We start from the raw sequence: 115,343 nt of genomic DNA on the forward strand, positions 1-115,343 counted from the left end.
AAAACTTCCGGACGTATTACATTTACAAATATTCACGGAGTACTTCCTATTTCTGACTTTCCAATGGACGTAAATACGACTTTAAACGTTTCGTTGCCAGCAGCAGAGTATTATACTGACGACCAAACCCTTGCTGATCACGTTGCTGGATTGAAACTCAGTCTAACGGATTCAGACGGAAAAGTAGTCGACAGAGTCCCCATTGAAAAAGATTGGATTGAAACCAAAAAGGATTCCAATTTACCGGGGACTTACCAATACACTTTAAACAACCTCGGTATCCAAGCGTTACGGAAAAAGTTAAGCGATATGGGCGGAGATTACTGGGTTTACCACCAGCACTATACGTTGGGCGACGTCGGAACCGGAAAAGTTACCGTACTACCTAAAAATCCGACGGAAGTAACTGCCACAGTTAGTTACGTAGACGCCACTACTGGTAAAACGGTCTCGACCGATAAAATCAGGGGCTTTATTAACGATGTGGGAATTTATCAAGTTCGCTTGCCTAAGGGATATCAATTAGCTACAGGACAGCTTCAAAAAATCAAATATAGGCTTGCTGCCAGCCGTTCGGACAACCTGACCGTTAAGGTAATCCAAGCCTCGGATGATTCATCAGATTCAGGCGATAATTCATCTAGCGGCGATGACCATTCTTCGTCGGATAATGGTTCATCCGGCGACGACCACTCTTCGTCAGATAACGGTTCATCTGGTGACGACCACTCTTCGTCAGATAACGGTTCATCTGGTGATGACCATTCTTCGTCAGATAATGGTTCATCCGGCGACGACCACTCTTCGTCAGATAACGGTTCGTCCGGCGACGACCACTCTTCGTCAGATAACGGTTCATCCGGTGACGACCATTCTTCAAAAGATAATGGTTCATCTGGGGACGACCACTCTTCGTCAGATAATAGTTCATCCGGTGACGACCATTCTTCGTCAGATAACGGTTCATCTGGGGACGACCACTCTTCGTCAGATAATGGTTCATCCGGCGACGACCATTCTTCAAAAGATAATAGTTCATCCGGTGACGACCATTCTTCAAAAGATAATGGTTCTGGTAAGGATGACCACCAAAGTGACCATTCTGATGAACCTGGTTCAGCTAGCTCTAGTAACGGTAAGGCTTCGTCGAACAATTCCGCGGATTCTTCGAGTTCCGCGGCTAGCCATCATCATTCAAGTAACCATTCTGACCATCAAGGAAGTTCACGGAAACCTTCGCACGGAACGTCATCTAGTTCCCATAAAACGGCTTCTGCTTCTCCAAAACGAGGCACGGTAACCATTGCGTTCGTTGATGGAAATGGTCACGTGGTTGACCAACAAATTTACAGTGGTTGGCAAAATACGCGGGTTCCTTTTGAACTTTCTGACCACATCTTAGGTTTCTTGCGGCATGGCTACGATTTAGTTTCGCCAGGAACGCCACTCAGCCAACTAAAATTTGGCGCCGGCAACGCTACTTATCAGGTTGGATTACAAAAACGGGATACACCTATATTTACGAACGCGTTAGCCGCTAGCAAATCTGCGGATCAATCGACCGCTAATCAGCAACCTGCTAAAAAAGCTAACCAACGTTCTCATTCTAAAAATAGCGATCACCCCGTTTTAGTAGAAGAGTTAACCCAACAATCTCGGCTACAGGAAAATCTAGCTAAGCAACACTTTTCCGCAAAACATAATCTGGTTGATCCACGTTTACAATCACCTTTAGCGCCGCCTGACGGTGCTGCGAATAACTTCTTTAGCGGCTCCCACGGTGGTGGCGGTGGCGGAAACGGTGACGAAATTGATCCTGACCTAGGGGCCTTCTTCACTGCATTAGCTGGCAAAGTTAATTTTACGCAACAAACCTAGTTTTGCTGGGCATTTTTCAGCAACCTAAAGTAAAAACTCTAAGCATTAAATTTGTAAAACATCCCCCCTATCCTTTATATTGGCATCACACCAAAGAATAGGGGGGAATTTTATGTTTCGACACCAAAAAGAATTACAATTTGAAGCTAAGCCTACTCAACCTGATCCAACGGTTGCCAAGTATTTACAAGAATTAATTGGCGGTCAATATGGAGAAATGAGCGTGGCCATGCAGTACCTCTTCCAGGGCTGGAGTTGCCGCGGAGAAGCTAAGTATAAGGACATGATCCTCGACATTGCTACCGAAGAAATTGGACACGTAGAAATGTTAGCTACTATGGTAGCGCGTCTACTAGAAGATGCACCTGTCGAAGACCAACAGGCGGCAATGGAACAAGATCCCGTAGTTGGGGCAGTGATTGCCGGTATGAATCCACAACATGCGATTGTAGCAGGGTTAGGACCGCGTCCAGCTGATAGTGTAGGGAATCCATGGAGCGGAGCATACATCATTTCTAGTGGCAATTTACTTGCTGACTTCCGCGCCAACCTTAATGCAGAATCACAAGGCCGTTTGCAAGCGGCACGGATTTACGAAATGGTCGACGATCCAGGGGTGAAAGATCTCTTAGCCGTACTTCTTGCCCGGGATAGCTACCACCAAAATCAATGGGCGGCAGCAATCAAAGAACTAGAGGAACAAGTTGGAACGATTCTGGTGCCAAGCGATTTCCCACGTGAAAAAGAGCGTAAGGACATTGCCTACGACTTCTACAACTTCTCTAAGGGAGATGAAAGTAGCCAAGGTGCTTGGGCACATGGTGAAGCTCTTGATGGCGAAGGCGAATACAAGTGGCAGGCAGAGCCTAAGGCGGAAGGTCAAGCTCCTGACTTAAAACCTGTTAACCCTAAAATGTATGGTTCTTAAACAAAAATAAGAATCCACCACCTTTTTTCATTTAAAAATCCCAAAAGTCCTAGTTACCCAGGTTACGTAAAACTGGATAACTAGGACTTTTATTTATCCTTAAAACTAATTATCAGTATTTTCTGCGATAATCTTTAACGCCTTTTGACCAACTTTTCGCCGCCGTTTGGAAATGCTCTGGGGGCTCACCCCCTCTCGTTGGGCGATTTCTCGGCCCGATAATTGCTTCACGTACCGGTAATATAAAAAACGTTTTTCCGGAGGCGTACAAATTGCGTAAACCCGTTGGAATAAGTCGTCGGCTAACACCTGTTGCTCACGGGAGGAACAGCGGTATTGCCGCGGAAGGTTAGTCACGTCCGTGGACAGTTCGGCAGTTTGCCAGTTTTTAACCATCGTCTGGCGTTTCAATAAATTAAGTGTCCGCCAATAGATTGCTTGGTAGGCAAACACCCGAAACTCCTTTAAGTCACTTTCGGGATTTTGGGGAAAGCGGACGTACGCGCGGGCGTAGGTTAGCCGTGCTTCCTGTAAAAAATCTTCAAAATCCGGTTGATACGGGCGAATGTTTAGTTTCTTTAGTGCACCAAACACTATTTTTTGGTTTCCGTTAGTTAATAAGTGGTCTAATCCTGCTTTTAAAGTACGATTTTTTGGTAACATAGCTTGAATCTCCTAAAGTAAAAGATCCAAGGGCCCTTGGTCACTGTTTATAATACGTAACCGACTTTGCAAATATAATGGGACACTTTTAGCTCTAAAACTGCAGTTTTCGCTCAAAAAAGTGTAATTTGCCGTTAAAATGAGATTACCATTAAAAAATCGCAAATTAATGAGACCAAAAAAACGGAAACTCGAATTTCATTTCTCGAAATCAAGTTTCCGTTTGGTATAAATTATAAAGTTTTTAAAAATTAGTCGATCTACAGCATCTTTTTAAACCTTATGCGGGCCGTCGACAATTTTGGCTTCATAAAAGTCAGCCGCATAGCCAAAACGGTCTTGGTATTTTTGCCCCACCGTTTTTACTAACTCGTCGACTTGATCCTTTTCGATTAGGGCAATTGCGCACCCGCCAAAACCGCCGCCGATCATGCGAGCTCCAAGCACTCCTGGTGATTGCCAAGCTTCGTCTACAAGCATGTCTAACTCCGGAGCACTGACTTCGTAGTCGAATTGTAAAGAGACGTGTGAAGCACTCACCAACCGCCCGAAGAGCTTTAGGTCGCCTTGTTTGAGGGCTTCCCGGGCTTCGATAGTTCGCTGATTTTCAAAAACCGCGTGACGGGCCCGCTTAATCAACGTTTCGTCGTTAATCAGGTAGGCGTACTGGTCGAACGCATCCTTAGTTAATTCACCTAGTGCGTTAATGTTTAGTTTGGTTTGCAACCGCCGCAACGCTTCTTCACATTCCGCACGGCGGGTATTGTACTCGGAATTAACTAATTCATGCGGTTTATTGGTATTCATGATCAAAATTACGTTATTATTCAAATCTAACGGTGCGTAGTCATATTCCATGGTGTTGGTATCTAGGAAAGTGGCTTCGTTTCGCCGTCCCATTTCAACCGCAAATTGATCCATAATTCCTGAATTAACCTTAATATAGTTATTTTCGACTCGTTGCCCCGCCTTGACGAGTTCAATCGGCGTAATCCGCAAGTTAAACTGGTCGTTTAAAATGGTGCCCATCAGCATTTCAATCGAGGCTGATGATGACAACCCCGCCCCATCCGGTAGATCACCTTCCAAATACAACTCAAAACCATGATCATAATCGTGAGAGAGTTCGCGAATTTCTAGCATCATTCCACGTAAATAGTTGCTCCACTTATATTTCGCATCGTACTCAAGATCGTTAACGTCAAATTCGATAATGCCAGTATCCGGGAGGTTACCTGAATACATCTTCACCTGCGTATCATCACGACCACGGTACGCGCCGTAAGTTCCCAGGCTAATCGCACAAGGAAAGACGTGACCACCGTTATAATCGGTATGCTCACCGATTAAATTAATTCGTCCTGGTGAAAAATAGACTTCTTCAGCTTCAGTTTTGAAAATTTGATGGAACTTTTCTGCAATTGCTTCTTTAAGCATAATTATCCTCCAAATTGGTTTCATTCTGTTACGGGAAACGGTTTCACGTAGTATTCTACACCAATTTTCAGTAGGATTAAACGAAACGCTACCAGACGCGGTTTAACGCGCATCCCAATCAATCGGACTTTGCGCAGCTAAGATTTGATCAATTTGCGTGAGTTCATCATCAGTAAAGTCGCGGTTTTTGAGTGCATTGACGTTGTTAATTACCTGCTGTACCCGACTTGCACCAATTAATACACTTGCTACCACTGGCTTCCGCAAGTTCCACGCTAACGCCATTTGTGCCAAACTTTGTCCCCGCTTTTTCGCAACTTCGTTTAATTTTTTGACGGTTTCAAGGGTCTCTTCCACTTGTACAGGACTCAAGAACGGAATGGTTTGCTTCTTTGCGCGTGAATTTTCGTCAATTCCTTGTAAATATTTATCCGTTAGCAATCCTTGCGACAATGAACTGTAACTAGTTGCCGCCTTCCCTTCGCGTTCCAAAACGGGGAAGAGGTCCGTTTCTACGTCCCGGTTAAACATGTTGTAACGGGGTTGGTTAATAATAAATGGTGTTCGTAACTCTTTGAAAATCTTAGTGATTGCCGCCGTTTGTTCTCCGTTATAGTTGGAAATTCCCACATAAAGAGCTTTCCCAGAACGAACCAGCTGGTCTAATGCTAACGCTGTTTCTTCAACAGGAGTCTTCGGATCCGCACGGTGGCTGTAGAATATATCAAAATAATCTAAACCAGTCCGTTTTAAGCTTTGGTCCGCACTCGCGATAATGCTCTTCCGGGATCCCCAATTTCCATAAGGTCCGGGCCACATTACAAACCCCGCCTTACTGGCAATTATCATTTCGTCGCGATAGTGGTGTAAATCACTTTTCATAATCCGTCCAAAATTTTCTTCGGCACTCCCTGGAATGGGTCCGTAATTATTAGCTAAATCAAAGTAGGTGATTCCTAGGTCAAAAGCTTTAAATAGAATTTCCTTTTGATTTTCTAACGGATCCACGCTACCAAAGTTATTCCAAAGGCCTAACCCAATCGCGGATAACTTCAATCCACTGTTACCCACCCGATTATAAATCATATTGTCATAACGCTGTTCACTAGCTTTATACATTATTACTCCTCCTTTTTGATCACTCGTCACAGCAACAATACAGCTTATAAAAATAAAATACAAGTAACCGTTTCACTTCTTATAGAAAAAACACTTACTCTTAGCCCTGGAGTTTCCTAATTTACTTTATTAGAACACAAAAAAGAGCCTTCCTTTCGGAAGACCCTTGAGTTTGCATGGCAACGTCCTACCCTCGCAGGGGGCGATCCCCCAACTACTCTTGGCGTTAAGAAGCTTGACTTCTGTGTTCGACATGGGAACAGGTATATCCTTCTCACTATCGTCACCACACTCTGTGCTAACTTACGTTATCACTTGAGAAAACTTTTGTCCTCTCAAAACTGAATAATATCTACATTCTCTTTCGAGTTACTTGCCACGTTCTACTTGGTTAAGTCCTCGACCGATTAGTACTAGTCCGCTCCATGTATCGCTACACTTCCACTTCTAGCCTATCTACCTGATCATCTCTCAGGGGTCTTACTTGCCCGAAGGCAATGGGAAATCTCATCTTGAGGCGAGTTTCACACTTAGATGCTTTCAGCGTTTATCTCATCCACACATAGCTACCCAGCGATGCTCCTGGCGGAACAACTGGTACACCAGCGGTGTGTCCATCCCGGTCCTCTCGTACTAAGGACAGCTCCTCTCAAATTTCCTACGCCCGCGACGGATAGGGACCGAACTGTCTCACGACGTTCTGAACCCAGCTCGCGTACCGCTTTAATGGGCGAACAGCCCAACCCTTGGGACCGACTACAGCCCCAGGATGCGATGAGCCGACATCGAGGTGCCAAACCTCCCCGTCGATGTGAACTCTTGGGGAGATAAGCCTGTTATCCCCAGGGTAGCTTTTATCCGTTGAGCGATGGCCCTTCCATACGGAACCACCGGATCACTAAGCCCGACTTTCGTCCCTGCTCGACCTGTCTGTCTCGCAGTCAAGCTCCCTTCTGCCTTTACACTCTGCGAATGATTTCCAACCATTCTGAGGGAACCTTTGGGCGCCTCCGTTACCTTTTAGGAGGCGACCGCCCCAGTCAAACTGCCCACCAGACACTGTCTCCCGCCACGATTAGTGGCGCGGGTTAGAGGGTTCATACAACGAGGGTAGTATCCCACTTGCGCCTCCTCCGAAACTAGCGTTCCGGATTCTACGGCTCCTACCTATTCTGTACAAGCTGTACAAACACTCAATATCAAGTTACAGTAAAGCTCCATGGGGTCTTTCCGTCCTGTCGCGGGTAACCCGCATCTTCACGGGTATTATAATTTCACCGAGTCTCTCGTTGAGACAGTGCCCAGATCGTTACGCCTTTCGTGCGGGTCGGAACTTACCCGACAAGGAATTTCGCTACCTTAGGACCGTTATAGTTACGGCCGCCGTTTACTGGGGCTTCAGTTCAAAGCTTCGCTTACGCTAACTCATCCCCTTAACCTTCCAGCACCGGGCAGGCGTCAGCCCCTATACGTCATCTTACGATTTTGCAGAAACCTGTGTTTTTGATAAACAGTCGCCTGGGCCTTTTCACTGCGGCTGATCTTGCGATCAGCACCCCTTCTCCCGAAGTTACGGGGTCATTTTGCCGAGTTCCTTAACGAGAGTTCTCTCGCTCACCTTAGGATACTCTCCTCGACTACCTGTGTCGGTTTGCGGTACGGGTAGTTAAACTCTAACTAGAAGCTTTTCTCGGCAGCGTGACGTCAGGAACTTCGTTACTTAAATTTCACTCCCCATCACCGCTTGTCCTTAAGAAATCAAGCATTTGACTCGACTTCAGACTTACGGCTTGGACACCCACTTCCAATCGGGTGCATTCCTTAGCCTCCTGCGTCCCTCCATTGTTCAAACAAGTTTAACTAGTACAGGAATCTCAACCTGTTATCCATCGCCTACGCCTCTCGGCCTCGGCTTAGGTCCCGACTAACCCTGGGAGGACGAGCCTTCCCCAGGAAACCTTAGTCATACGGTGGATAGGATTCTCACCTATCTTTCGCTACTCATACCGGCATTCTCACTTCTAAGCGCTCCAACAGTCCTCACGGTCTGCCTTCGTCGCCCTTAGAACGCTCTCCTATCACGCCACCTAATGGTGGCATCCACAGTCTCGGTAATATGTTTAAGCCCCGGTACATTTTCGGCGCAGGATCACTCGACTAGTGAGCTATTACGCACTCTTTAAATGGTGGCTGCTTCTGAGCCAACATCCTAGTTGTCTATGCAACTCCACATCCTTTTCCACTTAACATATATTTAGGGACCTTAACTGGTGGTCTGGGCTGTTCCCCTTTCGACGATGGATCTTATCACTCACCGTCTGACTCCCGGACATAAATCGATGGCATTCGGAGTTTATCTGAATTCGGTAACCCATGACGGGCCCCTAGTCCAAACAGTGGCTCTACCTCCACGATCCTAATTCCGAGGCTAGCCCTAAAGCTATTTCGGAGAGAACCAGCTATCTCCAAGTTCGTTTGGAATTTCACCGCTACCCACACCTCATCTCAGCACTTTTCAACGTACACGAGTTCGGTCCTCCAGTGCGTTTTACCGCACCTTCAACCTGGACATGGGTAGGTCACTTGGTTTCGGGTCTACATCCGCATACTAATTCGCCCTCTTCAGACTCGCTTTCGCTTCGGCTCCGTCTCTTCAACTTAACCTGGCATACGAACGTAACTCGCCGGTTCATTCTACAAAAGGCACGCCATCACCCATTAACGGGCTCTGACTTCTTGTAGGCACATGGTTTCAAGAACTATTTCACTCCCCTTCCGGGGTGCTTTTCACCTTTCCCTCACGGTACTGGTTCACTATCGGTCACTAGGTAGTATTTAGCCTTGGGAGATGGTCCTCCCGGATTCCAACGGAATTTCACGTGCTCCGCCGTACTCAGGATCCTGAACTGAGGGAGCTTGATTTAACTTACGGGGCTGTCACCCTCTCTGGCTGGCCTTCCCAGGCCCTTCAGCTATCAAGCTCTTTGGTAACTCAAATGTTCAGTCCTACAACCCCAAGAAGCAAGCTTCTTGGTTTGGGCTGTTCCCGTTTCGCTCGCCGCTACTCAGGGAATCGAATTTTCTTTCTGTTCCTGTGGGTACTGAGATGTTTCAGTTCCCCACGTTTACCTTCACACATCCTATGAATTCAGATGCGGATAATAGTCGATTAAAACTATTGGGTTGCCCCATTCGGAAATCCCCGGATCAAAGCTTACTTACAGCTCCCCGAGGCATATCGGTGTTAGTCCCGTCCTTCATCGGCTCCTAGTACCAAGGCATCCACCATGCGCCTTTCCTAACTTAACCTAACTTTACCTACGGTAAAGCGATTAATTGAGTATTGCGATTATTTTGAACTAATCTTGTTTAACTCTTTAAAATTACGCGGTTTTCTCTCGGTTTAATTATGATTAATTAAAATTAGAAAATTATAGATATTATTCAGTTTTCAAAGAACAAAAGTGAGAGTAGACCTCTCAAAACTAAACAAAACTTTGACTCGTGTGCGGTTCCGTATTATTCCTTAGAAAGGAGGTGATCCAGCCGCAGGTTCTCCTACGGCTACCTTGTTACGACTTCACCCTAATCATCTGTCCCACCTTAGACGGCTAGCTCCTAAAAGGTTACCCCACCGGCTTTGGGTGTTACAAACTCTCATGGTGTGACGGGCGGTGTGTACAAGGCCCGGGAACGTATTCACCGCGGCATGCTGATCCGCGATTACTAGCGATTCCGACTTCGTGTAGGCGAGTTGCAGCCTACAGTCCGAACTGAGAATGGTTTTAAGAGATTAGCTAAACCTCGCGGTTTCGCGACTCGTTGTACCATCCATTGTAGCACGTGTGTAGCCCAGGTCATAAGGGGCATGATGATTTGACGTCGTCCCCACCTTCCTCCGGTTTGTCACCGGCAGTCTCACTAGAGTGCCCAACTGAATGCTGGCAACTAGTAATAAGGGTTGCGCTCGTTGCGGGACTTAACCCAACATCTCACGACACGAGCTGACGACAACCATGCACCACCTGTCATTCTGTCCCCGAAGGGAACGCCTAATCTCTTAGGTTGGCAGAAGATGTCAAGACCTGGTAAGGTTCTTCGCGTAGCTTCGAATTAAACCACATGCTCCACCGCTTGTGCGGGCCCCCGTCAATTCTTTTGAGTTTCAACCTTGCGGTCGTACTCCCCAGGCGGATTACTTAATGCGTTAGCTGCAGCACTGAAGGGCGGAAACCCTCCAACACTTAGTAATCATCGTTTACGGCATGGACTACCAGGGTATCTAATCCTGTTCGCTACCCATGCTTTCGAGCCTCAGCGTCAGTTACAGACCAGACAGCCGCCTTCGCCACTGGTGTTCTTCCATATATCTACGCATTTCACCGCTACACATGGAGTTCCACTGTCCTCTTCTGCACTCAAGTCTCCCAGTTTCCAATGCACTTCTTCGGTTGAGCCGAAGGCTTTCACATTAGACTTAAAAGACCGCCTGCGCTCGCTTTACGCCCAATAAATCCGGATAACGCTTGCCACCTACGTATTACCGCGGCTGCTGGCACGTAGTTAGCCGTGGCTTTCTGGTTAAATACCGTCACTGGGTGAACAGTTACTCTCACCCACGTTCTTCTTTAACAACAGAGCTTTACGAGCCGAAACCCTTCTTCACTCACGCGGCGTTGCTCCATCAGACTTGCGTCCATTGTGGAAGATTCCCTACTGCTGCCTCCCGTAGGAGTCTGGGCCGTGTCTCAGTCCCAATGTGGCCGATTACCCTCTCAGGTCGGCTACGCATCATCGCCTTGGTGAGCCGTTACCTCACCAACTAGCTAATGCGCCGCGGGTCCATCCAGAAGTGATAGCAGAGCCATCTTTTAAAAGAAAACCAGGCGGTTTTCTCTGTTATACGGTATTAGCATCTGTTTCCAGGTGTTATCCCCTGCTTCTGGGCAGGTTACCCACGTGTTACTCACCCGTCCGCCACTCACTTCGTGTTAAAATCTCATTCAGTGCAAGCACGTCATAATCAATTAACGGAAGTTCGTTCGACTTGCATGTATTAGGCACGCCGCCAGCGTTCATCCTGAGCCAAGATCAAACTCTCATATTAAAATGATGAGTCTTTTTCAAGCTCATTAATTGTTTGTTTTTGCGAATTGACTTCGCATGTTTGTTCTCACTAAATCAATTTGATTTGCGAGTCCTCACACGATCGTTTGTCAAAATTTTGTTCAGTTTTCAAAGGTCTACCATCGTTGTGTTAACAACGTTTATGTCGTTTAACACAACTTTTTAAGTATATCGTGAGGAGCAATTTATGTCAAGGATTAATTTCAATCAATTTGAAGAATCAATGACGTTGTCCCTCGCGACAACAGAAATATACTATACACTCATCTCCGGCACCCGTCAACACTTTTGTGACATTTATTTTAATTTTTGTGCAAAAAGATTACGAAGCGGTTTCATTTTATTACCATTGCTTTACTATCATCGTTTCCTACGCAAACAAAAAGTGCGCCATCCCAACCTATTTGGAACAACACACTTTCCTTTATTCAAGTTTTTACAAATCTTCTGGAACATTATCAATCGGTATTACGGTCATGGCACCTTGCCGAAAGACGTTAACGTGATGAATGTCGTGAGCTTTCAACATTGCTAATGCATCTTGAAAATGGTTTTCGTAGTTAGTAACGTCATGTGCGTCTGAGCCAATTGTGTAACGCTTGCCGCCGAGTTGTTTGTAAATCTCAATAGCGTAATCATACAAACCAATATTGCGATACTTATACATACTCTTGGTGTTCAACTCAAACGCCATGTTATTTTCAATTGCTACTTTAAAAATCTTCGTAAGCAGGACGCCTGCCGTCGTAGCAAACTGTCCCGAAGTTAAGTTCAAACGCCGAACTCCGTAATCAAAATGCGCCAAAACATCCGCGTCGTGATATTCGTTAATTCCTTGCCACATCATTTGGTAGTATTCCTGCGTGACCTTCAACGGATCGAGATGGGCAACCTGTTCATCTTGGAAATCCATCTCGCCATTTTGATGGAAGCCTAACAAGCGCAAGTCGAACGCGTGATGAGCCATGTAATCCTTAATGCGATCAATTTGACCGGCTGAAACGCCAATCTCGACGCCCTTATAGATTCGTTTACCAGTAGCCTTCTTCAATCGTTCAATTTCAGTAACGTATCCGGTATAGTCCGGAATGCTATCTTTTTTATCCGCGTCAGGATTATTAAATTCCAAATGTTCCGTTGAAACGAAATCATCTCCGGAAACTTTTAGGTAATTTTCCATCTTTTCGTCCGAATCAAACGAAAAATCGGTGTGTACGTGTTGGTCATAATACAACATAAATATCGCCCTCCGTTCTTGGTGCAAGCCCTTCCTAATGCTATTTTAGCACAATCAGAGAGTGACTGAACGGATTTAGCTCACAGGATTGATAATTAACCACCTAATTAAGCCAAGTCTTCTCCATTAGATTGGATAACCTTTTGATACCACGCAAACGAATCCTTTTTAGACCGGTTTAGCGTTCCGTTTCCTTCATCGTCTTTATCAACGTATATAAATCCGTAGCGCTTCGACATTTGTCCTGTGGAAGCTGAAACAAGGTCGATGAACCCCCACGGCGTATATCCCATTAAGTCCACACCGTCGAGTTCAACCGCCTTCTCCATTTCTTCAATATGTGCCCGTAAGTAGGCCACGCGGTACGGATCGTGGATCTGGCCGTCTTCCGTTACCTTGTCATAAGCGCCCAACCCATTTTCTACAATGAATAGTGGTAAATGATAGCGATCCGTCAACCAGTTCAATGAATAACGTAATCCAACCGGATCAATCGACCAGCCCCAGTCACTAGTTTTAACGTGCGGATTATCCACCACGATCTTTTCCAATGGCAACTCGTCGGCATCTAAATCCATCCCTGCCGGAAGAGCAACCGTATAAGAACTGTAATAACTAAATCCAACGTAATCCACAGTTCCTTCCTTTAAGAGCTGCCGATCTTCTTCGGTAATGTCTGCACGATAGCCCTTCCGTTGGAGGTACGCCTCAATATTCGCCGGATAAACGCCATTTACGTGTACGTCGGAGAACCAGTAGCGACGTTGCATTAGTCGTTCCGCAAGCATGACGTTATTTGGCGCAGAATTCAATGGGTATAGCGGTGTGAAATTGATCATGCAACCAATTTGGAAATCGGGATTGATTTCATGACCTAATTTCACGGCACGGGCGCTCGCTACTAACTCGTAGTGGGCTGCCTGGTACATTGCCGCTTCCCGATTTTCCCCGTCCTTAAAAATTAGTCCCGAATTGGTTGCCATCAAAAAGTCGTTGTTGTACATCGTTTGGTTGTTAATTTCGTTAAAGGTCATCCAATACTTAACCTTGCTACGATAGCGTTTGAAACAAACTTCCGCGAACCGAACGAACAGGTCAATCACCCGACGATCCGCAAAACCGTTGTACTTTTCCACTAAATGATACGGCATTTCAAAATGTGCCAGCGTAACCACCGGCTCAATGCCATACTTCAGACATTCATCAAACAAGTTGTCATAAAATTGCAGACCGGCTTCGTTAGGCTTTGGGTCGTCGCCATTCGGGAAAATTCTCGTCCAGGCAATTGAGGTCCGAAACGCCTTAATCCCCAATTCTGCAAATAACTTCACGTCGTCTTTATAGCGGTGGTAAAAATCAATCCCCTCATGATTGGGATAGTTCTTGCCCGGAACCACTCCGTCAGTGATTTCCCGCGGGTGATCTTTAGTACCGGCAGTCATTACGTCTGCAACGCTAACGCCTTTTCCATCCGCTTGCCAAGCTCCTTCTAGTTGATGAGCAGCTACTGCGCCACCCCACAAGAAATTTTTAGGTAATTTTGTCATGTGCTCGTCTCCCTTGTTAAATTGATGAAATCCCTTACATTTTATTTTGCACCGTCCCATTGATTTTGTACAATTTTTTGGCAAACAAAAAACATGTTTCGCGAATAAAACGCAAAACATGCCCCACCTTATTTTTTATTCTGTAAAGATTTGCGTTCGGGACTTACCCAAGTCCCAGATCCCAATCCAAAGATGGTTTTTAAGGCTGGGATAAACGTGGTTACCACCGTAATGGGGTTAATCATCCAAAAGAAAAGCATGTACAACGGAGCAAAGATGATGTACTTAAGCTTGGCCGCGTGATGATCTAGTAACAAGGCCGCCAATAGCTGAAAAAAGCCGGCAATGATTTCAAAGGCAATAAAGATAAAGGCCATCATAAAACCACGGAAAACGGTGTCGTAATGCCCAGTTAGATACGCGCCGCCCATGGTGATTGCGAAAATAATTGCCGTAATCACGAAGAAAAACGACCAGATAATCGAAAGGGTTGAATCGATAAACATTGACATTTGGTAACGGTGTTTAATGGGGTGCCGGACGAATTTCTTGATGTTCGTTAACCAGACTTCCGTCCCGCCCTGTGCCCAGCGCTTACGTTGCCGATAAAGATCACGGATCGATTCTGGCACGTTCATGTGAAACACAATGTTGGGCGCAAACCGGGGCACCGCGCCAATCATCTGGTGGTCCCAGGCGATGCTAATGTCCTCCGTCGCCCGATTTTGGCGAAAACCACCCACGTCAATTAAAAAGTCCTTCTTATACATGGTGTTGGCGCCACTGTAGGCGTACATTGAATCGTTAACCGCGGTTTGGCTGCGTTTGATTACTCCCACGATGCTTGAAAATTCTACGGTTTGGGCTTTACCAATGATTTTAGTTCGATTTTGGACGTCCATGTTTGCGGTTACCGCAGACGTGTTGATGTCGCGATCACTCAAAAAAAAGTTCATGTACTTCATCAACGCGTCGGGTTCAGGAATGGTGTCGGCGTCGTTACTCAAAATGTATTCGCCCTTAGCAAAGTACATCCCGATGTTGAAAGCGTGAGCCTTCCACTTATTTTTCTTAATTTTAATGGTGCGCAAACTTGGATAACGCTCCCGGAGCCGGGCCAAAATCGCAGTGGTCTGGTCCGTGGAACCGTCGTCCATCACTAATACTTCAAAATTATCATAGTTAATTTCTTCAAATAGGTAGGTAATCGTTTCTTCAATCATTACCTCTTCGTTATGGGCGGGGATCATGATTGTTACCATCGGTTGCTCTTCTGCAGGCAAATTTCGCCAATTATCGTCGCGTTTGTTAGCTTTCAAAAATCGGTAAGATAACGAGCCGGTAAACCAAAAGAACGCCCCCACTACGGGGTACAAGCATAAAATTAATAGTACAAAATTAGCCGCAGTAGCTAAAAAGCTACCTTTAAACAGATTGTTAAATACAATCGGCGCCATGTCCCTACTCCTTATTTAAATCATCCAAGTTGGCTTCCTGATATAAATGATGAATTTCGTCCGTATCCAGATTTTGTTCGGGCTCTACTTCATAGTATTTTACGTTTTCGCGAAACTCTTCATCTCCAAAACGGTCGGTCATGAATTTCTCTAAACGTGATTCCCGTTTTCGCTGGTTAATTGGGTTAAACGTCGGCCACTGTTCGGCCAAGCGATCCCGCCGCCGGTTTTGGATAATGGTCATGCTAACCGCAAATAGCCCCGCCATCGCAAAGGCAAATAGCAAAACTGCCGCTAAGAACTTAATCTCAAAAATCCCTTCTGGATAGGCCCATAGATGGGGAATCCGTGGATCAGATTGTGCCCATAAGGCAGTTGCCGTGATGGTTACTGGAACGATTACCCCAATCCATCCCAAAAGGGCGACTAAAGTTTGCCGAATCTTCAGCCCCCAGTGTCCTTTTTCAAAATACGGGTCGGTATATAATTGTTGCCTTTTATCTTTCATTTTTCTGCACCTCGATGAACGTCCTCGGGCTTGCCAAAAAGGTAGCCTTGCCGGGCATCAATTTGTAATTGTTCTGCTAACGCTTGATCCGTAGCATTTTCAATCCCTACTAAAACCAATTTAATATGGTTCTTGCGTGCCAAACGATTCCAAAACTGAAGGTTTAAATCAAGCCATTCATGCGGGTCCTCTTTACGAAAACTCCGCATCGAAGCCTTCAAAATATCAATTTCAGGTAAGAGCCATTCAATACTTTTTAAATCATTTAGTTCCGAACCCACGTTATTAACGGAAAATTGCATCCCGTAATTTCGCCCCATTTGGATTTGTTGCCTTAATAAACGCCGGTTCACCCGTTTTTCCATGGCTTTGATCGAGATTTCTACCGCCAAATTCATCGGTTCAATTTTCGTGATGGCCCACCGAATGAAGTATTCAAAGTCCCGACTAATAATTTGTTGGTAAGTTAGTTTGATGGACAGGGTGACCGGCTCCGTTGGCAGGGAAACAAAGGTGTCTTCTAATAAATCGATCACACGTCGTAACGGTAAAGAATTAAAATCTTGCGGCAACGTCCATTGCCCTGCGGCGTCCTGGGTACGCAATAAGCATTCGTAACCCGTAATTTGGCCATGCCGATCAACTTGCTTCTGGATAAAATAGCGTAACGGAATGTGCGGATCACGCAAATAATTGCCGCCCCGATACCTCGTTTTCCAAAAGTAAACTCCAATAATAACCACCGTTAAAACCGCCATTAAAATTGCTAGCCAAAACAAAAAATCTTCCAGTTGATTTAGAGTCATTGCGCTACCTCACTATAGCTGACATTTTTGATATATTCAGTTTTTAGTACACTAGAGAAGCATTTTACCCCAAAAGGGGCTTTAAGGCGAGGAAACTATTGGTCCAAAATAAAACGGGCCTAAAAGATTGCTCTTTTAGGCCCGCATATTCATCTTTAAAAGTACTAAGCAATGCTTTGAATGAACTCTTCAACTTCTGCTGGGGTGTGGCGTTCGCCTTTTCCAAAGCGTGCCAATTCCTTGCCATCTTCTAACGCGATAAAACTAGGAATTCCCATAATGCCAAAGTGTTGAGCTACTTCCAAGTTGTCGTCACGGTCAACCGTGATCCAATCGTATTGGTCGTATTTCTTCATGATTTCAGGCATTGCTGGTTTGATGAACGCGCAATCTGGGCACCATCCGGCGGTAAAGAAGAGCATCTTCTTACCAGTTTTAATTGCATCAAAAATTTCTTCGTTAGTTAAGTTTGCTTGATTACTCATTATGAACGTCTCCTTTTATAAGGTCGCTAGCTAACCGAAAGTTGGACTTACTTTTTGTAAGCTAACTTTACATTAATATTCTAACAGCTTCCTTTGACTTTGACAACTGAATCATCTCAGCTTAACCAAAACACAAAAAACACACCCAGACCGGCTCCAGGTGTGCTAGCAAAAAAATAAAGAAAGATATCAATAATCTCAATGTGAGGCAGTTGTTTAATAGAAAATGGGGTATGAAGTTTCTAAATTTAAAACCTAGAAGTTTCATTTTTTCTACCATGCCAAATGCGTAGCTCTTAACTACGATTATTATGTTAATACTTTAAACATTGTATAGTGTCTCAATTTTTTAATTAAAATGACTAAAATCAGAAATTTAAAGAAAATCTATCGGATAAAGCACAAAATCAGACCCCATTACGGCTTTCAAATTGCTAAAAATTCAAAATTTACCCATCTAAGCTTTAAGTTTAGTACTTTTTCGATTCATTTTAGCAGGTTCAACTGTCTAAAATGTCCATCTTATCCAACAGCTTTTCACGTGGAACAATTTATTTAGTTTGCAACGTGAACCAAAAGGACTGTTTGACCGTCCAAATTTTTAAATCAAAAGGTTGGTAAGGTAAATCTTCACCATTAACCTGACCATGTTCCGGAGCAAAGGAATGCACCAGAACTTCCCGTCCCGTCGCAAAGAACACGTCGGGCATTGCTAAATGGGAACCATCCTTCAACAGCTTAGCAAAAAGGCGGATAAATCGCAGTAACGTTAATTTTTCCGTGATTACCACGTCTAATTTGCCATCATCTAACCGAGCCTGCGGAGCAATTCCCACCCCGCCACCAAAATATTTGATGTTCGTAATTGAAACCAAAAAGGCATTTTTAAATTGTCGGGTTTTCCCGTCGATCGTCACACTCATTGGAAAGCCCTTTTGTTTAACCAGCGTTTTTAACAACGCGGTAATGTACGCGGTCGATTCTAAGTGCCATTTGCTTAACTTGATTTTTTGTCCTTGGTTGGCTTGGTAAACGACACTGGCGTCAAACCCAATTCCCACGTTGTTACTAAAGTAGTGGACCACCGGCTCCTTGCGGTCTTGGTATGCTCCAACATCTAAAACGGTCGGCTGGGTCGTTTGGATCAACTGTTGTAACGCCAAATAAGGGTCGCGGGATAAACCCACGGCCCGGGCAAAATCATTTCCTGATCCCGCTGGAATGTATCCCAACGGAATCGTTGCATCAACACGTTGGATGCCTTCAAGAACTTCCATGAGGGTGCCATCCCCGCCAAACGCGACAATTATCCACCCCCTTCCGATGACTGGTGGCAAATTGTTGTGCTAATTCAGTGGCATGCCGGGGATATTCGGTAACCACACTATCAAACTCAACCTGGTTTTGGACCAGTAAATGGTGCATTTTTTGCCAAGTTTCAGCGGAATGGCGGGCTCCCGCCCATTTATTGATAATAAAGTAGTATTTCATCTGCTTGCTCACCATTACTTCACAAACTTCTCCAAGAAGTGCGCCACCTCTTCGCGATAACGCTTTGGATCAGCCTTCAAGGCTTGCACGTGGTCAGCTTGGTTGACCAGATATACCCAACTTGGTACTTGGGCAGCCTCCACTAGGTCGTCCAACATTTCAATTGGCACAAACCGGTCCGCTTCGCCATGGATAAACATAATCGGTACCCGAACCTTTTTGATTTGGGCTTCGATGTCGGCTTCCTTAAATGAATATCCGGCCTCTTTTTCCGTTAACAGACTAGCAATTAGTGCTAGCTCCCGAGGCGGTAAGTGGTAGTAGCGCTTGAGGCGGTGCCGGAACTGCTGATCAAGCCGGTTGAAACTACTGTCCTCAATCACCGCCACCACGTTAGATGCAATGTCGGGTTCTCCAGCAGCCGCAATTACCGTGGCCGCTCCCATGCTGATTCCCATCAAGACAATCTTTTCATCAGCATTAGTTAACATTACCGCACGTTGCACCCAACGCACGTAATCGCGCCGGTCTAACCAACCAAAGCCGATTAGATTTCCTTCACTTTCACCATGACTGCGGGCGTCCGGCATCAACACGTTATAACCCAGTTCATAAAAAATCTTCGCGTAAGGAATCATTTGCCGACGGGCGTGATGGTATCCGTGCGCCATGATCACCGTGTGTTTGGTGGGTTGCGGTTGGCGAATGAAGGAAGCTTTTAATTGCAGTCCATCTTCGCTAAGCATTTGTACCGTTTCCGGATGCTGCTGGTTGAACCACGCCAAATTTAAGGCATCATTATCTTCACTTTCCGAACGTTCAATCGCCCGGTTTTTCGCTTTTTCGGTATTTTTAATGCCTACTAAGAAACTTGCATAACCACCGATTCCCATTCCAGCGGTCACGCCGACTAGTGCCGCACCGAGTCCGGCCAACACGTATTTAGTGCTTCTCTTCATCTTTTGAGGCTCCTTATCTTTCCTTAAAAAATCATTCTTCTGCGATAAAAATTTACTTTCTTTCATAAATACTATATCAATTTTCCGCAGAAAAGTGCTATAGTATTTATGTAAGGGGTCCGTAGCTCAGTTGGGAGAGCATCTGCTTCGCATGCAGGGGGTCGACGGTTCAAGTCCGTTCGGATCCATTAACGGTTACATAAATTAACGATAAGTACCAAACTTTTCTGGGAGAAATGTCTCGCAGGTAAAGACTTGGTTAACGAATGGAGAGCTGAATTTTGGATTCGGCTCTTTTTTGTTTAGCAATTTATTTTAGCTTCCCGCCACTGAAAAAACTCATAATTATTGAAGAGTTGCTTTCAACAATTATGAGTTTTTCACTTATTTTCGTCCGTTTCTAGTTATTTCAAATCCTCATCAATATGACGCTTCAATTGACTAAACCGAATCCGATTTCCGATATTCTGAATCCCGTGCAGCTTAAGGTCCTCTCGAATTCCGTTATTCATTTTATCAAGGATTGCTGCTAGTTGAGCTCGTTCGTCGTCATTTAAATAATCCAAATATTCAGGAATATAAAACAAACTCTTCTTTGCTTCTTTTTTGCCTTTTTCGGTTAATTTGATGAGTTGTACACGGCCATCAGTGGGCGACTTTTGTTTGGTAACGTAGCCTTTTTTTAGTAATTTGGCAATGAATTCTGCAATTGACTGCACACTAATTCCCAATCGCTGCGATAGTTCTTTTTGTGAGATATTATCGCCCTCGCTTAAGGCCACTAAAATTTTATTTTGTCCCTTAAACACTGGCAAATGGCGTTCTGCCTGTTCGTCAGCCATATTTTGTAATGCCGTAAATTCAAATAATTTAGCCGCTAATTGGTGTTTTTTTACTAGTTTATCCAACATAACTCACCCATCTCTCACTTATATAGCCCTATTATATCAAGCCGTTTGACAGATTAAAACTAAATAATCAGGCCCCTTGACTATTTAATCAGGTGCCCTTATAATATTTTTAGTCAGGGCCCCTGAACATCATTCGACACATTAAGTGAGGGTTTATCATCAACCTCAAATATGCAATTGAAATTAACAATTTAAATAAAATGTACGGCAACCAGAGTGCGGTAAAACAAGTTTCCTTTAACGTCAAATGCGGAGAAGTGTTTGCCTTACTTGGCCCTAATGGAGCTGGGAAAACCACTATTCTACGGATGTTAACTACCTTATTAAAACCTACTAGCGGTTCACTTAGAATCATGGAACACGACGTTCAATCGGAACCTCAGACCGTTCGAACCTTTTTTGGTTTAACTGGTCAATATGCTTCGATTGACGAAGATTTATCCGCGCGGGAAAATTTAACGTTCTTTGCTCGTTTGAACGGACTTTCTCGCCAGCAAGCTAAGCAGCGAACTACCGAACTGCTTGAAGAATTTTCATTAGTAAATTCCGCGGATAAAGCAATTGCTGCCTTTTCTGGTGGCATGCGCCGGCGCTTAGATTTAGCAGTTAGTTTGATTGCCCGTCCCCAAATCATTTTCTTGGATGAACCCACCACCGGGCTGGACCCTCGCACCCGTTCCCAGATGTGGGATACCATCCGCAAGTTGGTTGCTTCGGGATCGACGATCGTCTTAACCACCCAGTATCTTGAAGAAGCCGACGCATTAGCTGATCACATCGCGGTAATTGACCACGGCAAACTGGTCGGGTTAGGAACTCCCGATGAGTTAAAGGCCCAAATTGGCGGGGAAAAGTTGCGCCTAGCGGTGAAAAACAAGCTTCAAGCCCAGCAAGCCTGCCGAATCGTCACTGCAATTACGCAAGAAAAGGTTCACCAAGCTGGTAATGAAATCACGGCGCCGCTCCGAGACGTGAATGGCTTAGCCGATATCCTTAACCGTCTTCGTGCTTCTAACATCGAAATAACTACGCTAGCCGTTGAAAAACCATCGCTAGACGACGTCTTCTTTGCCATGACGGTCGGTAAAAACTAACTTATTAGGAGGATTTAGCAATGTTTAACACAACTACTCGAAAAACAAATATTATTGCAAGCACCGGTACCATGACTTACCGTAATTTGTTAAAAACGCTGCACAATCCCGATGAACTGCTTGACGTGGTCGTTCAACCCGCCCTGTTTATGTTGCTTTTCGGGTATCTATTTAGCGGGGCCATTTATGGTAGCGTAAGTTCTTATTTAAAGATTTTAGTTCCTGGAATTCTGATGCAGTCCTTAATTTCCGCAGCTGCCGGTTCAGCCACCCAGATTAGTACTGACATCCATTCTGGCATTTACGACCGTCTTAAATCATTACCGATTCCACAAGTTGCTCCCCTTGCCGGCCAGCTCTTTGCTGGTATTTTACGGTTAGCCGTCGCAGCGACCGCAGCCTTAACGACCGGGTATTTGATGGGGTGGCACCCGGAAGCTGGGTTAGGATGGTTAATCATGGTTATTTTTTTGGACATATTTTTAGGCTGGGCCTTAAGCTGGATATTCGCCCTTTATGGACTGGTTGCTAAAAGTCCTACGTTAGTTGAAAGTGTGTCATTAATGACCATGTTAGTATTAGTATTCCTTTCAAACGCCTTTGTACCGGTTAAATCCTTGCCCCACTTCATGCGAATTTTAGTAACGATAAACCCGGTATCCCACGTGATTAGCGCCAATCGTGCCATGTTAAATGCGGGATACTGGCCGCGGGAGGCTTGGATAGTTTTATGCGCGGGAATTGGCATTGTTGCCGTTTTTGCGCCAATTACCGTTTTGGTTTATAAGCGAAAATAATTGTTTGGCCTTGGTTATTTGATTTTTGTAAACTAATGTTTGATATCACGGCCTTAATGGCTAAAAAATAAAAAAGCTTTTCAAGAATAGAAAACTCTTGAAAAGTTTTTTGGTACGTGGAGTTTTAATGATCAGCGTGCACGTCAAAAGCTGACAGCAGCATTTCCTTTACCCCTGGAGCATCCGGATCATGCATACCTTTTTTCGTATCTAACGCGCGAATTGCAGTCATTTCTTCTTCCGTTAATGTAAAATCAAAAATATCCAAATTACTTTTAATCCGTTCATCGTGAACTGATTTTGGAAAAACAATTATCCCTTCTTGATTTTCGAAGCGTAAAATAATTTGTCCAGCATTTTTTTGATACTTTTCCGCCAATTTAACGATGACCGGTTCATTTAGTAACTTTGCGTTGCCTTGCCCTAATGGAGCCCATGCTTCTAATTTTACGTTATTAGCCTCTAAAATTTTTCGTAATTCTTTTTGTTGAAAATACGGGTTAAATTCCACTTGGTTAACCGCTGGCATTGTCTCAAATTGAGGTACAAAATGTTGCCAAATTTTCGGCGTCATGTTGGAAACTCCAATCGAACGGATTTTCCCTGCTTTTTTTGCTGCTTCCATCGCTCGCCAAGCTCCAGGAACGTCTCCGTAAGGCTGGTGAATTAAATAAAGGTCGATATAGTCTAATCCCAGCTTTTGCAACGACAAATCAATAGCCTTTTTGGCGGATTCGTATCCATAATCTTGTAGCCACAACTTACTAGTTACCCAAATTTGTTCGCGCGGAATGCCGCTATCTTTAATAGCTCGTCCAACTTCTTGTTCATTAAAATAAGCCACTGCTGTATCAACGTGTCGGTATCCTGCCGCTAAAGCTTTAGTTACGGCTTGATAAGTGGTCCCATCGTTAGGAATTTGAAAAGTACCAAATCCAATTGCAGGAATTTCATTACCATCATTTAATTTAATTTTATTTATATTCGTCATAATTACACCACTCCTCTAATTATCGTAATTGTTTCAAACTTTTCCCAAAGATTTGTTCAATGGTTACCGGATCACGGTGATCAAAAAACTGGCTTTCATGCCGATTTAAGGTGCTCATTAAATTCATATCTGCATCGTCTAACTCAAAATCAAAAACCGCAATATTCTCTTCCATACGCACGCGGTGGACACTCTTAGGAATCACCGTAATGTTCCGCTGTAGTAACCAACGTAAAATTATTTGACCCACCGTTTTATGATGTTTTTCAGCAATTTGCTGGATAAGCTCATTTTTAAATATATCATGCTTACCTTCTGCAAACGGGGCCCACGCTTCTACCCGAACATCTTCACGTTGATTAACCGCAACTTCCTTCACTTGTTGATACCAAGGATTTACTTCAATTTGATTAACGGCTGGCTTTACTTCCATCGTTAATTCTAGGTTTTTTAGCTGATCCCCGTAGAAATTAGAAACCCCGATCGCCCGAATTTTACCGGCACGATAAGCCTCTTGCATGGCTCGCCATGCTCCCATCACGTCACCATAGGGCTGATGTAAAAGGTATAAGTCTAAATAATCCGTCCCTAAACGTTGCAATGAGGCATCAATTCCTTTTTTAGCCCGTTCGTAGGTAAAATCTGATACCCATAATTTTGAAGTGACAAATATGTCTTCACGGTTAATACCACTTTCTTTAATTGCTTTGCCGACTGCCGTTTCATTTTGGTAAGCCGTTGCCGTATCAATTAAGCGATACCCCACGTCCAAAGCATTTTTCACCGCTTTTTCTGCTTCATTAGCATCTGGAATTTGGAAAACTCCATAACCTAATTGTGGCATTTCAATTCCGTTATTTAATTTCACCTTTGGAATTTTTATCATTACAATCTCCTCCTCAAAACTGATTGTAATTATCCTAACGTGCAAAAAAATAATTGAAAATTGCTTGTTTTACATGCTAGTATTCGTTTAAGACATACTAAGCAGGAGGCAGCCTTTATGATTGATACTTACCTTTGGCAAGAACTAGTCGTTTTCGCTAAAACTGGTACTCTAGCTAAAACTGCAGAAACCTTACATATTACCCAGCCGTCCGTGACTCGGGGACTCCAAAAGTTAGAAGAGACCTTAGGAGTATCGCTTTTTGATCATCAACCTAATAAGCTCACCCTAACCACAATTGGCGAACTAGCTGTCCAAGAGGGTGAGCAAATCCTGCAACGTCAGCAACTCGCAATTAAAAAAATCCGGAATTTTGCGGATCAAGAAGACGTAATTAAAATTGCGTCGACCGCCCCCGGACCGCTACTCCTACTTAACAGACTTTCGGTGGCCCAATTAAATATCACGCAAAATCTATTGGATACTGATAATGTAATTAAAAGCTTATTAAATAACCGGTTTACAGGAATTATTTCTAACCAAGAAATACAAAATAAAGATATTGAATCTGTTTATCTAGGCAAAGAATCGTTGGTAGTTCATCTGGATAAATTTATGTACCACTCTAACCAAGCTTCCATATCTTTTAAAGAACTGAAGGGCATCAACTTTGTAGTTCTTACTGATATCGGCCCATGGCAAACCATTATCCAACAAAAAATTCCTGAAGCTAAGTTCATGTATCAAGCACAACGGTTTGCGTTTAATGAAATCACTAAGTACTCTAACTTTCCTTACTTTTCGACTAATCTCTCCTCGTTCGATTCAGAATACACCACTTCGCTAAGTGATACGGACGATCGGGTTCCTATTCCGGTTAATGACGAAACTGCAACTATGGAATTTTACATCAGTTATTTAAAAACTAATCGTCCTAAAATGGCTCCGCTAGCCCAAAAAATTGCCCAGGCCTGGCCACAATCGTTCTGACCATGGTTTACTTGATGAAGGTAATAATGCTTTTCCTGAAAACCATCTGTAGCAATAACAGCACAACTGCTTTTGGCAACTGATGATTTTTTTATGTTTAATCGTAAAGTTAGCTAAAGTAAGTTTAAAAACTTTACATTTGGATTCTTAAAAACGCTCAACGGGTCGTTCCTAGAAAACCGTTGAGCGTTTTATGTCGTATCAATTTATTAAAAATTATTCTCACAACCTAGTTCTATACCAATTCCCCGAAAAAAAATTTATCATAACGATTACGAGTAATTTATTTCACTGCAAGCCCGTTCTCATCGGGTTCCTTTTATCGTAGAATTGGTCTAGTAAACTTTTACGGGTCTTACCTTCTGGAATTAATCCGCGTATACTATTTGGGTACTGCTTTTTTAATAAGTTTTTTAAGCCTGAATCAGCTTTCTACCGGGCTAATACAAATCATAGAAAGAAGGACTTTATTTTGCAAAGTACACAAGACACAGATTTACGTTACAATCCTCAATCACCAATGCGGGTGTTTAACTTGCATTGGTATAAGGACCAGATGAGCGGGTGGATGACTTCGAGCTACATATTGTTAGCTTGCGGTACCCTTTTTCTTTTAGCAACGGGCCTATACCACAACTTTAACGCCCTCGGAATCACTTCCACCATCGCTGGAATAATTGGTTTTACGTGTACTTTGAGTATTACCAACGGCAAACCCATCAACGGGGTGTTGGGATTCGTTTCCGCCTTGATGCTGATCTACGTAGCCTCAATTACCGGCAACTACAGCGACGTGGTGATGCAAACCGCCTACATCTTCCTCTTGGATATTCCGGTTGTGCTCAATAAGAACTGGAACAGTAGCGAAGGACTTTCTCCACGTTTGCTAACCGGCAAATACATCGGGCAAACCGTAGTGACGTTCATCATTTTTTGGGCGATTACCTACGGCTTAGACACCGTAATCCTAACGAGTCCACGTCCAGTGATCGATTCGCTTAGCGCAACGATTGGCTTAACCGGGGCCATTCTAACGGTGCGGCGCTTCCGTTCCAGCTATTACTTCTGGTTTGCGCAAAGCATCATGAGCATCACTTTATGGAGTGTGACGGCGATTGCCGGGCATCCCGTTTGGGTACTTTTCTTTACCTACTGCCTATACTTGCTAAACGACATTATTGCTTTGGCAAGCAGTAAATGGTTCCACGACCGTGCTTAAAATCAGTAAATGATTGGAATAATATGCAATTAAAACACCTCCAATGTTGGTAATTCCAACTATGGAGGTGTTTTAGTGTTCAGCTATTTTCTATTTTAACCAGGGTTTCTCTTCAAGAAATTAAATATTTTCCTTTTCTTCTTTTTTTTTGGCTTTGAAAATAACGCCAATTCGTCCAATCAGTAATAGAATAGCTCCGAATACTATATAACTTGCATACCTGTTAAACTTTAAATTCTTAAACCAAAAGCCATGAATATTTGATAGGTGTACTAAAACACCTGACAAAAATATCAGCCCGAAAATATCTAACGATGTAATAAATAATGGGTATCGATCGACAAATGAATGGGTACATTCCTTAGTATTTGAACAACCACATGCTAAATACGTCTTCCCGGAAAGAACACCAATTGATTGAATTAGTAAGAAGATTAATACTAGTAAACCCATCATCAAAATTGAGCCTGCTATTAACGTACTTGAGAGCGGAGCCTTTTTTACATTGGTAAAAATTTCCTTAAACGCATCGAATCCGCCAAACAGACCAAATATCAACGCAGAAAAAATACCCAGAATTGATATAAATTGGTTCTGAGTACCTTCTAATTTTTCTTGTGCATCACTAAGGTCTTGTGTCGCTTTTTCCAACTTCGCTGTAGTATTTTTAGCCTCTTCACGTACTTGATTGATTTCGTCAAAGAAGGTTTTATACTGTTCCAACGCTAATTTAATATGATTTTTTATCTTATCAGGTACCTCTTTCAAAGCTTCGTATTTTTTGGCTTCGTCCACTTGATCTTCTAAACCGCTAATTGTTTTTTTCATCTGATCCAAATTAGCTTGCCAAAATAATGATGCTTCATTAGTATTTCGATTATCGTCATCATCCATTTTAACGTCGTCATAGTGAGTATAAACATAATGGGTAATTCCCGGATAATCAACGGTAATCTGCTTTTTTTGAAGATACATTGTCACAACATATAAATCCATTTTTTCCGGACCCATTTCATCTTCAAAAAGACTTGCTAGCAACTGTTCTTCATTTACCATGGCCAGTTTTCCGCCTTAGAAAAATAGTTATGAATGTCTTCGTTATTATATTTAATTTTTCGTTGCCCATTTTCAATGGCCTCTCGTTGCTCAGCCCACATCGGCTCCTCATGGGTCTTTTCCACAAGGTCAAAAGGACGATCGTTATATTTACGCCAAATTTTTTCTGCTAAATTAGTAATTTCTTCCTGATCGTTGGCATCTAACTCCACTTGATCAGCATCAACAATGGACCAGTCTCCATTTTCATCCTCTTCAATGTAAGAATAGGTTTGTTGAATTGGTGCCACCCCATTTTCTTTAAACGAATGGTACACATTTGGCACTACGGGACCGTATCCCCACATCTCAATATCATCTTGGAAAAGGGGCGCATCGTCTTCCTTACGCAAATAATCAGCTTGTAAATAGTACAATATCTTCAACAACATCAAATTGGTAATTTTTTGTTGATGCTTGTTAAAATACTTCACTAAAAAGTTGGCTACATCAATTGCTTTGTATGGTCGTTTTCGTAATTCTTCTCCCATCACTTGCACTCCTTTCCACCAAACTCTTATCGCGTATTCCCTAGTTAAATTCTACCAGTTTCCCTCCTTTCTATAAAGAAATTACGAAAAAAGTCGGAAATAAATTTCCGACTTTCAAATCCATTAAACTTCGTGCACGTAGTCACCACGGTCAATAGTGGTATAACTAATTTCTTGCGCATCCGCGTTCAACGTTTGCTTAGTAAATGCCAAGCCTAACCCGGTTTGAACGTAAACTGCCCGTTTTTGGAGGTCATATCCTGACCAGTAGCGGGTGTAGTCAGAAATTGGTGCATCAGCCGTCTTGCGTTCGATACCTTCAGGAATAATTACCGGACGGAAAGCTGCGTAAAGTTGGGCAATTCCGCGGTCAGCAGTGAAATCATCCATTGCATTCGCGATGGTAAAACTACGGACAAACCGTGCTGGTGAGGTGTATGAACCAGGAAGTCCAGCCATTCCGTAGCCGGTTCCGCCTTCAATTGGTGGTAAGGTTACGCCGTTTTTATAAGTCCGCGGATCCTTCACGTCTACGTCGGTTAATCCCAAGTAGTTGCGCAAGTTGGTAGTGTGCCAGCTGTATTCAGGGCTGTTAGTTACTACTCCAACTGAATCGTACAACTTGAAAGCTCCGTTTTCGACCGGTTCCAAAACTACTCCGTCGCCACTTTCGTCAACGAAATTATAATGGAGCGGGAAAGTAAATCCTTGCCCGTTAACTTGGGTTGCTTGATCTGCTAATCCAAATTCTTGATAATGTTCCCGGATCTCAGCCACGCTTTTGAAATTAGTCAACACGTATGTAACAAATTCCGTGTTCATGAGCGGCGTTAACCCTCGCTGTTTCAAGTTTTCTAACGAGTCGGCGGTGCTTTCAAACAGCACCTGTAAGTCGCCCGCTAAGCCAGCTTCGTTAATTCCATCAAATAAGATTGGAGTGCCTTTAACTCCGACTCCCATCGTGGCATATTTGGCCGTCCAATCAGTCAGTTGACTAGCAACCTTCGCTTCCGCTGGGATGGTGGTAATCACGCTTTCCGCACCCCCATCTTCACCGAACATCGTCATTGCTAAATCCATGGTTCGGCCCCAGAATTTGGCACCATTTTCTGCAGTAAGTTCAATACTCGTGCACATACTTTGTCCCTCTTTCTTTTCGAATATCTCTTTTATAGCACTTTTGCCTATCGGATAAAAGAATGTGAAACTTTTTAGGGACAAATATTTTTTCTTAGTTAAAGCTAGTTCCCACCTGGGTGATTGCGGGGATTAAGAGGTGTTCCACTCCTAGGTAAAGTGCGATGAATAACACTGCTTCAGCTAAGATGGCTACGTAAATGCGGTCAAATTCAAACTTCAATTTTTCTTCGAAGAAGGTGGCAATGAAGCCAAGGTTTAAGCCTGCCAAGGCCATTCCAAGCAACGCCCGGAACAAAATATCCGGCATGTCAGTGGTCACTTCGTCAACCAATTCGGGACCAGCCACAAAAAGCATTCCCAAAGCTAGTAACCCGAGTACCAAGGCGTAGTTTACAAAGTGCGCTAACTTATTGGTGTAAGTGAACCAAGTAACCGTCTGCCCCTTTGCTCCTAAGAATTGAGTGACTAAAACCCCCACCAATACCATCAAAGCAAATAACACCGCAAAAATTGCGAGGAATTTTAGAAATACCCCGAAAGTAAAAGGGGTTTCCATGATTACACTTACTTTAACTTTACTATCCAACGCGTTAAAAGTTTGGCGTCCCGAAACTATTAGTATTAGTGCACTAACAATTGCAAAAATTACAAAAGTGGTAATCCCGTATAGCGGATTGGTGGTTTCTGGGTAACTAAACGGATGTTTGACCGACGTGGTTAGCCAGTTCCAGTAGCTTTTAGCATATTCTTTGGTTTGATCCACCGTTGCGCTAACCTTTTCTTTATCAATGGTTGCGGAAGCTGCCGTCGAGTTCGCGTCGTTGGCTGTCTCTTTAGCAGTTGCGGCTGCGGTCGTCGGGGCTTCTTGGGCCTGAGTCGTAGACCTTGGGGCCTTGGTTTCATCTACCGCATCGCTTTCAGGTGCTGCCGTGGTGGTCGCCGTTTTTTCAGCTTTCAAATCAGTTGCGGCTGGTATAGCGCTAGTTGTCGTGGTTACCGTTTCTTGGGTGGTTGCTGGCTTTTCAGTCACCTTTTCCGCTGCTGCTGAATTCGCTGGTGCTTCCGGAGCCTGCATTTGGGCTACCGGGGTACCGCAACTAGTGCAAAATTGATCTCCTGGTTCGATTGCAGTGCCACATTTAGTACAAAATTTCATTTCCTTCACTCCTACTCTAATAATCCTTTATACATTACTGAACCAAAACTATTCATCGCGTTAATTTGCTCGTCACGTTGCCCGTCTTGAGACATTACTACGATGACAAAGGCGCCCTTTTGATTACCAAAAATTGCAGCGTCATTTTCCACTCCGTAATCGTCAAATTCCCCGGTTTTGTTGTAAACCGTGGCCTCAGCCGGCAAATCGTGCGGCAACTTAGTATGATTTTCATTTTGCTTCAAAATAGTTAGCATTTCTTCGTCATACTTTCGGGAAACCATCTGATGGTTATAAATTTTCTTTAACGCGGTGCCCAAATCCTTAGCAGACGTGTAGTTGTCCTTACCATCTTCCAAGGCATCCGTGTCCATCAACATCCGCTCTAACTTGGTGTCGGTGGCTCCCATTTTATCAATCTGATGGTTAACGGCCGCCATGCCGCCTAACTTGCGAATCATGATGTTTGCCGCGGTATTGTCGCTGTCTTCCATCATGTAGCCGATCAAATCCTTAATGGGAATCTTGGTTCCGTCCGCCATTTCCCGCAGTTTACCGGTACCGTCTACCTTATCGCTATCAGTTAACGTATAGTCATCTGATAAGCTTAATTCCCCATCTTTGACTTGTTGGTAAGCCGCAATCATGACAAATAACTTAATGTCGCTTGCCGCCCGTTGCGGTTGGTCATTGGAGTCAACTTCGGTATCCGAATCAACCGGCGATACGTAAACGGCAGTATCTCCCGAAATGTCACCAAACGCATCCTGAATAGTACCTTCCACGGTGCTCTTAGGAAACGCCAAATGCTTTTTAGTTGGCGCCGACGAAGTCTTTTTCTGAGATGCCGTTGACGCGGAAGACGCCGATTTTGACGAGGCAACCTTTGCCTGATCCGAATGCGTAGCGCCAGATAAGATTGTGGGATTATTTTTGTAGATAAAAAAGCCCACGAATCCAATCGCTAAAATTATCCCTGCCGTAATCCAAAGCCATCCCGTGCGCTTCTTACGTTTTACTGCTGCTTGGTGTTCTTCCCGAGTCACGCTAGGTTCGACCGGTGCAGTTTGCTTAGGATCCGGTTGCTTAGGTGCTGGTTGAGGCGCCGTCGATGCATTTTGCGAGGTCACTGGAGTTGGTTGCGTCGCTGGCTGACGTAACGCGGTTCCACACTTTCGGCAAAACTTAGCTCCAGGCTTATTCTTTGTTCCACAATTTTGACAAAACATTGCTACCCTCCTAGTGTTATTAAATACACATATCTTCAATAAATATTATCATAGTAAGGAAGTCACCGAAAGCTCTCCATTTAAAATAATTTATTTTCGTTGTTTATCAACCCTAATCAAAAAGAATCGGCAATCACTCCAATCGCCCATCCCTTTAATTTCTTAGATATGTTTACCAAAGATGCTTTTATATAGCAATATTTGCTTAGCTAATTTTTCTCTAAATTGCATTCGCAAATTAAAATAAACTTTATCGAGGCGTTTTATTAGTGTTCAAATTTACTACATGATATTATTAAGCCATTCACAAGAGGGAATAAATATTTACGAGGGAGGGTGTCTCCGATGGGCGCGGCATTCCGTACTGTATAAACCAACCTAGACTAAAAATTTATAACCATTTCAGCTTTGTACTTATGTATTTAATACGTGATTATGGAAACGTTTACCAAAATTCTTACGACGAAAGGAAGTGTTTCAAATGAAAAAATCGATGCTAACCGCCCTAATCGCTTTAGGATTCATTACCCCAATTATCACTAATACCGGAGCTTCGGCTGTTGAATTCAACCAAAACGAACCTAATGCTTCAGCAATTATTCAAAAAATAAATCAGCAGCAACAGAAACTGCCGAAACTCTCGGAAAAGCAACTTAAAATCCAAGACAGTGACATTGCAACTTGGATGCCTAATCCTTCCTTACGCGAAGCTATTTTAGGTTTACTAATTCAGAACGGCTACCTCCCGGAAGGCAGCACCGTTAATGATATTACCAAAGACCTACTGGCTTCCGTGGATGATGGTTCAATTTTTGATATTGATATTGATACGTTTGCCGGAAGTGAGATCACCCCTAACATAGGTGAAGGGCTCCAATACTTCAACCCTGAAGCTCGAGTAACCATGGAAATCTCAGTAGCGGATGATTCCCGAGCAATGCAGATCAACTTCGCTCAATTGCACGAAAATGTTGATAGGTGGGATATTCTGGTGATTAATCCTGATAAGGTTGGTAACTCCCAATTAGCTCAAAAAATAATCGACGCAAAACTTCCCCCAAAGGGAAATGTTAAAACTCTTCCTAGCGTTTATTATTTACGCGCAAACTACACTAAAAATAGTAATCACATAGCACCTATCTTTACTGAATCAATTGATATCAGCAATTCTCTTTCTCCAACCATCAACGTAACTAATGATGATTTTTGGAAAGAAATTGATCAATCCCTATTTTTAAACTCCGTAGTAAATAGTGCCTTAATAGCTAAATCTAATGACTATGCGATTCTTTCACCTGGTAGTTTTTTCTCATTTAACCAAACTTCAGAAGGCAACTTCTTGGGGACCCTTCCAGACACAGAAGCAATTGTAGATGCGATGGACCGCGTAAATAACGCCCCTCAAGCTTATTACACGCTTTTGCTACAAACCAATCTTTACCACGATAACCAACACCAAGAAATTTTATTAGGCAGTTCAATTTACGCAGATTTCCACAAATAATCGAATTTATCAATACCCAAACGAAGGGAAGTGTTTCAAATGAAAAAATCGATGTTAACCGCCCTGATCGCTTTAGGATTCATTACCCCAATTATCACTAATACCGGAGCTTCGGCTGCTGAATTCAACCAAAACGAACCTAATGCTTCAGCAATTATTCCAAAACTAAATCAGCAGCAACCAAAACTGCCGAAACTCTCGGAAAAGCAACTTAAAATCCAAGACAGCGACATTGAAACTTGGATGCCTAATTCGACTGTGCGCAAGCTCATGCTAGAAATGCTTATTGCGCATGACTATCTTCCAGAAGATAGCACGGTTAATGACATTACTAAAGATTTACTTGGCTCAGTTAGGGCTTACGACGTATTTTCCTTTGAAATTAACGCTTTTAGGGATGGACAGATTACCTCTGACGTTGGTAAAGGACTCCAATATATTAATCCAAAAGCTATCGTAACGATGTCCCTCGCCGACGCAAATGAAACTCAACTAATGCAAGTTGATTACGCGCAACTTCACCAAAGTGTCGATCAATGGGGTGTTTTCATTATTAATCCCGACAAAATTGCTAATCCGCAATTAATTCAAAAGGTAAAGGATCTTCCTATTAAAACTGCTGATCCTACTCGTCTACCTGAAATTTATTACTTGCGCGCAAACTATGCTGACACTGACACATCAGTGGCAGGTGTTCCTACCAAAACTATTGACATCAGCGAAAACCTTTTTCCGTCCATCAATTTGACTGAAGATGACTTTTGGAAAGAGAACGACCGTTCACTGTTTACACGGCACACCATGCTTAGTTATTTGATAACCACGGATAATTTCAAAGTTGTTCCTGATTTTCACAATTTTACGGAAGTTTCTGAAGGTAATTTCGTAGGAACCCTCCCCGAAACGGAGGCAAATGTCCGCGCCATGAAGGACGTCGCTAACGATCCGCAAAATTATTACACTCTGTTTAGATATCGCAATATTTATGATGATGGACAACACCAAGAAGTTCATTTAATTAGTAGTATTTACGCAGATTTCCACAAATAACTCACCGCATCACCCCAAACCAAAAAACTAGCAAAGGTAGCCAATTAGCTTGCCTTTGCTAGTTTTTAATTGTCCGCATTAAATACATCCATTCAAAATTTGAAGACGCATTTCACTAATCACTTGCTAAATTATCTAATTTAGGTTACTGTGTAATAGCATAGTAATACACAAAGGGAGGCACGTAACATGGATTTTGATGACAAGATTCCGATTTACTACCAAATTAAACAATACATTTACCAAGAAATCATCGTGGGCCACTTCCCCCCGGGATCTAAAATTCCCGCAGTTCGCCAGTTTGCGGTTGATTTGACGGTTAACGTAAACACCATGCAACGGGCCTTGCGAGAACTTATTCAAGATGGCATTTTAATTTCTCAACGTGGAAAGGGGAACTTTGTTACGGAAGACCAAGCTGTTTTACAAAACTTACGCCAAACTGTAGTGGAATCCCAACTTTCGCAGTTGTACGATCACTTGCTTAGACTACAAATAGAGCCAGATGAGATGGTGACCTACTTGTCCCGTTACATTGCCAAGAGAAAGGATGATGATCATGGAAAATCTACTGAACATTAAAAATTTAAGCTACCAACGTAACCTGCATTCAATCTTGAAAGATCTCAATCTCGAACTTCCTCAAGGTGAAATTGTTGGTTTGCTTGGCGCTAACGGGGCGGGGAAAACCACCCTAATGCGCTTAATTGCGGGCAGTTATTTTTCTCGCCAGGGCTCCATTATGATCAACGGGGACTCCCGATTACCCGCTCGAAAGAAAGCCGTTAGTTTTACGGAGCAAATTAGTACCATTTCTAACAGCCAACGGTTATTTAAAATTGCGGAAGATTACCAACTAATGTACCCTGATTTTGATTTATCCCGCTTCAATCATTTGTTAGACAACCTCAATTTAAAACTAGATGCCCGGCTCAACCAACTATCGAAAGGTAACCAGCGTAAATTGGTAATCGCAATTACCCTTGCGCGGCAAACTGATTTGTATTTACTGGACGAACCGTTTGACGGGATTGACGGGATGAGTCGTAAAAAAATCATTAGCAGCATCATTGGCTGGAAACCGGAAAATGCCACAATAATTATCAGTGACCACCACGTTACCGACATTGCCAACCTACTTGATGAAGTCGTCATCGTGCGGGACCAACGCGTGATTGCCCAAGAAAGTGCCGACACGATTCGCGAAACGCTCGGTAAAGATATCGAGTCCTACTACGAAGATTTTTACAAGGAGGATGTCGACTATGACTAAATTTTTTGATTTAACCAAGGTAATGTTCCGAGACAAATTCCGGCTTACTAACCAAGTGCTTGGCTTTAGCGTACTGGCCTCCATTGTCATTACGCTGTATGAAATGGTCCGCGCATCCGCATCGACTGATCAGCTTTTTGTCACCTTTGAATCAGTTTTGACGCTAGCTAGTATGGTTATTTATATCCTGCTGACCATTCGTAACGAACGCGTCTACACCGCTAGTTCATACCGGTTAATTCCGATTTCGAATGGTAAATTATATTGGGCAAATTTGATCACGACCTTCCTTAATTTTGCTTACTTTATCTTATGTATTGTTGTCTTTGCCTTTATTTTCCAATGGCACGTGACGGTCACTACATTTGCGGAAGGATTTTCAGGATCCACCTTTATGCTAAACGTTTCAATTTTTCTGACCCTTATCTTCGCAATCCTAAACTTCTGGGCCTTAATCACGTTAGTACATCTACTTACCGAAGTGATCAGTAACTTCTTACCAAAGATTGGGCAGAAAACTTCAAAAATCGTTTTGGTAATCGCCATTTTGTATATTTTAGGATTAATGGCGGACTTACTAAGCAACGTACTTATGACAGTTGTTCAACACAACTCTAATTTAATTGATGCCCACGCTGATTTGTATTATTACTTGAGCCCATTCTACGTACTGATAGCTTTGCTGATTTTTTCTGCAATCAACATCTACTTGCTATCTAGTTGGGTTGAAGCTAAACCGAAAACTAACTAGTTGGATAATTTAAATTTTCTCACTAAAAAGCGGGAGCCAGAAATTCACAATGAATTTCTGGCTCCCGTTTTTTGCTCTAATTAAAAAAATTGCTGAAGATTATTGCTAATTTGTTCAATTTCAGCGGATGATATTTTTTCCATCACTTGCCCATTGGAGCGCTTAGTGGGATCCACTGTCCGAACGTGTTGCAATAACGCCGTCCCTTGAATATCGCCCTGATCAATTGGGATAAATAACGGCGATTTTACATACTTTTCCGCGACCCGGTATTTTTCTGCCGTACTGATTGGTACAACAAGTACCGTATTGAAATAACGATTGTAATGATTATTACTAACTACCAAACAAGGACATCTTTTTTTCGTTTCTGTTCCCTTAGCTGGGTTTAAATCAATCCAGATTACATCACCTTGGCTTAGCTTCATCAGTCAAAATCTTCGCTTTCTAAGTCCGTTCCCCAGTCAACTTCCGGAGTATTAACTTTTCCATACTTTTGAGCTTGCTGGTCAACCACTTGCCATAAATCCGGCTTACTTTGAACAATCATTACCGTTCCGTTAGGCTCAATTTGCCATTCAATCGTGTCAGCAGATTTTACGTTTAATAAGTCACGAACCGTCTTTGGGATTGTAACTTGGTTTTTGCTAGTAATTTTAGAACGAACTTTAGTTAAGTTTTTTGCCATCATCGTCGCTCCTTTTTCCTTACTTATTCCTTACTGTACCACTATAATAACACGAACTGTAGATTTAGTTATCTATTTTACTTTTTCCGTTCTTAACTACAAAAATACGCAAAAGGAGCCAGAAATTCGCAATGAATCTCTGACTCCCGCTATTTTTTATCATATTATATGGTAGTTTTTAACCCTTCATCTTGCCGCCAAACACTGGGAAAATGTCGGCATCCCCATAATCCATCCCGTGCATTTGCTTCAAGGTTGTCATATCAGCGTCACTAATTTCAAAATCTAGCTCTGCGTTAGCACGCATATGGTCTGGATTAGCGGTCTTTGGTAAAACAACCAATCCTAATTGCCATGCGTAGCGAATTGATAATTGCGGTACGCTAACGTTGTACTTGTCGGCCATTTGTTTAATGGCTTCGTTATGCATTGCGGCACCATGAGCAATTGGCGAGAAGGCTTCAACCACAATGTCGTTAGCTTGCGAGTAATTAATTAAGTCTTCTGGCGTCGCCCCAATGTGAGTCAAAATTTGGTTAACCATTGGCTTGGTATCACTGTGTGCTGTAAGGTTATCAAGGTCTTCCTTTTCAAAACTGGAAACCCCGATTGCCCGTAGTTTACCAGCGCGCATGGCATCCTCTAGAGCACGCCAAACTTCCACGTTGCCCGCAAAATGGCGGTCGTTAGATTGGTTAACTTCGACCCATGGTTGCGGATTATGAATAATCATCATGTCCAAGTAGTCTAACTTCATTTTCGCTAAGGTTTCGTCAATCGACTTCTTCGCGCCTTCGTAGTCTTTAATTTCTGCAGCCACTTTCGAGTTCACGAAAAGGTCTTCGCGTTTTATGCCAGCGGTTCGAACACCTTCACCAACCCCGCGTTCGTTACCATATGCTTGTGCGGTATCAATGTGCCGGTAGCCGATTTTAACGGCTTGCCGCACCGCTTCGGCAACTCGATCATCCGGAATTTCCCAAGTTCCTAATGCTAACTTAGGAATCTTTACTCCATTATTTAACGTAAAACTTTCTTCAAAAATGTTCATCTCAAAATTCCTCCTAAACTTCTTGACCCGTAGGCCGAATTACCATTTCATTAACCGCCATATTCTTAGGCGTGTCAATCACAAAGGCTACTGCTTGGGCGATTTCTTCTGGTTCCAATGCCATCATTTCCGCACCCGGCTGTTTTTGAGCCTCCTTTAAACTTTCACGAACCTCTTTATTATTAATTGAATTAAACAATTCTGTTTTTACCGATCCCGGAGCAATTACGGTCGTCTTAATACCATTTTGGCGTTCTTCTTCACGTAAGCCTTCCATAATTGCGCGTACCGCAAATTTGGTTCCTGAATATGCTGCATAACCAGGCAACACTTCGTAACCCAGTACTGAAGAGGTCGAAATTACGTGACCGAATTTTTGCTTGCGCATCACTGGTAAAGCAGCCGCGATTCCGTTAAGAACGCCCTTAACATTGATATCGAGCATTTGCTGCCATTATTGGTGAGCAAGCTCGCACAAATTGTTAACCGGCATGATCCCGGCATTGTTAAAAAGTACGTCAACCCGGCCAAATTTTGCCACAGTATGATCAATTACTGCTTGTACTGCGGCCATGTCGGTTACGTCAGCTTCCACGGTTTCGATTGAGGCCTCTGGATATGCTGATTTAATTTCTTCCAATCGTGCTAATCGCCGCGCAGCTAGGGTTAGTTTAGCGCCGCGTTCTGCTAAAAGCCGGGCAGTTGCCGCGCCAATTCCACTTGAAGCTCCCATAATCATTACTACTTTATCTTGCAAACTCATCTCAAAATTCCTCCTAATCCCTAATCTTCTTGATTACGCGGGCAGGCACTCCCGCTACTACGGTATTTTTCGGTACGTTTCGGGTCACCACGGCACCCGCGGCCACCACTGCGTTTTCGCCAATTACTACCCCGGGAGTCACCGTCACGTTAGCCCCTAGCCAGGCATTTTGGTGAATGTACACCGACTTCAGGTTCAAATGCCGTCGTTCCTGCGGTGCCATCCGGTGGTTAACCGAAGCAATGGTTACGTTAGGCCCAATTAAAACGTGATCGCCCAAATAAATTCCGCCTAGGTCAACAAACATGGCCCCGCTATTAATGAAAACATCTTTTCCAATATGCAGGTTCCGGCCAAAATCCGTGCGAAACGGTAACCGAATTTCGGTGCTGTCATCAATTCGTTCGTTAGTGATTTGACTGACCAGCTGACGGATTTCAGCAGCCGAATGCTCCTGAGTATTTAACTGTTGTAAAAGTCGTTGATTAGTTTTTACCACTTCGTCAACTTGACTATAAGCGGCGGTACCTAAATCCAATTTGGATTCCAAATGCTCATCCCCTTGCTACTCAAATAACTGATTGACTATAGTTTAGCGGGGTTTTATAGTAATGTTAAATACTTATTAAACATGATTTTTGATAACATTTTGTTATAGTCAGGAGCTAACCATCATGGATATTCGCGTATTACGCTACTTCGTCACCATCGCTCAAGAGTTAAACATGTCCCGGGCTGCCGAGTTACTCAACGTTTCCCAACCCGCGCTTTCACGACAAATTGCTGACTTGGAAGACGAACTCGGGGTTAAACTTTTTCGCCGGGAGCACCGCCATTTGGCCTTAACTCAGGAAGGTCACTATCTTCTGGGCCGTGCCCAACAGATTGTGGGGTTGGTTAATAAGACTACCTATCACCTCCAAAAACAAGATGTGATCAGTGGCACGATTGAAATCGGCGCCGGGGAAAGCAGTGGAATCACGCCCCTTATGGAAACTCTCCACCAAATCATGCGCCAATATCCGGAAGTTCGGGTGAATTTGCGGAGTGGCGATTATGAGGACATTTTAGCCGGGCTAGATGCCGGGCTTTTGGAATTCGGCGTTCTCATGGGCTATCATAACCTCAATAATTACAACACCCTCCAGCTTCCCGAAGAAAATCGGTGGGGAGTGCTAATGCGAGCGGATGCCCAACTTGCTGAAAAGGACGTGATCCAGCCAATCGACTTGGTTGGCCGTCCGCTAATCACCTCCCGGCAGGCTGCACAACGGGGAACTTTCCAAATCTGGAGCGGGGAACTTTTTAACCAGCTTAACTTTGTCGGCACGTACAACCTCATCTTTAACGCTAGTCTGCTAGTTCAAACGGGCGCGGTAATGGCGCTGACCTACGATAAATTAATTGATCATTACACTACCAAGGATGACCTCGTTTTTCGGCCCTTGGCGCCCGCGGTTGTGGAACCTAACACCCTGGTGTGGAGTAAAAATCACCAGTTACCTAACTTAAATCGCCTATTCTTAGATACTTTGCAAAAAGAAATTGCTAATAATGATTAGCAGCTTGCACCATTAACCTTTAATAGTGTTAAGCTAGAGGCGGAGGCGAGGTTTATGGTTCAAATTAATTGTCGTACCAACGTTGCTAACCAAGTTGTACGGGCTTCCGATCATTCAGCCTGCTTGGTCACCGCGAAACCAGATTCAGAAAATAAATTCTATTTTCATTTTTATGGTAACTACCACCCAAGTTTTGCCGTGACTCGGACTGCCCAACAGGATCACCTACAAGTTCGCACTGACGGGGTTACCCGCCGGGAAACTTTCCAAGTTAACTTTGTTTAATTTGGATAGTCTTCCAGATCTTGTGCAACCACCACAGGCTCCAAAATCTTCGCTATTCGCGATAATAGCGGGGATTTTTGTCTTCCTTAGAAACTAAAAAAACGATTCAATACGAATCGTTTTTGGCCGGAATTATTTTTTCAAAACATATTAAATATCCTACTTAAAATGGTAGCAAGTCATCAAATGATTGTGTTATACTCTAAATGCAATCATGTGGCAAGCATAGAATCACCAAGACCCCGACTAGGACCAGTAGTCGGGGTCTTTTTTTGCGCTATGCGGGTGCATCATTTCGATTTTACTTTCCTTATCAATTACCGGTTATCCAACCAACCGAATTAAATGGGCCACTAAGCCGCTGTCCCAGAAAACGTACAGCCCGATCAACACGTAGCAAACCTTCATCAGTTTCTCGCCATATTTTTCCATCACTTGGCTGACGAGCGAATTTTTGCTAAGTAAATTAATCACGAGGACGGCCACCGCGCTCAATCCCAAGATCAATAACAGGGCAACGAAAAATTCAGCAAGCTGGGCGTGCATTAAAACTGGCAAAAAGATTGCCAGGTTGCATCCCGTACATACGGAAAGGTAGGTCACCAAAACCGTCCCGACCGCCGAAGCACCGGACTGGGTCGCGTTAACTTCGTCATCGTCATCCTTAATTGCTAGGTAAATCGGCAAGAACCCGAGCACTCCCAGTAACCATTCCGGCAAAAAGGCGGAGAGGGTTTGGCCAATTAAATAACTCGCCGTCACCAACAGCAACGTGCCTAGCAAATATCCCCCTAAAACTGCGGACAACCGGTACTTGCGGACCAAAAACAACAGCATAAAAAAGAAATCTAAATTGACGCTAAGAAAAGTTAGTCCAATAATTACAAAATTCACTTTGCTCCCCCGTTCATAAAAAAAGAGGACGGTCCTAATTGCTTTGCCGTCCTCCTAAGTTGATTAAAGTTTAAATTACCGCACGACCGTTACCGTAATCGGAGCGTATTTTGCCATGTATGCGGCTTGGCTCCCAAAACGGCGAGCAATGCCCTTTTTCGATTCCGCGCCAACCACCAATAAATCTGGTTTAACCGCGGGAATTACTTCTTCAACAATCGTCTCACCGGGATCGCCTTCCGTCACCACGCAACGGACGTTGGTAACGCCAGCATCTTGCGCCTGCTTTTGGTAGGTCAAAATGTGTTGTTCTAATTCAGCTCGTTCCCCATGAATGTAATCCTTGTCGAGGGCTTGGAAAACGTTCATTTCGTCGTTTTCCAGCACCGAAACAATCACCAATTCGCGGTTGGCATCTTTCGCCAAATTAATTGCGTAGTCAAAAGCCAACAAAGCGTCTTTAGAGTCGTCCACTCCAACTAAAATTCTTTTCACATCGAAGGCCATTATGCCGCCTCCTTTGCGTTAGCTTTTTCTGCAAGTTCAATTTCGTAACGTTTATTTCCCTTGTACAATTCAATTACCGTCCACGCGAGTAATGCCAAAACGGCCACAATTAACGCGTAGGCAATGTCGTGAGCCATGCTAATTTCCGCTGCACTGGCATTTTCGCCGAAGAAGGCCGCGATTGAATCTGGTAATCCAGTTAGGTTCAAGTAAGTTAAGAAAATTACCGAAATCCAGCCTAAAATTCGGACAATCCAGCTGTTCTTAAACCGGTCGCCCATTTCTACGCGACTGTCGGTCATCATCAGCAACGGTACCATCGAGAATGGTAACGCGAAGGCCAAGAAGACCTGCGAATTGTTCATTAAGTTGTTGAGGGCTTCGTGTTCTTGAATGGTGCCCTTCCCACTAGTTATCATTACACAAATTAATACTGGCACTACCGAGATCAACCGGGTAATCAAACGCCGGGCCCATAACGGCATCCGCATGTGCACGAAACCTTCCATGATTACTTGCCCGGTCAACGTTCCGGTAATGGTAGAATTTTGACCCGAAGCCAAGAGGGCTACCGCAAAGAGGGTCGATAGAATTCCGGTCTTAGCGACCCCAATCAAAATTCCGTTACTTAACGTCGAAGTGTCGTTCAAAGCGTGGAACAACCCGAAGAAGGACGGGTCTTGTACGGCACCGGTCTTAAATACGGCCACTCCCATTACTAACAGCAGTGCGTTAACCACGAAGGCAAACGATAACTGAATGTTGGAATCCCAAGTGGAAAACCGCACGGTCCGTGCTACGTCTTCTTCATCATCGTGGTTAATCTTCCGCGTTTGCGAAACTGCCGAATGCAAGTACAAGTTATGCGGCATTACGGTAGCTCCGATGATTCCTAACGAACCGCTCAACGGGGTCATGCCGCCCACCGTTGGGGTTGTTGCAAATGCTTTAGTCGTTGGAATCAATCCGCCAAATACTGCGCCCCAGCTCGGATGCGAAAGGGCTACTTGGTAGACGAAGACGACCAAAATCACCATGATTAAACAAACCACGATGGCTTCGATTTTCCGGAAACCGATCTTGGTTAACAATAATAGCAATAATACGTCAAATACGGTGATGAATACCGCCACCACGAGCGGAATATGGAATAACAAATAAAGCGCGATTGCCGCCCCGATAACTTCTGCGATATCGGTCGCCATGATCGCCAACTCCGTTAATATCCACAAGACGATTCCCAGTGCTCTACTGGTCCGCGCCCGAATTGCTTGGGCAAGGTCCATCTGACTCACAATTCCCAGTTTAGCCGCCATGTATTGTAACAACATCGCGATTAAACTCGAAATCAAGATAATCGACATTAGCATGTACTGGAAGTTTTGCCCCCCAGTGATTGATGTTGACCAATTACCAGGGTCCATATAACCTACCGCAACTAATGCGCCTGGCCCCGAATACATAAACAAAGTTTTCCAAAAACCAATATTTTTAGGAACCTTAACCGTCCCGTTGATTTCCTCCAACGACCGGCCGTTTGCGTACGAAATTAATTTTCGCCGCTTCTTAGGGTTCTTGATCTCGTTACTCATTTTAAATTCCTTCCTTTCCTCAATCTTGAACCACAGCAATCATAACATATAAGATTTCTTTGACAACCCCGCAAAATGCCTTTAGACGGGCATTCAACTGCTAGATTCACTTTATAAATCAAGTCTGGAAGCGATTTTTTGAGCTTACTAAAATAATTTTCCGATGTAGTAATGAATGAACATCGTGATGATCCCGACAATTACATTACGGATGACCGCTTTTTTCGGCAAACCGTTTCCCAGTTTAGAACTCAAGAAGCCGGTCAACGCTACGGAAAACACCGTCGCAATGATGGTCGCCTGCATTTTAAAATCACTAGGTGCGAGGGTCATCGCCACTAAAGGAAAGACCCCGCCTAGCGCTGCAGAAAATAGTGACGAAATTGCCGCGCCCCACGGAGTTAGGTATTCGTCTAAATCCATGTCGTAACGCACGTCGACCGCCGTTTTTAACGGTGCGGTATCCATTAATGAACGGGCAATTTGGTGCGCAGTCTCTTCCGTAACCCCTTTTTCCATGTAAAAATTCGCCACTAATTCATATTCGGCTTCCGGATCAGCCTTTAGCCGGAGCTTTTCTTCGCCCACGGCCGCTTTTTCAGTATCGCGTTGGGAACTTACCGAAGCATATTCGCCCGCTGACATCGAAAAAGCACATGACAAAAGGTCGGACAAGCCGGCAATAAAGATGATGAATGGGTTGGTGGTGGCCGCAACCACACTAAAAAGAACCCCGACTACCGTCAAAATTCCGTCGTTGGCGCCCAGCACACCGGCCCGCAACATGTTTAATTTGTTATCCATACTCATTTTAGTTTTCTTTTTCATGTTCATTCATCCCCTTACCGCGCGAAAAGTGAGCCAATCAGGTAGGTCGCGCCCATCGTTAATAGTCCGGCAATCACGTTGCGGACGACCGCTCGCCGCCGGACCGCCTTCCCGATCACCGCCGCGGCGTAACCGGTAATGGCGAGGGCAACCACCACGGAAACTACGGTTAGCGGCACCCGAATACTGTGTTTAGCAAAGGTAATCGTCAGTAATGGTAATAACGAACCTAACGAAAAGGCAATCATGGAAGCAATCGCCGCTTGGTAAGGACTGGTAAAATTGTGCATATCAAAGCCGTAACGTTCACGCACGGTCGTTAATAGCGCATCTTTTTCCATCATTTCTCGGGCCGCTTTTTGGGCTAAGTCCTCGGGAATGCCAGTTTTTGCGTACTTTTCGGCAACAAAATCAAGTTCCTTTTGGTAGTCCTCTTCAAGTGCTTGACGTTGGTGGTTAACCGCGTTTTCCTGCGAGTCCTTTTGGGAATTTACGGAAACGTATTCGCCCATCGCCATGGAAACCGTTCCGGCTAACATCCCCGAAATGCCGGAAATAAAAATCGCAAAGCTATTGGTCGTCGCCCCCGCCACGCCCAACACAATTCCGGCTACCGATAGGATCCCGTCGTTGGCCCCCATTACGCTGGCCCGAATTACGTTAATTTTTTGTGCTAACGTATTTTGCTTCGCCTTTTTACTCATCCAATTTCTCCCCATTCTGTTCGCTAATTTAGAATCATTTTAAATTACTTATCAATTTTACTTCTTCCCTAACGGATTTGTAAAGACGCTTTTCTCAAGAAGCCGAAATTAGAACCAGTGTTGCCGAAAACTGCTAATTTACGCGGTCTTTAAGTTAAATTTGAACTTCATTTTTAACTTAAATTGAACTTCAACCGGGTTAATTGAACTTGAATAGCAATGTTTTTTCCTCTATAGTGGTTATTTATATAAGGTGTCTCGTCTTCAGAACACCCAGTTTTCCTCGTCAATATTGAACACTCACTAACGAGTAATGACGTTAGGGAATCTAATAATAGTACCTAACTGACCTCAATTATGGTTAGTTAACCAACTAATTCAACAAGGAGCTTTTAATGCTACTATCGTTAATTTTAATCTTAATCTTGATTTCGGCCTTTTTTTCCGGCTACCGGCGCGGACTAGTTGCCGAAATCATTTATCTAGTGGGTTATTTAATTGTGTTTGCGGCAGCCAAAAACTTCACCGCCCCCTTTGCCGAATTTCTCTCCCGTACTTTTGGGAACGGGAGCCACGACCCGTTGACTAATTTAACCACGATGAACGCCGTTTCCTTCATCTTCTTGATGCTTGTGGGCTGGATTGTGATTCGCTTAATCGTCCGGTTTTCACAAATGATCACCTGGTTGCCCGTCATTCATCAAGTCAACGGCTTGGCAGGCGCCGTCGCTGGATTCGTAATCAGTTATCTGATTACCTTCATTGTTTTAAGTATTAGTCAGTTTGTGCCAAATGATTTTTATCAAGAACAACTGTCCCAATCAATTGTCGCGCAATCGATTTTGGCAAAGACACCGGCAATTTCTTCCAAGGTAATTAACAATTACATTCTGGATACGCCGCAGACGCGTGACGTACTTTAAATTAAGGAGTTGCGAATATGGACCTCACGATTATTAAAAAATATATCGCCACCTACCTATCCTCACCGACCACCCGTTTAACTACGGTCGACACCCCGCGAGTGGGAATCAAAGTCGTTAAGGGCGATGAGGAAACTTTCTTCTACCCTAATCCGGAAGAGCCAAACGCCTTCTTCGAGGAGTTCGGTGCACACCGTTACCTTCACCAATATGATGCAGCGAAGAAAGCATTTACTACACAAGAACTATAAAATTCAAACCATTCGATCCGCGAGTGGGACGAAAGTCGGGTAGTTTGCGAGCATTACATTAACTGAAAATTGGCCATTATGCTTAATTTTGCATAATGGCCAATTTTTTGGTTAAGCGGAACAAACTGACTTTTGGTACCCGTTTCGGCGCCATTGAAGTCAAAACAACTTTTTAAGGACCTTTTCAGTCTCGTATTTTCGTTCTTCCATAAAGGTAAACTTAAAACACCTAAAAAATTTAATAGGTAAAAGACCGTGGCTTCGCCGAGGTCGTAATTAACAAAGGGCAGTCAACCACGTAAATCGCCCCCTTTTCGTCGTTCGCTACCCTCCTAGCGTTTTAAATACCGCACTTTCTCTGCTAGAATAACAAGAAGAACAGTTATCTAGGAGGCCCTTTATGGCGAGCATCACCAAAACGTATCGTTTTATTTTTAAACATTTACTTAGCTATCTCAGCCTATTTATTACCAGTATCGTGGTGATTTACGCGGGCATTATCCCGCTTTTCACCTTGATTGGCAGCATCATGTTGCGTTTGGCGGGGGTGCGCTACCTTTCCAACACCAATTTCCTTGAGGTGGTCACCAACCATCCGTTTTTGGACATCGGTTGCCTACTCCTGATTCTCGCCGTGATCGTCGCCATTTACTGGCAGGTGACCTTCTTATTTCTAGGCATTATGCAGATTAACCAAGGTAAAAAATTAGCCTTAAATTCGCTAATCACCCTTTCTTTCCAACGGGTACGGCATACTTTTGGTCGCGCGGTCGGTTACTTATTAATCTATTGTTTAATTATCCTGCCGTTTGGGGGGCTGGGTATCTCGACTCCGTTATTGAACAAGGTGCGGGTACCCGACTTCATTATTAACTATTTTCTATACGAAAATCGGCCCCTGCTTTTAGTGCTGATTTTGCTTTACTTAGTTACTTTTTACTTAGGAATTCGATTCTTCTTGGCCCTTCCGCTGATTATCCTGGGACGCAGTACGGGACACCAAGCCGTCCAGAAAAGCTGGCGGTTAACCAAATTGAACTTCAAAACCATTGTTAAGCAACTGGGATTGTTAATCGTAGTCAACGTCGGTCTGTCAATTTTGGGACAGGCGCTTATTTTAGCGCTTCAGGCTCTGGCTGACCAACATCTCCCGGCTTCCTGGGACTATTGGGCAGCTTCCATCAACCTGCTCTTAATTGAGCTGGTACTCCTGTTAATGAGCATCGCCTTAGGAACTGGTTCATTGATGATCATGGCTGACCAACTCAAAAACCAAGCTAGCTTCGTTACTAGTAGCCGGCAGCTCAGCAATCAGCTCCAACGGCTTAGTTATCAATCAGGCAAGCATTGGTGGTTTAAGGCCTTGGCGGGGGTTTTATTCTTGGGAATCCTCGGCTTTAACGCCCTTTACCTGAACGGCTTTTTCACTTCCACGCCGTTAACCATTTCTCACCGCGGAGTTAACGCGAAAAATGGGGTGCAAAATACCATTCCAGCGCTGATTAACACCAGCCGGTTGCATCCCGATTTCATTGAAATGGACCTGCATGAAACTAAGGACCATCAGTTTGTGGTAATGCACGACGAGAACTTGAAACAATTGACCGGCGTTAATAAACGGCCGCATGACTTGACGCTTCGGCAAATTACCCGCTTAACTGCCCGGGAAAACGGGACTTCTGCGAAGGTTGCCAGTTTTGACGACTACTTAGCAACCGCCGAACGTTTGCACCAGCGCTTACTGGTGGAACTTAAGACTACGAAACGGGATTCTTCCAATTCCATTACCACCTTTAATAAGCGCTACGGTAAACGCCTCGTGGCCAACCACGACGAGGTCCACAGTCTAGATTACGATGCCGTCGAAAAGTTAAAAACCTTGAACCCTAAGCTCCAAGTTGGCTACATCCTGCCATTTAACTTTATCGGCGTGCCGCAATCTAAAGCCGATTTTTATACGATGGAGCATTCTACCTTGAATAACTCCTTCTTAATTACCGCCCAGCTTACCGGTCGCAAAGTTTACGCTTGGACGGTTAACGACCGCGACGTCATGGCCAAACTGACCTTCATGGGCGTTAATGGGATTATTACTGATAATTTAGAAACCCTTCAGCGCACGATTCAACAACTTAATCACCACCCGAACTACGTTAGTCGACTGCTGAACTTCACGGTTGAATTAGGGTAAAAAAGAACGTGCGTCAAAAGCCGGGTAATTTATGAATATTTAACTAAAAATCGACTATTATGTCTAAATTTGGCATAATAGTCGATTTTTAGTTAAGCGGAACAACCGGACTTTTAGTGTAGTCGAAACACCAAAGTGATTTTTCCTCCGCTTTTTAGCATAGTTATTCTGGTTCATCTAACAACCAATCTACAACGTTAATTACCGCGATGCCGTCAATTTCCTTAATATCCGGATAATACTTTTGCGTAATTAAGATTTTTTGGTGGTTATTTCGTAAATTTAATAAATTGTCAGTCTCATGGGTGTTTTCTGGAATTTCATACGTTACTTGAATATATATAATTTCATCATGTTTTCGCGCAATGAAATCAATTTCCTTACTCTGGAGTTTGCCTACGTCGACTTTGTAGCCCCTTCTTAGCAGTTCCACGTAAACGATGTTTTCTAGTTGTCCTGCATAATTACCGGGACGTTGACTTACCGCATACCGCCGTAGCCCGGGGTCAACGATGTAATATTTCCCCGTAGTTCGTAAATAACCTTTTCCACGAATGTCGTACTGCCGAGCTCGGTAAAATAGGAATGCATTTTCTAGTAATTTCAAATAATTTTCAATTGTGTGGTTAGAAACCTTGATTCCCTCACTCTTGAGGACATTCGCCACGTTAGCCGGTTTAACCAGTTGTCCCGTATTATCAGATAAAAAATCTACTAAGGCTTTTAAAGATTCTTGATCCCGAACTTTAGCCCGCATTGACACGTCATTAAGAATGATTGTGTCAAAAATTCCCGATAAAATCGTGTCCTTAATTTCTTGATTTGCTAGAACAACTGCTGGAAAACCACCAAACTGCTCATATTCTTGGAAAGCTTGATCAACTTCCCTTGATTGCGGGTCAATTTCTTTAGCCGTTAAAAATTCTTGGAAAGAAAAGGGGTAAATTGGAATTTCAACGTACCGCCCGCTTAGTAGGGTCGCAAGTTCCCCAGACAACATCTGCGCATTGGAACCGGTAATTACAATATCACAATTATAGCTAGCCCGAATCCCATTAATTACTGCTTGCCAACCGTCAACCATTTGAATTTCATCAAACATCAAATAAAGGCGCTGTTTTTTATTTAACTTTGGCTTAAGTAATTCAATTAGCTCATTTTGATTACGGACTCCTAAGAGTTCAAATTGTTCAAAATTAAGGTAAATTATTTGGTCGCTCTTAATCCCGTTGCTTAGTAAGTAGTCTCTATATAACATTAGTAATACCGACTTACCCGAACGTCTCACACCCGTGATCACTTTAATTACGTCCGTGTCTTTCAACTGAATTAATTTTTTTAAATAACTCGGTCTTTTAATCATTTACTTGCCCCCTCATTGACGCTTATCTTTGGTTCCATCTTACGTCTTTTTATTATCAAATGGAAGTATATTTCCATTTAGTAGTAATTTTGTAAAAAATGGAAGTATACTTCCATTTTTGGAGAAATAAAACGATTTTGGAAGTACACTTCCATTTTTAATTATTGAAAGCAGACTAAAGGGGCTTTCCTATTGGCTATGCTGCACAGCCTAAACGTGCTCCACAACCCAACTTCTTCCGGTTAATAAAATCCCGCCGTCAATCGCCTAAATCGCGATTGTACCTCAATTCCGTTACGCTTCTCTGCTGCGTAGTCGAAATGAGCTCCAGCCCCTAGCTTTCTCCGGTTAACCAAAATAGGGAACCAATCGCCTAAATCGCGATTGTACCTCAATTCCGTTACGCTCCTCTGCTGCGTAGTCGAAATGAGCTCCAGCCCCTAGCTTTCTCCGGTTAACCAAAATAGGGAACCAATCGCCTAAATCGCGATTAGTTCCCTATTTCCGTTAATCCTTTGGGGTTCTATGCTACACAGCTTAAACGTGCTCCACAACCCAACTTCTTCCGGTTAATAAAATCCCACCGTCAATCGCCTAAATCGCGATTAACGGCGGGATTCAATTAATCCTCGGAAGTTACCCGGGTTGTTCCGCACTCTCTACAGATTTCCCACATACTCCCGGTGTTTTTCTTCGTCGAATTCACCTTCGGACTTGCCCATTATGATGGCTGCCAGCGAATTTCCTACCACGTTTACTGCCGTCCGGCCCATATCGATGATCCGGTCCACACCAGCGATGAAGGTCAACCCGCTCATCGGTACGCCAATCGTTGCTACGGTTGCTAGAAGCACTACGAAGGACGCCCCGGGTACCCCGGCCATTCCCTTCGAAGTAATCATCAAGACTACCAACAACGTAATCTGGTGGCCGAGCGTCAAATGAATTCCGTACGCCTGTGCTAAGAAAAGCGCGCCGACCGCCTGATAAATTGCCGAGCCGTCGAGGTTAAATGTGTACCCTGTGGGGATTACAAAAGAAACGATTCCTTGGCTCACCCCGTATTTTTGCATTTTATCAATCATTTTTGGTAAGGCTGCTTCCGAACTAGCCGTCGAAAACGCCAAAATCAACTCGTTTTTAATAACTTTCAGGAGTTCAAAGAAGTTGATGTTGTGGAACTTCGCAACTAAGCCGAGTACCACAAGTACAAAGAAAAGCATTGCCACGTAAGTAATTAAAACGAATAGTCCCAACGGTTTAAGGGCATCAATTCCCATTTGGGCAATCGTCACGCCAATCAACGCGCAGACCCCAATTGGTGAAAAGTGCATGATCCAGTTGGTAACTTTAAACATAACCTCTTGCACGGCGGTAAGTGCGTCAATCAAAATCTGTCCCTGCTTGCCAATGGCCGTTAGTCCCAAACCAAAGAGCACGGAGAAGAAGATGACCGGCATCATGTTTCCTTCAGCCAGCGATGAAAAAATATTCGTCGGGATAATGTTCATCAACGTGGCCCAAATTCCGCTGTTGGATTTGGCTGCTTTGGCCGTCTCCACGTAAGAACTGATATCCGTACTTTGCAGGCTGTGAATGTCGATGTACGTTCCCGGATGAAAAACGTTAGCAAAAATCATTCCGACAACTAACGCAATCGTGGTCAAAACTTCGAAGTATATCAAAGTCTTCAACCCGACGCGGCCAAGTTCACTAACGTCACCCATTCCGGCGATTCCGACGGTCAGACAAGATACCACGATCGGTAAAACAATCATTTGAATCATGTGGATGAACATGGTTCCTAGATTTTGCATGACCGTGATAGCAACTTGATTATGGTAAAAACTAGCGCCTAAAACGACTCCCAAGATTAGACCAATGAGGATTTGCCAACCGAGGGTTAATCTCCAGTTCCGAACTTTTTTCATGCTACCACCCCTAAATTCTTTACTATCTACATATATTAGCATATTTAATGGGTTAATATTAGCCTTGAATTTTCCCAAATAGGAAATATCTCAAATGAATTCGTTTTCACCAAAAATTTTAGGGTGACATCTCTGCAAAATTAGGTTAGAATTATTTTTTCAGAAAAAGAAAATGGAGACGGAAATTATGACAACATCTTATTTGCGTAGAGCAACTAAGGCTGATTTGCCAGCCATTTTAACAATTATTAATGAAGCTAAGGCTTATTTGAAGGAACAGGGAATCAACCAGTGGCAAGCTGGCTACCCTACTAACCAAGACATTGAGAAAGATATTGAGCAACAAATTAGTTATGTATTAATGGTCGATGGACAGATTGCTGGTACGGCCGCATTGTGGCCAGATAACGATGTTAACTACGACGATATCCAGGAAGGTAGTTGGCGGGGCAACCCTGATGACAAATACATGTCAATTCACCGGATTGCGATTTCATCGAAGTTCCGCGGTCAACGTCTATCTGAGAAGATGATGCAAGGTCTCTTCACCATTAGTTCTTTACTTGGTTACGACGAAGTTCGTGTCGATACCCACCCGCTTAACAAGGGGATGCAAAAAGTTATTACCAACAATGGATTTGAGTATCGTGGGATTATTGACTTCATTGACGAAAACGAAGTTGATAATAAACGCTTTGCCTACCAATTGTATTTAAAATAGAATAATATTTAAAAAGCGTCGATTAGCCTAACGTAGGCCGATCGACGTTTTTTGTATTGCATTTCCAAACACTTTTCTTCCTATTATATAAAGCTCTCTTTTTGACCACAAAAAAATACCTGCCGCTAGCGATAGGTATCACCTACCACTAACTACAGGTATTTTTCAAATCTTAGGATGTCTCTTAATCGTTGATTAAAGAGCTTTTCTTAACTTAGTTTCTAGCTTTAAAGTCGACGATTATTCTTCATCGTGACGTTTACGCTTCTTACCAAGACCGAAGAGTCCCAGTAATCCACCAATCAAGCCAACTGTACCGGCTGCACGAGCACTAGCGTTATCTTCCTCACCAGTTTGTGGTAAGCGTTCTGCGCTATTTGTTCCGCCATTCGAACTATTTGCGCCGTTGCCACCATTACCTTGAGTAAGGTCGACACTACCGTCACCTTGGCCGTTGCCTGGTTGATATCCAGTATCCACTAGGCTAGCTCCGCCGTTGCCGGTATTGCCATTGCCGCCGTTAGTACCGTTACCTGTGCCGTTGCCAGCACCGCCATTCCAGGTTCCATCACCTGAGCCATTCGAACCATTGCCTTGGTCAGTTCCGTGATTATTTCCAGAACCGTCATTCGAGTTGTCGCCAGCACCATTGTTGGAACCGCCGTTATTCGAATCAGAACCTGAGCCATTGTTCGAGCCGCCGTTATCGGAGTCAGAACCGGAACCGTTATTGGATCCATCGTTGTTCGAGTCAGAGCCAGAACCGTTGTTGGATCCGTCGTTATTCGAATCAGAGTTCGATCCATTGTTAGATCCGTTATCGGAGTCATCGTTGTTCGAGTTAGAATCTGAGCCGTCTCCTGAATGATGGTTGTGGTTATCCGTTGAATCAGAACCGGAACCATTGTTATCAGAATCGGAGTTGGAACCGTTGTTGTTCGAGTCCGAATTTGATCCGCTGTTCGAGCCGCTATCATTCTTATCGGATGCAGACTGTGATTCACTCTCTTGCTTGTCAGACGTGGACTTCGATTCGCTTTCTTGCTTGTCAGATGCTGACTTCGATTCGCTTTCTTGCTTATCAGACGTCGACTTCGATTCACTTTCTTGTTTATCAGATGTCGAACGTGATTCACTAGCGATATCTCGTGAGTCTGACTTAGAAGCTGAATCGGAAATCGAAGCTGACTTCGATGCTGAATCGGAATCAGATGCTGATCTCGAAAGCGAGTCCGAACCAGAAGCCGAAATCGAGCTAGAACCAGAGGTCGACTTCGAGATTGAATCTGAGCCAGAGGTTGACTTCGAAATTGAATCCGAGCCAGAGGCCGAAACTGAACTAGAGCCAGAAGTTGACTTAGAAATCGAGTCCGAACCAGAAGCCGAAACTGAACTAGAACCGGAAGTCGACTTCGAAAGCGAGTCCGAACCAGAGGTTGACTTCGAGATTGAATCCGAGCCAGAGGCTGATCTAGACGATGAGTCCGAACTAGAACCAGAGGTCGAAATCGAATCCGAGTCGGAAGTTGACTTCGAAATCGAGTCTGAACCAGAGGTTGACTTCGAGATTGAATCGGAACCAGAAGCTGATCTAGACGACGAGTCCGAACTAGATGTTGACTTCGAGATTGAATCCGAGCCAGAAGCTGAAATCGAGCCAGAACCAGAGGTTGACTTAGAAATCGAGTCCGAACCAGAAGCTGATCTAGACAACGAGTCCGAACCAGAAGTTGACTTCGAGATTGAATCCGAGCCAGAAGCTGAAATCGAGCCAGAACCAGAGGTTGACTTAGAAATCGAGTCTGAACCAGAGGCCGAAATCGAGCCGGAACCAGAGGTCGACTTCGAGATTGAGTCGGAGCCAGAGGCTGATCTAGACGACGAGTCGGAGCTAGAGGTTGACTTCGAGATCGAGTCCGAACCGGAAGCCGAAATTGAACCTGAACCAGAAGTTGACTTCGAGATTGAGTCGGAGCCAGAAGCTGAAATCGATTCTGAGCCAGAAGTTGACTTAGAAATCGAGTCCGAACCAGAGGTTGACTTAGAAATCGAATCAGAACCAGAGTCAGACTTCGAAATCGAATCCGAGCTAGAGTCAGACTTCGAAAGTGAATCCGAACCAGAAGTTGACTTCGAGATTGAATCGGAACCAGAACCAGAGATTGAGTCAGAACCGGAGCCCGAAATTGAATCCGAGCCAGAACCAGAGATCGACTTCGAGATTGAGTCGGAACCAGAACCAGAGATTGACTTAGAAATCGAATCAGAGCCAGAGCCCGAAATCGAATCGGAGCCGGAACCAGAGATTGACTTCGAAATCGAGTCCGAACCGGAGCCCGAAATTGAATCTGAACCAGACGTTGACTTAGAAATTGAATCAGAGCCAGATGCCGAAATTGAATCCGAACCAGACGTCGACTTCGAGATTGAATCAGAACCAGAATCGGACTTCGAAAGCGAGTCGGAACCAGACGTCGACTTCGAAATTGAATCCGAACCAGAGCCAGACGTCGAGATTGATTCGGAGCCAGACGTTGACTTAGAAATCGAATCCGAGCCAGAAGCTGAAACCGAGTCCGAACCGGAACCAGAGATTGACTTAGAAATTGAATCCGAACCAGACGTCGAGATTGATTCTGAGCCGGAAGTTGACTTAGAAATCGAATCCGAGCCAGAACCGGAAATCGAATCCGAGCCGGAACCAGAGATTGACTTCGAAATCGAGTCCGAACCGGAGCCCGAAATTGAGTCGGAGCCAGACGTTGACTTCGAAATTGAGTCAGAGCCGGAAGCCGAAATTGAATCCGAGCCGGAAGTTGACTTCGAGATTGAATCGGAACCAGAATCGGACTTCGAAAGCGAGTCAGATCCAGATGTGGACTTCGAAATCGAGTCCGAACCAGAGCCGGAGGTTGAAATCGATTCGGAACCAGACGTCGACTTCGAAATTGAGTCGGAACCGGAGGTCGAGAGTGATTCGGAACCGGAAGTCGACTTCGAGATTGAATCTGAGCCAGAGCCTGAAATTGAATCAGAACCAGACGTCGACTTCGAGATTGAATCTGAGCCAGAGTCGGACTTCGAAAGCGAGTCAGATCCAGATGTGGACTTCGAAATTGAGTCCGATCCGGAGCCGGAGGTCGAAATCGATTCGGAACCGGATGTTGACTTAGAAATCGAATCGGAGCCAGAAGCTGAAACCGAATCCGAACCAGAACCAGAGATTGACTTCGAAATTGAGTCAGAGCCGGAGCCCGAAATTGAGTCCGAACCGGATGTTGACTTCGAAATTGAGTCCGAACCGGAAGCCGAGATCGATTCAGAGCCAGACGTTGACTTCGAAATTGAATCAGAACCAGAGGTCGAAAGCGAATCCGAACCGGATGTTGACTTCGAGATCGAATCCGAACCAGAATCGGACTTCGAAAGCGAGTCCGAACCGGATGTTGACTTAGAAATCGAATCGGAACCAGAATCGGACTTCGAAAGCGAGTCCGAACCAGATGTTGATTTCGAAATTGAGTCAGAACCAGATCCGGAGGTTGAAATTGATTCCGAACCAGACGTTGATTTAGAAATCGAGTCCGATCCGGAGCCCGAAATTGAGTCAGAGCCCGAACCAGAAACTGATTTCGAAATTGAGTCAGAACCGGAACCAGAGATTGAATCCGAACCAGATGTTGACTTCGAAATTGAATCCGAACCGGAAGCCGAAATTGAATCTGAGCCAGAAGTTGACTTCGAAATTGAGTCAGAACCGGACGTTGAAATTGATTCCGAACCAGACGTTGACTTCGAAAGCGAGTCGGAGCCGGACGTCGAGAGTGATTCGGAACCCGAAGTTGACTTCGAAATTGAGTCAGAACCGGAGCCCGAAATCGAATCGGAACCGGACGTCGACTTAGAAATCGAGTCCGATCCGGAGCCCGAAATTGAGTCGGAGCCAGAACCAGAGATTGACTTCGAAATTGAGTCCGATCCGGAGCCCGAAATTGAATCAGAACCAGACGTTGACTTCGAAATTGAATCAGAACCGGACTCTGACTTAGAAATCGAATCGGAACCAGAGGTCGAAAGCGAATCGGAACCGGACGTTGACTTCGAGATTGAATCAGAACCGGAGCCCGAAATCGAATCGGAACCAGAGGTGGAGATTGATTCGGAACCAGACGTTGACTTCGAAATTGAGTCAGAGCCGGAGCCCGAAACTGAGTCTGAACCAGAGGTGGAGATTGATTCGGAACCGGACGTTGACTTCGAAATCGAATCAGAACCGGAGCCCGAAATTGAATCGGAACCAGAAGTTGATTTCGAAATTGAGTCGGATCCAGATGCTGAGATCGAGTCTGAACCAGAAGTCGAGATTGATTCGGAACCGGACGTTGACTTCGAAATCGAATCAGAACCGGAGCCCGAAATCGAATCCGAGCCAGAAGTTGACTTAGAAACCGAATCAGACGTTGACTTCGAGATCGAGTCGGAGCCGGAGCCCGAAATCGAATCGGAGCCAGAAGTTGACTTAGAAATCGAATCAGACGTTGACTTCGAGATCGAGTCGGAGCCGGAGCCCGAAATTGAATCAGAGCCAGATGTCGACTTAGAAATCGAATCAGATGTTGACTTCGAGATCGAGTCTGAACCAGAGCCCGAAATCGAATCAGAACCGGACGTCGACTTCGAAACCGAATCAGACGTTGATTTCGAGATTGAGTCTGAACCGGAGCCTGAAATTGAATCAGAGCCTGACGTCGACTTCGAAACCGAGTCAGACGTTGACTTCGAGATCGAGTCGGAGCCGGAGCCCGAAATTGAATCCGAGCCAGATGTCGACTTAGAAATCGAATCAGACGTTGACTTCGAGATCGAGTCGGAGCCGGAGCCCGAAATCGAATCAGAACCGGACGTCGACTTCGAAACCGAATCAGATGTTGATTTCGAGATCGAATCAGAACCGGAACCGGACTTCGAAACTGAGTCGGCGTTAGATTCTGATTGACTGATACTATTAACGTCGTCCTTAATCGTAACCGTAACGGTCTTGGTTACTGTCTTACCCGTAGTTGGATCAGTATATGTCAAAGTAACTACATAAGTTCCAGGTACTGACCAATCGACATCATCCCAAGGGGTGTCTTCAACGGTAGCTTTGATTTCTGATAGATCAACTGGATCGCCATTAGCGTCGGTCGCACTAGCGTTTACATCACTGAGAGTCGGTGTGTTACCAGTCGTAGTTTCATAATTACTACCATCGATTGAAGTTTTGTCTTCATTAACCACAATGGTAACTTCTTTAGAAACCGTGTTGCCGTACTTATCTGTATAGTAGAGCGTTGCTGTATGTTCGCCTGGCACATCCCATAGCGTGTCATCGAAATCCCACGTTACATTGCTTAGGTCGTTATCTTGTTCACCATGCGTATCAGTAAGTCCACTTACAACTTGTTGTGGGGTTAATGGCTTACCTTCCCAAGTATTTACGCCATCCCTAACTTGAATATCTTGATCGTCATTGACCGTAACGGTAATGGTCGTAGTAATAGTGACCCCATACTTATCTGTATAGGAAAGTTCTACATCACTATAAGTTCCTGGAATATTCCAATTTACATTGTTACTCCACCTTACATTTTCTACGTCACTAGCTAATACGTCATCGCCATGCGAGTCCTTAAGCGTAGTTACTACCTCAGCAGGATCTAATGGTTCACCTTTCCAAGTGTTGCCATCATCAGCTTTAATTACCCCTTGGCCTACTACCTTAATACCAATTACACCAGTTACTTCTTTTCCACTTAACTTATCTGTGTAATGAACCGTAACATAATAAGTGCCGGGATCGTCCCAATCCACTGTGCCTTCCAAATCCGTCACAGACAATCGATTATCTACCAAAGCTTCAGCTGAATTTTCAACTGTGGTTCCGTCAGCTTCAGTAAGGGTAAGGTTAGGAAGCAAATCATTTATCGTTAAATGGGGATTACCCATATTGTAGATTGTATCTTTACCTTCAACCTTTGCGTTGTTAGCTACAACATTAATTGTGATGGTTGTTACAGCAGTGTCTTTAGTGTTAGGGTCAGTATATGTTACGTTTACTGTATAAGATCCTGTGTGATACCAGTTGCTGGCATCCATACTCCAACCAAAGTCTTTAGCAGTGTCTTGGTTATATTCTACAGGATTACCATTAGAGTCAATTGCACCATCTATAAATTCACCCATACCTTTAGGAGCGCCTTCATAGACAGTATCACCATGAGCATTTACCTCAACAGCCTTATCGACCACATGGATAATGATAGTCGTTTTTACACTCTCAAGGGAAGATGAATCGAAATAAGTAATTTCTACTTTATGGTCACCAACTTCGTTCCACCATTCGGGATGCTCATCAATATCCCAGCTGAGCCCATCCAAGTTATCTGGCTGTTCTCCAGCAGAATTATGCCAGTATTCCAACCCGTCCCGTATTGATTTCGGATTACCCACGGTGGTATTGATATCTTTACCTTTAATAGCTATCAAATCGTCTTGTTTATTGTAAACCCAATCGATTGACCAACCGTTCAGATAACCATCCTTCTGATTAGCAAAGTCTCCTTGCTCAACGTAGAGCTTGTAAAAAATATTATTATGAATCCAATCGTTGATTTCATCAATACTTTTAGCTGTTTTAACAAAGGCTCTGAACTGATCCGTAAACCACTTTTCTTGTTCTGAAGGGTTATCTGACACACCATCAATATGTTTGGTTGTACCTAAAATTCCAAAGTTGAGCTCTGCCTGACTAAAATCATTAACATATCCCTTAAATGTTGGTGGTTCATTGATGTGTACATCGTCAGCATCGCCATAATAATCAATGGCGTCCGAAATCGTTTTACCGTCATTACCCGTAAACGTTTCTCCGTGCCAAATTGGCGTGTCCTTAGTTGAATCTTTATTACTCTTAGTTAAGCTCTGACTCAGCGATGCCGATTGATCAACGGTTACTCGTGACTGACTGTCCTTCATCGAATTTGAGGCCGAGATAGACAAACTTTGTGAGCTTTGAGTACTATTCTGACTGGCTACCGACTTACTGTTTGTATCGGCTATGGAAGTTGAGCTCTGGCTATTATCAACGTTAGTTTGGCTACCGTTGTTCGTGCTTTGCTTCGTTACCGATTTAGATTGTTGATTGGTAGAATCTTGTTGGCTATCAGCTTGGCTGTGTTGTTGGCTGTTAGCGTTGGATGCTTTTTTAGTATCCGTCTTAGCCGCCTGTTGTTTAGCCTTTTCGCTAGCTTGTTTGGCTTGGTCACTAGCTTGATTAACCGCTTGTTGACTCTTACTTTGACTAGCCTTTTGTTGGCTCGCTGCTTGTGAAGCCTTTAAAGACGCACTTAAGCTAGCCGAAGCGGCCTTACTGGCTGACTGACTAGCGCTTGCTTGCGTATTTTGATTTGCGGTCGAAGCCGAATTCGTAACGCTGTTATGCGTCGAATTAGCATTTTGCGAGTTCGTGTTACTTGTCGAGCCCGGAATCGTCGCGCTCGTCTTGGTCGCGAGGAGGTTCTTGGACTTACTAAGGTCGAGATTTGCTCCCTTAGGCGTCTCATCCGCGCTGGCAATCGTGGTGGATCCTGCACCAAAAAGCCCGGCTACGATTCCCATTCCGGCAAAGAACCACTGCTTACCGCTTTTGTACATCTTGTAATGCTTTTTCTCATTAACATTCCATATTTTTCTCTTAGACATTAACTTCCTCCATTATTAATTAGGCAATTCCCTTTTTCATCTCTATGTAGCTAAACAGGAAATCGGTTTCGCCTTTTGCAGTAGTGCTGGTCGTTAATTTTGACCCCCTACCTAACCTACTTAACTGTACTTGCCCAGTGTTGAATCACTCAGAGAAACAAACTTTATCGTTACCAATTTCAACCAAACCCCGTCCTGGCGATCGCGAAGCCGGACAGGCAGATTCCGCGACGGCAAAAACCGTTTAAAAATCCCAGATCCTTCTTCTGTAATCTCATGGTAATTACCGTCACGGACATCTAAAGCCACTCCTTTCCGTATTTGTAAGTAGGCTATTTGCCTCACCTCAAAGTGTAATTGTAATTTATCCCCTTAGTTTCCCAATTTTTAGCAAACCAGGTCCATTTATTAAAAATCGATAGACTACAATGTCGACGGGGTATATCATTTTGCAAACTGCTCCCGAGTTGGTGACACTAGCACGGCACTCGTCACCTGCTGACTTTCCATTCCAAACTAACCGCGGTGCTGTTGCTTCAGCGCTTTTTGGACGAATTCCACCGATTGTGGTTCTTTATCCAACGATAATAAACAAAAAAACAGTAGATTAACCATCACCGTCCTTTAAAGTAAACCCTATTTAATTTTATACTTAGCCTTAAGGTACACCGTTAACGTTGCTTTTTATTCTCACTTTTTTCTTTATTTAGTTAAATCTCGACACAAATAAGGGTAAAGGGCGCAAAAAAAGAGCTCGGAAGCCGATTTCTTCGTCGAAATCGTTTCCCAGCTCTTTATCCCCATAAAGTATTCTGTTCGTTATAACTTTTTCATTACTCGGTTACCGTAACTTGGACAGGCTTGCTAAACCGCAGTACTTAGCGGCCACAACCCTAACTATATCCTTTCCTACCTTAATGATATGGTTTATCATTCAGTGTTCTGAAATACTTTTACAGCTTAACTCCTCACGGACGATACATGATATGGTTCGTTCCCAATGCATGGCTTCCTGCATCATTACCAATCAAGTCCCAATCAATCGGACTTTCCGGATCAACTAACGCCATTTTAAATAGGTAGTTATCGGTAGAATCGGGGATTGCTTCCCCAAAATCGTTAACTGCTTGTCCGAGATTAAAATTAAGGAAAGCTGTTGTTCTTTTATTTCCATATAACGAACTTGCATTAGCAGTTTTCAAAATTAAATTGGTGCCATCATATGAGAAATCTTCGTTCTTGTTAGTCCATATCATCGCAAGCGGTCCCGTATTAAAAACACCGTTTCCATTGAAATACTTTGTCCAACTACCATTCTCATTAATTTTCTCGAATAGGCCATGGAGTGGTTCTGGAATTTGAATCACCAAATTCGGCGCACCATAATTGCCTGAGCCACTTCCCGAATAGTTAAATTGCAGACCACCGCTATAAGTACCATCACCATTTTTATCTAATCCATAATAAGCGCCGCCAGTAATGTTTAAATTACCCTTCTCTAAAGCACTAACTAAGTTGGTTTTCTGTACTGGGACAGTTTTTGTTTTATCAAGATTTTGGGAATTCGCGCTCCCCCGACTTAGAACTTGTCGTGGTGCCTTAGTGTACTCTGCAGCCTTGGTCGTAGTTTCGGTGCGGGTCGCGTTAACCGTTGCCGCCTTAGCAGAAGCGTGGGATTGCACCATGCCCGCCCCAAGCATTACCAGCATTACTGCGGAAGCAAGAAGCCAGCGCTTATTCCGCTTAGCCACCTGATAATTACCAGCTTTGTGACCCGTTCCGTTGCTGAAATACTTTTTAAAACCTTTATACATTGGGAAGCCTCCTCTGTCCATCAATTTAAAGTTATTGAAATCGTTCGTTAACCATAATCTACCGCGTGCATCGTTTTTGATGCTTGTTAACGCTTTCATAATAATCTTTATGGGGTTAATTGTCAAACGATATGCGTTGAATTAATTCGGCTTGGTTAGCTATTTCACAATACAATTACAATCGTACCCTCGTTGACTGCCAAAGCCATTCAGCTAATTATTTAACAACAAAAAAAGCCAGGAAACTGATTTCTTTTAGAAATCATTTCCTAGCTTCTTTACTCCCCCATAAAACTTATTCGTTCGTGATTACTTTTTCGTTAACTACCCACAGTTACTTTTACTGGTTCACTAGCATTGTCATCAACCGTCTGGACTACTGAGACTTCGTCGCCTGCTTTTAGATCTGCTCCACTTGCATCAACTACCCAAACGCCATTTTTACCAACCGTCACCGGGTCACCGATTGGTTCGCCGTCTGGTCCGGTAACAGTGATGGTCGCTCCTGGAATCCCTTTTCCTTTAATGGTTGTGGCATCTTCCTTAATGTCGTTGACAGTTGGTGGTGCTGTCCGCTCTTGCACAATTTGTGAAGTTTCTTCACTAACGTTGTCGCCGTCTGCTTGTACTGCCGTGACTTCATCACCCGGTTGCAGTTTGGCATCGCCTACGTCAACCGTCCAGTTCCCTTCGGCATCAACCGTCACTGGATCCAAAGTCTTGCCTCCTGGAATTGTAACCGTGACCGTTGCACCTGGAACTCCTTTACCGCTAATCGTTGTAGCTCCTTCTATAATGCCGTTGATTGATGGTTTGTCAGTCCGCTTTTGTACGATTTGTGAAGCTTCTTCACTGACGTTATCGCCGTCTGCTTGTACTGCCGTGACTTCATCGCCTGCTTTCAAGTCTTCTCCACTCACATCGAGTGTCCAGTTTCCTTCGGCATCAATCGTTACTGGTTTTGAGGTTTCGCCGCTCGGTAAGGTTACCGTGACTGTTGCGCCTGGTTTCCCTGTTCCCGTGATCGTGGTAGCCCCTTCGATAATACCGTTGATGACTGGCGGTGCAGTCCGCTCTTGCACAATTTGAGTGGTTGGGTCACTGACGTTGTCACCGTCTGCTTGTACTGCCGTAACTTTATCACCCGGTTGCAGTTTGGCATCGCCTACGTCAACCGTCCAGTTTCCGTTGGCATCCACCGTCACCGATGGTAGGGGGTCACCGTTTGGTAAGGTTACGGTAACCGTTGCGCCCGGTTTTCCCTTTCCTTTGATGACAGAATCGCCTGCGATGATTCCGTCCATCGAGGGGGGGTTAACAGTTTCCTTAGCCTTTACGATTGTTGTACCTTCTGGACCCTGTTTTCCATCTTTAGTTTGGTAAGCATGGAGCTCATCACCAGCGAGCAATTTAACCCGTCCAGTACTGAGTGTCCAGGTACCGTCGCTGCCAACCGTGGTGTGACCAATTACGATATCGTCAGCACCGTTCGTTCCTTTGACGTAGACATAAACTGTGTCGCCGGCGGTACCTTGTCCTCTAATGGTGGTGTCGCCTTCCGTTACCGGGCTAAAAGTTGGCGCGGTAATTTCTTCTGGCTTAGGTTGTACTACGGTAGTACCATTTGGACTCTGTTTATCCCCCTTAGTTTGGTAAGCGTAGAGTTGGTCGCCTTCGAAGATGTTAACCCGGCCGGTAGATAATGACCAAGTTCCATCTGCGCCAACTGTAGTATGACCAATCAGAATGTCATCGCTGCCGTTGGTGCCCTTCACGTAGACGTAGACTGTGTCGCCAGCTTCACCTTGTCCACTGATGGTGTCATCGCCTTCCTTTACTTCATCGAAAGTGGGCGCTGGAATTTCTTCCGGCTTAGGAAGTACCGTAGTGGTGCCGTTCGCACTTTGTTGGTCGCCGTTCGTTTGGTAAGCGTAGAGCTGGTCACCTTCGAAGAGGTTAACCCGGCCAGTAGATAGTGACCAAGTTCCATCTGCGCCAACTGTAGTGTGTCCAATTAAGATGTCATCGCTGCCGTTGGTGCCCTTCACGTAGACATAGACTGTGTCGCCCACTTCACCTTTTCCAGTAATGGTGTCATCGCCTTCCTTTACGTCGTTAAACGTTGGGGCTGGCAGTTCTTCCGGCTTAGGAAGCACTGTAGTGGTGCCGTTCGCACTTTGTTGGTCACCATTGGTTTGGTAAGCGTAGAGTTGGTCACCTTCGAAGAGGTTAACCCGGCCAGTAGATAGTGACCAAGTTCCATCTGCACCAACTGTAGTGTGTCCAATCAAGATGTCATCGCTGCCGTTGGTGCCCTTCACGTAGACGTAGACTGTGTCGCCGACTTCACCTTTTCCAGTAATGGTGTCATCGCCTTCCTTTACGTCGTTAAACGTTGGGGCTGGCAGTTCTTCCGGCTTAGGAAGCACTGTAGTGGTGCCGTTCGCACTTTGTTGGTCGCCATTGGTTTGGTAAGCGTAGAGCTGGTCACCTTCGAAGAGGTTAACCCGGCCAGTAGATAGTGACCAAGTTCCATCTGCGCCAACTGTAGTGTGTCCAATCAAGATGTCATCGCTGCCGTTCGTGCCCTTCACGTAGACGTAGACTGTGTCGCCCACTTCGCCTCGACCTGTGATGGTAGAAGCGCCTTCCCTTACTTCATCGAAGCTTGGCGCTGGCAGTTCTTCCGGCTTAGGAAGCACTGTAGTGGTGCCATTCGGACTCTTTTGGTCGCCATTGGTTTGGTAAGCGTAGAGTTGGTCGCCTTCGAAGATGCTAACCCGGCCAGTATTTACCGACCAAGTTCCATCGGCCTTAACTGTCGCGTGACCAATCAAGACGTCATCGCTACCGTTCGTCCCCTTCACGTAGACATAAACGATGTCGCCGACTTCGCCTCGACCTGTGATGGTGGTTGCGCCTTCGCGTACTTCATCGAAGCTTGGCGCTGGCAATTCTTCTGGCTTAGGAAGCACTGTAGTGGTGCTATCGGAACTCTGCTGGTCACCCCTAGTTTGGTAAGCATAGAGTTGGTCGCCCTCGAAGAGGTTTACTCGTCCGGTATCTATCGACCAAGTTCCATCGGCCTTAACTGTTGCATGACCAACCAAGATGTCATCGCCGCCGTTGGTGCCCTTCACGTAGACATAAACCGTGTCGCCCACTTCGCCTCGACCTGTGATGGTAGAAGCGCCTTCGCGTACTTCATCGAAGCTTGGCGCTGGAACCTCTTCTTGTTTAGGGAGTACCGTAGTTGTACCATTTGGACTTTGTTGGTCGCCCTTGGTTTGGTAAGCGTAGAGTTGGTCACCTTCGTAGACGTTAACTCGTCCAGTGGCTACCGACCAAGTTCCATCTGCTCTAACTGTTGCGTGGCCAACCAAGATGTCATCGCCGCCGTTCGTGCCCTTCACGTAAACATAAACTGTGTCGCCAGCTTCGCCTCGGCCTGTGATAGTGGTTGCGCCTTCCCGCACGTTATCAAACGTTGGTGCTGGGATTTCTTCTGGCTTAGGAAGTACTGTTTGATAAGCCTTTTCACTGTTCATTCCGTCACGGCTTTGGATGGCATAAACGATTGTACCTTCGGTTAAGTTGTAATGACTAGCATCGACTTGCCAAGTTCCATCGGATTGAACGGTTACGGTTTGTCCAATTTGGACGTCGCCGTCTTGGAAGTATACGCTGATTTCATCACCAACTACACCAGTTCCGGTGATCACTTGGTCACCTTCCCTGATTGGGTTGATACCTGGTTTAACAACATTTTCACGACCTTTTACGGTGCTGTAAGCACGTTCACTGTCGACGTTATTCCGAGTTTGAACGGCGTATACAACCGTACCTTTGGTCAAGTTATAGTGACTAGCATCGACCGTCCAAGTTCCATCAGCGCGAACGATTACGGTTTGTCCAATTTGGACGTCACCGTCTTGGAAGTATACTCTGAGTTCGGAACCAGCTTCACCTGTACCGGTGATGACTTTGTCACCTTCCGTAATGTCGTTGATAACTGGTTTTTCAACTACTTCTCTGGCTTTTACTGAAACCGTGTCTTTGTCACTAGTTACGCCATCTCGAGTTTGAACTGCAGAAATTACATCTCCATCAACTAGTCTTGTATGCCCGGCGTTCACTGTCCAAGTTCCATCGGCTTGAACAGTTGCGTGACCGATTACACTATTCACGTCATCATCAAAGTAAACTGTGACTTCATCTCCAGGTTCACCCGTTCCGGTGATGACCGTGTCACCTTCCGCAATCGGATTGATGATTGGTGCGTCAACGTGAATTTCTCCAAGAACCGTTGTGTACTGCTTGTCGCTTCGCGAGTTTCCTTTAATTTGTACCGCATAAATGCTTTCGCCTTCGACTAAATTATACTGATCTGAAATAGCGGCTCTCCATTTACCATCCGCCCCAACAGTTGTAGTACCAATCATCACATCTTCACCACCGCCTACACCTGGCATGTAAACTTGGATAGTGTCTCCAGCAATCCCCGTACCAGTTACATATTTGCTGCCCGCATGTGGTGCGTCAATGCCTGGCTTTTCAATCACTTCTGGAGCTTTCTGAACAGGTACTTTAACCTCATCACTGGTTTGCCCGTTAACATTTTGTGAAACGCTAATTTCACTTCCAGCTGGTTGTGTTGGAATGGTAATACTAAAGTCACCATTTTCATTGGTATGGGTACGCAATGTCCCGCCAGTAGGTAACGTAATTACAATTTCAGCATTTGGTTCACCCTTACCTGTAAGCGTTGTGGTATTGTCATAAACCGGCTGATTAACGGTTGGTGGATTCAATTCGTCCCGTGTCGGCATCAGATGACTAGTATTTAATGACGCAACACCCGCGTAGTCACCAATTGGATGCCAGTCGATAATATCTGTTGGTTCAATTACTGCGGCTCTAAATGTATAGTTATCGCCAGCATTATCAATCTGTTCTTTAAAGTCGGTAACTGCTTGACCAATATTGAAATTAAGGTTAATTTCGGTTGTCTTCTGTTCAAAAGCAAAGTCTACTCGCCTATTTTTTAGAATTAACGTGCTTCCGTCATACGAAAAATCACTATTTGTATAGGTCCACGGAACTGAATAACTAGGGAAAGGCCATATAGTAACTGTAAACTTACCATCACCACTAAAGTATTTTGTCCAATTTCCCGTTTGATTAATTTTAGAGAATAGATCCCGTAATTGTGGCGGAATTTGCAGTATTAGGTTCGATTCTTCACCAACCTGGGCCACGATCGCACTTCCGTTATACTTGAAATGCAGATTCCCATCGTAAGTTCCGTCTTCATTAAGAGTCAATCCATCAGCTGCGGAGCCATCAATCGCTAGGCTCCCATCTTCCAAAACAGAAATTCCTGCCCGCGGATCGCGATCCTTGGCGGTCTTATCCTTATCAACCTTTTTGTTATCAACCGCATTTTTATCCTTAGCTTGTGCATTAGCATCGGCTTTTGCCTTTGCTGCGGCATCATTATTGATGTCGTTTTGGTCATTTGTATCTAACCCTGAAGTTCCAATTTCGTCTGTGGACACGCCTTCTTTTTTAACTGAAGCGTCAGAGTTAGACGCAGAAGAGTTGTCCGCTGGTTTAGCTGCTGAAGAGTTGTTTGCTTGTGCTTTGTTGTCTTTACCGTCTGCTGCTGGCTTAGCTGCTGAAGATGATGCTGCGCTACTTGCCTTTGCAGATTCTTGTTCATTTTTGCTAGCGTTGCTTGCTGAAGCATCGTTCTTTTGTTCAGCCTTCGCTGCGCTGCTTGGTGCGTCGGCTTTCTTTTGTTCAGTTTGTGCTGCAGCACTTGTTGCTGACTTGTCCGCTGCTGAACTTGCTGCCTTAGTTGGCGCTGCACTGCTGGCTGCTGAGCTTGCAGTTGCGCCCTTTTCTACTTTGGCAGCGCTATCATTTTGAATTGATGATTGTGCTGCTTTAGCGGGAGCCGCCGAGCTTGGAGCTGCGCTGCTTGCCGCTGCCGTAGTTTCTTTAGCTGGCGTTACGCTAGCGCTTTGTGCTTCCTTCGCTTCGGCAACCTTATGAACCATTTCAGTTTGCGGTTCGTTGACTGTATCCGCATGAGCAGCGGTGTCGGTCTGCATCATTCCCGCTCCAAGCATCGATAACATCAATGCGGAAGCGAAAACCCAGTGCTTATTTACCTTGTACATCTTAAAGTTACTAACTTTACTATCTACCACACCGTGGTGGTTCTTTGGATTCTTATTCATTTTGAATCCCCCCATTTTTCATTATTTTTAACTTATGGAAGCATTACATCATTATTATGCTTAATTAATGTTATGTATTAGCTTCTTCTAAGTTAATGTCTACATGATATTCTACATGGTGTTCGTTGTCAAACGGTAAGATTGAATTTTTTCTATAAAAGTATGTTATTTCACAAAGAAATCACGTATAAACGCTGTCATATCAAGGGTTCACGGTGACGAATTTTTTTAAAAAATATTTTAGGTTGTTTTAGGTAAAACGTTTTAACAGTTCACCCTCACACTCTATTAATGGGGCACATCAAATTAAAACATGTTACCCTTTTTGGTAATTTTGTAATGAAAGCGCAAACAAAACCGGAACTGTTATTTTAAACAGTTCCGGTTTCTTTTTAGTGTAGAATAAATATTCATCAGTTTTTAAATGTTTAAGTAAATCGAAATAAACATCAACGTGGTTCCCGCCATTACGAAGAAGTGCCAAATCAAATGCAATCCGGGAATCTTAGGAAAGCTATAGATGATCGCGCCAACGGTGAAGGTCACCCCGCCGGCAACCAGTAGCCAAAAACCTAGCGGCGACAAGTTGGCGTAGAGGGTCTTCCCGGCCAGCAGACATAACCAGCCCATCACCACGTAAATGGTCGTTTCTACTTTTTGAAAACGCCCCTTACTTAAAATGTGGGTGATAATCCCGGCGATTGCCATCGTCCAGATTGCGCTTAGCATGATGATCCCGCTGCGCCGGTCTAAAAAAATTATGCAATAAGGTGTATAAGTGCCCGCGATCAGTAAAAAGATGTTACTGTGGTCAATAATTTGAAAAATTCGCTTGGCCTTCGTGAACGCGAGGCAGTGGAATAGCGTCGACGCCAGGTACAGTGCTAGAAGCGTTGCGCCATAAATGACGAGGCTGACGGTATCCCGCGTCGGCAGCCCGTTCGAAATCGATTTCATAATTAACAAAGCGACTAGCCCGAGGCTCGCGACAAACGCGACCCCGTGGGTAATCGCGTTCCATATCTCATAAACTACTTGGCTCCTTTGAACTTTTTGCATTTTTAGTCCCCCATTTACTTACCTTGGATGACTTCATTATACATAGAATTGCATTCTACGTAAAGCGTAGTAATTATCTATTTGATGTTGGTTTATGTTATGATATATTTGGAGGTTTGTGCTATGAATACAGAAAAATACCAGCAGTGGTTGGCTGATTTTAAGCAGCTTCGCTTACCGGATTACCAACAATTTCCTGACCTAGCTCTCTACATGGACCAGGTCATCCAAGAAACCAACCGCTACCTAACGCCCATTTTACACGCCGAGGTCACCAAAACCATGATCAACAGCTACGTCAAGATGGGCTTAGTGCCCCACCCACTCAAGAAAAAATATACCGCGGAGCACCTCGCGTTGATTATGATGATTAGCGTTTTGAAAACCAGCTTTAGTTTGGACACCATCAAATCGCTACTGGCAACCGACGAGGTCGAAGCCCACTTCAACGAATTCGTGCGTATTTTCAATCACGAGATCGAACACCTCGACGAGGCCGTCCAATCTTTCTCGCCTTTAGAGATGGCAATCCGCGCGGTACTTTATAAATTAATTTTGGAGCGCAAGCTGAGCTGATGCCGGTTTGTGCTTTTTTTGGTACATGAGAGTGGGTGGTTCTACTGCTGCCGTAGTCGAAACGCGCGAAAAAGCCTAGCTCCTTCCGGTTAACCCAATTAAGGGATCAATCGCCTAACCCGCGATTAATCCCTTAATTATGTTAATCCTCACGAGCTGACCAGGCTTTGTCGCGCTCTACTATTTTCCACTTGTCACCTTTATTCCAACAATCCCAATCACTAGCAATGCTACAAACAGCCACGTAATTGCTGGGAGGCGGTCCCTAAAGCAGATTACCCCTACTAGAATTGAGCCGACCGCCCCAATTCCCGTCCAAATCGGGTACGCCAAACTTAACGGCAAGTGTTTTACTGCCAAGCCCAAAAAAACAAAACTGAGGATCATGCCGACCACCGTCACTACGCTTGCTCCGAGTTGGCTAAACCCCTGGCTCATTTTCAGCGCCGTAGCCCACACCACTTCCAGAATTCCGGCAACTACCAAATATATCCACGTCATTAAAATCTCCTCCTAAACAAAAAAGGCATCTGTAAAGCTCTTCTCAGACCTAATGAGCTTTACAAATGCCAACCACCCGGTGGTGATTTCTTATTTTTTTAATTTAAGGACATCATAACAACTTTCAAAACCATTGGCAACTTTGCCAGTTACCGCAGTTTCGTCAAAATAACTTCACTCAACAATTGACCAGCGCCCTTTTGGCCCGCCAACTCATCGTAGTGTCGTTGGAAACGTTCATCGGCTTGGTACATTTGCGCTAAATTTTGGTGGTAAGCTGGCGAATACTGCTTACCAACCATGATTTTCAGCCACTCCTGATGGGCAGTAAAAATCGCCGCCTTGGTCGCGTCGCTATTTTGCGTCAACGCCTCCCACAACAAGGTGCCCAACTCTTTTTCAAGGGCATCTGCCCTTTGTAATTGGGCTTCCGAAAGCGCCAAGTAGTGTTGGTTGGCGACTTCCACCGTTTCCTTGCCATATTTTTGCCGAATTTCTTGACCAAATTGACTTTCGTTTTCCGCCAGTCTTTGGGCCTTTAAACTGCTAAACTTTTCACTGTCACTCATCTTGCCCACTCCCCTTAACATTTTGATGGAGGAGGCGATTGCCAAGTCTAAATCTTGGAGCCGGCGTTGCTTTTCCGCGATGCGGCCGCGTTGGCTTTCCAAAGCCGCGATTTGCGTCGTCAACGGTTGCGCCATGATTTCCCGAATGGTTGCCAACGAAACGCCCAACGTCTTAAAGAACAGAATCCGTTGCAACTCGTCTACCTGGGCTTTCGCGTACCACCGGGTGCCCGACTCCGTACGCCGCGCCGGTACTAGTAGCCCAATCTGGTCGTAATACCGCAACGTTCGCGAACTAATCCCCGCCAGCTTCGCCAAATCTTGGATGGAATACATCCCCTCACCTCCTCAAAATCATTATATGGGTTGCCGTGGCGTCAACTTCAAGTCCTTTTGGTAAATTATTTGGTTACGTCAAAATGATAATTTTCCGGGTAGAACTGTATTCGGTAAGCCCGGTATGCGTAAGTCTTATCGGCCGGATTGTTGCTTAAGGTCGCGTTGAAGACCTGGTTCCCATCGGCATCAACTTCGATCACGTTCGATTCTTTTCCGTCGTTTTTGTAGCCAAAATTAATCAAGGTATTTCCGTTAGCTAATCGTTGCGCATAACCGATGATCGGCGTAAAGTTTGCCTGCCCCAGTGATTTCCCGTACGACCATTGCTGGGTGACGGTCTTCTTTTGCTGGTCAATTTGGTAAACCGTCGCTGCAGAATACTTCCCGGACGTCTTCTGATCGCCATTTTTTACAGCAATGTTATTATCGTACAACATGATGGTTTCCTGGTCTCCCTTTTGGTCAAGAAGGTAGACGCCATGCTGTCCGCCGGTAACCTTGGTATTGCCGGTCGGACTCAGCACCTTGTCCCGGTATTTTGCCGGCCAGCTATTCTTGTCCTTTCCTGAGAAAATCCACTCGATTTTACCAGTCGTGTAATCCAATTGCATGACCAAGTCTTGGTTCCGCGCCGAAACCAGCAGTTTGCCCGTCTTGGAATTATAGTCCAGCGCGTTGATGTGCAGCCAGTCGGTCCCAATGTTGCCGTCGCTAGCCTTTTGCTTGCTATCTTGGTACATTGAAGCCGGCAAGATTTGCTTAAAGTCGAGCACCCGCACAATTTTACCAGTCTTCCGGTTCAGTTCCACGACCGTATCCTCGGTGTACTTACTTCCGTCCGAAACCGTCAGCAACAAATTCCCGTTTGGCAATTCGGCAATGTCGTGGTGAATTACGGTTACCTCGTGACTAAGGTTGCCGCCGAGGGTGCCGTCAAAAGAATATTGCCGGTAAATTCGCCCTAGATAGTCGGTTTCCGTGAGGAGATTGTATTTCCCATTTTCGGAACTCTTATTTAAGACCATGATGTGGCCGTTCTTGAGCTGTTCGAACATGTGCTGGTTCCAGTTAGTGGAGTACCAGCGAATCTGGCCATCGGCATCCATTGCGTAAACTTGCTTAGCGGTCCGGTCGACCAGGGTCAGTTCGTTATCGCCAATTTGCATCTTCGACTTATCGTTTTTTGTCACCTTGACGTCATTTTGGTCAAGGTACTTCGGCAACTTGCCGGTCTTAATTTTAATTGTTTTAGTTTCTTTCTTACCAGATTGGTACTTCACGGTGATTTTTACGGTATTTTCGTAGTCCGCGTATAAGCCAACAATCGGTAACTGGTGCTTAGTTTGGTACCCCTTCACCGAATTAGTGATCGAGGTCTTATCCGATTTTCCTTCAATCGTGTAACTAACCTGTGCTTTTTTCGGCGTTTTAAAGTATACCAACGCCGTTAGTGGTGAAGTCTTATAGGGATTCACCTTTATGTATGGATTTTTTAAATCGTAGTCGCCATCTTTAACAATTTTAGCGTACTTTTTGGTTAAGGCGGTGGTGCTATTTTCGGTAACTAACTTCGTTCCCAGATTTTTAATAATTTGTTCTTCGGATAGTAGGTCGCTTTTAGAGTGCGCGGTATATTCCCACCCTGCGACCGCTACCAGCGCAACCATTAAAGCTGCGGCAAAAATGAGCCATCCCCGAATTTTTTTCATTACATCCCATCTCCTTTAATATCGATATCAACATTGCTGTAGTTTATCGAGGAAATGTGTTTTGAAAATGAAAAAGGTGGGAGCTTTTTTGAATCTTTTTATGAATTCCGTTAACGGAAAGCGTTTTATCGTTCATATAATTTTCTTAAAGTATTGAAAGGTGACTTTGCTTTCTGGTTTAAACCATAAAAAAATGGAAGCTTTTGGCTAAAAGCTTCCATTATAAGTGTTTATTTATTTTAACTTACGTTTTTCGTTATCTTCGCTCGGCGTTACGAAACTTTTTCGAAAACTACCTTACGTTTAACCTGACCCTGGCCCGCCTTGGCGATTTGGTAAGTAAAGCTCCGGGCGGTGAACTTCTTATTCGTTGCCAGAATGTGGTTATATTGCCATTGGGAAACTTGGCCGTCCTTGGTTTCTTCTGCCAAGGTTAAGGTACCGCCTTCCGCCTTATAGCTCCAAGTAGCACTCTTTTCTTGGGCTTTATACTGCCGGTCAAAACTACTTGTGCTTTGGCTAGCTTTAGCAGCATCGGCCTTGTTCGAACTCACCACCACGTGATTGCCGCTTTGCGCAAAAGTTAAGTACACTGACTTATCCTTTGATAAGCCCTGGTAAATATAAGTGTTTCCAGGAACTTTCTTAGCTACGGCGTGGCTCATGTTCCAGTAGACTCCTCCACCGATAATTACCAGCACGGCAATGATCACGCCCACAATGGTCCACTTTTTCTTCTTCATTTAATCAACAATCCCTCTCGTTAATTATTCAACGTCATCGTCTTCAACGTCCGCATTGGTGTCGACTGCTTGGTCACTGTCTTCATCGTCGCTTTCGTTGTCTTGCGAATCGCTGTCTTCATCGCTATCGGTATCCGCATCTTCGTCGTCATTGCTATCTTCGTCTTCGGAACTAGCAGTATCTTCATCATCGGATGATTCACTGTCCGCATCGCTACTGTCTTCGTCGCTATCGGCAGTGTCATCGCTATCCGAATCATCATCGGACGTCAAACTTAAGTTAAAGGTGAAGTCGTCATCGTCAGCCGTGATCGTCAATTCGATTTCGTCGGCGTCGGTAACGTCCTTATCCTTGTCGTCTTCCTTTAATTGTTTAACAATCTTGTCGGCCAACTTCTTAGCGTTCTTTTCGGTTAATTGATCGCTACCGGTGGAGACGCTTTGGTCATCGTCGTAAAGGGTGTCGGTATCGGTATCAGAATCCGTGTCGGTATCAGAATCTACGTCTTCGTCGGCAGAATCCGTGTCGTCACTTTCATCGTCGGCATCCTTACCCGTGAAATCAACGGTCAACTGGTCGTCATCCAAGTTCAATTTATCCTTAATTTCGTCTTGGATAGCATCCGAAAAGTCGGTTTCGTCCAATTGGTCCGCGTCTTCACTAGATTCTTTAGCAGCATTATCCGAAGAAGCGGATGATGATTTGTCATCAGCGTCTGATTGCGGATCCTTTGGCGATTCGTATTCGTTCTTCACGCTGTTATCGCTATTATCAATGTGTTTGTTGGATACCGGCGAAACGTCGATATTTACCGAATGGTCGCTATTATCGGTAAAGTTATTGATGGTTATCTTGGTCTTGGCAACGTAGTTTCCGTCACCTTCATAACTCCAGTCGCTAGGCACTTCGCCATCCCGGTTCAATACCAAAACGTCGCCCGCGTAAATCAGGTCGATGTTTTGGATCCGGTTGTCGTAAGCTAACTTAGCTACCGAAATTCCCGTTGCGTTGGAAATTCCTGAAAGAGTGTCCCCCCATTGGATCACGTATTGGTCGCCGTGTAAATTATTCACGTCGATATGTTGCGAACTGAGGTTATTACTAATTTCTTGGGAAGTGTTGGCCACCCAATTAGTAATGTCGGCCCGTTCCGCGTTGGTTTGGCTAGTGTAAAAGCTATCGGCTAGCGCGGTGGCTGATTGCAGTGTCAGTGGGGCAAATAATAAGGCACTTGCTAAAGCAGCACCCGCAACTCTTTTCTTATTCATTGAAAATCCTCCATTTGCGTTACAGTGTTTAAGCTACATTTTAATACTACCTCTTCATAAATACGTTTTCAATGCATATATTAATAATCACGTAAAAAAAACGAATGCAGCGGCATTTACGCCCTGCATTCGTTGAATTGACTGTAAAATAAATTATTTTTTAGTTCTTAGTATGTTGTTTTTTACGCAACTACGATGGTTCCGTTAGCCACAAGATAAATAGCTACTACACTCAAAAGGAGGATTGATCCCATCACCGCTTTTTCTTTGCCGCCAAGGTCGCGATGGTCTTCGCGAACGGCTTGGTAGTAAATGATGAAGCCGGGGATGAAACTAATTGAGACTAATAGCATTTGTTGCCATCCGGACAGGAACATGCAGGCAAGCATGAAGAGTGCGGAAAGCAAACCAATCGTGAATTGTCCCCATTCTTGGTGTTTGTGACTGTACTTCATTTGGTACAAACCTACAAAGAGGTACGAGAAGAGGATTGCAGCCGAAGCTAACGAGTAAGCAAAGTTGTAAGCTTCCGAAGTAAACAGTAAGGAGAACAAGAAGATCGTTTGTAAGATCGCGGTAATGTAAAGGGAAGCGGTTGGCGCGTTTTTCTCGTTCAACCGGCCCCAAAGCGAAGGCATTACCTTATCTTTAGCGATTAACATGGTGGTTTCTGCTGGCAACATGGTCCAGGATAACCACGAAATCACGGTCGAAATAATCAAACCAACGTTGATGATCATCGCTCCCCAATGACCGACGATTAATTCGAGGTCGTTTCCTAACGCCGGTTGGCTAGCTGAAGCTAGTTGGGCCCGGGTCAAGGTTCCGTAAGGGATGATTGAAATCATTACGTAAATTGCTAGCAACATGATAAATCCAATGATGGTTGCTTGTTGCGCTTGACTACGGGTTTTAGCCCGGTGGCCCATAACGGACGCACCTTCAACCCCGATAAATACCCAAATCAAGGTTGAAAGGGTTCCTTTAAGCTGGTCGAAAACTGAACCAGTTACCGTACCCTTGGAGAAGTTGTTGGCTACGTTTCCCCAGAAGTCGGTGGTAAACATGTGTCCTTTAAAGAAGATAATCGTAATAATGATGAACAAGAACAACGGGATGACCTTGAAGAAGGTCCCGATGGTGTTCACGAACGACGCACTTTCCACTCCGCGGTTAACTAGGAGGGTCAGTGCCCAACAAAAGATAATTGCTAAAATGATCGACGGCATATTTTGTCCGCCTTTAAAGGTCGGAATGAACGTTCCGATCGCACTCATTAACATGGTCGCGAAGGCCACGTTTCCGAGCCAAGCTGATAACCAGTAGGCCCAGCCGGAGATGAATTCTCCTAGCGGACCAAATCCAGCACCCGCGTAACTGAAGATTCCGGCTTCGAGGTCCGGACGCTTTTCAGATAAATTATTTAACGACAATACCAGTAGCAAAAAGCCGATACCGACAAAAACCCACGATAGTAAGGCGGGTCCGGGAGCCGCCGCTGCCGCAACCGTATTGGTAATCCCGAAGATCCCGGTTCCAATACATGAACTAACGATCAGCGCGGTCAGGCCCAGGCGGCCAATTCCGTTTTTATTCTCCATATTATTCACTCCATTCCTGGATTTAGTAATCAAAAAGGCAAAAGCAAACTGCTTTGCTATTCATACCACAGTTCACTTCTGCCATTTAGCGTCTAAATTTTACTTTACATCTTCACGAACAATTGGGCAGGACATGCACCGTGGGCCGCCACGACCGCGTGATAATTCACTTGAACGAACTTCATGAACTAAGATGCCATGTTTGCGTAGCAAATCATTTGATACATAATTCCGGTCGTAAGTTACAACCTCACCTGGAGCAATTGCCAATGTGTTAGAACCATCGTTCCATTGTTCACGAGGAGCAACGATTGGATCACCATTTCCAGTTGGAATTAAATCAATTTCAGACTTATTCAAAGCTTTCTTCAAAACTTCTTTAATGTCGGTATGATGTTCCATCGTAATGCCGCCGTTTTGATCTGGATGCAATACCCAGTTGTCAACATGGCCGTCACCATCAAGGATTGCTGGATGTACTGTAAATTGGTCATGGTTGATCATGGTGAATACGGTATCCAAGTGCATCATTGCGTGATTGTGTGGAATACCAATGGCAATCACGGTATCGTAGTTAGAGTCCTTAAAGAGTTGACGAGTGATGTCTTCAATGGCGTCCGCCGTCGTCCGTTGGGAAACTCCAATTGCTAATACGTGATCACTAAGTACCAATTCGTCCCCACCTTCAATGTGAGTTTCATGGTTCCGATCACGCCATACTTCAACTTTGCCAGCAAAGCGTGGGTGGTACTTGATGATGTATTCAGTAATCAATGATTCACGTTTCCGAGCAGTGAAGGTCATCTTGTTAATGGAAATTCCTTCGCCAATCGATGCTTGTGGGTCACGAGTAAAGTAAGCATTTGGCATTGGATCCATCAAGAATGGCCATTCTGTATTTTCTGAAACCGATTGCAAATCTGGTTGCGCAATGTTGATGTCGGATGCCCGAACACCTTCAATAATGCGGTCCACCATGGTTTGGGGATCCATTGCTGACAAGTATTCCATCAATCCGTCGTGAGTTGCACCAGCTACATAGCCGGATTCTGCAATCATGCGTTCGAGAAATTCGTGACGAACACCTTCATCAGCCAAAGCTTCGGCAGCCAATTTAGAGAAGTAAAGTACTTCAATTCCTTGGTCGCGCAAAGTCTTTGCAAAGAAATCATGTTCTTCTTGAGCAATTGGTAAATATGGAATGTCATCAAATAACAGCCGTTCCATATAGTCCGGCGTGATGTTTTCAATTTCACGCCCCGGACGATGCAACATAACCGTTTTGAGTTTACCAATTTCTGAGGTTACATGAATTGCTTGTGTCATGTTGATTCACTCCTTATCTGTAAAATCTGTATTTAACAAGTTAAACGCGCTTTTATTCGTGAATAACCGTGCCGAGTTTGCCTGCTAAAGCATCGTTCAATCCGCTTAGCGAAGTGATGATGGCTTTGCGTTCTGGATGGCCCTTTACAAAGGACAAGCATGCTTGAATCTTTGGCAACATGCTTCCAGCGGCAAATTGGTTGTCATCCATATATTGTTGAGCTTCAGCCACGCTCAACGATGTTAAGGCCTTTTCATCCGGTTGGTTGTAGTTTACGTAAACGTAGTCTACCGCCGTCAAGATGATTAATTGGTCAGCATCAATGTTGTCAGCCAAAAGGGCGCTTGAACGGTCCTTGTCAATTACGGCCGGAACCCCTTTTAAGCCTTCGTCAGTTTCGATAACGGGAACCCCGCCACCGCCACCAGCGATCACTAGGTCGCCGCTTTCGATCAACGTTTTGATGCTATTTAATTCGATAATCTTCTTTGGAAGTGGTGAAGCAACTACTTGACGGTAGCCGCGCCCAGCATCTTCCACAAAAGTATAACCCTTTTCGCTAGCAATTTGGTCAGCTTGTTCCTTGCTGTAGAAATCGCCGACCGGCTTAGTTGGCTTTTCAAAAGCCGGGTCGTCTTTGTCTACGGCAATTTGGGTGATTGCAGTTACCACGTTTTTTTGCATCCCCCGATGGTGAATTTCATTTTGCAAACTTTGTTGTAAGTGGTAACCAATGTAACCCTGACTCATTGCCCCGCATTCAGGGAATGGGAAGGCTGCGGTTTTGCCGTGTTCGGCTGCGTAGTTCATTCCTAGGTTAATCTGACCAACTTGTGGGCCATTTCCGTGACTAATGACAACTTGGTTATCGCCATTCATCAGCCCAATTAATGATGAAGCGGTGTTCTTTACCAGCTTCAATTGCTCTTCAGGACTTTTCCCGAGCGCATTGCCACCGAGGGCAACTACCATTTTTGTCATTACGATAACCTCCTAGTCACCTAATGTAGCAACCATAATTGCTTTGATGGTGTGCATGCGGTTTTCAGCTTCTTGGAATACTACCGAGTGGTCGCTTTCAAAGACTTCGTCAGTAACTTCCATTTCAGAAAGACCGAATTTTTCTTGAATCTTCTTACCAACTTCAGTGTCTGTATTGTGGAATGCAGGCAAGCAGTGTTCGAAGATTGCGTTTGGATTTTCAGTTGCGTCCATAACCGCTTTGTTAACTTGGTATGGTTTCAACAAGTCGATGCGTTTTTGCCACATTTCGTCTGGTTCACCCATGGATACCCAAACGTCAGTGTAGATTACGTCCATGCCTTTAACACCACTCTTGATGTCGTTTGTAACCACGATCTTAGCACCAGTCTTAGCAGCAATTTCGTTTGCTTGGTCGAGAACTTCTTTAGTAGGTTCAAGTTCTTTAGGGGTTACTACGTGGTATTCCATACCCATAACAGCAGCACCAAGCATCAAAGCGTTTGATACGTTATCTTGTCCGTCACCAACAAAGGCAAATTTAATGTCCTTGTATTCCTTCTTAAGTACTTCTTTGGCAGTTAAGAAATCTGCAAGTACTTGAGTTGGGTGGTCTTCATCAGTCAAACCATTCCAAACTGGAACACCTGAGTATTCTGCTAAAGTTTCTGCTGAACGTTGTGAGAATCCACGATATTCGATTCCATCAAACATACCACCTAATACGCGAGCAGTATCTTTAACTGATTCCTTGTAACCAATGTGTGATCCAGAAGGGCCAAGGTATGTTACGTGAGCTCCCTCATCCTTTGCTCCAACTTCGAAAGCACAACGTGTACGAGTTGAACTCTTTTCAAAGATTAAAGCAATGTTCTTGCCAGCAAGCCGCTTACCTTCAGTACCTGCGTACTTTGCCTTTTTAAGATCTTCTGCTAAATTAAGCATGTATTCCATTTCGCGAGTATTGAAATCTGCAAGAGTTAAGAAACTCCGATTACGTAAATTAAATGCCATTGAAAACATCCTCCTTAAGGTGACTAAATATCTTTATTACACTTATAATGATAGTAAGCGGTTTCACGACGCTTTAAGATTTAACCTTAAATTCCATGAAATCGTTTTAATTCGCGTACTTACTTGACATAGGGCACATTTTCCGTGTATAAATTTCGGTTGCAAAGTGTATAATTTGGATAAAATGATCGTTTGGTTTGAAAAAAAATCCATTATTATATAGTCTTAATGTATAAACATTGTATAAAACGTTTAGTTTCGTATTGCTTCACGAAACATCACGATTTTTCAATACTAGGAGGCCATTTAGCCATGAACTTTTATTTATTTGAAAACGATTCCCGTCACACCACTACGATTCGGGATCTTATCGAAGCTGATTTCAACAATAACCTCGTGGGGATCGGAGTTTCCCCTACCCAAGCCTACGACGACTTGTTGCAATTACGCGTCGATATCATGATTATTAGTAGTAACGATCCGGAAGTCGGGATTCAACTAATCAAACGGCTTGAACAAGTTCAAATCAAACCGCACTACATTATGATTAGTTCCGCCGAGGATGTCGCCACTAAGGAAGCCGCCTACCACGCTGGAATTGACTTCTTCCTAGAACATCCGGTCAGCCCCGTCGAATTTAAACACGTGACTCGATTAGTGGCCTCCTATTGCCAACAGATTAGTAAACTTTCCGAGATTTACAACATTACGTCGCAAGTGGTAACGCCTTTTAACCGGCCCCAATCCGAGCACCGTTTGCAAATGGACCGGGTTAACGCGATTCTGCGCTTCTTAGGGATCGCCTCCGAAACCGGCAACAAGGAAATCTTGAAAATCATTCGGATCATGGTCGACCAAAACATTTCCTTTTCGAGCATCGACTTTCAGCGCGACCTGGGTCTTGACGAACACGAAAAGAAAATCGTTTACCAACGAATTCGACGAGCACTACGAGTGGGGATTACCAACTTAGCCGGCATGTGCAACGAGTACTCCGAAAACGAAATTTTACTAGAATACGCTAACGCCCTTTTTGAATACCAAAACGTCTACATTGAAATTCAGAAGATGCGCCACGAAGACGTTCCTAACGGCCAAATCTCGCTCCAACATTTCTTTGATGGCTTACTACAAGAAAGCCACGGAAAACTTTCCATTTAAATCCCTATATAATAGTAGAAACTTTCTAAACATCGCTACGCGATGTTTTATTTTTGCGAAATAGTACACCCATTTCAATATGTATCCCACTCATTTAATTTGTTTAACTTCCGTCTCGCTTGAGCCACTCGCGAAACTTCATCATTCATAAAAACGCACAAAATAAAAATGCTTCTCCAGAATGCAAAATTCTCGAAAAGCATTGCGATTTTATACTCGATTTAAAGCGTTGGTTACCGATTAATTAGTAAACCTTTGTAAAAAGGTTAGGTACGCACCCACAATTTGTTTGAAGAACTTTTGGGTTGCTTCATCAATTTGGTCGCCGTCCATGTGTTGCGTAATGTTGCCGATGTAGGCTTCTGGTTGTTGCAATACCGGCATGTTAACGAAGGTCAACGATTGCCGCAAGTGGTGGTTTGCGCCAAATCCGCCAATTCCACCAGGTGACACGGTTACCACGAGGGCTGGTTTGCCATCCCAAACGTTTTGTCCCATGGGCCGGGATCCTACGTCAATCGCATTCTTCAGCGCCGCGGGAACCGAACGGTTGTATTCGGGAGTAAAGAACATCACTCCGTCAACACTTTGCACCGCCTGCCGTAAATTTTGCCAGGCCAGCGGCGGATTATCGGTATCCAAATCCTCGTTATACAACGGTAAATCGCCAACTTCAATCCAAACTGGTTCTACTTCGCGCGGAAGTAACTTTTCAAAGGTTTGGGCTACCAGTCGGTTAAAGGAGCCCTTTCGTAAACTACCAACCATAATCCCAATTTTCAAAGCCATGATAATAAACCCTCCTTTTAACCAAAAAATGTAACAACTTAGTTCACGTATAGTATAAGCGTATTTGCTTCTAAAAGGTAAGCAATGTGCATTATTTTCTAAAGCTTTTTTAATGGCCGCTTAGTTTACCGCAAGCACCGTCTTCCTCCTGATCGCTCCCGGGCTTTTCGTGTAAAAATTCATCCGTGGCCTGGTCTCGTTTCTAACAAAAAAGACTCCCCAAGAAACTAAAATTCTTGAGCAGTCTGCTTAAATTAACGGCTTATTTTTAAATTCGGTGCCGGTTCCCTTGCTCAATCGTTTCGTTCACGATTAACCATCTAATTTTGTTAATCCTTGGAACTCACGCGGGGCTTTTCATTTTAAAAGTAGTCCCACAGCATCGGTGATTCTTCGCGCAAAACGTTATCTAAACCTGTAATGGCCGCGTACGATCCGCGAATCGCGCCGACCCGGTTTAAATGTCCCAAAGAACGGTAACCGAGAAACGCCTTGGTCAATTCTTGAATTGAAAGGCGAATGTCCGCCATGTTGGTTTCGTTATCACTAATCTTTTCAAAACTCGTCCCGTTACTGTTAACCATTAACCGCCAAATCCCGTTATTTTCCGGAATCATTTGGTCGGTAACCGCCAGCCGGATACTTTTAACCTTACCTAAAAATGGATAATCTTGGACGAAGGTCGCCAAATTAATAATTCGGGCCATCATGTACGGTTTAATTTCCACGTTGAGCGTATCGGGTTCTTGCAAAATATCCGGACGACCGACCGGATCGCCACTTACGTACTCAAAGTTGAAGTACATCGATTCGTGCTGGCAAATGAACCGCGCCAAGTATTGGTAGCTTTCCCAATTGGTGTACATGATTTCTTGAATGTAAAAAGTGGTGTCGATCCCTTCGTAAATCACGTACCCAGCCGCGGAATGAAGGTCGTCAAAGTAGACGCCCACTTGCCAATGCGGATGCTTAAGGACGAGGTAGTCCCACCACCAGTCCGCCCGCACCAATCCAGCATTGTGGCTATCCGGGTTATTATTGTAGAGTTCTTTAATGTACGGAATCGCATCCTTGAGCGACAAACGTTCCATCGAACCTGCTTGCGAATCCACCCGAATACGCGGCAAATCGGTATTTTTCACCCGATAGATCGTCTGGTCAAACACCTCTTCGTAACCAAACCGACGGTAAAATTTATACGAGAATGGCGCCAGATAAGACAACGCAACCTTATCCGCGAGCATATCTTGAAAAGCCTGGTGCATTAGTTTAGTAATCGCTCCGTGGCCGCCATATTCAGGATAACTCATGACGTCGCCGATCCCGTTCATCTTATACTTCACGCCATGAAAGTTGACCTGGAAGGGGATGCTTAACATTCCGCTTCCCAATCGACCATCGTACTTAATCCCGTACTTTTCCGAATGCTGGTAACGATGGTCGAAAAACGCCCGCCGTTCCGCGCTATCCGGATTGGTAAATGCGTACAAGTATAGCTGATAGAAATCATTCAAATCTGTTTTCGTTAACCGTTCCAATTTATCCATTTTCAATCCCTCTACTTTAGCTTAAGCGTGTTTTTTCAGCGCAACGCCGAGCCCCAGAAAAATCAGCAAACCAATCGCCAACATGGCCCGGTCGACGGTCAAACTACTTAAGGGCAGCTTTGTTAAAATGATTGCGCTCGCCATAATTAGGAACGCGCCCGCTGCACCATATTTAATTAACATCTTAACCATTATTATCCCTCTTTAAGTTCTTGTTGCACCATTTGTTTTTCAGCAACTTTGAAGAATGGGTAATAGAGTACGCCCGCAATCACTAGTTCAATTGCCGACCATACTCCAGCACGCCAATCCCAACCGGTGGCCATCAGCGGACCGATAATCGGTGGCATCGTCCACGGCACCATCATTACGGCTGGCCGAATTAGGTGCACGGCCATTAACAAGTACGTCGTAATCGTCAACACTTGCGGAACCACGATAAACGGAATTAAGGTAATCGGGTTCATAACCACCGGAAAACCAAAGATTACCGGCTCGTTAATTTCAAATAAGGCACTTGGGAAGGCTACCTTCCCTAACTCCCGGTAGGCCTTACTCTTGGAAGACAGCATCCAGAAGACCAACATGATGGTTGCTCCGGTTCCCCCCCACGTTAACGAACAGACTCGAAAATCCGAGAGAGGTTATGTATGGGATGGTTTGGTGGTGCGCGTACGCAACCCCGTTAGCCGCCAAAAATTGTAAGAAAATCGGGTCCGAAATTCCTTGAAGCGTCATGTCCCCGTGAATTCCGGCAACCCACAAAATGCTAACCAAAAGGGTGTAGAACATGATTCCCGGCAAACTGTTCATCGCAAACAGCAACGGGTGGAAAATACTTTGAATAAAGTGATTAATATCAAAGTGAAGCGGAACTCGCAATCCCCAGAAAAATAGCAAAATCAAAAATGCGGGAGTTAAGGAAGCAAACGACTGACTAACCGCCGCGGGAACGCCCTTAGGCAACTTGATAATCCAATCCTTCTTCACGAATAAACGTAAAATTGAAACTGAAATAAATGAACAAACAATTGCAGTAAACAAACCAGAAGAAGCAAAATTATCAGTATCCAGCGTCAGTTTGCTATTAAACGAAGTGACGATGAAGGCCATGGTCGACAAACCCGCGCCGTTGATTGCATCTAAATCGAGCGCCTTTGCCAACTCGTAACCAATTCCAATCGTGGCTAACAGGGAAATAATCCCAAACGAGCCGTTAACCGCGACCCCCATCGCCCCCATGTACGGCTTCATAAAGTTCGTCCATGCCGGAATCGGGATATTCGCGATAATCAAGAAAATCGATCCGCTAATTACGGCCGGTAAGGTCAATACCAGACCGTTCCGGATCGAAACTAAGTACTTATTATTTCCCGCCTTCGCCAGCGGTGGCATCAAACTGGACTGCACCCAGTTCATAAAATTATTCATCTACGGTTCCTCCTAACTACGGTAACCTACCCAAAAATCCAACTCAACCAACAGACTAAGTATAGAAATGTTTTTGATAAATGTAAACCCTTACAAAGAAATAATTAGATATTTTTGCTTAGTTTTACCGCAAACGTGCGTTAAAAAAGTTGTTTTTCAGACTGGTATATACCTATTGTGATAGGTTGGAACCTGCTGGTGGGGTTATCATGGCAAACAAAAAGACCGGCTTAACTACATTTCAAAGTCCATCAAATTGCACTTCTGAAATGCACCATTGCCGATCTAAGTTGCCTAGCGATAAATTGCTTTGAGATTGTACCGCACGTATTTTTTAAAAAAGTTGGCTAAGTAAAATGTCGTGTTCTTTGCCATCGGCCACATTGAAATGCCGATTCCGCAAAAAATTAACGATAGCGGCACATCATACCACGTCAAACTTTCCGGCCACGGAAGGTGGTACGCCATTACCGCTAGCCATTCCACAAATAGTAACAGCGGTGCCCCAATAAAGGCTACCATAGTAACCCATAACCCTACTAAAATGCCGATGACTGCGACGACCGCTCCCGCCGTAAACAAAACGTTAAACCAAAAAATACCAAATAATGCCATCCAATTAACCTGCTTCATTGGATCTCCTTCTTCCTGAATTGGATTAAGAAGGGATGTATTGGTCAATTCGTCAATCGACACGCCATAAAGTTCCGCTAAGTCCTTTAACGCATAGATGTTAGGGGTCGTCTTCCCCTGCTCCCAGCGTGAAATGGTTTGCCGCGTCACGTACAGCTGACTCGCCACCTCCGCTTGGGTTAAGTGACGATTTTGTCGTACCTTTTGTAATGCCGGTCCGATTGACATTTGATCAACTCCTTCTGGCTTCATTCTGCCATATCCCACAGTTTTGCCAAGCAACAACCCTGTTGCACGCCCCGATACCGAGGTTTATTTAACTTCAATTCATTTTACGTTAAACTTCATTGAAGTTAAAGTGAAGTTCAGCGAAAAAAAGCTAGGAAAAACTAAAAAATACTTTTCAAGGATAAAAAAGTTATTTTGGTTTTTTGACTTCAATAGAGCCAAAAGTCAGTTTGTTCCGCTTAACCAAAAATTGCCCATCATGCCTGATTTTGGCATGATGGGCAATTTTCAGTTAATGCTCGCAAACTAACCGACTTTTGTCCCACTCTCCTTTTGGGAATTAACGAGTTTTTCTGCGTACCAACAAATCCATTAGAGGGTTTCCGCACTCAAAACTCCGTCGTTAATCTTAAACATTTGATCCGCGTAGTCCTTTAAGCGCATGTCGTGGGTAACAATCACGACCGCCTTATTATGTTCGTGCGCTAGTCGGGCAAACATCTTGCCGACTTCCTTTACCCGCGAACTATCTAAAGCTGCCGTTGGTTCGTCCGCTAGGATAATCGACGGGTCCGGATACAAGGCCCGGGCAATTGCCACCCGTTGTTGTTGTCCGCCCGAGAGTTCAGTAGGATATTTATCTACCAAATCTTCGACCCCCAGTTGGGTGAGCAAGTCGTTTAATTCTGCTTGCGATAAATTATGGTCCTTTTTGACCTTGTCAACTAACTTGAATTGGTCCTTAACGGTCAGGAAGGGTAACAAATGATAGTTTTGCAACACAAACCCAATTTCATTGAGCCGTAATTTTTCCAACGCCTTCCGGGAACTATCCTGGTAGTCATGACCGTTGACCTTGACCTTACCGCTCGTCGGGGTCCGCAAACCGCCGGCAATCGTCAAGAAAGTACTCTTTCCGGAACCACTTGGCCCAATAATTAAGCTTAGAGTTCCCGCTTCCGCCTTGAAATCAATGTCGTGAAGCACGTGCACTTCGGCAATCCCCTTCCCGTAAATCTGGTTAATGCCGTTCATTTCAATTGCTGCCATGGTTTTATCCTCCAATCACACTTACCGGGTCTAGTTTGATGACGCTACGAATCGGAACTAACGCACCTAAGAGCGCCGTAATTACTAATCCAACGCCCACTGCGGATAACATTGGCACGTCAAAGGCCATTGGAACCGCTGGTGGTAATACGGCCGCCGTGGCAATCGTCAACAACGTACCGATAATAATTCCGCTAACTACCAGTACTAATGATTGCGCGATTGTGCTCCACGCAATTACCCGACTCGGAATTCCTTGGGCGCGAAGTACCGCATAGTTAGGTAGCTTCTGGATCGTCAAAATGTACAAGAAGATTGCGATCACAATTAATGAAATTGCCATCAGGAAGCCGATCATCAAAGCAAAGGTCATGTTTTGTGCGGAATATCCCGGCAGTTTTTGGATAAAGGCTTTTTTAGTGTAAGTCTTCAGGGGCTTTTTCACCTTTAAATCGTTTGTCTTTGAAACGATTGCGCTGGCCTTGGTTTGGGGCATTGCCCGTTTCAAATCCCGCCAGTCATCCAACGTTCCATAAATTACCGGCGCAATGTTTAACTTCGCGTTATGAGTGAACCCGACAATTTTAAAGGTTTGGTCCGCGTCGTTTAACTTCAATTTGTCGCCGATTTTATAACCGCTTTGCTCAAACTTATCGTCAACCACCACTTCATGGTCGTGTTTAATTTTGTGGCCACTGGTTAATTTCAATTGTTTGGCAATAAATTGGTCATTTTGAATTCCCACGAAGGAAGACGAAATTTTTTCGTGCTTGCCTTCCTTGGCCACTACCGAAATTTGGCCGATCAGGGCGTCATTTTTGGTTAGTTTTTGGTCCTTGACCTGCTGATCCGTAATTAAGGATTGGCTAAGGTTAACGTTTGCATCCTGATTCAAAACTACCGAATTAATTTTCCAAGAGTTGATGGCGTCGGTATTTTGGTGGGCTAACCCCAGGGCTAAACTAGTCAAAATAAAGATTAGGTAGCTAATCAAGACAATCATGCCGATAATTAGCGAATACCGCAACTTTTCGCGTTTAATCTCCTTCAAAGCTAAAAACATATCTATTCCTCCAGAATTTTTAGGATCTTAGTTAGTTGTGCTAAACGAGCTTCCGCAGTCTCCGGTTCCACAATCGCTCCGCGCAGCGTGTCGTGTACCAAGGTTTGTTGGGCCCATTGCCGTTCACCGCCGGGGTGGACCGGGGCAATCCAATGGGCCACGTACGCTTCGTTGTGGCGAAAGTGCATTTGCAATAACTCGTAGTATTTACTGGAATGCGCATTCTCCACAAAATCACGGACCGTGATCACTAAAGCGGGACCTCGGGCGGCCGGGACGTGCAAAGATTGGTGAATGTCGTGCATGGCTACTTGGTAAATGTAACGGTAAGCGTCAATTAAATCAGCAAAATAATTGTAAAAAGCTCCCCGTGAAATGCCCGCATCCTTAACAATCCGAGCGACCTGCGCCTCGGCAACTGGGTAACGCGAAAATTCCGTCAAAAGGGCCGTTTCAATCGCCGCTTTTTTAGTTGGCTTTAACTTCACCAGCGTCTCTGAGGGCAACCTTGCCACCTCCTTAATCAAAAATGACACCGTGTCAATATGGTTAGAATACCACATTCTGACACGGTGTCAATTTTAAACTCTCGTTTTAACTTCCAAAAGTTTAGTATTTACCTGCCGAACAAATTCCCGATCGTGATCAATAAGCAGCATAGGCGGCCGTACTCGTAGAATTAACTGTTGGATTTGTTCCCGGGTAATTACGTCTAAGTAATTCAAGGGTTCGTCCCAAATATAGAGGTGGGCGGGTTCACAAAGCGCACGAGCCAAAGCCACTTTCCGTTTTTGCCCCATACTCATCTGTTCAATTCGTTGGGTGAACATTTCTCGTTCAAACCCTAATTTTCGCAAGGTGGCTAACAAGTCCTGCAACTCTACGCCCTTTGCTTGCGCGAAGCTTGCTAAATCCCCGCTTAGTGCGTCAAACGCCTGGGGAAGGTAGGAAACCTTCAGCCCATTTCGTAAATTAACGGATCCGGTCGTTCGAAGCTCCGGATTTCCTAAAATTGCCGCAATTAAGGTCGATTTTCCCACACCGTTGGGTCCCTGGAGCACGATCCGTTCGCCAGCCTTGAGGTTGAAACTGATCGGTTGGTTTAACGGTCCCTTTCCGCGACTTACCACCAGTTGGTCAACCGTTAAAAGGCTCGCATTTACCGGAAGTCGGGGAGGATTGTAGTTCAATTGAAGTTCAGCTTCGATCTCGATATTTTTCAATAACCGTTGTTTATCCGCTACTTTTGCTTCCGCGCGGGCTTGAATCGTGGTTGCCCGCTTCATGATTTTAGCAGCTTTATGCCCGACAAAACCCTTATCGGGCGCGCCCGCCTTTTCTCGTTCGGTCGCCATTGACCAATTTTGTTTCTGGTGGGCGGCCTTGGATAATTGTTTAACTTCCTTCTGCAAGGTTTCCTTGGTTCGCCGCTCCCGCTCGTCTTCGCGTTGGCGTTCGGTTGCCCAAGTCGTGTAATTGCCATGCAAGCTCGTAATTTGAGCCCGGTCAATTGCGATGACGTGGTCGATTACCTGATTTAAAAAATCGCGGTCGTGGCTAACCACGATAAAACCCTGTTTTCGCTTTAAATAATCCGCCAACCGTTGCCGGCCTTCATCGTCCAAATGGTTGGTCGGCTCATCAATTAGTTGGAAAGCCCCCGCATTCGCGAACATCGCCGCTAATTGCGCTTTGGTACGTTGTCCGGGGCTCAGTTCGTCATACGGTCGCGCAAGAAGCTCGTTGGGCAAGCCGATTCGGTCCATTTCCCGTTCGACTTCCCAAAAATTAGAGTAATCCCGTTGCGTGATTTCCATCAACACCTTTTCCAAAGGCGCTTGAGGATTGGGGACCTTTGCTGGAAAATAATTGAACTGCAAATCGGTGTTTACCTGCCCTTGATAAGGCACCTGTCCCCGTAGAATTTTTAATAAGGTCGTTTTTCCCCGGCCGTTTCGGCCAATTAAGCCCAATTTCCAACGGGCGTCAATTTCTAAATTGACCTTCTCAAACAGCGGGGATACTTGTTGATCATAACTATAACTTAAATTTTTAATTTGAATAATTCCCAATTAGCTCGCCTCCCATTTTTTTCGGGAGTCGACGATTTAAGACACAAAAAAAGCACTAGGTGTGCAGTTCCTAGCGCAGTACAAAAGTGCAAAATACCAATATAACTTATTTTGGATAGGCACCCTGACTGGATCAAAAACCGCAGACTACTCCGAAAAACAAAGAAATCGTCATTTCTTAATCTTCGAAAATTAGTCTGTAATCTTCAATCCCATCAACATCCCTTCCATTGAATATACGCTTATGGTAACAAGCCCGTTAAATTTTTTCAAGCAATTAGCCCATTTTGTAACATACCGTAAAAAATAAAACATATTAACCAATTATTTAGAAATATTTGTAACGGTAAAAATTATTTCAACATGAGTAATAGCCCGAAAATAATTAAGGCCCCGTAAACAAACTTAATTGCTCGAGCCGGTGCCATTCGATCAACAATCCAGTTGCCTAAGGGAACCGTTAAAACTAGCCCGGGGATTACCATTAGGAGCACTTTTACCGCTTCAAGCGACCAAAATCCAGCCGCAACGTGACTAATCACCACTAAAACACCCACGCAAAGGAAATGTGCTTGGAGAATTGCTCGGAGATGAGTGGCCGGCCATTGCTTCAACATTCCATAGACCGCCACCGGCACCCCGTGACTGTTATAGGCGCTCCCCAGCGCTCCCGAAACCATTCCTGCCAAATAATCGTAGCCTTTTGCTACCAAATGCGGTTTCCCTACGCGCCCTGAATGACTCCGCCACAAACTGTAGCCGCCATAAACAATCAAAAATAGTCCTAAGCCATGTAGCACCACGCTTGCCGGTAACGTTTTTACAAGGAGAATTCCCAGGGGCACCCCGATTAAAGAGCCGGTCACTAACCGGCGAACGGCCCGGAAATCAATCCGGTGCCACTCCCGAATCGTTGCCGGTAGCGCCACCAATAATCCTACCGCGCCAATCAACGCCGTACTCGTTTTCAAATCGTATCCCAGTAACGCCAACAAGGGCATTGATACTAGGGCTTCCCCAAAGCCAAACACCGTCCGAACTAACGCCCCTACCCACGCAATCAGCAAAACTCCCAGAATGATCAAAATAGCTTCCTCGTTTTCCTTCTTATTAAGTTACCATTTTATATGGTAATCGCGTTTTGCACCAGAGCCAAATGCCCGAAACCGCAATTAGGCGGGTAATTTTGTACTTCATTTCTTAAACTGAACTTCAATTCTAGCTTAATAATTAGGATTTAACTTCAATTTTAGCTTCAATAACTTAAATTTAACTTCATTTGCGATAAATGTTTGGCGTTTGCGGCCATTCGTTATAAGATAGTTCCAAGGAGTTGAATATTTTGCATACATTTACCATTGTACTAATTATTTTAATCGGATTAGAACACGTTGGCATCATGGGACTGGAACTTTTAGGCAGCGACCGGCTGATTGCGAAGAGTTTTAACTTACCGCTTGCCGAAGTCGAACGGCCTCATTTACGGACGGCGCTTGCCAATCAGGGACTTTACAACGGCTTTGTCGCCTTGTCCTTATTCTTAATCATCTTCATCCCCGGAGGGACCCTGCTTCGCGGAATGGCAATTGGCTTGCTAGCCGGCATTTTCATCATTGCTGCTTACGGCGCCCTCACCGTAGCTAAACGTATTCTGTGGATCCAGGGAGCACCCGCGCTAATTACAATGGTGCTGGCAATGTTCTTTTTATAATATGATTTAAGTAAGACGCCCGTTGCGGGGCGTTTTTTTATTTGCTTATTGCAATTTCACTTTATCGGGCGTATTATTCAATGGCATTAACTATTCTGGATAAAATTCTTCATGGAGGGGCTATGCAATGCTAAAGCTTATCAAACGCAACAAAACCAGGCTCTACTATGCTGACATTCTTTTAAGTTTGATTTACTTCCTGTTTTTTGCAAACGATATCATCCATTGTAACGTACAAAAATATCTATTCACCCACCTGCCCGTATGGGCTAACGTATCTTTAGCAGCGATATATCTAACCTGGTCAATTTACTTGTCTTGGGGAGAATAATTGTCGTATTTCAAATGTGGCTGAGAGATTACTGCCGACAAGCTGTAGAGACTAGGAATTGTCAAAGAATATCGGGTAAGTAACCCTCCATCGAAATGAGTTACAACGTCTTTGGGATTGTCTTTTTATAAAGGAAAACAATTATGCTGAAATTTATCAAACAAAATAAAACTATATTGTATTACGCCAACTCCGTCTTAACCATAATTTACCTTTTGTTTTTTACTAATAACAGTATCCACTGTAATATACAAAAAGATCTCTTTGCCCACTTTCCCGTGGGGGTCAACGTAGTTTTAATAGTCATATACCTAATCTGGTCAATTTATTTATTACTTCCGTAGCCTTATAACAAAAAATGGTAGCTTTCAGCATTAATTGTCTGAAAACTACCATTTTTATTATGCAGCTAATTATTGCTAACACTTCCGTCCTGCATCGTGGAAGTGAGTGCTACCAACCGGTTTCTGCCGGCCCAAATTTCGTCTTATTCCTGATTATTATCGTACAAGGTCGCCTTCCGCTTCGTACTTTCGATAATCAACGCGATTACTACCAGCACTACTAAAATGGTAAATAACCCGAGACTATACAAGAAGACAAAGGAAGTCGACTCAATAATCATACTACCGACTAACGGTCCCATTGCCCGACCAGCTGATGGAAAGGCACTCGCCAAACCTTGGTACTTACCCTTTTGGTCATATGGCGAAAGGCTATTAACAATCGCTGGAATCGATGGGAAGGCGATTGCTTCACCCACGGTCAAAACGATCATCGCAATTACGAAGTGGTAGTACTGGTGTGCCACGGCCAAAATTCCAAAGGAGGCCATGAAGAACGCGATTCCGAGATAAACTTGGTGATACGGGTCCTTTAACAAACGGCCGCCTCGTGAACTTAAGAGGCCTTGCACAATCAAAATAAATAATCCGTTAACCGTCCAAAGGAAACTGTATAAACGAAGCGGAATGTGCAGTTTCAACATGTAAATTGAAACGGTACTGTTCCATTGTTGGTAAAAGATCCACATAATTACCAAACTAACGAAAAACGACATAATAATCGTAAAGTTAACCTTAGGCATTTTGGATTGAATGTCTTGAGACTGTTGCACTGATTGTACCGATTGGTCTTCCTTTGGGATTCGATAAGTGAAGAAGGCCACCACGAAGAATACGGTAAACATGACCGTCGCAATCGTGAAAAGCGGCGCAACGCTGTGTTTGAAAAGAATTCCCACGATCGCCGTTCCCAGCATTACTCCCAAATTTTGTACGAAGTATAGCATGTTAAAGACGTAGCGTCCGTCCTTACTCTTGATTGAGGTTCCCATAGAATTATTCAAAGCAACGATCCAGCCGGTCCCAAACCCGATTAACACGAGGAAAATTGGGTATGTGGGCCAACCATTGAAGAAAATTAGCGTGAAAAATGAAATCCAGGTGAACACGATCCCACCCAGAATTAAATAATAGCTATCGTATTTGTCGTACAGTTTCCCGGCAACAAATGATCCTAAAATACTCGCTACTGAATTCAAAAACAAAACTACTCCGGCTGCCACCAAGGAATGGCCAAGCTCTTGATTCATATAAATTGTCGTTAGGGGCCACACCGAGCTCATCGCAATACTATCAATCAAAACCCCTAACAATAACCACTTTAACTTTAATTCGCGCATAATTCCCTCCCAATTTTTTTATAAAGTAAAAGACTGACTCAGGCGAAATGGTCTGAAACCAGTCTTTGAAAAGAAGTCTCCTCCTAATCGCCCTAGTGCGCTCCGGCTTCGGGCATGTATGCTAATGAAGAAAATTTATTGTATGACTTAATAAACAGCAGGTTGACCGTCCCCCGGGCACCACTCCGGTTTTTTTCAATAATGACTTCCACCGGACCCACGTTTTGGTCTTCTTCGTCGCGGGGGTCTTGGTCCTGATCCTGCTGATTAGTCCCGTCGTCTCGTTCGTAGTAGTCATCCCGGTATAGGAAGGCAACAATATCGGCATCTTGTTCAATCGATCCCGATTCACGAATATCCGACATGACGGGCCGTTTATCCTGGCGTTGTTCAACTCCCCGAGAAAGCTGGGAAAGCGCAATAACTGGAATTCCCAACTCCTTAGCAAGTTTCTTTAGTTGACGGGAAATTGCAGAAACTTCTTGTTGCCGGTTTTCACCGGAACCTTCGATTAGCTGGAGGTAATCAACCACTACTAACCCTAAGTTTCCTTGTTCTTTAGCCAAGCGCCGACATTTCGCCCGAATTTCCGACATCTTAATGCCGGGAGTATCATCGATATAAATGTTGGTCTTTGCTAACGAACCCATTGCCACCACTAAATTCTGCCACTCTTCTTCATTTAACTGACCGGTTCTCAAATGATTTGCATCAATACTTCCTTCGGCACACAACATCCGGTTAACCAGTTGTTCTGCACCCATTTCTAGACTAAAAATTGCGACAGCTTTATCCGTTTTGGTTCCCACGTTTTGCGCAATATTTAACGCAAAGGCCGTTTTACCAACCGCCGGACGCGCAGCTAAAATAATTAATTCGTCCGCGTGCAAGCCCGTCGTAATTTTATCTAATTCCTTAAAGCCCGTCGGCAATCCTGTAATTTCATCATCATTTTGGTACAGACGGTCAATTTCTTCCATTGAGGAAGTCAACACGTCCGTAATGGGCTTAAACCCAGTCTGGTTGCGGTTTTCAGCCACGTCCATGATTTCGCGCTCGGCTTCGTCAAGAATTTCCGAAACGTCATTTTCCTGGGTGTAGCCCATGGTGGCAATCGAGGTCGCCGTTTTAATCAATTTTCGCAACAGTGCCTTTTCTTGCACAATTTTCGCGTAGTAGCCTACGTTAGCGGCCGTGGGCACGGAACCTGCTAGTTCGGCAATGTACGTAATGCCACCCGCATCTTCAAGCTGGTGGTGCTCTTCTAAGGCATTATTGACCGTTAACGCATCAATTGCTTCGTCAGCATCGTTTAACTCGACCATCGTCTTAAAAATGACTTGATGGGCGTGTTTGTAGAAGTCGTCCGCCGTGACGAATTCCATTGCGTCGATCAACGCATCTGAATTTAAAAAAACAGCTCCCAAAACCGCCTTTTCGGCCTCAATATTTTGAGGGGGCGTTTGATTTTCTAAAATCCCGTTATCCATGATACTCTCCCATGCTCAAAATCTAGAGTTGAAAGCTATTTTCGGCGACCTATTTTTCAGAAACGTGTACCCGAATTTTAGCCGTAACTTGTTGGTGAAGCTTAACGGGTACGTTGGTGTAACCCATGCTCCGAATTGGCTCGTTCAACTCAATTTTCCGTTTATCAATCTTAATATCAAACTGTTGTTCCAATGCCGTGGCAATTTGTTTGCTAGGAATCGAACCGAATAACCGGCCGTCCTTACCAGCCTTGGCCTTGATTTCCACGACCGTTGCGTCAGCTTCCAAAACTTGTTTTAACTTTTGGGCTTCTGCTAACACTTCGGCTTCGTGCTTTTCTTCAGCCTTTTTTTGCCCCTTTAATTCGCTCATAGCCGCTTTAGTAGCCGCCTTCGCTTTACCATTTTTGATTAAGAAGTTTTGCGCGTATCCGTCGGGGACGTTTTTAACCTCTCCGCGTTTACCCTTACCCTTTACGTCTTCCATAAAAATAACTTTCATCAGAATCACTCCTCTTCTTCATCTTTTTGCAAAAGTGCAATTAGTTGATCCTTCGCGTCGGCTACCGTAACGTCCTTCATTTGGGTCGCTGCCATCGCTAAATGACCGCCACCGCCCAGTTCTTCCATGATAATTTGGACGTTTTCCGTACCGGCACTGCGCGCTGAAATTCCCACGACATCATCAGATCGTCGGGTAATGACAAACGAAGCCTCCACACCCGAGATGTTTAAGAGGGAATCAGCCGCTTGGGCTGCAATAACTGGATCGTATTCCCGATCCTCTTCCCCAACACAAATCGCGTACTTCACGTCGACAAATTGGACCGTGTCGATCAGGTGGTTGCGTTGCATATAGCTTTCCACGTTTTCCTTCAGCAAGTACCGAATCAAGTCTTCATCGGCCCCTACCGAGCGTAGGTAACTTGCCGCGTCAAACGTCCGGGTTCCGGTCCGTTCGGTAAACGACTTCGTATCCACTTCGATTCCGGCCAAAATTGCGGTAGCTTCGATAGGCTGGATCGGATCGCCATCATGTGATTGATATTCGAACATTTCCGTAATCAACTCACCCGTTGAAGATGCGTAAGGTTCGATGTACACCAGCACGGGATTTTCCGGAAATTCGGTACCGCGACGGTGGTGGTCGATGATAATCGTCCGGTCGCTTAACTTCTCGAATAGTTCCTTTGAAGTAGTCATCGATGGTTTCGAATGGTCGACCATCACCAGTAAACTCTGACTATTAGCCAGTTCCAAGGCTTGGTCGGCGTCAATAATTGAATCCCGAATGTCTTCGTGTTCATCTAACTTATCAATCAACCGTTTCACATCGGAATGGACGCCTTCTTGATCAAGAACAATCCAAGCTTCCTTTTTGTTCATCTGGGCAATCCGCCGAATTCCCAGCGCCGAACCTAACGAATCAAGGTCAGTTCGAGTATGTCCCATAACAAAGACTTGGTCGGCTTGATTCATTAATTCTTGGATGGCTTGTCCAATCATCCGCGCCCGTACCCGGGTTCGTTTTTCCATCGGGTTCGTCTTTCCCCCGTAGAAACGCGCAGGTTCATCTTCAGCCTTAACCACTACTTGGTCACCGCCCCGCCCTAAAGCAAGGTCCAGATTGCTTTGTGACACGTCAGCCAGTTTATTAAGGTTGTCATCCCCGTAAGCAATCCCGATACTCAAGGTAACCGGTGAATTTTGTTTCGAAGTGGCTTCTCGAATCGTATCCAACAGTTTGAAACTATCTTCTTCAACCTTTTGTAAGGTTTCGTTATACATAATTACAAAAAAGTGGTCGTCATCCACGCGCCGCAGGTAAATTCCAAACGACTGCGCCCAACTAGAAATCTGGTTGGTGACGAAGTTATTCAAGTTGGAAACATCCGAGTCCGTCATGGCTTGGGTAATTTCATCATAATTATCGATGAAAATTTGTCCAATTACCACCTGGCGATTTTCAAAACGATTTTCCATTTGTGCGTAGTTAGTAACGTCCACAAAGTACGCCACCCGCTCATCTTTTTGCACCAGTACGTCAAAAGTCCGGTCCTTCCATTCGACCCGGTTAAGCCCTTCTTGGTCTTGATGCCGGTCAATGACTTCCGCCAAGTCTTCGTCAACTTCGGTCAGCAAATGCCCAAGTACCTTTTGGTCACCAAAGTAATGTTGCAACTTGGGATTGACCCACTCGACCCGCTTTTGATCACTATAGATTAAAATTCCGATCGGCATGGATAGCATTGCATCTTCTTCAGCTTGATCAACCCGAAAAGATAGCTCCGCAATGTATTTACTGGTTTCGTCACTAATTAAATTCAACGTCCGTACGCTGAAAACCCCCGTCACGATAACCAAGCCTAACATTATCACGCCAATAACCGGATTAATATAAAACGCTAATCCCAGTCCAATCAACGAAAGCACCGTAATTACCACAGCAACGATTCCTACTCGCGGATTACGGATAAACGCTGGTAGACGATCGACTAATTTCATAACACTTCTCCTAAAAAAATGTGTCTAACTATCTTTGATTTTACCATACTTGGCTTGACATAAAACAGCCGTTTAGATTGGAAAGTTCGTCGTCAAAAAATCCCCTATATTTAGCGGTTTGCGCTTAGCTCAGCCACAAGAAAAAGAGACCAGAAAAACTAATTCGTTTTTCTAGTCTCTATGTTCGCTTACTTTGATTACTTTACCGAAGCTTAGTCTTCAGCAACGAATGGTAGCAAGCCCATGATCCGTGCGCGCTTGATTGCGATTGTCAAACGGCGTTGGTTCTTAGCACTTGTTCCACTAACCCGACGAGGTAAAATCTTACCGCGTTCTGAGATGAATCGTTTTAACAATTCAGTATCTTTGTAATCGATGTATTCAATGTGGTTTGCAGCAATGTAGTCGACTTTACGACGACGACGGCCGCCACGTTTTTGATATGCCATTAGTGATTGCCCTCCTCTATAATTTGATTTTAGAACGGTAAATCATCGTCAGAAATATCAATTGACTGTCCGCCATTTGCAAACGGATCGTTCGGGTTCGAATTGTTAGGCTGCGATGCAGCACCATTGTTATTCGCTTGACCACTGTCAAAAGGATTTCCAGCAGATGATTGTGAAGGGGCAGATTGACCGTTGTTGAAGCCTTCATTTTCTTGACGGCGTTCGGAAGCCGAACGGGATTCAAGAAGTGAGAAGTTATCCGCAACAACTTCGGTAACGTATACTCGTTGTCCTTGTTGGTTTTCGTACGAACGGGTTTGGATCCGACCGTCGATACCTACTAGAGAGCCTTTGCGCGTGAAGTTGGCGAAGTTTTCCGCCGCTTTCCGCCACATTACACAGTTGATGAAATCCGCTTCGCGTTCACCCTGTGAGTTAGTAAACTGACGGTTAACCGCCACGGTAAAACTAACTACGGCAGCGCCACTACTTGTATATCGTAGTTCAGGATCTCTTGTTAAACGTCCAACTAGTACGGCACGATTAATCATAATATCCACTCCTTCCTTGATTTTTAACGATTATTATTAACGTACAACGATCATGTGACGAAGAATTCCGTCAGCAATCTTTGAAAGACGGTCGAATTCGTTCAACGCCTTGTCATCGCTAGCTTTGATGTTAACTACGTGGTAGATACCTTCGTTAAAACCACCAATTTCGTATGCGAAACGACGTTTTGACCAGTCTTTTGAATCAACGATTTCAGCACCATTGTCAGTCAAAATCTTGTCGAAACGTTCAACTAAAGCTGTCTTAGCTGCATCGTCAAGGTTTGGAGCAATGATGTATGTGATTTCGTAATTTTTTTCCATTTGATATACACCTCCTCTTGGACTTATGGCCTTCTATCAACTGTAGAAAGCAAGGAGAGTCTGCCAAAAAACGCTGGCAACTCACAAATAAAGATTATAACATTCAACGTAGTTAGACGCAATAACAAAAAGCCTGATTAACGATATACACTTATAAAGTACTTCGAAAATCAGACTTTTATTTTTTATTCTTCAGATTGAGTTTCTGCAGAAGCTGCTGGAGCTTCATTAGTAGCGGCGCTAGTGTCGGCAGAGTCTTCGGATTCGTCGTCCTTTTCCTCTTCAACAATCGCCATCGTAGCTACCTTAGAATTTTCGTCCGTCTTAATAACGTGCACTCCAAGGGTAGAACGACCGGTTGTCGAAACGTTATCCACGTTAAACCGGATCATCACTCCGCGGTCGGTAATTAACATAACGTCTTCGTTACCTTCCACGGTGACCAAGCCAGCCAACGGTCCGTTCTTTTCGGTGATGTTGGCAGTCTTGATTCCCTTACCGCCACGGCCTTTAATTGGGTATTCTTCGGCAGGCGTTTGCTTACCATAACCCTTTTCGGTAATGACCAGTACCTTGCTTTCAGGAGCAAGCACCGCAGAACCAACTACGTAGTCATTCTCCCGCAACCGAATTCCGCGAACCCCGGTTGCCGAGCGACCCATTGAACGCACTTCGCCTTCCTTAAAGCTAATTGCGTAACCGTTGTGGGTACCGATAATGATATTTTGGTGTCCGTCAGTAATTACCACGTTAATTACTTCGTCGCCGTCCTTGAGGTTAATGGCTTTAAGTCCGTTGCTGCGGATGTTCATAAATTCCGCAACCGGTGTCCGTTTTGCCACCCCTTGTAAAGTGGTGAAGAAGAGGTAACGATGTTCGTTATCTTCATCTCCGTTACCGCGGCCGATGTTGATTACCGCTTGGATACTTTCACCACTATCGATTCCCAACAAGTTAATTACCGGAATTCCCTTTGCGGTACGGCTATATTCAGGAATTTCGTAACCCTTCATCCGGTAAACTTTTCCGGCATTCGTAAAGAAGAGTAACACGTCGTGAGTCGAGGTAGAAACCAGGTGTTCGATGAAGTCGTCTTCGTGAACGCCCATTCCTTGAATTCCCCGACCACCCCGATTTTGGGTCTTAAATTCGGAAGTTGGCATCCGCTTGATGTAGCCGTTATGGGTTAAAGTAACCATGACGTCTTCTTCTTCGATCAAGTCTTCGTCTTCAAGGCTGAGGACTTCACCGACCATCAGTTCCGTGCGCCGTTCATCCCCGAATTTTTCTTGAATTTCAAGCAATTCGTTATAGATGATTTCGTGGATCCGTTCGGTATGAGCCAAGATATCACGGTAGTCGGCAATGGCTGCCATAACTTTCCGATACTCGTCTTCAACCTTTTCCCGTTCCAATCCGGTCAAGCGCACCAACCGCATGTCCAGGATGGCTTGTGCTTGTTTACTGGAAAGCGAGTAGTTGTTCATCAACTGGTCTTTAGCCACTTCAGCCGTTTGGGATCCGCGGATAATGGCGATGATTTCGTCGATGTGATCCAACGCAATTCGTAAACCTTCTAAAATGTGTGCCCGCGCTTCGGCCTTCTTCAAGTCGAATTCAGTCCGCCGACGAACCACTTCTTCTTGGTGTTGCAAGTAGTATTGCAAGATTTGCTTGAGGCTCAATACCTTTGGCGCACCGTTAACGATGGCTAACATGTTGAATCCGAAGGTCGTTTGCATCAAGGTCATCTTGTAAAGATTGTTCAACACTACTGAAGCGCTGACGTCGCGCCGGACATCGATAACCACTCGCAAACCGTCCCGGTCAGACTCGTCGTTAACATCCGTAATTCCTTCGATCCGCTTATCACGAGCTAACTCAGCGATTCGTTCAATCAACTTCGCCTTGTTCACCATGTATGGCAATTCCGTAGCTACAATCCGTTCGCGGCCGTTCTTTTCAGTTTCAATGTCCACTTTTGCGCGCAAAATGATCGTCCCGCGACCAGTTTCGTAAGCTTTGCGAATTCCGGATTTACCCATGACAATTCCGCCAGTTGGGAAATCAGGTCCCGGTAAAGCTTCCATAAGGTCGGCCGTCGTAGCATCTTCGTTGTTCATCAAAATATGGATCGCAGCGATTACCTCAGAAAGGTTGTGCGGCGGAATGTTAGTAGTCATCCCCACCGCGATCCCGGTCGCTCCGTTAACCAAGAGGTTTGGGAAACGGGACGGTAAAACGGACGGTTCGCGTTCGGTACCATCGTAGTTTTCTTGGAAATCAACGGTATTCTTGTTGATATCCCGCAACATTTCCAAAGTAATCTTACTCATCCGAGCTTCGGTATACCGCATCGCTGCGGCACCGTCGCCGTCGACCGAACCAAAGTTACCGTGCCCATCAACCAACATGTAGCGGTAACTAAAGTCTTGTGCCATCCGAACCATGGATTCGTAAATCGCTGAATCACCGTGGGGATGGTACTTTCCCATTACGTCCCCAACGATTCTGGCCGATTTCTTATATGGTTTTTCGGGGGTAACCCCCAACTCGTTCATCCCGTATAAAATCCGGCGATGGACGGGTTTCAAACCATCACGCACGTCAGGTAAGGCCCGCGCAACGATAACACTCATGGCATAGTCCAAGAATGATGTGCGCATTTGGTTACTTAAGTCAACGTCCGTAATGCGTCCTGACATATCTTCTGGCAATTCATTTTCCCCCTTAATTTTCTGGGCTGTTTTAAATTATTTAAGTTTAAATATCCAAGTTTTCAACGAAGACCGCGTTGTCTTCAATGAATTTGCGCCGGGGTTCTACTTTGTCACCCATCAGCATTTCAAAGTCCCCGTTAGCAGCGTCCAAATCATCAGCTGAAACCCGCAATAAGCGCCGGTTTTCCGGATTCATGGTCGTTTCCCAGAGCTGTTCAGCATCCATTTCACCAAGCCCCTTGTACCGTTGGATAACTGGTTTTGGCGATGGTGAAAGCTGACCGAGCACGGCTTCTAACTCTTCGTCGGAATCGATGTACTTGATCATCTTACCTTGCCGAACTTGGTACAGAGGTGGCTGAGCGATGTAAACGTAGCCTGCATCGATCATTGGCCGCATGTAGCGGTAGAACAACGTTAAGAGTAAGGTCCGAATGTGGGCTCCGTCGACATCGGCATCGGTCATGATGATTAGCTTATGGTAGTTAGCCTTGGTTACGTCAAAATCTTCCCCAAAGCCAGTTCCCAAAGCGGTAAATAGCGACCGAATTTCTTCGTTAGCCAACACCCGGTCCAACGTTGCTTTTTCAACGTTCAAAATCTTCCCGCGAATCGGCAAAATTGCTTGCGTGAGACGTGAACGACCGGCTTTCGCGCTACCACCGGCCGAGTCCCCTTCGACGATGAACAATTCACTAATTTCAGGGTCCTTAGAGGTATTGTCAGCTAATTTACCAGGCAGGTTGTTTAATTCCAACCCGCTCTTCTTACGCGTAACTTCCCGCGCACGCTTAGCAGCAACCCGCGCTTTAGCAGCTAACACACCCTTGTCCACGATTTGCCGCGCAACTTTTGGATTTTCCAACAAGAACTTGCTGAATGTTTCCGCAAACACTTCGTTAACCGCGGTCCGGGCATCGGAATTGCCTAACTTGGTCTTGGTTTGCCCTTCGAATTGGGGATCCGGATGCTTAACGCTCACCACTGCCGTTAAACCTTCCCGAACGTCATCCCCAGAAAGTTTGTCGTCGTTTTCTTTCAAAATTCCGGTATTTTTCGCGTAATCGTTAATTACCCGAGTTAATGCCCGTTTGAACCCTTCTTCATGGGTTCCGCCTTCGTAGGTGTGAATGTTGTTAGTGAAGGTCAACAACTTGCTTTGGTAACCTTCAATGTATTGCATCGCAACTTCAACCGTGATTCCCTTAGTGATGCCTTCCACGTAAATTGGTTCAGGGAAGATCACTTCTTTGCCTTTGTTCAAGTATTCTACATAATGCCGAATTCCGCCTTCGTACAAGAAGTCGTCTTCGGTAGGCTTTTCTGGTCGCATATCCCGGAGGGTAATCCGCAAGCCCTTGTTCAAGAAGGCTAACTCGCGAATCCGGGTCCGGAGGATGTTGATATCAAAGACCGTAGTCTCTTGGAAAATGTCTGGATCTGGAACAAAGTGCACGATGGTTCCGTGATCGTCAGGATTCTTGGTAGGCCCAAGAACCTTCATTGGGGTTTTTACTTTTCCTTGTTCAAAGTCAATGTAGTAAATCTTACCGTCGCGCATAACCCGTGCGTCTAATTCGGTCGACAAAGCGTTAACTACCGAAGCCCCCACCCCGTGGAGTCCTCCGGAAACCTTGTAACCGCCGCCGCCAAATTTACCACCGGCATGTAAAACAGTATAAACAGTTTCCAGCGCGGGTTTTCCGGTCTTCTTTTGAATGTCTACTGGAATCCCCCGTCCGTTATCACTAACGGTAATGCTGTTATCTTTTTCCACGACCACGTCGATTTTATTTGCAAATCCGGCTAAGGCTTCATCAATCCCGTTATCGATAATTTCCCAAACCAAGTGATGAAGACCTTGGGAACTGGTTGAACCAATGTACATCCCTGGTCGTTTACGAACTGCTTCCAGGCCCTCTAAGACCTGAATTTGACTCGCATCGTATTCTTTGGCTAATTCTGCTTTCGTCTCTTTTTCGTCTGCCAAAAGCTATTCCTCCTCGTTTTGCGTTAAAACTCCGTGGTCAATGTTAAAGACGTGGGGTTCGTTAATTAATTGTTGCGCCACGCCACTTAAACTAGTGGTCGTGATAAAGGTCTGGACCTTATTTTGAATCGCGGTCAACAGGTGCGTTTGCCGACTATCATCTAATTCGGAAAGCACGTCGTCGAGTAACAGAACCGGATACTCTCCAGTTTCTTCTTTCATCAAGTCAATTTCCGCAAGCTTCACGCTTAGCGCCGTGGTGCGTTGTTGTCCTTGGGAGCCAAAGGTGGAGACATTTTTTCCGTTGACGATAAACTTAACGTCGTCTAAATGTGGTCCCACCAAAGTTTTGCCCTGTTGTAACTCTCGTTGGCGATGCTTTTTCAACAGCTCCTGGAGCGCCGCGTAAATGGTTTCGGTCGACGTAGTCTCATCCTTTTTGAGCGGAGACACGTATTGAAACGTTAATTTTTCCAAACCTTGCGAGATTTCTTCGTGTACGGCTTGCGACCACTCTTCCAGCTTTTTTAAAAACTGAATTCGTTGAAAAATGATTTCTGCGCCATATGCCGCTAGCTGATCACTCAAAACGTCCAGATAAACTTGGTCTCCCTTAGGATCGATTTGCAGCTGCTTAAGATACTGGTTACGCTGCTTGAGCACCGAGCGATATTGCGCAGAATTGTACAGGTATTTAGAACTCATCTGCCCAAATTCCATATCAATAAACCGTCGGCGAACTGCTGGAGAGCCTTTTACAATCGAAAGGTCCTCTGGAGCAAACAAAATCACATTGAGTTGGCCAACATACTGTGATAACCGGCCTTGCTCAATATGATTAACTTTGGCATTTTTCCCCTTAGAAGAAATGTCGATTTCCACCGGGGTTTGCGTATGTTCTTTTTGAATGGTCCCCAATACCCGGGCTTCCTTAGCTTTCCAGCCAATTAAGTCGCGATCGTTGCTGGTTCGGTGACTGCGCGTTAACGCTAAAAAATAAATCGATTCTAAAAGATTGGTTTTGCCTTGGGCGTTTTCGCCTAGCAAAACGTTGATCCCCGAACCGAATTCCACGCTAAGGTCCGCATAATTCCGAAAATTATGCAACTCAAGTGTTTTTAAATACATTTACTTCCCAGATTTCGTCGTAATCTTGAAGGAACCTTCGTCAGGAACTTCGATGACATCATTAGCGTAGAGTTTCCGTCCCCGCCGATCGTCTGGTTCTTCGTTAACTAAAACAGTGTGTTCTCGTAAATACCACTTTGCTTGTCCACCGGTTCCGATAATGCCCTCTTCTTTTAAAAGTTGGCCTAGCGTAATGAACGGTGTGTTGATTTCAATTTCTTTTTGCATGACATCACCCCACATATCTTCTTATATATTATACCCTTATTTTGGACAAAAAACAATCGAATCAGGCGCTCAAAAGGCTTTTCAGCGAATTTACCCCCTTTGAATCATTTTTGCCTTAAGAAGGGTAATTTTTCTTAAAATTAAAATGAGGGGGATTATAAAAGAGTGCATTGAAACCTGGGTAGGCTTTGAGGACTAACTGAGCTAAGGGATTAATCACGAACTTGGTGATTGAGCCCTTAGATTGGTTAGCCGCAGAAGACTGGGTTTCAATGCACGTTTCGACCATGCTGCAGCGGAGCACAAGGATTAACTGAGGGTTAGCCTTAACCGCGGGTTAGGTGGTTGAGGCTAATCCTTGGTTAACCGGAAGAAACTGGGGCGGGGCGCACGTTTCGCCTTCATTGCAGGAAAGCGCGCGAGCTTAATCTGGGCGCTTCGTTTCAATAAAACGACCATAAAATAATAACTCCTCCGCGTTGCTTTTAATTATTGATCCCCCAATTAGAATTTATCCCACAAAAAAACAGGTCCGGAGCCTTAGCTGCCGAACCTGTTTTTTAATTTTTTACCATACAGAGCGTTAGGTTACTTTTTTAATCCCTAAAAAGTCCGTACTGGCGTAATTAATTGAATAAAGTTTTCTTGATCTTCCGTTGGGACCAACGTAAATGGACGCAATGGTGAAGTGAATTCCATTTTAATTGCCGTATGCCCGAATGAGCGTAGTGCATCTTTCAAGTAATCAGGATTAAATGAAATTTCCAAATCCTCACCTTGGATATCCTTAGTAACCACTACTTCTTCAACATTTCCGACTTCGGGAGAATCCCCCGTAATAATCGCTTTCTTTGCGGCCGCATTGATGGTTAATTTAACCACGTTATTGCGTCCAGCATGAGAAAGCAACGAAGCCCGTTCGATTGAAGCTAAAAGTTCGGGTGCTTCAAATTCCATCGCCGTCGTACTTTCTTTTGGAATTAACCGGGAAGTATCTGGGTACAATCCCTCTAGTAAACGCGTGTAGAACAAGGTTTCATCAAACGTAAACAAAGCTTGGTTTTCCGAAATTTGCAACGTAATCGTGTCAATTTCTTCATCCAACATCCGCGAAAGTTCTAACAAACTCTTTCCGGGGATGATAATATCTTCCGGCATTTTTACGGCTTCGGGTAAGTTGATGATCCGCTGGCTAAGGCGGTGACTATCCGTAGCGACCGCGGTTAACTTATTGTTTTCAATCGTGAAATGAATTCCGGTCAAAATTGGCCGACTTTCTTGGTTGGAAACCGCAATAACCGTTTCATTAATCATTTCGCTAAATACATCGGCTTGCAATGTAATCGTGGTTTGACTGTCCACTTCTGGTAAATGTGGGAAGTTGTTGGCATCTAAACCGTTAATTTTAAATTCGGATGCTCCCGAAGTAATCGTGGTTTGGAACCCGTCCGAAACCTCAACTAACATTTTGTTGTCTGGTAATTTTTTAACGATGTCACTGAAGAACCGGGCAGTTAACACAATGTCACCCGTTTGTTCGATGTCTAATTCCGCATCCGGATCGCTAACGGAAATAGTTGTTTCAATCGAAATATCCGTATTGCTACCCGTTAACACTAGTTGGTCTGCTTCGGCTTTAATTTTCAAACCGGTCAAAATTGGAATCGTGGTTTTTGAAGAAATTGCGCGTTGAACTGCGTTTAATTTTTTAATGAACGTATTTCGTGCGATGGTAAATTTCATGTTTTAAAACTCCTTTTTACACGTGGCATGTATATATTAATTAATACTAAAAAAATAGTAATAGTAATAAGGGCTGTTAGCACTGTGGATAACTCAAAGCGAAGCGGGAGAAACCCAAATCTTACTGTGGAGTACTTGTGGAAAACTTTTTGAGTTATCCACACTTATCCACAATTTACGGTTTTAACTCGCTCTTTAAATCGTCAATTTGACGAGCTAAATCACTGTTAGTTTCCAAGGCCGCTTTAATTTTGTCGCAAGAATGGATGACGGTGGTGTGGTCCTTGCCACCAAATTCAGTTCCAATCTTAGGCAACGAGTTATCGGTCAGCTCTCGCGAAAGGTACATCGCGATTTGCCGGGGAATAACGATTGATTTCAAACGCTTCTTCCCTTTTAAATCAGCAACCGAGACGTGGAAGTACTTAGCCACCTTATCCTGAATGATGGGGATGGTGACGTGACTAAGGTTGCTGCCAAAGTTCAAGCTCCGCAGCGCGTCAGCTGCCAAATCGGTAGTAATCGCGGCATTTTGCAATTGAGCGTAGGCTTGAATGCGCGCCATCGCCCCTTCCAATTCCCGAATATTGGAATCAATCCGGTTAGCGATGAAATCCAGAGTCTCATCTGGAATTTCCACGTTGTCAGCCTGCGCCTTTTCCCGCAAAATAGCGATCCGGGTTTCGAGATCCGGAGGCGTAATGTCAACGGACAACCCCCATTTAAACCGGGAAACCAACCGCTCTTGCAACTTAGGGATTTCATTAGGCAACCGGTCGGACGTTAGCACAATTTGTTTTTGCGCGTTGTACAACGCCTCAAAAGTATGGAAGAACTCTTCTTGAGTAGCTTCCTTATCCGCGAAAAACTGTACGTCGTCCACTAACAAAAGGTCCACATTGCGATACTTTTCGTGGAATTCTTCCGTGGTGTTTTTCTGAATGGAATTAATGAAGTCGTTCGTGAAGGCTTCACTTGTAACGTACTTGACCCGCGTCTGAGGGTCGTTTTCTAAAAGCTGATGGCCAATCGCGTGCATTAAATGGGTCTTTCCAAGCCCCACGCCCCCGTAGAAGAAGAGCGGGTTGTAAAGAACGCCGGGTTCGTCGGAAACCGCCATTGCAGCAGCGTGCGCCATCTGGTTACCACTTCCGATAACAAAGGTATCGAAAGTGTAACGACTATTAAGCTGGGTGTCTTCGGTGGAGAAGGACGAAGATTTGTCAGTGCTCTGGGGCTTTTGCGCCTGTTGAGCTTTAAACTCGTCTTCCGTCACGAATTCGGGCGTAATGTCCTGATCCGTGAACTGGTAGGCGTATTCGACAAATTTTTCCATTAAATGTTTCGTCCAGTAGTCACGGTGCAAATTAGATAGAACCTTAATTTTCATTACGTGGTTATCCAATGAAATTGGTTCGGCCGTGTCCACCCAAGCACCAAAACTAGCTTTCGACATTGAGTCGTCATTTTCGAAACTATTTTTGATATGGTTCCAAAGGTCAATATAGTTAGGCACTTTTTATTCCTCCAAAATTTTTAGCTCATTCAGTTTATCATAAAAAAAATCGGTTTTCCACAGGGGTGTGGAAAACTAAATGGTGTAAAATAACAGGCTGTGAGTTGGGTTTTCCACAGGCTGGGGAAATGACGCATACTTAAAACCAAAAGTAGAGTTGTGAACACCAACCTGTGGATAAAAGATGTTGTAATAACGGCGTTAATTGGACATATCCACAGATTTCCACAAGGCTGTGGATAACTCTATAAACAGGCTGTGATTTGTGAAAATCGCTGCGAAAAAGCCTGTGTAAAATCGAAAATAACTAAAATGGTTATCCACAATTTAATCGACAAACTAACGCTCTGTTTGTGGATAATTTTTTTCCGTTAGGTTTTATTTGGTGGTTTGCTTTCTATGGCAAATGTGCTATTATGTTAAGGTAATTGTTTTAAAGGACATAAACTGATTTATCGAGAATCAACTTAAGATATAAAAATTCAGTATGTGTATTTTCGTTCAGGAGGTGGACCATAATGAAACGAACATATCAACCAAAGAAACGTCATCGTCAACGCGTTCACGGCTTCCGCAAACGCATGAGCACGAGCAACGGCCGTAAAGTTTTAGCACGTCGGCGTCAAAAAGGTAGAAAAGTATTATCTGCATAATAAGGCCACTGATCCCAGTGGTCTTTTATTTTTATTTTCTAGAGACAAGCTAACGGTTTTTACATATAATATGTGATAGTGAATGAGATTGTGGTGAGGGATTATGCGAAAGTCATATCGAATAAAGAAAGAAAAAGAGTTTCAAGAAGTTTTTGAAACCCGAAATTCATTTGCAAATAAGAAGTTCGTTGTTTACGTAATGGACAAACCTGGGCAACCACATTTTCGGGTGGGGATTTCCGTAGGTAAAAAAATCGGTAATGCGGTAATGCGTAATTATATGAAGCGCCGAATTCGGCAAAGTATCTTGGAATTCAAGCCCCTTTTGCGTTCGGACGTTGATTTTTTAGTAATTGCTCGCCCACAAGCTTCAGGTTTACCAATGAAAGAAGTTAAACGCCAGTTGGAACACGTTTTTAAATTAGCTGGACTGTTTGCTTCGAAACAAAGTGAGGAAGAATAGTGAAACATTTAAAACGAAATTTGGCTTTGCTGAGTGTGGTAGCGCTCTCTTTCATATTAACGGCATGTAGCACCGCACCAATTACCAGTCACAGTACCGGTTTTTGGGACGGCGTAATTGTTTACAATTTTTCGAAATTTATCATTTATCTTTCGAAAATTTGCGGAAATAACTATGGTTGGGGAATCATCGTGTTCACCGTCTTAATCCGGATCATCATTTTACCGCTGATGATTTACCAAACGAAGACATCAATGAAGACGGCTGAACTTCAACCCAAGTTAAAAGAGCTTCAACAGAAGTACTCTTCACGCGATGTTGAAACCCAACAAAAGCTTCGTGAAGAACAACAAAAGCTCTATGCTGAAGCAGGCGTTAACCCAATGGCGGGGTGTTTGCCATTAATCATTCAGTTGCCCGTAATGTACGCGTTGTACGCGGCGGTAAGCCGAACACAGGTATTAAAAGAAGGAACCTTCCTATGGTTGCAACTTAACGATAAGGATCCTTACTATATCTTGCCAATTTTGGCGGCAATCTTTACCTTCTTAAGTACCTGGCTTTCAATGAAGGCTCAACCAGTGGGCGCACAAAATGGAATGACTTCGGCAATGACCTTTGGGATGCCATTGATTATTTTGATTACGGCACTAAACTTCCCAGCTGCGATTACTTTGTATTGGGTAGTTACGAACCTCTTCCAAGTGGGGCAAACGTTGGTAATTCAAAATCCATTTAAGATTCAAAAAGAACGGCAAGCTAAGTTACAAGCCGAAAAAGCAAAACGAAAAGCAATTGAAAAGGCTAAACGTAAGGCAATGAAGAGTAAACGGAAATAGTTCGTGAACTTCAATTGTAGTTACAAAAGCTGAGTTGAACGTCAATTTACCGGTGTCGGTGGGTTGGCGTTTTTTATTAGCAATCGTAAAATAAAGTAATTGACAAACAAAAACGAAACTTTTATGATATATGCGTATGAATTGAATATGATGAAGTAGTGAAAGTGCTTTGTCCATCTGACGTCGTCTGGTGACGATTATTTATTTAGGTGGAATTGCGCTTTTTTTATTGGAAATAGAAAGGACGATATTAGCGATGCCAAGTGTTTCAACGGAATTTGATACAATTGCGGCAATTTCGACGCCTCCTGGGGAAGGCGGGATTTCGATCATTCGGATTAGCGGAGTTAATGCGTTAAAAGTGGCTAGTCAAATTTACCGGGGCAAGGACCTCGCCAAAGTAGCTAGTCATACGATTAACTACGGGCACGTTGTGGATCCCGCTACTGACGAAGAAATTGACGAAGTTATGGTTTCGGTAATGCGTGCTCCACACACCTATACCAAAGAGGACGTAGTCGAAATTAATTGCCACGGAGGAATTGTGGCAACGAACCGTATTTTACAATTAATTCTCGGGTTAGATGCCCGATTGGCTAAACCGGGCGAATTTACCGAACGGGCCTTTTTAAACGGGCGAATCGATTTGTCCCAAGCAGAAGCGGTTATGGATTTAATTCGCGCTAAAACCGACCAGTCGATGAAGGTGGCTTTAGACCAACTTGACGGAAATCTTTCCCACTTAATTAAAAATTTGCGACAAGATATTTTAGATGTTTTAGCTCAAGTTGAAGTTAATATTGATTATCCTGAATACGACGATGTTGAAACGATGACCACGCGATTGTTAAAAGAAAAGGCGATTGAAGTTAAAGCCAAGGTCAACCAGCTTTTAGCAACGGCTAAGCAAGGTAAGGTATTGCGTGATGGTTTAGCAACGGCAATTATTGGCCATCCTAACGTAGGTAAATCAAGTATATTAAACCACCTCTTGCATGAAGATAAGGCGATCGTTACCGACGTGGCCGGAACTACCCGGGACGTAATTGAAGAATACGTGAATGTTCAAGGGGTTCCCCTTAAGTTAGTTGATACAGCTGGAATTCATGAAACTGAAGACAAGGTCGAAAAAATCGGGGTCGATCGTAGCCGGAAAGCCTTACAACAGGCAGACCTAGTAATTTTGGTGTTAGATAGTAGCGTGCCGCTGCGCGATGAAGATCGGCAGTTACTTGATCAAACTGCAAACATGCAGCGGATTGTAGTTTTAAATAAGACTGATTTACCAACTAAAATTAACTTAAATGAACTTCAGAAATATGCTAGTGAAGCAGAAATCATTAAGTCTTCGGCGGTAGCGCCTTTAGGAACCAAGGATTTGGAAGACCGAATTGCGAAGTTATTCTTTGCGGGCAGTATCGAAAATAGTTCAAATAACGTAATGGTTACTAACGCCCGGCACATTGGGTTGTTACAACAAACCGTGACTGCTTTAGATTCCGTACTAGACGGGATTGAAGCAGGCATGCCCGTTGATTTAGTTCAAATTGATATGACCCGGGCTTGGGACCTACTCGGCGAAATTACCGGCGATAGTTACCAAGATGAGTTGCTAGACCAATTATTTAGTCAATTTTGTTTAGGAAAATAAATTTGGAGTTGAAGAATGTTGGAAGTAAAACAATATGACGGCCGCGATTACGACGTGATCGTGGTAGGGGCCGGCCATGCGGGATCCGAAGCGGCTTTAGCAGCGGCCCGGATGGGCAACAAGACCCTTTTAATGACGATTAACCTTGATATGGTGGCCTTTATGCCATGTAACCCGTCGATTGGGGGACCCGCAAAGGGAATTGTCGTGCGGGAAATTGACGCTTTAGGCGGTGAAATGGGTCGCAATATCGATAAAACTTACGTTCAAATGCGGATGTTAAATACCGGGAAAGGCCCAGCAGTGCGGGCATTGCGTGCCCAAGCTGATAAGCATGCCTACCATGCCGAAATGAAAAAGACGATTGAAGCGGAACCTAACTTAACGTTACGTCAAGGCATTGTAGATGATTTAATTGTCGAAGACGGGGTCTGCAAGGGAGTAATTACCAATACCGGGGCGCGCTACCACGCAAAAAGCGTTGTGTTAACCCTTGGAACCGCCGCACGCGGTAAAATTATCATTGGGGAATTACAATACTCTTCGGGGCCAAACAACTCCCAAGCAGCTTTAGAGTTGACGAAGAATTTAACTGAAAAGTATCATTTTGAATTAGAACGGTTTAAGACGGGGACCCCACCCCGGGTTGATGGCGGAACGATCCATTATGACGAAACCGAAGAACAACCTGGTGATGAGGAACCCAACCATTTTAGTTTCCAAACTCCGGATAGTAAGTATTTGGAATTAAAGAATCAATTGTCGTGTTGGTTAACCTACACCAACGAGAAGACGCACGAAATTATCCGGGAAAACCTCAGTCGAGCGCCCATGTTTTCCGGAGTAATTGAAGGCGTGGGACCACGTTATTGTCCTTCAATTGAAGATAAAATCGTGCGCTTCGCGGACAAGGACCGCCACCAACTCTTCCTTGAACCTGAAGGCCGGAAGACCGACGAATGGTACGTTCAAGGACTTTCGACGTCGATGCCAGAAGAAGTGCAGCAACAAATTTTGCACTCCATCAAGGGGTTAGAGGACGCAGAAATGATGCGCCCTGGTTACGCTATTGAATACGACGTTGTAGCTCCTTATCAATTAAAGAACACTTTGGAAACGAAGTTAATTAAGAACCTTTACACCGCGGGTCAAACTAACGGAACTTCCGGTTATGAAGAAGCAGCCGGACAAGGTTTAATTGCGGGAATTAACGCAGGCCGTCGGGCACTCGGACAGGAACCCTTTACGCTAAAACGCAGCGATGCCTATATCGGAGTAATGATTGACGATTTGGTTACTAAGGGAACTAAGGAACCGTACCGCTTGTTAACTAGTCGGGCAGAATACCGGTTAATTTTGCGGCACGATAACGCCGATTTACGGTTAACTGAAATGGGTCACGACCTTGGTTTGGTTAGTGAAGAAGAATATGCGGCATTCTTACAAAAGAAGGCGGATATTCAAGATGAACTTCACCGTTTGGAACAAATTCGCATTAAACCTGGTCAAGTAAAGGAATTTTTGGAGTCTAAAGGTTCCCATGGCTTAAAGGATGGTGTTTTGGCAGCCGAATTCTTGCGGCGTCCGGAAGTTACCTACGCAGATTTGCTGAAGTTCATTCCAGCTTCAGAAAAGCAGCTCGATCGCCGGGTAGTTGAACAGGTGGAAATTGAAATTAAGTACGCCGGCTACATCAAGAAAGCCCAAGAACGAGTTGACCGTTTGAAGAAGATGGAAGCTAAGGTAATTCCTGATCGAATCGATTATAACGCGATTAGCGGGTTAGCAACTGAAGGACGGCAAAAGTTAGAAAAAATTCGGCCAACCACGATTGCGCAAGCTTCTCGGATCAGCGGAGTAACTCCTGCGGATATCGCAATCTTGAGCGTTTATATTCAGCAAGGAAAAATTGCGAAGATTTAATTAAATAATGGGCTGAGAAAAACTAAAAAACATTCGGGCACTTTGACTTTAATAGGGTTAAAATGTGCGTCAAAAATCAGTTTATTCCGCTTAACCTAAAATTGACCAATATGCCAGACTCAGGCATATTGGTCAATTTTTAGTTAGTGCTCGCAAGTTACCCGTCCTTTGGCACACGCTCTTTTTGTTTTACAGTTCCACGTGAAACAAACGCGTCGAATTTGTTAGAATGAACTAAAGAGTGGTGAATAAATATCATGAAAATAATCATTGCGCCAGCTAAGCAAATGCAGGTGGATACGGATTCCTTTGCCGTCCTTAACCAACCGCATTTTCTAAGTCAGGCCCAACAAATTGTTAATCGATTGAAAAAAATGAACTTAAATGAACTTCAGCAGCTTTGGAAATGCAGTGATCGGCTAGCCGTAATCAACTATGAAAATACGCGCCGACTTGATTTGTTACGCAACCAAACGCCCGCCGTGCTTGCGTATACTGGTATCCAATATCAAAGTTTGGGTGCCGACTTAATGACTAGTCCGCAGCTTAACTATTTACAAGATCATTTGCGGATTCTCTCAGGACTCTATGGAATTTTGCGTCCGTTTGATGGAATTGTGCCCTACCGGTTAGAAATGCAGGCCCGCTTACAAATTGCAGGTCAACAAAATTTATACGATTTTTGGGGCGCCCAAATCTATCACCAATTATTTAAAGAGACCGAAGTGGTGATCAACTTAGCGTCTAAAGAATATGCTCGGGTAATAGAGCCCTATTTACAAGCAGACCAACAGATGATAACCTGCGTATTTGGCGAACTAGTGGACGGTAAAGTAAAGCAAAAAGCTACCAAAGCCAAAATTGCACGCGGTGAAATGGTGCGATTTATGGCAGAAAATGAAGTTCAAAAGGTTGCGCAACTAAAGCAGTTTGCGCAGCGAGGCTACCAATTCTGCGAAGAATTATCTAGTGGTCGGCAACTGGTATTTTTAAGTTCAAATTAAGTTCAACGGCTTCTTAACCAATGAAGAAATTTAATGGTTAAGTAAGCCGTTTTTTTGTGTGGAGAATGAAAAATAATACAGGAAATAAATATACCAATTTTCAGAAAGCGCTTGTAAATATGGTAAACACAATGTAGTATATACCGTAAATCAAAATGGATGATTTGCGATGAGGAGCAAAAGAATGCCAAAAACAAAGTTTGAAAAAGTGGCGCAAAGCCTTGTGGAACGGATTCAGCAGGGAATTTATTCTAATATGCAGCGGTTACCTTCAGAATATCAACTTGCTGACGAATACGGGGTGAGCCGGCTGACGGTGCGGAAGGCAATTGAACGGCTGGTGACCGCCAAAATTTTGGTGAAGGATCCGGGAAAGGGAACTTACATTATGTCGACGAATTCGTCCAATAAGGTTGAAAGCGGCCGGATGGGTCTACAAAGTTTTACGGAAGCTGCCGAAACTTATGGCAAACAAAGTCGAACGCAGGTCCTTGATTACCAAC

General features: G+C 44.4%; 97 protein-coding genes, 1 tRNA gene, 3 rRNA genes and 2 pseudogenes (2 of these 103 only partly in view). 29 read left to right on the top strand and 74 right to left on the bottom strand.

Annotated elements, in window-relative coordinates; genetic code table 11:
• Together I6H64_RS08475 and I6H64_RS08480 are read left to right on the top strand one after the other, a co-directional pair.
• A protein-coding gene (locus tag I6H64_RS08475; protein ID WP_056985145.1) for a hypothetical protein crosses the window boundary here: on the top strand, positions 1-1,878 show its 3' portion. It extends 489 nt beyond the left edge of the window; the window shows 1,878 of its 2,367 coding nt (coding positions 490-2,367); the start codon falls outside the window, past its left edge; it ends in the stop codon at positions 1,876-1,878.
• Positions 1,879-1,990: 112 nt separating this feature from the next.
• Positions 1,991-2,806 (top strand): manganese catalase, encoded by an 816-nt coding sequence (locus tag I6H64_RS08480; protein WP_002830662.1) that lies wholly within the window; start codon positions 1,991-1,993, stop codon positions 2,804-2,806.
• Positions 2,807-2,911: 105 nt separating this feature from the next.
• On the opposite strand, the gene I6H64_RS08485 is transcribed toward I6H64_RS08480, so the two are convergent.
• From I6H64_RS08485 to I6H64_RS08550, 15 genes are all read right to left on the bottom strand, one after another.
• Positions 2,912-3,469, bottom strand: coding sequence for a sigma-70 family RNA polymerase sigma factor (locus I6H64_RS08485; protein ID WP_008842455.1), 558 nt, complete (start codon positions 3,467-3,469; stop codon positions 2,912-2,914).
• 273 nt (positions 3,470-3,742) lie between these two features.
• Positions 3,743-4,906: a galactokinase gene (locus I6H64_RS08490; protein WP_036671384.1), complete on the bottom strand. Its 1,164-nt coding sequence runs from the start codon at positions 4,904-4,906 to the stop codon at positions 3,743-3,745.
• Between the two features lie 102 nt (positions 4,907-5,008).
• Positions 5,009-6,025 carry an aldo/keto reductase gene (locus tag I6H64_RS08495; RefSeq protein WP_056985143.1) on the bottom strand — a complete coding sequence of 339 codons (1,017 nt, stop codon included), beginning with the start codon at positions 6,023-6,025 and terminating at the stop codon, positions 5,009-5,011.
• Between the two features lie 174 nt (positions 6,026-6,199).
• Positions 6,200-6,316, bottom strand: a 5S ribosomal RNA gene (rrf, locus tag I6H64_RS08500).
• A gap of 96 nt (positions 6,317-6,412) precedes the next feature.
• Positions 6,413-9,334: ribosomal RNA gene (locus tag I6H64_RS08505) — 23S ribosomal RNA — on the bottom strand.
• 221 nt (positions 9,335-9,555) lie between these two features.
• Positions 9,556-11,132 (bottom strand): 16S ribosomal RNA (locus I6H64_RS08510).
• The 16S, 23S and 5S rRNA genes sit together here, the layout of an rRNA operon.
• 456 nt (positions 11,133-11,588) lie before the next feature.
• Positions 11,589-12,389: a PHP domain-containing protein gene (locus tag I6H64_RS08515; RefSeq protein ID WP_008842450.1), complete on the bottom strand. Its 801-nt coding sequence runs from the start codon at positions 12,387-12,389 to the stop codon at positions 11,589-11,591.
• Positions 12,390-12,496: 107 nt separating this feature from the next.
• Positions 12,497-13,936 carry a 6-phospho-beta-glucosidase gene (locus I6H64_RS08520; RefSeq protein ID WP_008842449.1) on the bottom strand — a complete coding sequence of 480 codons (1,440 nt, stop codon included), beginning with the start codon at positions 13,934-13,936 and terminating at the stop codon, positions 12,497-12,499.
• A gap of 128 nt (positions 13,937-14,064) precedes the next feature.
• Positions 14,065-15,393, bottom strand: a complete 1,329-nt coding sequence (locus I6H64_RS08525) for a glycosyltransferase family 2 protein (RefSeq protein WP_008842448.1) — start codon at positions 15,391-15,393, stop codon at positions 14,065-14,067.
• A 4-nt stretch (positions 15,394-15,397) separates the two neighbouring features.
• A complete protein-coding gene (locus tag I6H64_RS08530) occupies positions 15,398-15,901 on the bottom strand; it encodes a hypothetical protein (protein ID WP_008842447.1) in 504 nt (167 codons plus the stop codon).
• On the bottom strand, positions 15,898-16,707 hold the full coding sequence (locus tag I6H64_RS08535; protein ID WP_008842446.1) for an EAL domain-containing protein: 810 nt from the start codon (positions 16,705-16,707) through the stop codon (positions 15,898-15,900). Before I6H64_RS08535 ends, I6H64_RS08530 begins: the two co-directional genes overlap by 4 nt.
• A gap of 164 nt (positions 16,708-16,871) precedes the next feature.
• Positions 16,872-17,192, bottom strand: coding sequence for a thioredoxin family protein (locus I6H64_RS08540; protein WP_002829247.1), 321 nt, complete (start codon positions 17,190-17,192; stop codon positions 16,872-16,874).
• Positions 17,193-17,743: 551 nt separating this feature from the next.
• Positions 17,744-18,469 (bottom strand): diacylglycerol/lipid kinase family protein, encoded by a 726-nt coding sequence (locus I6H64_RS08545; RefSeq protein WP_008842299.1) that lies wholly within the window; start codon positions 18,467-18,469, stop codon positions 17,744-17,746.
• Positions 18,456-18,683 (bottom strand): diacylglycerol kinase family protein, encoded by a 228-nt coding sequence (locus tag I6H64_RS10250; RefSeq protein WP_008842300.1) that lies wholly within the window; start codon positions 18,681-18,683, stop codon positions 18,456-18,458. Before I6H64_RS10250 ends, I6H64_RS08545 begins: the two co-directional genes overlap by 14 nt.
• Positions 18,684-18,697: 14 nt before the next feature.
• Positions 18,698-19,642, bottom strand: coding sequence for an alpha/beta hydrolase (locus I6H64_RS08550; protein WP_024862735.1), 945 nt, complete (start codon positions 19,640-19,642; stop codon positions 18,698-18,700).
• A 115-nt stretch (positions 19,643-19,757) separates the two neighbouring features.
• Here I6H64_RS08550 and I6H64_RS08555 point away from each other — a divergent pair.
• Positions 19,758-19,830 (top strand) — tRNA-Ala (locus tag I6H64_RS08555).
• Between the two features lie 216 nt (positions 19,831-20,046).
• Here I6H64_RS08555 and I6H64_RS08560 read toward each other — a convergent pair.
• The gene (locus I6H64_RS08560) at positions 20,047-20,553 is read right to left on the bottom strand and encodes a MarR family winged helix-turn-helix transcriptional regulator (RefSeq protein WP_008842302.1); all 507 of its coding nucleotides are present in this window, start codon (positions 20,551-20,553) and stop codon (positions 20,047-20,049) included.
• A gap of 200 nt (positions 20,554-20,753) precedes the next feature.
• Between I6H64_RS08560 and I6H64_RS08565 the strand changes: the two genes are divergently transcribed.
• Together I6H64_RS08565 and I6H64_RS08570 are read left to right on the top strand one after the other, a co-directional pair.
• Complete coding sequence (locus I6H64_RS08565; protein ID WP_008842303.1) at positions 20,754-21,647, top strand: daunorubicin resistance protein DrrA family ABC transporter ATP-binding protein; 894 nt, start codon at positions 20,754-20,756, stop codon at positions 21,645-21,647.
• A 20-nt stretch (positions 21,648-21,667) separates the two neighbouring features.
• Positions 21,668-22,444, top strand: a complete 777-nt coding sequence (locus I6H64_RS08570; RefSeq protein ID WP_008842304.1) for an ABC transporter permease — start codon at positions 21,668-21,670, stop codon at positions 22,442-22,444.
• Positions 22,445-22,568: 124 nt separating this feature from the next.
• Here I6H64_RS08570 and I6H64_RS08575 read toward each other — a convergent pair whose 3' ends face one another.
• The gene (locus I6H64_RS08575) at positions 22,569-23,435 is read right to left on the bottom strand and encodes an aldo/keto reductase (RefSeq protein WP_008842305.1); all 867 of its coding nucleotides are present in this window, start codon (positions 23,433-23,435) and stop codon (positions 22,569-22,571) included.
• 19 nt (positions 23,436-23,454) lie between these two features.
• Entirely contained in the window at positions 23,455-24,321 is an 867-nt protein-coding gene (locus I6H64_RS08580; protein ID WP_024862739.1) for an aldo/keto reductase, read from the bottom strand.
• A 117-nt stretch (positions 24,322-24,438) separates the two neighbouring features.
• On the opposite strand from I6H64_RS08580, the gene I6H64_RS08585 reads away from it, so the two are divergent.
• On the top strand, positions 24,439-25,311 hold the full coding sequence (locus tag I6H64_RS08585) for a LysR family transcriptional regulator (RefSeq protein ID WP_008842308.1): 873 nt from the start codon (positions 24,439-24,441) through the stop codon (positions 25,309-25,311).
• A 472-nt stretch (positions 25,312-25,783) separates the two neighbouring features.
• Positions 25,784-26,530, top strand: coding sequence for a nicotinamide riboside transporter PnuC (gene pnuC / locus I6H64_RS08590; RefSeq protein WP_008842309.1), 747 nt, complete (start codon positions 25,784-25,786; stop codon positions 26,528-26,530).
• A 120-nt stretch (positions 26,531-26,650) separates the two neighbouring features.
• Here pnuC and I6H64_RS08595 read toward each other — a convergent pair whose 3' ends face one another.
• The 5 genes from I6H64_RS08595 to I6H64_RS08615 form a co-directional block, all read right to left on the bottom strand.
• The gene (locus tag I6H64_RS08595) at positions 26,651-27,586 is read right to left on the bottom strand and encodes an ABC transporter permease (RefSeq protein WP_056985232.1); all 936 of its coding nucleotides are present in this window, start codon (positions 27,584-27,586) and stop codon (positions 26,651-26,653) included.
• Positions 27,580-28,116: a Panacea domain-containing protein gene (locus I6H64_RS08600; RefSeq protein WP_008842311.1), complete on the bottom strand. Its 537-nt coding sequence runs from the start codon at positions 28,114-28,116 to the stop codon at positions 27,580-27,582. Before I6H64_RS08600 ends, I6H64_RS08595 begins: the two co-directional genes overlap by 7 nt.
• Before the next feature lie 123 nt (positions 28,117-28,239).
• Entirely contained in the window at positions 28,240-29,253 is a 1,014-nt protein-coding gene (locus I6H64_RS08605; RefSeq protein WP_008842312.1) for a linear amide C-N hydrolase, read from the bottom strand.
• Positions 29,254-29,347: 94 nt separating this feature from the next.
• Positions 29,348-30,412, bottom strand: a complete 1,065-nt coding sequence (locus I6H64_RS08610; protein ID WP_144235492.1) for a zinc-ribbon domain-containing protein — start codon at positions 30,410-30,412, stop codon at positions 29,348-29,350.
• Positions 30,413-30,423: 11 nt separating this feature from the next.
• Positions 30,424-31,641: a serine hydrolase gene (locus I6H64_RS08615; RefSeq protein ID WP_008842314.1), complete on the bottom strand. Its 1,218-nt coding sequence runs from the start codon at positions 31,639-31,641 to the stop codon at positions 30,424-30,426.
• Positions 31,642-32,122: 481 nt separating this feature from the next.
• On the opposite strand from I6H64_RS08615, the gene I6H64_RS08620 reads away from it, so the two are divergent.
• The 5 genes from I6H64_RS08620 (at position 32,123) to I6H64_RS08640 (ending at position 36,219) form a co-directional block, all read left to right on the top strand.
• Positions 32,123-33,145: a hypothetical protein gene (locus I6H64_RS08620; RefSeq protein WP_036685857.1), complete on the top strand. Its 1,023-nt coding sequence runs from the start codon at positions 32,123-32,125 to the stop codon at positions 33,143-33,145.
• Positions 33,146-33,175: 30 nt separating this feature from the next.
• Complete coding sequence (locus tag I6H64_RS08625; protein WP_008842316.1) at positions 33,176-34,195, top strand: hypothetical protein; 1,020 nt, start codon at positions 33,176-33,178, stop codon at positions 34,193-34,195.
• Between the two features lie 189 nt (positions 34,196-34,384).
• Positions 34,385-34,777, top strand: coding sequence for a GntR family transcriptional regulator (locus I6H64_RS08630; RefSeq protein WP_005919935.1), 393 nt, complete (start codon positions 34,385-34,387; stop codon positions 34,775-34,777).
• Positions 34,755-35,468 (top strand): ATP-binding cassette domain-containing protein, encoded by a 714-nt coding sequence (locus tag I6H64_RS08635; RefSeq protein ID WP_036685861.1) that lies wholly within the window; start codon positions 34,755-34,757, stop codon positions 35,466-35,468. Before I6H64_RS08630 ends, I6H64_RS08635 begins: the two co-directional genes overlap by 23 nt.
• Positions 35,461-36,219: a hypothetical protein gene (locus tag I6H64_RS08640; RefSeq protein WP_036685863.1), complete on the top strand. Its 759-nt coding sequence runs from the start codon at positions 35,461-35,463 to the stop codon at positions 36,217-36,219. The genes I6H64_RS08635 and I6H64_RS08640 overlap by 8 nt, the downstream gene beginning before the upstream one ends.
• Before the next feature lie 80 nt (positions 36,220-36,299).
• Here the strand turns inward: I6H64_RS08640 and I6H64_RS08645 are convergent, their stop codons facing one another.
• The 5 genes and pseudogenes from I6H64_RS08645 to I6H64_RS08665 all read right to left on the bottom strand — a co-directional run bounded on the left by I6H64_RS08645 (position 36,300) and on the right by I6H64_RS08665 (position 39,271).
• Positions 36,300-36,647, bottom strand: a complete 348-nt coding sequence (locus I6H64_RS08645; protein WP_008842319.1) for a type II toxin-antitoxin system PemK/MazF family toxin — start codon at positions 36,645-36,647, stop codon at positions 36,300-36,302.
• Positions 36,647-36,910 (bottom strand): AbrB/MazE/SpoVT family DNA-binding domain-containing protein, encoded by a 264-nt coding sequence (locus I6H64_RS08650; protein WP_005919922.1) that lies wholly within the window; start codon positions 36,908-36,910, stop codon positions 36,647-36,649. The genes I6H64_RS08645 and I6H64_RS08650 overlap by 1 nt, the downstream gene beginning before the upstream one ends.
• A gap of 175 nt (positions 36,911-37,085) precedes the next feature.
• Positions 37,086-37,958 (bottom strand): aldo/keto reductase, encoded by an 873-nt coding sequence (locus I6H64_RS08655; RefSeq protein ID WP_008842320.1) that lies wholly within the window; start codon positions 37,956-37,958, stop codon positions 37,086-37,088.
• A gap of 13 nt (positions 37,959-37,971) precedes the next feature.
• Positions 37,972-38,721 (bottom strand): annotated as a pseudogene (locus tag I6H64_RS08660) (SDR family oxidoreductase).
• Between the two features lie 13 nt (positions 38,722-38,734).
• Positions 38,735-39,271: a DapH/DapD/GlmU-related protein gene (locus I6H64_RS08665; RefSeq protein WP_005919915.1), complete on the bottom strand. Its 537-nt coding sequence runs from the start codon at positions 39,269-39,271 to the stop codon at positions 38,735-38,737.
• A 124-nt stretch (positions 39,272-39,395) separates the two neighbouring features.
• On the opposite strand from I6H64_RS08665, the gene I6H64_RS08670 reads away from it, so the two are divergent.
• Positions 39,396-40,283 carry a LysR family transcriptional regulator gene (locus tag I6H64_RS08670; RefSeq protein ID WP_008842386.1) on the top strand — a complete coding sequence of 296 codons (888 nt, stop codon included), beginning with the start codon at positions 39,396-39,398 and terminating at the stop codon, positions 40,281-40,283.
• Positions 40,284-40,337: 54 nt separating this feature from the next.
• A complete protein-coding gene (locus I6H64_RS08675; RefSeq protein WP_002830799.1) occupies positions 40,338-40,568 on the top strand; it encodes a hypothetical protein in 231 nt (76 codons plus the stop codon).
• Between the two features lie 324 nt (positions 40,569-40,892).
• Here the strand turns inward: I6H64_RS08675 and I6H64_RS08680 are convergent, their stop codons facing one another.
• The 5 genes from I6H64_RS08680 to I6H64_RS08700 form a co-directional block, all read right to left on the bottom strand.
• A complete protein-coding gene (locus I6H64_RS08680) occupies positions 40,893-41,462 on the bottom strand; it encodes a cadmium resistance transporter (RefSeq protein ID WP_008842387.1) in 570 nt (189 codons plus the stop codon).
• A gap of 75 nt (positions 41,463-41,537) precedes the next feature.
• Positions 41,538-41,969 (bottom strand): universal stress protein, encoded by a 432-nt coding sequence (locus tag I6H64_RS08685; RefSeq protein WP_008842388.1) that lies wholly within the window; start codon positions 41,967-41,969, stop codon positions 41,538-41,540.
• Positions 41,969-43,561: an Nramp family divalent metal transporter gene (locus I6H64_RS08690; protein ID WP_024862751.1), complete on the bottom strand. Its 1,593-nt coding sequence runs from the start codon at positions 43,559-43,561 to the stop codon at positions 41,969-41,971. Before I6H64_RS08690 ends, I6H64_RS08685 begins: the two co-directional genes overlap by 1 nt.
• A gap of 147 nt (positions 43,562-43,708) precedes the next feature.
• A complete protein-coding gene (locus I6H64_RS08695; protein WP_008842390.1) occupies positions 43,709-44,395 on the bottom strand; it encodes a VIT1/CCC1 transporter family protein in 687 nt (228 codons plus the stop codon).
• Between the two features lie 8 nt (positions 44,396-44,403).
• A complete protein-coding gene (locus tag I6H64_RS08700; protein ID WP_005919901.1) occupies positions 44,404-45,093 on the bottom strand; it encodes a VIT1/CCC1 transporter family protein in 690 nt (229 codons plus the stop codon).
• A 395-nt stretch (positions 45,094-45,488) separates the two neighbouring features.
• On the opposite strand from I6H64_RS08700, the gene I6H64_RS08705 reads away from it, so the two are divergent.
• The 3 genes from I6H64_RS08705 to I6H64_RS08715 all read left to right on the top strand — a co-directional run bounded on the left by I6H64_RS08705 (position 45,489) and on the right by I6H64_RS08715 (position 48,458).
• Positions 45,489-46,016, top strand: coding sequence for a CvpA family protein (locus I6H64_RS08705; RefSeq protein ID WP_005919898.1), 528 nt, complete (start codon positions 45,489-45,491; stop codon positions 46,014-46,016).
• A 17-nt stretch (positions 46,017-46,033) separates the two neighbouring features.
• Positions 46,034-46,267 carry a hypothetical protein gene (locus I6H64_RS08710; protein WP_008842392.1) on the top strand — a complete coding sequence of 78 codons (234 nt, stop codon included), beginning with the start codon at positions 46,034-46,036 and terminating at the stop codon, positions 46,265-46,267.
• A gap of 400 nt (positions 46,268-46,667) precedes the next feature.
• Positions 46,668-48,458 carry a glycerophosphoryl diester phosphodiesterase membrane domain-containing protein gene (locus tag I6H64_RS08715; RefSeq protein ID WP_056985229.1) on the top strand — a complete coding sequence of 597 codons (1,791 nt, stop codon included), beginning with the start codon at positions 46,668-46,670 and terminating at the stop codon, positions 48,456-48,458.
• A 163-nt stretch (positions 48,459-48,621) separates the two neighbouring features.
• Here I6H64_RS08715 and I6H64_RS08720 read toward each other — a convergent pair whose 3' ends face one another.
• Both I6H64_RS08720 and I6H64_RS08725 read right to left on the bottom strand, forming a co-directional pair.
• Positions 48,622-49,821: an ATP-binding protein gene (locus I6H64_RS08720; protein WP_008842395.1), complete on the bottom strand. Its 1,200-nt coding sequence runs from the start codon at positions 49,819-49,821 to the stop codon at positions 48,622-48,624.
• Between the two features lie 659 nt (positions 49,822-50,480).
• Entirely contained in the window at positions 50,481-51,752 is a 1,272-nt protein-coding gene (locus I6H64_RS08725) for a cation:dicarboxylate symporter family transporter (protein WP_036685990.1), read from the bottom strand.
• 187 nt (positions 51,753-51,939) lie between these two features.
• Here I6H64_RS08725 and I6H64_RS08730 point away from each other — a divergent pair, with 187 nt between their 5' ends.
• On the top strand, positions 51,940-52,473 hold the full coding sequence (locus I6H64_RS08730) for a GNAT family N-acetyltransferase (RefSeq protein WP_002829277.1): 534 nt from the start codon (positions 51,940-51,942) through the stop codon (positions 52,471-52,473).
• Positions 52,474-52,713: 240 nt separating this feature from the next.
• Here the strand turns inward: I6H64_RS08730 and I6H64_RS10185 are convergent, their stop codons facing one another.
• Together I6H64_RS10185 and I6H64_RS10190 are read right to left on the bottom strand one after the other, a co-directional pair.
• Positions 52,714-52,953 carry an LPXTG cell wall anchor domain-containing protein gene (locus I6H64_RS10185; protein WP_005916194.1) on the bottom strand — a complete coding sequence of 80 codons (240 nt, stop codon included), beginning with the start codon at positions 52,951-52,953 and terminating at the stop codon, positions 52,714-52,716.
• On the bottom strand, positions 52,953-53,213 hold the full coding sequence (locus tag I6H64_RS10190; protein ID WP_232623500.1) for a hypothetical protein: 261 nt from the start codon (positions 53,211-53,213) through the stop codon (positions 52,953-52,955). The genes I6H64_RS10185 and I6H64_RS10190 overlap by 1 nt, the downstream gene beginning before the upstream one ends.
• Before the next feature lie 131 nt (positions 53,214-53,344).
• Here I6H64_RS10190 and I6H64_RS10195 point away from each other — a divergent pair, with 131 nt between their 5' ends.
• Complete coding sequence (locus tag I6H64_RS10195; protein WP_232623501.1) at positions 53,345-57,469, top strand: hypothetical protein; 4,125 nt, start codon at positions 53,345-53,347, stop codon at positions 57,467-57,469.
• A gap of 2,660 nt (positions 57,470-60,129) precedes the next feature.
• Here the strand turns inward: I6H64_RS10195 and I6H64_RS10280 are convergent.
• The 4 genes and pseudogenes from I6H64_RS10280 to trhA all read right to left on the bottom strand — a co-directional run.
• Positions 60,130-60,216 (bottom strand): annotated as a pseudogene (locus tag I6H64_RS10280) (KxYKxGKxW signal peptide domain-containing protein); the annotation flags it as partial.
• A 968-nt stretch (positions 60,217-61,184) separates the two neighbouring features.
• Positions 61,185-62,030, bottom strand: a complete 846-nt coding sequence (locus I6H64_RS08740; protein WP_036685949.1) for a hypothetical protein — start codon at positions 62,028-62,030, stop codon at positions 61,185-61,187.
• A gap of 320 nt (positions 62,031-62,350) precedes the next feature.
• Positions 62,351-68,275 carry an Ig-like domain-containing protein gene (locus I6H64_RS08745; RefSeq protein WP_198458922.1) on the bottom strand — a complete coding sequence of 1,975 codons (5,925 nt, stop codon included), beginning with the start codon at positions 68,273-68,275 and terminating at the stop codon, positions 62,351-62,353.
• A gap of 420 nt (positions 68,276-68,695) precedes the next feature.
• Positions 68,696-69,334, bottom strand: coding sequence for a PAQR family membrane homeostasis protein TrhA (gene trhA / locus I6H64_RS08750; protein ID WP_008842001.1), 639 nt, complete (start codon positions 69,332-69,334; stop codon positions 68,696-68,698).
• Between the two features lie 123 nt (positions 69,335-69,457).
• On the opposite strand from trhA, the gene I6H64_RS08755 reads away from it, so the two are divergent.
• The gene (locus tag I6H64_RS08755; RefSeq protein ID WP_008842000.1) at positions 69,458-69,910 is read left to right on the top strand and encodes a DUF1836 domain-containing protein; all 453 of its coding nucleotides are present in this window, start codon (positions 69,458-69,460) and stop codon (positions 69,908-69,910) included.
• 180 nt (positions 69,911-70,090) lie between these two features.
• On the opposite strand, the gene I6H64_RS08760 is transcribed toward I6H64_RS08755, so the two are convergent.
• The 9 genes from I6H64_RS08760 to argF all read right to left on the bottom strand — a co-directional run bounded on the left by I6H64_RS08760 (position 70,091) and on the right by argF (position 79,963).
• Complete coding sequence (locus tag I6H64_RS08760) at positions 70,091-70,411, bottom strand: DMT family transporter (protein ID WP_008841999.1); 321 nt, start codon at positions 70,409-70,411, stop codon at positions 70,091-70,093.
• Positions 70,412-70,560: 149 nt separating this feature from the next.
• Positions 70,561-71,316: a MerR family transcriptional regulator gene (locus tag I6H64_RS08765; protein WP_008841998.1), complete on the bottom strand. Its 756-nt coding sequence runs from the start codon at positions 71,314-71,316 to the stop codon at positions 70,561-70,563.
• Positions 71,317-71,381: 65 nt separating this feature from the next.
• Positions 71,382-73,028 carry an aryl-sulfate sulfotransferase gene (locus tag I6H64_RS08770; protein ID WP_056985106.1) on the bottom strand — a complete coding sequence of 549 codons (1,647 nt, stop codon included), beginning with the start codon at positions 73,026-73,028 and terminating at the stop codon, positions 71,382-71,384.
• A 272-nt stretch (positions 73,029-73,300) separates the two neighbouring features.
• Positions 73,301-73,771, bottom strand: a complete 471-nt coding sequence (locus I6H64_RS08775; protein ID WP_008841996.1) for a hypothetical protein — start codon at positions 73,769-73,771, stop codon at positions 73,301-73,303.
• 24 nt (positions 73,772-73,795) lie between these two features.
• On the bottom strand, positions 73,796-75,040 hold the full coding sequence (locus tag I6H64_RS08780) for a LysM peptidoglycan-binding domain-containing protein (protein ID WP_008841995.1): 1,245 nt from the start codon (positions 75,038-75,040) through the stop codon (positions 73,796-73,798).
• Positions 75,041-75,222: 182 nt separating this feature from the next.
• Positions 75,223-76,641: a basic amino acid/polyamine antiporter gene (locus I6H64_RS08785; RefSeq protein WP_056985108.1), complete on the bottom strand. Its 1,419-nt coding sequence runs from the start codon at positions 76,639-76,641 to the stop codon at positions 75,223-75,225.
• 99 nt (positions 76,642-76,740) lie between these two features.
• Positions 76,741-77,967 (bottom strand): arginine deiminase, encoded by a 1,227-nt coding sequence (gene arcA / locus I6H64_RS08790; RefSeq protein ID WP_008841992.1) that lies wholly within the window; start codon positions 77,965-77,967, stop codon positions 76,741-76,743.
• Between the two features lie 52 nt (positions 77,968-78,019).
• Positions 78,020-78,949, bottom strand: coding sequence for a carbamate kinase (gene arcC, locus I6H64_RS08795; RefSeq protein WP_008841991.1), 930 nt, complete (start codon positions 78,947-78,949; stop codon positions 78,020-78,022).
• A 12-nt stretch (positions 78,950-78,961) separates the two neighbouring features.
• Positions 78,962-79,963, bottom strand: a complete 1,002-nt coding sequence (argF, locus tag I6H64_RS08800) for an ornithine carbamoyltransferase (RefSeq protein ID WP_005918696.1) — start codon at positions 79,961-79,963, stop codon at positions 78,962-78,964.
• A 312-nt stretch (positions 79,964-80,275) separates the two neighbouring features.
• Between argF and I6H64_RS08805 the strand changes: the two genes are divergently transcribed.
• Positions 80,276-81,124 (top strand): DNA-binding domain-containing protein, encoded by an 849-nt coding sequence (locus tag I6H64_RS08805; RefSeq protein ID WP_008841989.1) that lies wholly within the window; start codon positions 80,276-80,278, stop codon positions 81,122-81,124.
• Positions 81,125-81,364: 240 nt separating this feature from the next.
• Here the strand turns inward: I6H64_RS08805 and I6H64_RS08810 are convergent, their stop codons facing one another.
• The 11 genes from I6H64_RS08810 to I6H64_RS08855 form a co-directional block, all read right to left on the bottom strand.
• Positions 81,365-81,913 (bottom strand): NADPH-dependent FMN reductase, encoded by a 549-nt coding sequence (locus tag I6H64_RS08810; protein ID WP_056985110.1) that lies wholly within the window; start codon positions 81,911-81,913, stop codon positions 81,365-81,367.
• A gap of 362 nt (positions 81,914-82,275) precedes the next feature.
• Entirely contained in the window at positions 82,276-83,460 is a 1,185-nt protein-coding gene (locus tag I6H64_RS08815; protein ID WP_008841987.1) for a GNAT family N-acetyltransferase, read from the bottom strand.
• A gap of 21 nt (positions 83,461-83,481) precedes the next feature.
• On the bottom strand, positions 83,482-83,652 hold the full coding sequence (locus I6H64_RS08820) for a hypothetical protein (RefSeq protein WP_164486762.1): 171 nt from the start codon (positions 83,650-83,652) through the stop codon (positions 83,482-83,484).
• A gap of 2 nt (positions 83,653-83,654) precedes the next feature.
• On the bottom strand, positions 83,655-84,032 hold the full coding sequence (locus I6H64_RS10205) for a PTS transporter subunit EIIC (protein WP_232623502.1): 378 nt from the start codon (positions 84,030-84,032) through the stop codon (positions 83,655-83,657).
• Positions 84,013-84,891: a PTS sugar transporter subunit IIC gene (locus tag I6H64_RS08825; protein ID WP_008841984.1), complete on the bottom strand. Its 879-nt coding sequence runs from the start codon at positions 84,889-84,891 to the stop codon at positions 84,013-84,015. Before I6H64_RS08825 ends, I6H64_RS10205 begins: the two co-directional genes overlap by 20 nt.
• 294 nt (positions 84,892-85,185) lie before the next feature.
• Positions 85,186-85,776: a helix-turn-helix domain-containing protein gene (locus I6H64_RS08830; protein ID WP_008841983.1), complete on the bottom strand. Its 591-nt coding sequence runs from the start codon at positions 85,774-85,776 to the stop codon at positions 85,186-85,188.
• 348 nt (positions 85,777-86,124) lie between these two features.
• Complete coding sequence (locus I6H64_RS08835) at positions 86,125-86,802, bottom strand: ABC transporter ATP-binding protein (RefSeq protein ID WP_002829305.1); 678 nt, start codon at positions 86,800-86,802, stop codon at positions 86,125-86,127.
• A gap of 4 nt (positions 86,803-86,806) precedes the next feature.
• Positions 86,807-87,865 (bottom strand): ABC transporter permease, encoded by a 1,059-nt coding sequence (locus I6H64_RS08840; protein WP_002829306.1) that lies wholly within the window; start codon positions 87,863-87,865, stop codon positions 86,807-86,809.
• A 2-nt stretch (positions 87,866-87,867) separates the two neighbouring features.
• On the bottom strand, positions 87,868-88,353 hold the full coding sequence (locus I6H64_RS08845; RefSeq protein WP_232623503.1) for a TetR/AcrR family transcriptional regulator: 486 nt from the start codon (positions 88,351-88,353) through the stop codon (positions 87,868-87,870).
• Between the two features lie 93 nt (positions 88,354-88,446).
• Positions 88,447-89,937, bottom strand: a complete 1,491-nt coding sequence (gene abc-f / locus I6H64_RS08850) for a ribosomal protection-like ABC-F family protein (RefSeq protein WP_008841980.1) — start codon at positions 89,935-89,937, stop codon at positions 88,447-88,449.
• A 353-nt stretch (positions 89,938-90,290) separates the two neighbouring features.
• A complete protein-coding gene (locus I6H64_RS08855; protein ID WP_008841978.1) occupies positions 90,291-91,022 on the bottom strand; it encodes a sulfite exporter TauE/SafE family protein in 732 nt (243 codons plus the stop codon).
• A 257-nt stretch (positions 91,023-91,279) separates the two neighbouring features.
• Here I6H64_RS08855 and I6H64_RS08860 point away from each other — a divergent pair, with 257 nt between their 5' ends.
• Entirely contained in the window at positions 91,280-91,648 is a 369-nt protein-coding gene (locus I6H64_RS08860) for a DUF1304 domain-containing protein (protein ID WP_002829310.1), read from the top strand.
• Positions 91,649-92,466: 818 nt separating this feature from the next.
• Here I6H64_RS08860 and I6H64_RS08865 read toward each other — a convergent pair.
• The 13 genes from I6H64_RS08865 to dnaA form a co-directional block, all read right to left on the bottom strand.
• Positions 92,467-93,663, bottom strand: a complete 1,197-nt coding sequence (locus I6H64_RS08865) for an MDR family MFS transporter (RefSeq protein WP_056985113.1) — start codon at positions 93,661-93,663, stop codon at positions 92,467-92,469.
• A gap of 92 nt (positions 93,664-93,755) precedes the next feature.
• Positions 93,756-95,153 carry a replicative DNA helicase gene (gene dnaB, locus I6H64_RS08870; RefSeq protein ID WP_008841973.1) on the bottom strand — a complete coding sequence of 466 codons (1,398 nt, stop codon included), beginning with the start codon at positions 95,151-95,153 and terminating at the stop codon, positions 93,756-93,758.
• Positions 95,154-95,202: 49 nt separating this feature from the next.
• A complete protein-coding gene (rplI, locus tag I6H64_RS08875; protein ID WP_002830768.1) occupies positions 95,203-95,655 on the bottom strand; it encodes a 50S ribosomal protein L9 in 453 nt (150 codons plus the stop codon).
• 5 nt (positions 95,656-95,660) lie between these two features.
• Positions 95,661-97,658: a DHH family phosphoesterase gene (locus tag I6H64_RS08880; RefSeq protein WP_002829314.1), complete on the bottom strand. Its 1,998-nt coding sequence runs from the start codon at positions 97,656-97,658 to the stop codon at positions 95,661-95,663.
• Positions 97,659-97,870: 212 nt separating this feature from the next.
• A complete protein-coding gene (gene rpsR / locus I6H64_RS08885; RefSeq protein ID WP_002829315.1) occupies positions 97,871-98,107 on the bottom strand; it encodes a 30S ribosomal protein S18 in 237 nt (78 codons plus the stop codon).
• Between the two features lie 29 nt (positions 98,108-98,136).
• Complete coding sequence (gene ssb, locus I6H64_RS08890) at positions 98,137-98,658, bottom strand: single-stranded DNA-binding protein (protein WP_002829316.1); 522 nt, start codon at positions 98,656-98,658, stop codon at positions 98,137-98,139.
• Between the two features lie 36 nt (positions 98,659-98,694).
• Positions 98,695-98,982, bottom strand: a complete 288-nt coding sequence (gene rpsF / locus I6H64_RS08895; protein WP_002829317.1) for a 30S ribosomal protein S6 — start codon at positions 98,980-98,982, stop codon at positions 98,695-98,697.
• Between the two features lie 185 nt (positions 98,983-99,167).
• Positions 99,168-101,687, bottom strand: coding sequence for a DNA gyrase subunit A (gyrA, locus tag I6H64_RS08900; protein WP_008841972.1), 2,520 nt, complete (start codon positions 101,685-101,687; stop codon positions 99,168-99,170).
• A gap of 58 nt (positions 101,688-101,745) precedes the next feature.
• On the bottom strand, positions 101,746-103,692 hold the full coding sequence (gyrB, locus tag I6H64_RS08905; protein ID WP_008841971.1) for a DNA topoisomerase (ATP-hydrolyzing) subunit B: 1,947 nt from the start codon (positions 103,690-103,692) through the stop codon (positions 101,746-101,748).
• 3 nt (positions 103,693-103,695) lie between these two features.
• Positions 103,696-104,820, bottom strand: a complete 1,125-nt coding sequence (recF, locus tag I6H64_RS08910; protein ID WP_008841970.1) for a DNA replication/repair protein RecF — start codon at positions 104,818-104,820, stop codon at positions 103,696-103,698.
• Entirely contained in the window at positions 104,821-105,048 is a 228-nt protein-coding gene (yaaA, locus tag I6H64_RS08915) for a S4 domain-containing protein YaaA (protein WP_002829322.1), read from the bottom strand.
• Between the two features lie 603 nt (positions 105,049-105,651).
• Entirely contained in the window at positions 105,652-106,791 is a 1,140-nt protein-coding gene (dnaN, locus tag I6H64_RS08920) for a DNA polymerase III subunit beta (RefSeq protein ID WP_008841969.1), read from the bottom strand.
• A gap of 175 nt (positions 106,792-106,966) precedes the next feature.
• On the bottom strand, positions 106,967-108,307 hold the full coding sequence (gene dnaA, locus I6H64_RS08925; protein ID WP_002829324.1) for a chromosomal replication initiator protein DnaA: 1,341 nt from the start codon (positions 108,305-108,307) through the stop codon (positions 106,967-106,969).
• Positions 108,308-108,825: 518 nt separating this feature from the next.
• On the opposite strand from dnaA, the gene rpmH reads away from it, so the two are divergent.
• The 7 genes from rpmH to I6H64_RS08960 form a co-directional block, all read left to right on the top strand.
• The gene (gene rpmH / locus I6H64_RS08930; RefSeq protein ID WP_002829327.1) at positions 108,826-108,960 is read left to right on the top strand and encodes a 50S ribosomal protein L34; all 135 of its coding nucleotides are present in this window, start codon (positions 108,826-108,828) and stop codon (positions 108,958-108,960) included.
• Between the two features lie 103 nt (positions 108,961-109,063).
• Positions 109,064-109,423 carry a ribonuclease P protein component gene (rnpA, locus tag I6H64_RS08935; RefSeq protein ID WP_002829328.1) on the top strand — a complete coding sequence of 120 codons (360 nt, stop codon included), beginning with the start codon at positions 109,064-109,066 and terminating at the stop codon, positions 109,421-109,423.
• A complete protein-coding gene (gene yidC / locus I6H64_RS08940; RefSeq protein WP_008841968.1) occupies positions 109,423-110,262 on the top strand; it encodes a membrane protein insertase YidC in 840 nt (279 codons plus the stop codon). Before rnpA ends, yidC begins: the two co-directional genes overlap by 1 nt.
• A 256-nt stretch (positions 110,263-110,518) precedes the next feature.
• Positions 110,519-111,913, top strand: coding sequence for a tRNA uridine-5-carboxymethylaminomethyl(34) synthesis GTPase MnmE (mnmE, locus tag I6H64_RS08945; protein WP_002829332.1), 1,395 nt, complete (start codon positions 110,519-110,521; stop codon positions 111,911-111,913).
• Positions 111,914-111,928: 15 nt separating this feature from the next.
• The gene (gene mnmG / locus I6H64_RS08950; protein WP_008841967.1) at positions 111,929-113,836 is read left to right on the top strand and encodes a tRNA uridine-5-carboxymethylaminomethyl(34) synthesis enzyme MnmG; all 1,908 of its coding nucleotides are present in this window, start codon (positions 111,929-111,931) and stop codon (positions 113,834-113,836) included.
• A gap of 257 nt (positions 113,837-114,093) precedes the next feature.
• Positions 114,094-114,840 carry a peroxide stress protein YaaA gene (gene yaaA / locus I6H64_RS08955; protein WP_008841966.1) on the top strand — a complete coding sequence of 249 codons (747 nt, stop codon included), beginning with the start codon at positions 114,094-114,096 and terminating at the stop codon, positions 114,838-114,840.
• A gap of 184 nt (positions 114,841-115,024) precedes the next feature.
• Positions 115,025-115,343, top strand: partial view of a GntR family transcriptional regulator, LSA1692 subfamily gene (locus I6H64_RS08960; protein WP_056985115.1) — the start only. 422 nt of this gene lie beyond the right edge of the window; 319 of the gene's 741 nt are visible here — the first part of the coding sequence; the start codon lies at positions 115,025-115,027; its stop codon lies off the right edge, out of view.

It is taken from the genome of Pediococcus acidilactici (assembly GCF_016127815.1).
GTDB lineage: Bacteria > Bacillota > Bacilli > Lactobacillales > Lactobacillaceae > Pediococcus > Pediococcus acidilactici.

Excerpts from the sequence above, each read along its gene's own strand:
- I6H64_RS08565 (WP_008842303.1), top strand. The coding sequence starts at position 20,754 with ATGTACGGCAACCAGAGTGCGGTAAAACAAGTTTCCTTTAACGTCAAA.
- I6H64_RS08820 (WP_164486762.1), bottom strand. The coding sequence starts at position 83,652 with ATGGTTAAGATGTTAATTAAATATGGTGCAGCGGGCGCGTTCCTAATT.
- I6H64_RS08550 (WP_024862735.1), bottom strand. The coding sequence starts at position 19,642 with ATGAAGAGAAGCACTAAATACGTGTTGGCCGGACTCGGTGCGGCACTA.
- I6H64_RS08535 (WP_008842446.1), bottom strand. The coding sequence starts at position 16,707 with ATGACTCTAAATCAACTGGAAGATTTTTTGTTTTGGCTAGCAATTTTA.
- I6H64_RS08620 (WP_036685857.1), top strand. The coding sequence starts at position 32,123 with ATGAAAAAATCGATGCTAACCGCCCTAATCGCTTTAGGATTCATTACC.
- I6H64_RS08630 (WP_005919935.1), top strand. The coding sequence starts at position 34,385 with ATGGATTTTGATGACAAGATTCCGATTTACTACCAAATTAAACAATAC.
- I6H64_RS08835 (WP_002829305.1), bottom strand. The coding sequence starts at position 86,802 with ATGGCAGCAATTGAAATGAACGGCATTAACCAGATTTACGGGAAGGGG.
- I6H64_RS08610 (WP_144235492.1), bottom strand. The coding sequence starts at position 30,412 with ATGAAATTTTGTACTAAATGTGGCACTGCAATCGAACCAGGAGATCAA.
- I6H64_RS08655 (WP_008842320.1), bottom strand. The coding sequence starts at position 37,958 with ATGAACATTTTTGAAGAAAGTTTTACGTTAAATAATGGAGTAAAGATT.
- arcA (WP_008841992.1), bottom strand. The coding sequence starts at position 77,967 with ATGACACAAGCAATTCATGTAACCTCAGAAATTGGTAAACTCAAAACG.
- I6H64_RS08805 (WP_008841989.1), top strand. The coding sequence starts at position 80,276 with ATGAACTTTTATTTATTTGAAAACGATTCCCGTCACACCACTACGATT.
- I6H64_RS08670 (WP_008842386.1), top strand. The coding sequence starts at position 39,396 with ATGGATATTCGCGTATTACGCTACTTCGTCACCATCGCTCAAGAGTTA.
- I6H64_RS08615 (WP_008842314.1), bottom strand. The coding sequence starts at position 31,641 with ATGTTTTGTCAAAATTGTGGAACAAAGAATAAGCCTGGAGCTAAGTTT.
- yaaA (WP_008841966.1), top strand. The coding sequence starts at position 114,094 with ATGAAAATAATCATTGCGCCAGCTAAGCAAATGCAGGTGGATACGGAT.
- I6H64_RS08525 (WP_008842448.1), bottom strand. The coding sequence starts at position 15,393 with ATGGCGCCGATTGTATTTAACAATCTGTTTAAAGGTAGCTTTTTAGCT.
- I6H64_RS08705 (WP_005919898.1), top strand. The coding sequence starts at position 45,489 with ATGCTACTATCGTTAATTTTAATCTTAATCTTGATTTCGGCCTTTTTT.
- I6H64_RS08685 (WP_008842388.1), bottom strand. The coding sequence starts at position 41,969 with ATGGCCTTCGATGTGAAAAGAATTTTAGTTGGAGTGGACGACTCTAAA.
- I6H64_RS08635 (WP_036685861.1), top strand. The coding sequence starts at position 34,755 with ATGGAAAATCTACTGAACATTAAAAATTTAAGCTACCAACGTAACCTG.
- recF (WP_008841970.1), bottom strand. The coding sequence starts at position 104,820 with ATGTATTTAAAAACACTTGAGTTGCATAATTTTCGGAATTATGCGGAC.
- I6H64_RS08480 (WP_002830662.1), top strand. The coding sequence starts at position 1,991 with ATGTTTCGACACCAAAAAGAATTACAATTTGAAGCTAAGCCTACTCAA.
- I6H64_RS08700 (WP_005919901.1), bottom strand. The coding sequence starts at position 45,093 with ATGAGTAAAAAGGCGAAGCAAAATACGTTAGCACAAAAAATTAACGTA.
- rpsR (WP_002829315.1), bottom strand. The coding sequence starts at position 98,107 with ATGGCATATCAAAAACGTGGCGGCCGTCGTCGTCGTAAAGTCGACTAC.
- I6H64_RS08840 (WP_002829306.1), bottom strand. The coding sequence starts at position 87,865 with ATGTTTTTAGCTTTGAAGGAGATTAAACGCGAAAAGTTGCGGTATTCG.
- I6H64_RS08515 (WP_008842450.1), bottom strand. The coding sequence starts at position 12,389 with ATGTTGTATTATGACCAACACGTACACACCGATTTTTCGTTTGATTCG.
- gyrA (WP_008841972.1), bottom strand. The coding sequence starts at position 101,687 with ATGTCAGGACGCATTACGGACGTTGACTTAAGTAACCAAATGCGCACA.
- I6H64_RS08755 (WP_008842000.1), top strand. The coding sequence starts at position 69,458 with ATGAATACAGAAAAATACCAGCAGTGGTTGGCTGATTTTAAGCAGCTT.
- I6H64_RS08760 (WP_008841999.1), bottom strand. The coding sequence starts at position 70,411 with ATGACGTGGATATATTTGGTAGTTGCCGGAATTCTGGAAGTGGTGTGG.
- argF (WP_005918696.1), bottom strand. The coding sequence starts at position 79,963 with ATGGCATTTAATTTACGTAATCGGAGTTTCTTAACTCTTGCAGATTTC.
- I6H64_RS08485 (WP_008842455.1), bottom strand. The coding sequence starts at position 3,469 with ATGTTACCAAAAAATCGTACTTTAAAAGCAGGATTAGACCACTTATTA.
- mnmG (WP_008841967.1), top strand. The coding sequence starts at position 111,929 with ATGTTGGAAGTAAAACAATATGACGGCCGCGATTACGACGTGATCGTG.
- I6H64_RS08495 (WP_056985143.1), bottom strand. The coding sequence starts at position 6,025 with ATGTATAAAGCTAGTGAACAGCGTTATGACAATATGATTTATAATCGG.
- I6H64_RS08605 (WP_008842312.1), bottom strand. The coding sequence starts at position 29,253 with ATGTGCACGAGTATTGAACTTACTGCAGAAAATGGTGCCAAATTCTGG.
- I6H64_RS08720 (WP_008842395.1), bottom strand. The coding sequence starts at position 49,821 with ATGATTAAAAGACCGAGTTATTTAAAAAAATTAATTCAGTTGAAAGAC.
- I6H64_RS08545 (WP_008842299.1), bottom strand. The coding sequence starts at position 18,469 with ATGGAAGTTCTTGAAGGCATCCAACGTGTTGATGCAACGATTCCGTTG.
- I6H64_RS08825 (WP_008841984.1), bottom strand. The coding sequence starts at position 84,891 with ATGAATAATTTTATGAACTGGGTGCAGTCCAGTTTGATGCCACCGCTG.
- I6H64_RS08490 (WP_036671384.1), bottom strand. The coding sequence starts at position 4,906 with ATGCTTAAAGAAGCAATTGCAGAAAAGTTCCATCAAATTTTCAAAACT.
- I6H64_RS08745 (WP_198458922.1), bottom strand. The coding sequence starts at position 68,275 with ATGAATAAGAATCCAAAGAACCACCACGGTGTGGTAGATAGTAAAGTT.
- trhA (WP_008842001.1), bottom strand. The coding sequence starts at position 69,334 with ATGCAAAAAGTTCAAAGGAGCCAAGTAGTTTATGAGATATGGAACGCG.
- I6H64_RS08715 (WP_056985229.1), top strand. The coding sequence starts at position 46,668 with ATGGCGAGCATCACCAAAACGTATCGTTTTATTTTTAAACATTTACTT.
- I6H64_RS08710 (WP_008842392.1), top strand. The coding sequence starts at position 46,034 with ATGGACCTCACGATTATTAAAAAATATATCGCCACCTACCTATCCTCA.
- I6H64_RS08675 (WP_002830799.1), top strand. The coding sequence starts at position 40,338 with ATGGTTCAAATTAATTGTCGTACCAACGTTGCTAACCAAGTTGTACGG.
- I6H64_RS10190 (WP_232623500.1), bottom strand. The coding sequence starts at position 53,213 with ATGGATCCAATAACGGTTCCGGTTCTGACTCCGATAACGGCGGCTCGA.
- I6H64_RS08740 (WP_036685949.1), bottom strand. The coding sequence starts at position 62,030 with ATGTATAAAGGTTTTAAAAAGTATTTCAGCAACGGAACGGGTCACAAA.
- rnpA (WP_002829328.1), top strand. The coding sequence starts at position 109,064 with ATGCGAAAGTCATATCGAATAAAGAAAGAAAAAGAGTTTCAAGAAGTT.
- I6H64_RS08600 (WP_008842311.1), bottom strand. The coding sequence starts at position 28,116 with ATGGGAGAAGAATTACGAAAACGACCATACAAAGCAATTGATGTAGCC.
- I6H64_RS08695 (WP_008842390.1), bottom strand. The coding sequence starts at position 44,395 with ATGAACATGAAAAAGAAAACTAAAATGAGTATGGATAACAAATTAAAC.
- I6H64_RS08815 (WP_008841987.1), bottom strand. The coding sequence starts at position 83,460 with ATGGATAAATTGGAACGGTTAACGAAAACAGATTTGAATGATTTCTAT.
- I6H64_RS10250 (WP_008842300.1), bottom strand. The coding sequence starts at position 18,683 with ATGAAATACTACTTTATTATCAATAAATGGGCGGGAGCCCGCCATTCC.
- I6H64_RS08570 (WP_008842304.1), top strand. The coding sequence starts at position 21,668 with ATGTTTAACACAACTACTCGAAAAACAAATATTATTGCAAGCACCGGT.
- I6H64_RS08880 (WP_002829314.1), bottom strand. The coding sequence starts at position 97,658 with ATGAAATTAGTCGATCGTCTACCAGCGTTTATCCGTAATCCGCGAGTA.
- I6H64_RS08785 (WP_056985108.1), bottom strand. The coding sequence starts at position 76,641 with ATGGAGAATAAAAACGGAATTGGCCGCCTGGGCCTGACCGCGCTGATC.
- I6H64_RS08530 (WP_008842447.1), bottom strand. The coding sequence starts at position 15,901 with ATGAAAGATAAAAGGCAACAATTATATACCGACCCGTATTTTGAAAAA.
- I6H64_RS08690 (WP_024862751.1), bottom strand. The coding sequence starts at position 43,561 with ATGAGTAACGAGATCAAGAACCCTAAGAAGCGGCGAAAATTAATTTCG.
- arcC (WP_008841991.1), bottom strand. The coding sequence starts at position 78,949 with ATGACAAAAATGGTAGTTGCCCTCGGTGGCAATGCGCTCGGGAAAAGT.
- yaaA (WP_002829322.1), bottom strand. The coding sequence starts at position 105,048 with ATGCAAAAAGAAATTGAAATCAACACACCGTTCATTACGCTAGGCCAA.
- I6H64_RS08730 (WP_002829277.1), top strand. The coding sequence starts at position 51,940 with ATGACAACATCTTATTTGCGTAGAGCAACTAAGGCTGATTTGCCAGCC.
- rplI (WP_002830768.1), bottom strand. The coding sequence starts at position 95,655 with ATGAAAGTTATTTTTATGGAAGACGTAAAGGGTAAGGGTAAACGCGGA.
- I6H64_RS10205 (WP_232623502.1), bottom strand. The coding sequence starts at position 84,032 with ATGCTGTCTTCCAAGAGTAAGGCCTACCGGGAGTTAGGGAAGGTAGCC.
- I6H64_RS08765 (WP_008841998.1), bottom strand. The coding sequence starts at position 71,316 with ATGTATTCCATCCAAGATTTGGCGAAGCTGGCGGGGATTAGTTCGCGA.
- I6H64_RS08810 (WP_056985110.1), bottom strand. The coding sequence starts at position 81,913 with ATGGCTTTGAAAATTGGGATTATGGTTGGTAGTTTACGAAAGGGCTCC.
- dnaN (WP_008841969.1), bottom strand. The coding sequence starts at position 106,791 with ATGAAATTTACCATCGCACGAAATACGTTCATTAAAAAATTAAACGCA.
- rpmH (WP_002829327.1), top strand. The coding sequence starts at position 108,826 with ATGAAACGAACATATCAACCAAAGAAACGTCATCGTCAACGCGTTCAC.
- I6H64_RS08770 (WP_056985106.1), bottom strand. The coding sequence starts at position 73,028 with ATGAAAAAAATTCGGGGATGGCTCATTTTTGCCGCAGCTTTAATGGTT.
- dnaB (WP_008841973.1), bottom strand. The coding sequence starts at position 95,153 with ATGGATAACGGGATTTTAGAAAATCAAACGCCCCCTCAAAATATTGAG.
- I6H64_RS08780 (WP_008841995.1), bottom strand. The coding sequence starts at position 75,040 with ATGAATAAGAAAAGAGTTGCGGGTGCTGCTTTAGCAAGTGCCTTATTA.
- I6H64_RS08640 (WP_036685863.1), top strand. The coding sequence starts at position 35,461 with ATGACTAAATTTTTTGATTTAACCAAGGTAATGTTCCGAGACAAATTC.
- I6H64_RS08725 (WP_036685990.1), bottom strand. The coding sequence starts at position 51,752 with ATGAAAAAAGTTCGGAACTGGAGATTAACCCTCGGTTGGCAAATCCTC.
- I6H64_RS08540 (WP_002829247.1), bottom strand. The coding sequence starts at position 17,192 with ATGAGTAATCAAGCAAACTTAACTAACGAAGAAATTTTTGATGCAATT.
- I6H64_RS08865 (WP_056985113.1), bottom strand. The coding sequence starts at position 93,663 with ATGCGCGAATTAAAGTTAAAGTGGTTATTGTTAGGGGTTTTGATTGAT.
- I6H64_RS08775 (WP_008841996.1), bottom strand. The coding sequence starts at position 73,771 with ATGAAGAAGAAAAAGTGGACCATTGTGGGCGTGATCATTGCCGTGCTG.
- I6H64_RS08830 (WP_008841983.1), bottom strand. The coding sequence starts at position 85,776 with ATGAAGCCAGAAGGAGTTGATCAAATGTCAATCGGACCGGCATTACAA.
- I6H64_RS08580 (WP_024862739.1), bottom strand. The coding sequence starts at position 24,321 with ATGATAAAAATTCCAAAGGTGAAATTAAATAACGGAATTGAAATGCCA.
- I6H64_RS08645 (WP_008842319.1), bottom strand. The coding sequence starts at position 36,647 with ATGAAGCTAAGCCAAGGTGATGTAATCTGGATTGATTTAAACCCAGCT.
- I6H64_RS08575 (WP_008842305.1), bottom strand. The coding sequence starts at position 23,435 with ATGACGAATATAAATAAAATTAAATTAAATGATGGTAATGAAATTCCT.
- mnmE (WP_002829332.1), top strand. The coding sequence starts at position 110,519 with ATGCCAAGTGTTTCAACGGAATTTGATACAATTGCGGCAATTTCGACG.
- I6H64_RS08595 (WP_056985232.1), bottom strand. The coding sequence starts at position 27,586 with ATGGTAAATGAAGAACAGTTGCTAGCAAGTCTTTTTGAAGATGAAATG.
- I6H64_RS08520 (WP_008842449.1), bottom strand. The coding sequence starts at position 13,936 with ATGACAAAATTACCTAAAAATTTCTTGTGGGGTGGCGCAGTAGCTGCT.
- rpsF (WP_002829317.1), bottom strand. The coding sequence starts at position 98,982 with ATGGAAAAAAATTACGAAATCACATACATCATTGCTCCAAACCTTGAC.
- I6H64_RS08650 (WP_005919922.1), bottom strand. The coding sequence starts at position 36,910 with ATGATGGCAAAAAACTTAACTAAAGTTCGTTCTAAAATTACTAGCAAA.
- I6H64_RS08560 (WP_008842302.1), bottom strand. The coding sequence starts at position 20,553 with ATGTTGGATAAACTAGTAAAAAAACACCAATTAGCGGCTAAATTATTT.
- I6H64_RS08585 (WP_008842308.1), top strand. The coding sequence starts at position 24,439 with ATGATTGATACTTACCTTTGGCAAGAACTAGTCGTTTTCGCTAAAACT.
- ssb (WP_002829316.1), bottom strand. The coding sequence starts at position 98,658 with ATGATTAATCGTGCCGTACTAGTTGGACGTTTAACAAGAGATCCTGAA.